This is a genomic window from Massilibacteroides vaginae (genome assembly GCF_900178525.1).
Classification (GTDB): Bacteria; Bacteroidota; Bacteroidia; order Bacteroidales; family Tannerellaceae; genus Massilibacteroides; species Massilibacteroides vaginae.
The window spans coordinates 230,686-346,028 of sequence record NZ_FXDJ01000007.1; the positions used below are offsets into that span (position 1 = coordinate 230,686).

General features: G+C 40.6%; 100 protein-coding genes and 4 tRNA genes (2 of these 104 only partly in view). 50 read left to right on the top strand and 54 right to left on the bottom strand.

From position 1 onward, the window contains the following. The 7 genes from thrS to B9Y81_RS03975 all read right to left on the bottom strand — a co-directional run. Positions 1-521: the 5' portion of a threonine--tRNA ligase gene (thrS, locus tag B9Y81_RS03945; RefSeq protein ID WP_085535700.1), read on the bottom strand. It extends 1,435 nt beyond the left edge of the window; the window shows 521 of its 1,956 coding nt (coding positions 1-521); the start codon lies at positions 519-521; its stop codon lies off the left edge, out of view. Between the two features lie 81 nt (positions 522-602). Beyond that, positions 603-2,705, bottom strand: coding sequence for a tetratricopeptide repeat protein (locus B9Y81_RS03950; RefSeq protein ID WP_394335427.1), 2,103 nt, complete (start codon positions 2,703-2,705; stop codon positions 603-605). A gap of 38 nt (positions 2,706-2,743) precedes the next feature. Continuing rightward, on the bottom strand, positions 2,744-3,070 hold the full coding sequence (locus tag B9Y81_RS03955) for an acyl-CoA carboxylase biotin carboxyl carrier protein subunit (protein WP_245832391.1): 327 nt from the start codon (positions 3,068-3,070) through the stop codon (positions 2,744-2,746). Between the two features lie 20 nt (positions 3,071-3,090). Continuing rightward, positions 3,091-4,638, bottom strand: coding sequence for an acyl-CoA carboxylase subunit beta (locus B9Y81_RS03960; protein WP_085535702.1), 1,548 nt, complete (start codon positions 4,636-4,638; stop codon positions 3,091-3,093). 22 nt (positions 4,639-4,660) lie between these two features. Beyond that, a complete protein-coding gene (gene def / locus B9Y81_RS03965) occupies positions 4,661-5,218 on the bottom strand; it encodes a peptide deformylase (protein ID WP_085535703.1) in 558 nt (185 codons plus the stop codon). Beyond that, a complete protein-coding gene (gene ruvX / locus B9Y81_RS03970) occupies positions 5,215-5,643 on the bottom strand; it encodes a Holliday junction resolvase RuvX (RefSeq protein WP_085535704.1) in 429 nt (142 codons plus the stop codon). Before ruvX ends, def begins: the two co-directional genes overlap by 4 nt. A gap of 69 nt (positions 5,644-5,712) precedes the next feature. Beyond that, positions 5,713-7,110, bottom strand: coding sequence for an undecaprenyl-phosphate glucose phosphotransferase (locus B9Y81_RS03975; protein ID WP_085535997.1), 1,398 nt, complete (start codon positions 7,108-7,110; stop codon positions 5,713-5,715). Between the two features lie 161 nt (positions 7,111-7,271). Here B9Y81_RS03975 and B9Y81_RS03980 point away from each other — a divergent pair, with 161 nt between their 5' ends. Continuing rightward, positions 7,272-8,156 (top strand): NAD(P)-dependent oxidoreductase, encoded by an 885-nt coding sequence (locus tag B9Y81_RS03980; protein ID WP_085535705.1) that lies wholly within the window; start codon positions 7,272-7,274, stop codon positions 8,154-8,156. On the opposite strand, the gene B9Y81_RS03985 is transcribed toward B9Y81_RS03980, so the two are convergent. Further along, positions 8,139-8,927, bottom strand: a complete 789-nt coding sequence (locus B9Y81_RS03985) for an aspartate dehydrogenase domain-containing protein (RefSeq protein ID WP_085535998.1) — start codon at positions 8,925-8,927, stop codon at positions 8,139-8,141. The two genes, B9Y81_RS03980 and B9Y81_RS03985, sit on opposite strands and share 18 nt — an antisense overlap. A 1,096-nt stretch (positions 8,928-10,023) precedes the next feature. On the opposite strand from B9Y81_RS03985, the gene B9Y81_RS03990 reads away from it, so the two are divergent. From B9Y81_RS03990 to B9Y81_RS04000, 3 genes are all read left to right on the top strand, one after another. Further along, positions 10,024-12,900, top strand: a complete 2,877-nt coding sequence (locus tag B9Y81_RS03990; RefSeq protein WP_085535706.1) for a PD-(D/E)XK nuclease family protein — start codon at positions 10,024-10,026, stop codon at positions 12,898-12,900. Between the two features lie 87 nt (positions 12,901-12,987). Then, entirely contained in the window at positions 12,988-14,247 is a 1,260-nt protein-coding gene (locus B9Y81_RS03995) for a putative DNA modification/repair radical SAM protein (RefSeq protein ID WP_085535707.1), read from the top strand. 4 nt (positions 14,248-14,251) lie between these two features. After that, complete coding sequence (locus B9Y81_RS04000) at positions 14,252-15,016, top strand: TIGR03915 family putative DNA repair protein (protein ID WP_085535708.1); 765 nt, start codon at positions 14,252-14,254, stop codon at positions 15,014-15,016. Between the two features lie 3 nt (positions 15,017-15,019). Here B9Y81_RS04000 and B9Y81_RS04005 read toward each other — a convergent pair whose 3' ends face one another. The 6 genes from B9Y81_RS04005 to B9Y81_RS04030 form a co-directional block, all read right to left on the bottom strand. After that, on the bottom strand, positions 15,020-16,318 hold the full coding sequence (locus tag B9Y81_RS04005; RefSeq protein WP_245832392.1) for a helix-turn-helix domain-containing protein: 1,299 nt from the start codon (positions 16,316-16,318) through the stop codon (positions 15,020-15,022). Between the two features lie 146 nt (positions 16,319-16,464). Next, a complete protein-coding gene (locus B9Y81_RS04010; protein WP_085535709.1) occupies positions 16,465-18,348 on the bottom strand; it encodes an alpha-L-fucosidase in 1,884 nt (627 codons plus the stop codon). Positions 18,349-18,386: 38 nt separating this feature from the next. After that, positions 18,387-19,697 (bottom strand): anaerobic C4-dicarboxylate transporter family protein, encoded by a 1,311-nt coding sequence (locus B9Y81_RS04015; RefSeq protein WP_085535710.1) that lies wholly within the window; start codon positions 19,695-19,697, stop codon positions 18,387-18,389. Positions 19,698-20,479: 782 nt separating this feature from the next. Then, positions 20,480-20,701, bottom strand: coding sequence for a hypothetical protein (locus tag B9Y81_RS04020; protein WP_085535711.1), 222 nt, complete (start codon positions 20,699-20,701; stop codon positions 20,480-20,482). Between the two features lie 84 nt (positions 20,702-20,785). Then, a complete protein-coding gene (locus tag B9Y81_RS04025) occupies positions 20,786-21,262 on the bottom strand; it encodes a DUF3990 domain-containing protein (RefSeq protein ID WP_085535712.1) in 477 nt (158 codons plus the stop codon). Then, a complete protein-coding gene (locus B9Y81_RS04030; protein ID WP_085535713.1) occupies positions 21,259-21,687 on the bottom strand; it encodes a DUF3791 domain-containing protein in 429 nt (142 codons plus the stop codon). The genes B9Y81_RS04025 and B9Y81_RS04030 overlap by 4 nt, the downstream gene beginning before the upstream one ends. A gap of 223 nt (positions 21,688-21,910) precedes the next feature. On the opposite strand from B9Y81_RS04030, the gene ffh reads away from it, so the two are divergent. The 10 genes from ffh (at position 21,911) to B9Y81_RS04080 (ending at position 34,693) form a co-directional block, all read left to right on the top strand. Continuing rightward, positions 21,911-23,239 (top strand): signal recognition particle protein, encoded by a 1,329-nt coding sequence (gene ffh, locus B9Y81_RS04035; RefSeq protein ID WP_085535714.1) that lies wholly within the window; start codon positions 21,911-21,913, stop codon positions 23,237-23,239. 17 nt (positions 23,240-23,256) lie between these two features. Then, positions 23,257-24,156: a bifunctional methylenetetrahydrofolate dehydrogenase/methenyltetrahydrofolate cyclohydrolase FolD gene (folD, locus tag B9Y81_RS04040; protein ID WP_085535715.1), complete on the top strand. Its 900-nt coding sequence runs from the start codon at positions 23,257-23,259 to the stop codon at positions 24,154-24,156. 95 nt (positions 24,157-24,251) lie between these two features. Then, positions 24,252-24,328: transfer RNA gene (locus B9Y81_RS04045), tRNA-His, on the top strand. A 90-nt stretch (positions 24,329-24,418) separates the two neighbouring features. Beyond that, entirely contained in the window at positions 24,419-24,793 is a 375-nt protein-coding gene (locus tag B9Y81_RS04050; RefSeq protein WP_085535716.1) for a DMT family protein, read from the top strand. Positions 24,794-24,969: 176 nt separating this feature from the next. Then, positions 24,970-25,611 (top strand): DedA family protein, encoded by a 642-nt coding sequence (locus B9Y81_RS04055; protein WP_085535717.1) that lies wholly within the window; start codon positions 24,970-24,972, stop codon positions 25,609-25,611. 34 nt (positions 25,612-25,645) lie between these two features. Next, a complete protein-coding gene (gene rfbA / locus B9Y81_RS04060) occupies positions 25,646-26,521 on the top strand; it encodes a glucose-1-phosphate thymidylyltransferase RfbA (protein WP_085535718.1) in 876 nt (291 codons plus the stop codon). Positions 26,522-26,526: 5 nt separating this feature from the next. After that, positions 26,527-27,609 carry a GDP-L-fucose synthase family protein gene (locus B9Y81_RS04065; protein ID WP_085535719.1) on the top strand — a complete coding sequence of 361 codons (1,083 nt, stop codon included), beginning with the start codon at positions 26,527-26,529 and terminating at the stop codon, positions 27,607-27,609. A 13-nt stretch (positions 27,610-27,622) separates the two neighbouring features. Continuing rightward, a complete protein-coding gene (gene gmd / locus B9Y81_RS04070) occupies positions 27,623-28,774 on the top strand; it encodes a GDP-mannose 4,6-dehydratase (protein ID WP_085535720.1) in 1,152 nt (383 codons plus the stop codon). 111 nt (positions 28,775-28,885) lie between these two features. Then, on the top strand, positions 28,886-30,037 hold the full coding sequence (locus B9Y81_RS04075) for an OmpA family protein (protein WP_085535721.1): 1,152 nt from the start codon (positions 28,886-28,888) through the stop codon (positions 30,035-30,037). Between the two features lie 207 nt (positions 30,038-30,244). Continuing rightward, complete coding sequence (locus B9Y81_RS04080) at positions 30,245-34,693, top strand: translocation/assembly module TamB domain-containing protein (RefSeq protein ID WP_095996245.1); 4,449 nt, start codon at positions 30,245-30,247, stop codon at positions 34,691-34,693. A gap of 149 nt (positions 34,694-34,842) precedes the next feature. Here B9Y81_RS04080 and lipB read toward each other — a convergent pair whose 3' ends face one another. From lipB to B9Y81_RS04105, 5 genes are all read right to left on the bottom strand, one after another. Next, positions 34,843-35,505, bottom strand: coding sequence for a lipoyl(octanoyl) transferase LipB (lipB, locus tag B9Y81_RS04085; RefSeq protein WP_085535723.1), 663 nt, complete (start codon positions 35,503-35,505; stop codon positions 34,843-34,845). Further along, the gene (mtgA, locus tag B9Y81_RS04090) at positions 35,469-36,236 is read right to left on the bottom strand and encodes a monofunctional biosynthetic peptidoglycan transglycosylase (RefSeq protein ID WP_085535724.1); all 768 of its coding nucleotides are present in this window, start codon (positions 36,234-36,236) and stop codon (positions 35,469-35,471) included. Before mtgA ends, lipB begins: the two co-directional genes overlap by 37 nt. 93 nt (positions 36,237-36,329) lie before the next feature. Then, positions 36,330-36,938 carry an OmpH/Skp family outer membrane protein gene (locus B9Y81_RS04095; protein ID WP_085535725.1) on the bottom strand — a complete coding sequence of 203 codons (609 nt, stop codon included), beginning with the start codon at positions 36,936-36,938 and terminating at the stop codon, positions 36,330-36,332. Positions 36,939-36,984: 46 nt separating this feature from the next. Beyond that, positions 36,985-37,884, bottom strand: a complete 900-nt coding sequence (locus B9Y81_RS04100; RefSeq protein WP_085535247.1) for an IS1595 family transposase — start codon at positions 37,882-37,884, stop codon at positions 36,985-36,987. 78 nt (positions 37,885-37,962) lie between these two features. Further along, positions 37,963-38,175, bottom strand: coding sequence for a hypothetical protein (locus tag B9Y81_RS04105; protein WP_085535726.1), 213 nt, complete (start codon positions 38,173-38,175; stop codon positions 37,963-37,965). A 135-nt stretch (positions 38,176-38,310) separates the two neighbouring features. Here B9Y81_RS04105 and B9Y81_RS04110 point away from each other — a divergent pair, with 135 nt between their 5' ends. The 3 genes from B9Y81_RS04110 to B9Y81_RS04120 all read left to right on the top strand — a co-directional run bounded on the left by B9Y81_RS04110 (position 38,311) and on the right by B9Y81_RS04120 (position 42,363). After that, complete coding sequence (locus B9Y81_RS04110) at positions 38,311-39,768, top strand: aminoacyl-histidine dipeptidase (RefSeq protein ID WP_085535727.1); 1,458 nt, start codon at positions 38,311-38,313, stop codon at positions 39,766-39,768. Positions 39,769-39,845: 77 nt separating this feature from the next. Beyond that, on the top strand, positions 39,846-41,312 hold the full coding sequence (locus B9Y81_RS04115) for a hypothetical protein (RefSeq protein WP_139822892.1): 1,467 nt from the start codon (positions 39,846-39,848) through the stop codon (positions 41,310-41,312). A 10-nt stretch (positions 41,313-41,322) separates the two neighbouring features. Then, on the top strand, positions 41,323-42,363 hold the full coding sequence (locus B9Y81_RS04120) for an endonuclease/exonuclease/phosphatase family protein (RefSeq protein WP_085535729.1): 1,041 nt from the start codon (positions 41,323-41,325) through the stop codon (positions 42,361-42,363). 29 nt (positions 42,364-42,392) lie between these two features. On the opposite strand, the gene B9Y81_RS04125 is transcribed toward B9Y81_RS04120, so the two are convergent. From B9Y81_RS04125 to B9Y81_RS04135, 3 genes are all read right to left on the bottom strand, one after another. Then, a complete protein-coding gene (locus tag B9Y81_RS04125) occupies positions 42,393-46,013 on the bottom strand; it encodes an InlB B-repeat-containing protein (RefSeq protein ID WP_085535730.1) in 3,621 nt (1,206 codons plus the stop codon). A 16-nt stretch (positions 46,014-46,029) separates the two neighbouring features. After that, positions 46,030-47,007: an outer membrane beta-barrel protein gene (locus tag B9Y81_RS04130; RefSeq protein WP_085535731.1), complete on the bottom strand. Its 978-nt coding sequence runs from the start codon at positions 47,005-47,007 to the stop codon at positions 46,030-46,032. 545 nt (positions 47,008-47,552) lie between these two features. Further along, positions 47,553-48,485, bottom strand: a complete 933-nt coding sequence (locus B9Y81_RS04135) for a DNA/RNA non-specific endonuclease (protein ID WP_085535732.1) — start codon at positions 48,483-48,485, stop codon at positions 47,553-47,555. A gap of 114 nt (positions 48,486-48,599) precedes the next feature. Here B9Y81_RS04135 and B9Y81_RS04140 point away from each other — a divergent pair, with 114 nt between their 5' ends. After that, positions 48,600-49,868 (top strand): mechanosensitive ion channel family protein, encoded by a 1,269-nt coding sequence (locus B9Y81_RS04140; protein WP_085535733.1) that lies wholly within the window; start codon positions 48,600-48,602, stop codon positions 49,866-49,868. Here B9Y81_RS04140 and B9Y81_RS04145 read toward each other — a convergent pair. From B9Y81_RS04145 to B9Y81_RS04155, 3 genes are read right to left on the bottom strand one after another with little or no spacing between them, the layout of a single operon-like run. After that, positions 49,849-51,408: an MBOAT family O-acyltransferase gene (locus tag B9Y81_RS04145; protein ID WP_085535734.1), complete on the bottom strand. Its 1,560-nt coding sequence runs from the start codon at positions 51,406-51,408 to the stop codon at positions 49,849-49,851. The genes B9Y81_RS04140 and B9Y81_RS04145 overlap by 20 nt on opposite strands. Beyond that, entirely contained in the window at positions 51,408-52,781 is a 1,374-nt protein-coding gene (locus B9Y81_RS04150; protein ID WP_245832394.1) for a GDSL-type esterase/lipase family protein, read from the bottom strand. Before B9Y81_RS04150 ends, B9Y81_RS04145 begins: the two co-directional genes overlap by 1 nt. Beyond that, entirely contained in the window at positions 52,753-54,195 is a 1,443-nt protein-coding gene (locus B9Y81_RS04155; RefSeq protein WP_085535736.1) for an SGNH/GDSL hydrolase family protein, read from the bottom strand. Before B9Y81_RS04155 ends, B9Y81_RS04150 begins: the two co-directional genes overlap by 29 nt. Positions 54,196-54,354: 159 nt before the next feature. Between B9Y81_RS04155 and B9Y81_RS04160 the strand changes: the two genes are divergently transcribed. Together B9Y81_RS04160 and B9Y81_RS04165 are read left to right on the top strand one after the other, a co-directional pair. Continuing rightward, positions 54,355-55,008 carry a superoxide dismutase gene (locus B9Y81_RS04160; RefSeq protein WP_085535737.1) on the top strand — a complete coding sequence of 218 codons (654 nt, stop codon included), beginning with the start codon at positions 54,355-54,357 and terminating at the stop codon, positions 55,006-55,008. A gap of 166 nt (positions 55,009-55,174) precedes the next feature. Next, entirely contained in the window at positions 55,175-56,167 is a 993-nt protein-coding gene (locus tag B9Y81_RS04165; protein WP_085535738.1) for a Gfo/Idh/MocA family protein, read from the top strand. Positions 56,168-56,437: 270 nt separating this feature from the next. Here B9Y81_RS04165 and B9Y81_RS04170 read toward each other — a convergent pair whose 3' ends face one another. The 3 genes from B9Y81_RS04170 to B9Y81_RS04180 are packed head-to-tail and all read right to left on the bottom strand — an operon-like array spanning position 56,438 to position 60,530. Further along, positions 56,438-57,757 carry a TldD/PmbA family protein gene (locus tag B9Y81_RS04170; protein WP_085535739.1) on the bottom strand — a complete coding sequence of 440 codons (1,320 nt, stop codon included), beginning with the start codon at positions 57,755-57,757 and terminating at the stop codon, positions 56,438-56,440. 1 nt (position 57,758) lies between these two features. Then, positions 57,759-59,291 (bottom strand): TldD/PmbA family protein, encoded by a 1,533-nt coding sequence (locus tag B9Y81_RS04175; RefSeq protein WP_085535740.1) that lies wholly within the window; start codon positions 59,289-59,291, stop codon positions 57,759-57,761. Positions 59,292-59,306: 15 nt separating this feature from the next. Continuing rightward, on the bottom strand, positions 59,307-60,530 hold the full coding sequence (locus B9Y81_RS04180; RefSeq protein WP_085535741.1) for an anaerobic sulfatase-maturation protein: 1,224 nt from the start codon (positions 60,528-60,530) through the stop codon (positions 59,307-59,309). A 139-nt stretch (positions 60,531-60,669) separates the two neighbouring features. Between B9Y81_RS04180 and B9Y81_RS04185 the strand changes: the two genes are divergently transcribed. Genes B9Y81_RS04185 through B9Y81_RS04195 form a run of 3 tightly spaced genes read left to right on the top strand, consistent with a single transcriptional unit; the run spans position 60,670 to position 63,630 of the window. Then, a complete protein-coding gene (locus tag B9Y81_RS04185; protein WP_085535742.1) occupies positions 60,670-61,338 on the top strand; it encodes a peptidylprolyl isomerase in 669 nt (222 codons plus the stop codon). Positions 61,339-61,384: 46 nt separating this feature from the next. Then, a complete protein-coding gene (locus B9Y81_RS04190; RefSeq protein WP_085535743.1) occupies positions 61,385-62,671 on the top strand; it encodes an MATE family efflux transporter in 1,287 nt (428 codons plus the stop codon). After that, positions 62,653-63,630, top strand: coding sequence for a DMT family transporter (locus B9Y81_RS04195; RefSeq protein ID WP_085535744.1), 978 nt, complete (start codon positions 62,653-62,655; stop codon positions 63,628-63,630). Before B9Y81_RS04190 ends, B9Y81_RS04195 begins: the two co-directional genes overlap by 19 nt. On the opposite strand, the gene B9Y81_RS04200 is transcribed toward B9Y81_RS04195, so the two are convergent. Genes B9Y81_RS04200 through B9Y81_RS04215 form a run of 4 tightly spaced genes read right to left on the bottom strand, consistent with a single transcriptional unit; the run spans position 63,601 to position 66,584 of the window. Beyond that, positions 63,601-64,275 (bottom strand): RluA family pseudouridine synthase, encoded by a 675-nt coding sequence (locus B9Y81_RS04200; RefSeq protein ID WP_085535745.1) that lies wholly within the window; start codon positions 64,273-64,275, stop codon positions 63,601-63,603. The genes B9Y81_RS04195 and B9Y81_RS04200 overlap by 30 nt on opposite strands. 1 nt (position 64,276) lies before the next feature. Further along, complete coding sequence (gene fabG, locus B9Y81_RS04205) at positions 64,277-65,023, bottom strand: 3-oxoacyl-[acyl-carrier-protein] reductase (RefSeq protein ID WP_085535746.1); 747 nt, start codon at positions 65,021-65,023, stop codon at positions 64,277-64,279. A 19-nt stretch (positions 65,024-65,042) separates the two neighbouring features. After that, entirely contained in the window at positions 65,043-65,987 is a 945-nt protein-coding gene (locus B9Y81_RS04210; RefSeq protein WP_085535747.1) for a 3-oxoacyl-ACP synthase III family protein, read from the bottom strand. Positions 65,988-65,996: 9 nt separating this feature from the next. Then, the gene (locus tag B9Y81_RS04215; RefSeq protein WP_085535748.1) at positions 65,997-66,584 is read right to left on the bottom strand and encodes a TetR/AcrR family transcriptional regulator; all 588 of its coding nucleotides are present in this window, start codon (positions 66,582-66,584) and stop codon (positions 65,997-65,999) included. 157 nt (positions 66,585-66,741) lie between these two features. Here B9Y81_RS04215 and B9Y81_RS04220 point away from each other — a divergent pair. From B9Y81_RS04220 to B9Y81_RS04240, 5 genes are all read left to right on the top strand, one after another. Then, positions 66,742-66,813 (top strand) — tRNA-Met (locus tag B9Y81_RS04220). 549 nt (positions 66,814-67,362) lie between these two features. Next, positions 67,363-68,739: a 3-keto-disaccharide hydrolase gene (locus B9Y81_RS04225; RefSeq protein ID WP_085535749.1), complete on the top strand. Its 1,377-nt coding sequence runs from the start codon at positions 67,363-67,365 to the stop codon at positions 68,737-68,739. Positions 68,740-68,822: 83 nt separating this feature from the next. After that, a complete protein-coding gene (locus B9Y81_RS04230) occupies positions 68,823-69,917 on the top strand; it encodes a phosphotransferase enzyme family protein (RefSeq protein WP_085535750.1) in 1,095 nt (364 codons plus the stop codon). Between the two features lie 263 nt (positions 69,918-70,180). Then, complete coding sequence (locus B9Y81_RS04235; protein ID WP_085535751.1) at positions 70,181-71,512, top strand: PSP1 domain-containing protein; 1,332 nt, start codon at positions 70,181-70,183, stop codon at positions 71,510-71,512. Further along, positions 71,472-71,993 (top strand): gliding motility lipoprotein GldH, encoded by a 522-nt coding sequence (locus tag B9Y81_RS04240; protein WP_085535752.1) that lies wholly within the window; start codon positions 71,472-71,474, stop codon positions 71,991-71,993. Before B9Y81_RS04235 ends, B9Y81_RS04240 begins: the two co-directional genes overlap by 41 nt. On the opposite strand, the gene rodA is transcribed toward B9Y81_RS04240, so the two are convergent. The 6 genes from rodA to purH form a co-directional block, all read right to left on the bottom strand. After that, positions 71,953-73,398, bottom strand: a complete 1,446-nt coding sequence (rodA, locus tag B9Y81_RS04245) for a rod shape-determining protein RodA (protein WP_085535753.1) — start codon at positions 73,396-73,398, stop codon at positions 71,953-71,955. The genes B9Y81_RS04240 and rodA overlap by 41 nt on opposite strands. Further along, positions 73,388-75,244, bottom strand: a complete 1,857-nt coding sequence (mrdA, locus tag B9Y81_RS04250; RefSeq protein WP_085535754.1) for a penicillin-binding protein 2 — start codon at positions 75,242-75,244, stop codon at positions 73,388-73,390. The genes rodA and mrdA overlap by 11 nt, the downstream gene beginning before the upstream one ends. Continuing rightward, a complete protein-coding gene (gene mreD, locus B9Y81_RS04255) occupies positions 75,234-75,752 on the bottom strand; it encodes a rod shape-determining protein MreD (RefSeq protein ID WP_085535755.1) in 519 nt (172 codons plus the stop codon). The genes mrdA and mreD overlap by 11 nt, the downstream gene beginning before the upstream one ends. Continuing rightward, complete coding sequence (gene mreC / locus B9Y81_RS04260; protein ID WP_085535756.1) at positions 75,745-76,602, bottom strand: rod shape-determining protein MreC; 858 nt, start codon at positions 76,600-76,602, stop codon at positions 75,745-75,747. Before mreC ends, mreD begins: the two co-directional genes overlap by 8 nt. An 80-nt stretch (positions 76,603-76,682) precedes the next feature. Beyond that, positions 76,683-77,702: a rod shape-determining protein gene (locus tag B9Y81_RS04265; protein ID WP_085535757.1), complete on the bottom strand. Its 1,020-nt coding sequence runs from the start codon at positions 77,700-77,702 to the stop codon at positions 76,683-76,685. Positions 77,703-77,722: 20 nt separating this feature from the next. After that, positions 77,723-79,246, bottom strand: a complete 1,524-nt coding sequence (gene purH / locus B9Y81_RS04270) for a bifunctional phosphoribosylaminoimidazolecarboxamide formyltransferase/IMP cyclohydrolase (protein ID WP_085535758.1) — start codon at positions 79,244-79,246, stop codon at positions 77,723-77,725. 299 nt (positions 79,247-79,545) lie between these two features. On the opposite strand from purH, the gene B9Y81_RS04275 reads away from it, so the two are divergent. Then, a tRNA-Pro gene (locus tag B9Y81_RS04275) sits at positions 79,546-79,618 on the top strand. Positions 79,619-79,765: 147 nt separating this feature from the next. On the opposite strand, the gene B9Y81_RS04280 is transcribed toward B9Y81_RS04275, so the two are convergent. The 3 genes from B9Y81_RS04280 to B9Y81_RS04290 all read right to left on the bottom strand — a co-directional run bounded on the left by B9Y81_RS04280 (position 79,766) and on the right by B9Y81_RS04290 (position 82,002). Then, positions 79,766-80,161, bottom strand: coding sequence for a type II toxin-antitoxin system HicB family antitoxin (locus B9Y81_RS04280; RefSeq protein WP_085535759.1), 396 nt, complete (start codon positions 80,159-80,161; stop codon positions 79,766-79,768). Between the two features lie 49 nt (positions 80,162-80,210). Continuing rightward, positions 80,211-80,390 (bottom strand): type II toxin-antitoxin system HicA family toxin, encoded by a 180-nt coding sequence (locus tag B9Y81_RS04285; protein ID WP_085535760.1) that lies wholly within the window; start codon positions 80,388-80,390, stop codon positions 80,211-80,213. Positions 80,391-80,784: 394 nt separating this feature from the next. Continuing rightward, complete coding sequence (locus B9Y81_RS04290; protein ID WP_085535761.1) at positions 80,785-82,002, bottom strand: dicarboxylate/amino acid:cation symporter; 1,218 nt, start codon at positions 82,000-82,002, stop codon at positions 80,785-80,787. Positions 82,003-82,157: 155 nt separating this feature from the next. On the opposite strand from B9Y81_RS04290, the gene B9Y81_RS04295 reads away from it, so the two are divergent. Further along, complete coding sequence (locus B9Y81_RS04295) at positions 82,158-82,709, top strand: 30S ribosomal protein S16 (RefSeq protein WP_085535762.1); 552 nt, start codon at positions 82,158-82,160, stop codon at positions 82,707-82,709. Between the two features lie 80 nt (positions 82,710-82,789). Here B9Y81_RS04295 and tatC read toward each other — a convergent pair whose 3' ends face one another. Together tatC and B9Y81_RS04305 are read right to left on the bottom strand one after the other, a co-directional pair. Next, positions 82,790-83,614 carry a twin-arginine translocase subunit TatC gene (gene tatC, locus B9Y81_RS04300; protein WP_085535763.1) on the bottom strand — a complete coding sequence of 275 codons (825 nt, stop codon included), beginning with the start codon at positions 83,612-83,614 and terminating at the stop codon, positions 82,790-82,792. Positions 83,615-83,620: 6 nt separating this feature from the next. Next, on the bottom strand, positions 83,621-83,815 hold the full coding sequence (locus B9Y81_RS04305) for a Sec-independent protein translocase subunit TatA/TatB (RefSeq protein ID WP_085535764.1): 195 nt from the start codon (positions 83,813-83,815) through the stop codon (positions 83,621-83,623). Between the two features lie 175 nt (positions 83,816-83,990). Here B9Y81_RS04305 and fabD point away from each other — a divergent pair, with 175 nt between their 5' ends. Further along, entirely contained in the window at positions 83,991-84,872 is an 882-nt protein-coding gene (gene fabD, locus B9Y81_RS04310) for an ACP S-malonyltransferase (protein ID WP_085535765.1), read from the top strand. A 68-nt stretch (positions 84,873-84,940) separates the two neighbouring features. Here the strand turns inward: fabD and B9Y81_RS04315 are convergent, their stop codons facing one another. Beyond that, the gene (locus B9Y81_RS04315; RefSeq protein WP_085535766.1) at positions 84,941-85,696 is read right to left on the bottom strand and encodes an MBL fold metallo-hydrolase; all 756 of its coding nucleotides are present in this window, start codon (positions 85,694-85,696) and stop codon (positions 84,941-84,943) included. Next, a complete protein-coding gene (gene murB / locus B9Y81_RS04320) occupies positions 85,696-86,709 on the bottom strand; it encodes a UDP-N-acetylmuramate dehydrogenase (RefSeq protein ID WP_085535767.1) in 1,014 nt (337 codons plus the stop codon). The genes B9Y81_RS04315 and murB overlap by 1 nt, the downstream gene beginning before the upstream one ends. A 258-nt stretch (positions 86,710-86,967) precedes the next feature. Between murB and B9Y81_RS04325 the strand changes: the two genes are divergently transcribed. The 3 genes from B9Y81_RS04325 (at position 86,968) to B9Y81_RS04335 (ending at position 89,284) form a co-directional block, all read left to right on the top strand. Beyond that, entirely contained in the window at positions 86,968-87,243 is a 276-nt protein-coding gene (locus tag B9Y81_RS04325; RefSeq protein ID WP_085535768.1) for an HU family DNA-binding protein, read from the top strand. A 200-nt stretch (positions 87,244-87,443) separates the two neighbouring features. Further along, positions 87,444-88,094, top strand: coding sequence for a uracil phosphoribosyltransferase (gene upp, locus B9Y81_RS04330; protein WP_085535769.1), 651 nt, complete (start codon positions 87,444-87,446; stop codon positions 88,092-88,094). A 71-nt stretch (positions 88,095-88,165) separates the two neighbouring features. Beyond that, positions 88,166-89,284, top strand: a complete 1,119-nt coding sequence (locus tag B9Y81_RS04335) for a lipid II:glycine glycyltransferase FemX (protein ID WP_085535770.1) — start codon at positions 88,166-88,168, stop codon at positions 89,282-89,284. Here the strand turns inward: B9Y81_RS04335 and B9Y81_RS04340 are convergent. The 4 genes from B9Y81_RS04340 to B9Y81_RS04355 form a co-directional block, all read right to left on the bottom strand. Then, positions 89,275-89,913 carry a chloramphenicol acetyltransferase gene (locus B9Y81_RS04340; protein WP_085535771.1) on the bottom strand — a complete coding sequence of 213 codons (639 nt, stop codon included), beginning with the start codon at positions 89,911-89,913 and terminating at the stop codon, positions 89,275-89,277. The two genes, B9Y81_RS04335 and B9Y81_RS04340, sit on opposite strands and share 10 nt — an antisense overlap. A 36-nt stretch (positions 89,914-89,949) precedes the next feature. Next, on the bottom strand, positions 89,950-90,615 hold the full coding sequence (locus B9Y81_RS04345; RefSeq protein WP_085535772.1) for an NAD(P)H-binding protein: 666 nt from the start codon (positions 90,613-90,615) through the stop codon (positions 89,950-89,952). A 175-nt stretch (positions 90,616-90,790) separates the two neighbouring features. Then, a complete protein-coding gene (locus B9Y81_RS04350) occupies positions 90,791-91,792 on the bottom strand; it encodes a linear amide C-N hydrolase (RefSeq protein WP_262494095.1) in 1,002 nt (333 codons plus the stop codon). Positions 91,793-92,345: 553 nt separating this feature from the next. Continuing rightward, positions 92,346-92,432 (bottom strand) — tRNA-Ser (locus B9Y81_RS04355). A 119-nt stretch (positions 92,433-92,551) separates the two neighbouring features. Here B9Y81_RS04355 and mltG point away from each other — a divergent pair. The 5 genes from mltG (at position 92,552) to B9Y81_RS04380 (ending at position 99,274) form a co-directional block, all read left to right on the top strand. Further along, a complete protein-coding gene (gene mltG, locus B9Y81_RS04360) occupies positions 92,552-93,595 on the top strand; it encodes an endolytic transglycosylase MltG (protein ID WP_085535774.1) in 1,044 nt (347 codons plus the stop codon). 84 nt (positions 93,596-93,679) lie between these two features. Beyond that, the gene (locus B9Y81_RS04365; protein ID WP_085535775.1) at positions 93,680-95,278 is read left to right on the top strand and encodes a thiamine pyrophosphate-dependent enzyme; all 1,599 of its coding nucleotides are present in this window, start codon (positions 93,680-93,682) and stop codon (positions 95,276-95,278) included. Continuing rightward, on the top strand, positions 95,275-95,862 hold the full coding sequence (locus tag B9Y81_RS04370) for an indolepyruvate oxidoreductase subunit beta (protein WP_085535776.1): 588 nt from the start codon (positions 95,275-95,277) through the stop codon (positions 95,860-95,862). The genes B9Y81_RS04365 and B9Y81_RS04370 overlap by 4 nt, the downstream gene beginning before the upstream one ends. Positions 95,863-95,886: 24 nt before the next feature. Further along, the gene (locus B9Y81_RS04375; protein ID WP_085535777.1) at positions 95,887-98,298 is read left to right on the top strand and encodes an alpha-L-rhamnosidase-related protein; all 2,412 of its coding nucleotides are present in this window, start codon (positions 95,887-95,889) and stop codon (positions 98,296-98,298) included. Between the two features lie 73 nt (positions 98,299-98,371). Continuing rightward, positions 98,372-99,274, top strand: a complete 903-nt coding sequence (locus tag B9Y81_RS04380; protein WP_085535778.1) for a glycosyltransferase family protein — start codon at positions 98,372-98,374, stop codon at positions 99,272-99,274. Between the two features lie 41 nt (positions 99,275-99,315). Here the strand turns inward: B9Y81_RS04380 and recQ are convergent, their stop codons facing one another. Continuing rightward, complete coding sequence (recQ, locus tag B9Y81_RS04385; RefSeq protein WP_085536000.1) at positions 99,316-101,145, bottom strand: DNA helicase RecQ; 1,830 nt, start codon at positions 101,143-101,145, stop codon at positions 99,316-99,318. 452 nt (positions 101,146-101,597) lie between these two features. Here recQ and rsfS point away from each other — a divergent pair, with 452 nt between their 5' ends. From rsfS to B9Y81_RS04400, 3 genes are read left to right on the top strand one after another with little or no spacing between them, the layout of a single operon-like run. Then, complete coding sequence (gene rsfS, locus B9Y81_RS04390; protein ID WP_085535779.1) at positions 101,598-101,957, top strand: ribosome silencing factor; 360 nt, start codon at positions 101,598-101,600, stop codon at positions 101,955-101,957. Positions 101,958-101,987: 30 nt separating this feature from the next. Next, positions 101,988-104,027, top strand: a complete 2,040-nt coding sequence (gene ftsH, locus B9Y81_RS04395) for an ATP-dependent zinc metalloprotease FtsH (protein ID WP_085535780.1) — start codon at positions 101,988-101,990, stop codon at positions 104,025-104,027. 27 nt (positions 104,028-104,054) lie between these two features. Beyond that, a complete protein-coding gene (locus B9Y81_RS04400; protein ID WP_085535781.1) occupies positions 104,055-104,873 on the top strand; it encodes a phosphatidate cytidylyltransferase in 819 nt (272 codons plus the stop codon). Here the strand turns inward: B9Y81_RS04400 and porT are convergent. Beyond that, complete coding sequence (gene porT / locus B9Y81_RS04405; RefSeq protein WP_085535782.1) at positions 104,860-105,561, bottom strand: type IX secretion/gliding motility protein PorT/SprT; 702 nt, start codon at positions 105,559-105,561, stop codon at positions 104,860-104,862. The two genes, B9Y81_RS04400 and porT, sit on opposite strands and share 14 nt — an antisense overlap. A 156-nt stretch (positions 105,562-105,717) precedes the next feature. Here porT and B9Y81_RS04410 point away from each other — a divergent pair, with 156 nt between their 5' ends. After that, a complete protein-coding gene (locus B9Y81_RS04410) occupies positions 105,718-105,885 on the top strand; it encodes a DUF362 domain-containing protein (RefSeq protein WP_085536001.1) in 168 nt (55 codons plus the stop codon). An 87-nt stretch (positions 105,886-105,972) separates the two neighbouring features. Here the strand turns inward: B9Y81_RS04410 and B9Y81_RS04415 are convergent, their stop codons facing one another. Further along, positions 105,973-106,326 carry a DUF3276 family protein gene (locus B9Y81_RS04415; protein ID WP_085535783.1) on the bottom strand — a complete coding sequence of 118 codons (354 nt, stop codon included), beginning with the start codon at positions 106,324-106,326 and terminating at the stop codon, positions 105,973-105,975. A gap of 233 nt (positions 106,327-106,559) precedes the next feature. On the opposite strand from B9Y81_RS04415, the gene nusB reads away from it, so the two are divergent. From nusB to B9Y81_RS04440, 5 genes are all read left to right on the top strand, one after another. Next, entirely contained in the window at positions 106,560-107,486 is a 927-nt protein-coding gene (gene nusB, locus B9Y81_RS04420; protein ID WP_085535784.1) for a transcription antitermination factor NusB, read from the top strand. Positions 107,487-107,539: 53 nt separating this feature from the next. Then, a complete protein-coding gene (yajC, locus tag B9Y81_RS04425) occupies positions 107,540-107,845 on the top strand; it encodes a preprotein translocase subunit YajC (protein ID WP_085535785.1) in 306 nt (101 codons plus the stop codon). 12 nt (positions 107,846-107,857) lie between these two features. Continuing rightward, positions 107,858-108,871 (top strand): CdaR family protein, encoded by a 1,014-nt coding sequence (locus tag B9Y81_RS04430; protein WP_085535786.1) that lies wholly within the window; start codon positions 107,858-107,860, stop codon positions 108,869-108,871. Then, positions 108,864-109,442 carry a dephospho-CoA kinase gene (gene coaE, locus B9Y81_RS04435; RefSeq protein WP_085535787.1) on the top strand — a complete coding sequence of 193 codons (579 nt, stop codon included), beginning with the start codon at positions 108,864-108,866 and terminating at the stop codon, positions 109,440-109,442. Before B9Y81_RS04430 ends, coaE begins: the two co-directional genes overlap by 8 nt. Positions 109,443-109,530: 88 nt before the next feature. Beyond that, a complete protein-coding gene (locus B9Y81_RS04440) occupies positions 109,531-109,980 on the top strand; it encodes a DUF5606 family protein (protein WP_085535788.1) in 450 nt (149 codons plus the stop codon). An 80-nt stretch (positions 109,981-110,060) separates the two neighbouring features. Here the strand turns inward: B9Y81_RS04440 and lon are convergent, their stop codons facing one another. Further along, entirely contained in the window at positions 110,061-112,523 is a 2,463-nt protein-coding gene (lon, locus tag B9Y81_RS04445) for an endopeptidase La (protein ID WP_085535789.1), read from the bottom strand. 97 nt (positions 112,524-112,620) lie between these two features. Here lon and B9Y81_RS04450 point away from each other — a divergent pair, with 97 nt between their 5' ends. Then, a complete protein-coding gene (locus B9Y81_RS04450) occupies positions 112,621-113,331 on the top strand; it encodes a tRNA1(Val) (adenine(37)-N6)-methyltransferase (protein ID WP_085535790.1) in 711 nt (236 codons plus the stop codon). Here the strand turns inward: B9Y81_RS04450 and B9Y81_RS04455 are convergent. After that, positions 113,303-114,286: a diacylglycerol/lipid kinase family protein gene (locus B9Y81_RS04455; protein WP_085535791.1), complete on the bottom strand. Its 984-nt coding sequence runs from the start codon at positions 114,284-114,286 to the stop codon at positions 113,303-113,305. The two genes, B9Y81_RS04450 and B9Y81_RS04455, sit on opposite strands and share 29 nt — an antisense overlap. Positions 114,287-114,798: 512 nt before the next feature. Between B9Y81_RS04455 and B9Y81_RS04460 the strand changes: the two genes are divergently transcribed. After that, positions 114,799-115,343: the 5' portion of a SusC/RagA family TonB-linked outer membrane protein gene (locus B9Y81_RS04460; protein WP_085535792.1), read on the top strand. 2,665 nt of this gene lie beyond the right edge of the window; only the first 545 of its 3,210 coding nucleotides appear in the window; the start codon lies at positions 114,799-114,801; its stop codon lies off the right edge, out of view.

The window sequence follows — 115,343 nt, forward strand, 5'->3', positions numbered from 1 at the left end:
GTGTAAGTAGTGATCTTACCATCTTCAAGTTCACTGATTAATTCGGTTTTATATACTTCTCCCCTGTCGCCAAACATGCTGAGGGCATCTGTTTTGGATATTTCATTCCGGCGGATCTCCTCCTTTTTCGCAACCAGCTCTAACATTTTAGCCTCGATTGCAGGAAAATCTCCTTCTTTAATGGTCACCCCTTCTCCGGGATCTACGTCATAATAGAAACCATTTTCAATAGCAGGACCTATTCCAAATTTTACACCGGGATAAAGTATTTGCAAGGCCTCAGCCATCAAGTGCGCGCTTGAGTGCCAGAAAGCATGTTTCCCTTCTTCGTCATCCCACTTAAATAATTTTACCGTGGCATCTTGTGTGATCGGACGGGTTAAATCCCAAATTTCACCATTCACACTTGCAGCCAAAACATCCTGCGCTAAACGAGAACTGATACTCTCTGCAATTTGCAAAGATGTAGTTCCAGCAGCATATTCTCTTACGGAATTATCCGGAAATGTTATCTTAATCATATCTTGTTAGCTAAAATTCTTAAATTCAAGGTACAAATTTACTATTCTTTTACAAAATAAAGACTTTTAAGCTGTAAAAAATCAATTGCTTGTCATTCGTTTAATAATATTGTACGCATTAATAATACCTAATTCGCCGGCTTTACTCAAATCAGCGATACCTCTGTTTGTATCTCCTAACGACAACCTCGCTAACCCGCGATTAAAATAAGCCTCGGCAAATTCGGGTTCACGTTTAATGGCCTCGTTATAATCCAGAATTGCTGCCCGGAAGTCTTTTTGCGAACAACGAAGATTTCCTCTGTTAAAATAGGCATAAACAAAGTCGGGGTTTAACTTGATCACCATGTCATAATCCCGAACGATCATTTCGTGCTCATAAGCCCGCTTACTGTCTTTAAAACCTGTCTGGGCATGCTGGCTGATAGTCGAAGAGGCTTGCGCATTAGACAAGGCGTTTACGTTCAGCTGCTTGTCAAGCATAGCCAGATCATTCTGGTCTGAAGTATGAGAAAGATCATATTCCAACTGTTTATATCGAACAATTGCCCGGTTAAAATAAGCCATTACAAAAGACGCATCAAGCGACACCACTTTATCAAAGTCTTTAATTGCTTCGGCAAAGTCCTGAACAAGCATATAGTCCAAAGCCCTACCGAAATACAAGTTCGCATCAGATGGGTTTGCGTCTATCTTCGCGGAATAGTTATCTATCGAAGCAAAATGTTGCGCTACCTGATATTCGTTAAGAGCAGCCTCCTGGTTTGTCAGCCTCAGCAACATGTTTAATAACTTTTTCCCATTATAAGCTTCAACCATTTTATCGTAATAGACGAGTGATTTCACCTGATCCGGTTTTTCATAGAAAGTAAGCACAAACTGAGGTTCAATATCTACACGAACATTCTTATCCTGAACACGTCCTCGCACTTCGCTTTGGTATTTACTCTTACGTTCCTCCTCTTTATCGTATACGACAAGGCGGTTAAATTTGTTTATATTCTTATCCGACTTCTCCCGGGTTTTGTCTTCCTCTTTTTTATTTGTCGAGGTAGAGGCCGACGCGGTTGTTGTCGTTCCGGAAGAAGAAACATCAGTTCCTTGTTCTTTTTGATAAGCCGTCCACACATCTCTGTCGGCTCCGGCAAAGTCGCGTATTTTACGTTTGGCTTCGGCCCTGCTGTAATAACCTGCAATAAAATTCGGATATTGCCTTATCACGACATCTAAGTCACGAACTGCACCGACATTATCACCCGTTTCCAATCTCAACAAAGCGCGGTTATAGTAAGCAATATAGTTATCCGGCTCCAGTTCAATCACCACATCAAAGTCTTCTACCGCGTGGTTGTTATCACCTACCTGAGCACGGAGTAACCCTCTGTTAAAACGGGCAATCAGGTTTTGACTATCCATTGATACCACCTGGTCATAATCGGCCATAGCACCACGCAGATCATTCTTCTGATAACGTACAAGTCCTCTGTTTATATAATATCCGCTTTCACGGGTATTCAATTTAATCGCTTCGTTCAGATCGGCGAATGCCTCATCCAATTTATTCATTTGATAGTAAATCAACGCCCTGTTTCCGTAGGAAGCCGCATAATAAGGATCCATTTCTATGGACTTATTATAATCCTCAAGTGCCCGGATCGTATCTCCTTTTTCAAGATACATAGCTCCTCGCGTCATGTAGTTCATCGCGTATTTAGGGTGAGCTTCCATCAGCGTATCAAACACCTTCTCCGCCCCGTCATAATCCTTCTTCTGGATGTAGGCAACAGCCATATTAACCATCATCTGCCGATCTCCGGGCTTAAACTCAAGTCCTTTTGTGTAGTCTTCTATTGCTTCCTGATAATTTTCCTGGCTTTGGCGGGCAATACCACGGGCGTAGTATGCCTGTACTAAAAAGGGGTTCCGCTGAAGACATAAAGAACAGTCTTCCTCGGCCCCCTTATAATCGTCTAAGTTCACTTTGGCTACCGCACGGTAAAAGTAAGGTTCCGCCATCCATGGCTTTGCTTTAATTACCTGATTAAAATACTGGATAGATAGTATATAATCCTCAAAGTATAAGGCATTACGTCCTATTGTAAGTACCCTATCCGTATTGATCTGCGCAAAAGTCAAAAGTGAAAATGTCAATAGTAAAATTGAATATAATGCCTTTCTCATCATCTGTCTAATTCTTGAAAGGCAAAAATAAGGATTTTATCTTATTTTGTTTCAATTTTCACCATCAAATGGTTCTTTGCTATCCGATCTCCTACGCTAACGTTGATTTTGCTTACAACTCCTGCACATGGAGATACAATTCTGTTCAGCATTTTCATCGCTTCATGAATACAGAGCAATTGTCCTTTTTCCACGTGGTCTCCCTCTTTCACCTTGATTTCTACAACTGTACCGGGTAAATGAGCGTTTACTTCACCGGGCAAAACAGGTTTCCACGGTTTACGTTCAAGGTATTTTTTTGTTACTGTCGTTTTGTATTTACGGGCGGTAACAACAAAATCCACGTATTCTGAATTTTTATTTTCCATTTTTATTCGTTGTTAAAAAATTAAAATGGAGGTAATCCATGTTTCTTCTTTGGTCTGTATTCTTCTTTCAGAACAGACAATTTTAGCGCATGCAATAATAACGAACGTGTTTCTTTCGGTTCAATAACAGAATCGATAAAACCTTTCGAAGCCGCAACATAAGGATTCGCGAATTTCTCGATGTATTCTTTCACCTTTTCTTCACGCATTGCGTTCTTATCTTCCGCTTCTTCAATTTCTTTACGGAAAATAATATTGGCAGCACCCTCCGGTCCCATTACCGCAATCTCCGCGCTTGGCCATGCGAATACGAAGTCCGCTCCCAGGTGACGTGAGTTCATCGCGATATATCCACCACCATAAGCCTTACGTAAAATAACGGTAATCTTAGGAACAGTAGCTTCAGAATAAGCATAAAGCACTTTCGCGCCATGGCGAATCACACCGGCGTGTTCCTGATCTATACCCGGCAAATAACCCGGCATGTCTTCCAGTGTAATAATAGGAATATTAAACGAATCACAGAAACGGATAAAGCGAGCCGCCTTGTCCGCACTATCACAGTCGAGCACACCGGCAAGTACCATGGCCTGATTGGCCACAAACCCAACGGTTTCACCACCAATACGTCCAAAGCCGATTACAATGTTAGCGGCCCAAAGTTCCTGTACTTCCAAAAACGCCGAGTCGTCCGCGATACATTTAATTACATCACGTACATCATAAGGTTGTTTTGGATCAGCAGGAACAACTGCTTCTATATTCTGATTAGATGCCGGTGCTTTAGGTTCAATAATTGTATTTTTCTGTGAATTATTCGCCGGAATAAGGCTGATCAGTTCTTTGATCTGCCGAAAACATTCATTTTCTGTTTTAGCATAGAAATGCGCATTACCGGTGATTTCGGCATGAACACGCGCACCGCCTAATTCTTCCATCGAAACGTCCTCACCTAACACAGTCTTAATAACATTAGGACCAGTGATAAACATTTTAGAAATATTTTCTACCACAAACACGAAGTCAGTTAAAGCTGGTGAGTAAACAGCACCACCGGCACAAGGACCTAGAATCAACGATATCTGTGGTATCACACCTGAGGCGATTGTATTGCGATAAAAAATCTCACCATAACCGGCAAGCGCTCCTACCCCTTCTTGAATACGGGCACCTCCCGAGTCGTTAATACCAATTACCGGACATTTCATTTTCAGCGCATGATCCATGATCTTTGTGATTTTACGGGCATGATGAAGACCGAGCGATCCTCCGGCAACTGTAAAATCCTGTGCATAAATACATACAGGAGAACCGTAAATGGTACCTGTACCTGTAATGACTCCATCACCGGGAAATTCTTTTTTATCTAATCCGAAATCACGTCCATCATGCTTAACAAACATGTCAAACTCCTGAAAGGACTCATTATCCAACAAAGAAAGAATACGATCACGGGCTGTTAATTTACCCATGGCGATTTGTTTCTCGATGGCAGCATCTCCACCACCTTTCTTCAGAACTTCTTTCTTGTGTCTCAGTTCCTGAATGTCTTTACTTAAATCTGTCATAGTGATTGACTTAATTAGTTAATTATTTTCCTACAACCTTTGTGCGATAAGCGCAACGGACTGTACCTTTAATAATATTATTTAATTTTCCTTTGCTTAATTGCTTGCGTATCGGAGATATATTGTCAATAAACACGCCTCCTTCCAGATGTTCATACTCGTGTTGCGCCACTCTCGCGGCAAAACCATGTAATTCCTCTTCATGAGAAACAAACTCTTCATCCAGATAAGTGATCCGAATACTTTTCGCACGAGATACTTTTTCGTGTAAACCTGGAAAACTCAAACAGCCCTCATCCATGGAAACCTGCTCTTCACTGCGTTCTGTGATACGCGGGTTTATCATTGCACGCTTAAAGTCCTTGCATTCGGGGAAATCATCGGATAGTATGTCGGCGTCGATAACAAGAAGCCGGATAGACAAACCTACCTGAGGTGCGGCCAATCCAACCCCATCCGCATTATACATTGTATCAAACATATTAGCGACCAGTTCTTTCAGATTAGGATAATCAGCAGGAATTTCCTCATTATCTCCTCTTAAAACCGGCTGCCCGTAAAGATATATTGGTAAAATCATAGTTTATATTGATATTTTTTACTTTCCAAGTAAGATTGCAAAATAATTACCGCGCTTATTTCATCTACAAGTGCCTTATTTTGTCGTTGTTGTTTTTTGAGTCCGCCGTCTAACATCGCTTTATGCGCAAGAACAGATGTAAAACGCTCATCGTAATATTCCACAGGTATCGACGGAAAAAGACGCTTCAACCGCGTTGCAAAACGTTCTACATATTTCATATTCTCAGACGGCTGATTGTTCATCTGCTTCGGAAGCCCTAATACAAATAATTCAACAGGCTCTTTCTTTATATAATCAGATAAAAAAGCCTCCAGTTCGGTACTCGGCAGCGTAGTTAAACCATTTGCAATCATCTGCAAGGTGTCTGTTACCGCGAGTCCGGTTCTTTTATGTCCATAATCTATGGCCAAAATCCTTCCCATAACGGGTACAAATATACAATTAATTATCTTTCCATTACACAAAATCCGAGAAAGTGTGCATCAAACAATTCAATAAGCGTTCTTTTCACCTCTAAACATATTGATAACCGTAACAACGATTATTTTCAAATCTAAGAAGAAAGACCAGTTCTCAATATACCAAACATCTCTTTTAACCCGGCCTTCCATCTGTTCCAACGTCTTGGTTTCTCCTCTATAACCGGTAACCTGCGCCCAGCCGGTCACACCCGGTTTCGCTAAATGCCGAACCATATATTTATCAATTAAGGCAGAGTATTGTTCCGTATGTTTTAACATGTGTGGGCGAGGTCCTACAACAGACATATCCCCCAGCAGTACATTAAAGAATTGGGGAAATTCATCCAGGTTGGTTTTTCTCAGGAAAGTCCCTATTTTAGTTGTTCGTGGGTCGTTTTTCTGTGCCTGTTTTTTATCCGCGTCGTCATTCACACGCATGGTTCGAAACTTGTAGCATTCAAAATCATGACCATACAGTCCCGTACGTCTTTGTTTAAAAAAGATAGGACCTTTTGACGACATTTTTATCAGCAAACCTACTATTACATATAAAAAGGGGAAAATAAGCGTCAACACCAACAAGGAAAACACAATATCAAAGCATCGCTTCAGAAAACGATTGTAAGCGGCCTGCAAAGGTTCACGTCTTACGGAAAGCAACGGAATATATTCTATAACATCCATCACTAAGCTCTTTTTCACATTCCGGTAAAACTCCGGAACGATGTAGAATCGTATCATATTCTTTTCCGCGAAATTCAGCAGCCGCAACAGTTTCTCGTCTTGCGTACCGGGCAGTGTATAATAGATTTCGTCCACATCATGTTCAGTCACATAAGTTTCTACTTCATTTGTCAGACCAAGATAATTGGGTAAAACCTGTTGCAGAGAAATGTTATCGTCAAAGAAACCCATTATCTTAAAACCATAGGAAAGGTCGTTTTTCATCACCTTATATATTTCCATTCCATTTTTACCGGCACCCACAATTACTACTTTTTTTGAGTTAAGCCCCTTCTTACGGTAAGCCTTCAAACAGATTCTCACAATGACCTGCCAAAGAGACAAAACAACAACCGTCGCCCCATAGTAAACAACTAAGAATGTAGCCAACAAATCGCTGATATTCATAAATGTAAGGCAGGTAGCAAAAAAGAAGATCAACAAAGTGACCAGCATAAACGCGCGTTGCACCAGCTTATCGATAAACACAACCGAAAGGTGCAATTGTATAGGAACAAAATACAATGCAAAGAAATAACAGAAGTTCAACAAAAGTATCACTTCTCTCATCACAGGCCTTATCGCTCCGGTATATATATCACCGAGCATTTGAAATACAACAAAAAACATGAGGTTAAGAATAATCAAATCCCCCATGCCTATAAACCATTGGATAAAATAACTATGCCGCTTTTTCCACTCCATCATATAAGCAATCAGTCAAACTGTTACAAAATTAAGCAATAAATCTGAATCAAACAGAGGTAGAGGGAACTTGTTTTAAAATCAATTTAAATTCATAGCCGGTTTAAATTTTGCGCTTAGTCCGTTTTTTCACTAAGTTTAGTGCTTTAAACTCAATAATTATGTTCGAAAAATTAATTGCGATAGAGCCGGTAAGCCTGATCCCTTCTGCTGAGAAGGAATTGCATACGTATGCGAAAGAGGTGATTATGTATACTAACATTCCGGCAAACGACAGCGAAATTATTTCGCGGATCGGAGATGCGGACGCCGTACTTCTAAGTTATACTTCACGTATTAATCGTGCCGTATTGGAAAAATGTCCGAATATAAAATATATCGGGATGTGTTGTTCTTTGTATTCGCCGGAAAGCGCGAATGTCGATATTCTTTATGCCAATGAAAGAGGTATAACCGTAACCGGTATTCGCGATTATGGCGATGAAGGTGTGGTCGAATATGTAATCAGTGAGTTAGTACGCTGCCTTCACGGTTTTGGTCGGGAGCCTTGGGATGGCACGCCACAGGAAATCACTGGATTAAAGGCCGGAATTGTAGGGCTTGGTAAATTAGGTGGTATGATTGCCGACGCGTTGCGTTTCTTCGGCGCGGAGATCAGCTACTTTTCCCGTAGTGAAAAGGCAGAAGCGGCAGCCAAAGGTTACCAATACCTGCCCTTACCCGATTTACTTGCTCAAAACCAACTCATCATCTGCTGTCTGAACAAAAATACGGTTTTACTGCATGAAGAGGAATTCAGGCAAATCGGGAATAAAAAGATATTATTTAATGTAGGGCTCTCTCCTGCCTGGGATGAAGCTCCTTTTATCCAATGGCTGGAAAAAGACAACCTTTGTTATTGTGATAGCACAGACGCCTTAGGCGGAACTCATCTGCTCGATCATCCGCGAATTCAATGCATGCAAACATCTACCGGACGAACCCGTCAGGCGTTTGACCGCCTGAGCGAGAAAGTACTGGCCAACCTGTCAGAATACAATGGGTGAAACTATATTAAGCAGGGTGCTCACCACCGACCATCCTGCTATATCAGGTGTAGCGCTGTAAATATCGACAACAGCGTGCACCTGGTCGTTCTTAATCTCCACCTTCTGCGTATCTCCCACAAAACCGGGAGTAGATTGCATCGTAACCTGCATATTTTCCGGACCGACCGATGCTCTTGAAGCCGCTACCGTTACATTCACCCGGGTAGGAAACATAGCTATCGCCTCCGCCGCGTTTCCCTCAAATACCACACGTTGTTCTGTGTGCAAAGCCTCATCATAAACAGCAGTCCCCCGTAATCCGTTAGGTCCTTTTTCATTGAAGAATTTGGCAGAAGCATTACCCATCAACGCGGCAGTGCGAAGTACATCAAAACCACCGGTTGCACCGGAAGCGATATACACACGAGAGCCGTTCGCTTTTGCAGCCTCCGTTACATGCTTATAAAAAACATCATCCGCAAAAGCACCGATCGACAAGGTCACAATAGAAGTACCATTCTTCAACGCAGGTATTGCCAGTTCGCGCATCGCCGCCGGAGAAGCGGTTTCAACAAGATAATCCGGCTTCAAAGCCAACAACTCCTCGATAGAATCACAGGCAACACAAGCTCTGCCATTCTTATTCATCAGCGAAGTAAAACGTTCCATCTTCTCAGCCGAACGCGAATAAACGCCCACCAACTCATACTCCGGCAATAAACCATTAACAACTGCTTCAGCCACAATAAGCCCCAGTCGCCCACATCCAACAATCACTAATTTTTTCATGCGATTATATTTATTTTTTTCATTCAGGTCGTTTGGAACGCACATAATCATTCACTTTGGTAAAAACGATTGTTTTACATGTTCGTTTCATATTGACAAATATAACCTCTTTCCACGGAAGAAAAAAAGGTAAGCAAGGAAGGAATAGGGTTTTAAGGGGTTTCGCCCCTGCTACCCCGACCTTTTCTTTTTGTTAGCCCGACCGCCCCTCTCTGCCATTCTGACTGCCCTCCCCTGTCAACCCGACCAACCCTCTCTGTCATTCCGACCGAAGTGGAGGAATCTCTGCATAAAACTACATTAAATAATAGTCAGACAGGATGAGATGCTTCGACAAGCTCAGCATGACAGTGGGAAGGAACTGTCCCCCCCTATCATCTCGACCATCCTCCCCTGTCATCTCGACCACCCTCCCTGTCATCTCGACCGAAGTGGAGAGATCTCTGCATGGGGCGTAATTAGATAGTGAAAGAGATCAACTATTTTTTTCTGGTTGGCAGTGTTTTTTATGTCTACTCTAACTTCGTATTAGTGTTCAAAAAAGTCAGCATTAAAATGAAGCCTTTTTTCATAATACTATATAAAAAAAAAGATATCCTTTATTTTTCAAAATATATCCTTTATTTTTCAAAAAATAACCTTTATGTTTTTCGGCCTCTACAATGCGCTGATTGTCAGCAGTATAGAAAGCCGCTAAAAAATAGGAAAACAAGGCCTGTTTTTAGCTTAAAAAATCAATGTTTATAGGCGGTTGAAAGCACGATTGATAACATAGTTGATCAGGGCAAAAGATTTTTCGCCCCTACGAACATAAACCACCCTCAATTTCAACCCGACTACCCTCCCTGTCATCTCGACTTTCCTCTCTGTCATCTCGACCGCAGTGGAGAGATCTCTACATAAAGCTTCGGTTTATAATAGTCTGATGGGATGAGATGCTTCGACAGGCTCAGCATGACAGTGTGGTTGGGTTGACCTTTTCCAGAAAAAATTTTATAGTAAAGGACATGCCAAAATTGAGGGGAGGAAAAGGGGTGGTTTTCTTTCATACAAGATTCATTATTCATTCGTATATTTGTTGACAAATCAGATTAGAATGAAACCATTTTTATTTCAGGTAGCTTCTTTGTTTTACAATATATATAAAGGTAAAATAAGTCGTCTTGCTTTTATTTTCCCGAATCGTCGCGCGGGTTTGTTTTTTCAGAAGCATTTATCGGAGATTGCCGGAAAACCTTTGTTTTCGCCAACGATACTTACGATTAATGATCTGTTTGTTAAACTTAGCGGTAAGCAAGCGGCAGACCGTATCAGTCTTCTGTTCAAATTATACGATATATATAAGCAAACAAGCGGCTCGGACGAAACTTTCGATGATTTTCTTTACTGGGGAGAGATGTTGTTGAGCGATTTTGACGATGTGGATAAGTATATGGTGAACGCGCGTATGCTTTTTACCAATGTATCCGACCTCAAGCAGTTAGAGGATGATTTCAACGCCCTCACCCCGGAGCAGGTAGCGGCTATCCGTACTTTCTGGGCCACGTTTCATCCGAAAGGCGACACGCCAAATCAGAAAAATTTCCTCGCTCTCTGGGAAATACTCCATACGCTTTATACCAACTTGCGCGAAGAAATGAAAGCCGAAAACAGGGGATACGAAGGAATGATCTTCCGCGACGTGGTGGAACGCATGCAACAAGGCGAAGCGTTCAATCTGCCTTACGATAAAATTGTTTTTGTCGGCCTCAACGCGCTGTCCACCTCGGAAGAGCATCTGTTGGACGAGCTGCTGAAACAAGGCATGGCAGATTTTTATTGGGACTACGCCTCACCAAAAGTTACAGACCCTGACAACAAGGCTTCGTTTTTTGCTTTACGGAATATACGGCGCTATCCCTCTGAGTTCGAGTTGCCGGAGGAGGAAATCAACACGCCCGACATAGAAGTGATCGGTATACCATCTGCCGTAGGACAAGCAAAGCAGATTCACGAACTCCTCACAAGCTATGGCTTAGAGGAAATGAAAGCCGAAGATGCTTTGCGCACGGCAATAGTACTGCCTGAAGAGCAAATGCTGATACCGGTTCTGAACTCGATACCGGAAAATATAAAGCGGGTTAATGTAACGATGGGGTATCCTCTAGCCGGCACACCGGTTGCTTCCTTGATGGAAAACATACTCACTTTACAAAAAAACATCCGTTTCACCGAAGGAACACCTTCTTTTTATTTTCGCGACGTGCTGCCGGTTCTAAATCACCAATATGTTTATGCCGCCGAGCCGGATAAGATTTCCGAATTAGTTAAAGAGATCATAAAGTACAACCGAATCTACATCAGTGCCAAGGAATTAGCCATAACTCCGTTATTGCGCGACTTGTTTTCAACGTTCAGAGACACAAGTGATTTTTCGGACTATCTCATCAATATTTTAAAACGCTTGAACAAAGCGGTTTCACCGGATAACATTGAAAAGGATGACGACGAAACATTATCGATGAACGATCTGGAACAGGAGTTTATTTTCTTCTATTTCACAACCGTAAACAGGATGAAAGAACTGCTGTCTGCCGGCCGAATAGAAATGAAGATCGACACCTATTTCCGCCTGATCAAACGCATTACGGATACAATCACAATCCCGTTTTATGGCGAACCGTTGTCCGGCTTGCAAATCATGGGTGTATTGGAAACCCGCGCGCTCGACTTCGACAGACTCATTATTCTTTCCATGAACGAAGGAATCTTCCCAAAGAGAACGGCTCCCAATTCTTTTATCCCCTATAACCTCCGACGCGGTTTCAACTTACCGACGTATGAACACCAGGACAGTGTATGGGCTTATCACTTTTACCGCCTGATCCACCGCGCCAAGCAAGTAACATTAGTATATGATACCCGTAGCGGAAACGGTTCGCAAACAGGAGAGATCAGCCGCTTTGTGCATCAACTGCACTACCATTACAACGAGCCCCTGCAACGTAAATTAGCTGTTTACAACGTTTCGTCGTCCAAAACTCCTCCTATCCTTGTTCGTAAAACAGATGAAGTGCTGGCTCAATTATCCACATTCCGCAAAGGAGGCTCCCGCGCCCTTTCGGCAAGTGCGATTAACACCTGGTTAGACTGTCCGCTGAAATTTTATTTCTCGGTAGTTGAATCCATACAAGAGGAAGAGGAGGTTGTGGAAAGCGTTGAAAGCAGTATTTTCGGCAGCATCCTGCATAAGGTAATGGAAATATTATACACCCGTTTTTGTGGACAAATGGTAACCGCCGACCTGCTACAGATTATACGTAAAGACACGCGTTTGCTGACGGACGTAATCAACGAAGCGTATAATAAAGAATTCTTTAAAACCGAAAAAATACGTCCGCTCACCGGTCAGAACTACCTGAATGGCGAGATGATACGTAAATATGTTTTAAAGATACTCAGCCGTGACAGCGAGCAAACACCTTTTCAATACATTATGTCCGAGAAGCGTGTGAAAGCGAATTTCAAGTTGTCGAATGGAGATGAAATCAGCTTGAAAGGGTTTATCGACCGTGTAGATGAAGTGGGCAACCGCCTGCGGATCGTAGACTATAAAAGTGGTAGTGGACTCTCCTCTTTTACAGGTATAGATCAACTGTTCGACCTCGAAGCCAAAGATCGCCCGAAAGCGATTATGCAAGTATTCATGTACGCCTGGATGTATCAGAACGAGGTAAAGCAGCCTATCACCATACAACCCACCATCTATTACCTGCGTACACTTTTCAACGACAACTTTGATCCGTCAGTCTACCTCCGGATTGAACGCGGCAAATCAGACGCGGTTACCGATTTCAGCGAATACGCTACTGCGTTTGAAGAAGGACTGCGCAACTGTTTAGATCAGCTATTTTCGCCCGAACAGCCTTTTATGCAAACACCAACAGGAAAGGCCTGCGTTTATTGCTCGTTCAAAAACATCTGCGGAAAGTAGAGCAGGTGTTGATAAGTTATCGCACGCTAATACCTATATTTTAGCAAAAGAAAAGTATCTTCGTATATCGAACAAAAAGGGAATTGAATGGATGCGAGTGTACTGGAAAAGCTGAAAGTGCTGGCAGAATCGGCGAAATACGATGTTTCGTGCGCTTCGAGCGGTACTTCCCGTTCTTCCCGAAAGGGAGAAATAGGAAGTGCGGCTGGATGGGGCATTTGTCATAGCTTTTCGGAAGACGGACGTTGCGTTTCTTTACTTAAAATTATGCTTACCAACAGTTGTATGTATGACTGTGCCTATTGCATTAATCGCCGGAGCAACGACATTCCCAGAGCGACACTTTCTGTCACGGAATTGGTTAATCTCACTATTGAATTCTATAAACGCAATTATATAGAGGGCTTGTTTCTGAGTTCAGGAGTTGTGCGAAGTCCGGATTATACGATGGAACGTTTGGTAAGGGCGATAAAAGATCTGCGACTGATCCATCGTTTTAACGGTTACATTCACATGAAAAGCATTCCGGGTGCCAGTCAGGAACTCGTTAATGAAGCCGGATTGTATGCAGATCGTTTAAGTGTGAACATCGAAATACCGAATGAAACGAGTCTTAAAATGCTCGCTCCGGAAAAAGACTTCAAAAGCGTTTTCAGTCCGATGAAGTATATACAGCAAGGCGTGCTGCAAAGCGCGGAAGAGCGAAAACGGTTTCGGTATGCTCCCCGTTTCGCTCCAGCCGGTCAAAGCACACAGATGATCGTTGGTGCTACGGCGGATACAGACAAAGACATTCTGTCTTTATCGTCGGCCCTGTATCAACGACCTACGATGAAAAGGGTTTATTATTCCGGTTTTATTCCCGTCAACTCGTATGACAATCGGTTGCCGGCATTGATAAAGCCACCTTTGGTTCGTGAAAATCGCTTATATCAGGCCGATTGGCTGTTGCGTTTCTACCAATTCAAAGTAGAAGAGATCGTAAATGACGCTTATCCCGATTTGGATCTGGAGCTTGATCCGAAACTATCGTGGGCCTTGCGTAATCCGCAACATTTCCCGGTAGATATCAACCGGGCTGATTATGAAATGTTGCTCCGTGTGCCGGGTATCGGGGTTAAGTCGGCTAAATTAATTGTCACCTCCCGCCGTTTCTCCCGCCTGGGTTCATTGCAGCTAAAGAAAATAGGTGTAGTAATGAAAAAAGCGCAATATTTCATTACCTGTCACGAACTGGGTGCGAAAACGATCCACGAGTTACACCCTGAAAATGTTCGGGGCTTACTAATCCGCAAGCCTGCTCATAAGCATGACGACAGACAGTTAAGCATACTTTTTGAAGATTAACGCCATGCTTGTTTTCACCTACGATAAAACATTTGAAGGATTGCTCACGGCTGTTTTCGACGCGTATGATCGCCGTACATTTCCTGATCAGCTGATTGAAGAGGGAGAAATCCTTCCGCTCTTTTGCGATGAAACACACGCCGTTATTACGGATGAAGAAAAATCCGCACGGGTATGGCGCGGATTGGAGAAAAAGATTTCCGCTTCCGCCTTATCCAGTCTGACGGTTTGCTGGTTATCCGAATTACCGGAAACAGACACGCTCCTGTTCAACTATATCCGCAAAGCGATTGACGCGCCAACGTCAATCGAACTTAATTTCGGAGACGCTGATGTATTGCAATTATCCAAAATATGGAAACAGGTTAACAATGAAAAACTACGTGTGATTCAGTTTCTCCGGTTTCAAAAAACAACAGACGAAACCTACTTTGCTCCTATCGAACCAATATATAATGTTTTACCGCTAACACTCCGCCATCTGCAAGATCGGTATGCCGGTCAGAAATGGTTGCTCTACGATATGAAACGGGAATACGGTTATTATTACGATATGGAGGAAACAAGGGAAGTACGGTTTGAAAAAAAAGAAAAGCACCTTTTATCCGGTATATTAAGTGAGGAGCTGATGGATAAAGACGAGGTATTGTTTCAACAATTGTGGAAGTCCTACTTTAAGTCCATCACCATAAAAGAACGCATAAACCCCATATTACACAAACAACACCTGCCGGTCCGTTTCTGGAAATACCTAACGGAGAAGCAATAAATATCACTGCTTTAACTTCACTTCTTTATCGCGCCACTGCTTGGGTGTGCAGCCTGTTTCTTGAGCAAATGCCTTGCCGAATACCGAAATAGAACTAAAACCGGATAGATCAGCTATGTTTGTGATGTTTAGGTCAGGACGCGATTGCAACAAAGATTTACCCTCCTCAATTCGATAGCGCGTCACGAACTGATAAAAATTCACGCCGTATCCCTCATTAAATAAACGAGACAGATAGCTACGGTTCAAAGGTAATACGTCCATTACATCGGTCAATTTAAAGTCTTTTCGCAAGTAGGGCTTTTCTGCCTCCATCCATTGTTCCAATTTATACTTATGAGCAGGGATATTGTTTGAAAAGCCGTATTTGGCAACAGCATATTCGTCGAGTTCATTAGCAACACCGAGTTCCTCTTTTGCAGCATCCATTCCCTCCTTGAAATAACCCTCGGGGTAAGGGTTCTTTTGAAATAACACACGATAAAAACCGTACAGAAAGAAGAACAGAAAAATGATATTATGCATTAAAACACTTCGGGCATCATTGCTTAACACAACAATTTCACATGAGATGGTAATCACTAAGTTTCCGTAAATATAATCTTGTAACCATTTTACATCCATATTCTCCATGGATGCATAGTTGTTTTCACACCATTCTTTGTAATTATTCCGATAACGAAGCATAATTACCAATCCGATTATAGGATAGGTGAGAATAAACAGACGGATCCATACATGAATACTCCAGAAATTTTGGAGTAAAACAGACCAGTTATCTATTACCGGCATGGGCTCTGTTGTAGTAATCGCAAAAAGTAAATAAACTCCCAGAACAACAATAGTAGGCAGAAACAAAATCACCGCACGCTTTGCCGAGAGCCATCCGGGACGAAAGGCTTCGATGGGATACAACAAAAAGATATATTCATATATACTCCCGTAAATAAGCATGGGTAACGATACAAATTTATAGTTTACCACCCCTGCATATCCTGTAGTTAGTCCATTGATGAGTGATAAGAGATTGGTTAAACCAACCATAAACATCAGAAAAACAAACAAGCTTCGGGAACGCACACCATTGCGTCGCAGCCACAGCATGAACGCTCCGCCTAAGCACAGCACGCATAACATAGACAGGACAGACTGACGTATATACCGAAATGACTCCAAGGATAATTGCATCAGGTAGTAATGCCCGACACATACAACAAGAAGAATAAGTGTATAAAAAAAAGTTCGTTTATACCTGAGCAACAGCGTTAACCAATTGCCCTTAGGTAAGCGTTTCCGAAACATAAGTTCAGTTTTTCAATAAACCGTAAAGTTAATTTTACTTTTGCCACTTCCAAAAAAAACAAATGGTCTGATCTGTATTTTTTATAGCCTAAACAGAAACAACAAGAGACACACGGTTGTGCATCTCTTGCCTATATTGATAAATCTTATTTCGCCTTGATCACGCCTAATTCGACAACAGCATACGCATCTGCCTGATTAGTCAATTCCACCGGCTCAAGTTTAATATACCTCGCTTTTACCGTTTTACTGAAAGAAACATCCTGACGGATCGGGTTGTTGCGGATATTATTAAACAGTTCGTTCTCTTTCAAACGAATCCATGATTGATTATCTGTGCTGGACAATATGTTGTAACGTTGAATATTCGCGGCAGTTACATGATTCTGAGGGGTATAATAAAATCCGCTTAATTCGGTGATTTCCCCTAAGTCGAGTAAAAGGGCTTCGGTACGGGAAACCGTTACCGGTGCATCCGCTTTACCGTCAATGATCTTATCCGCACCTTCCATAACAGGAGTAAGCAGGGTCCAGCCTGATCTGGAAATCTGACTATATACCGCATCGTCACTTCCTCCTAACGGATATTCCGGTGTATTGTAAATCTCCAGCTTATTGAGGATAGGACAAGCCAACGAATTGGTAATGTTTATTTTGATTCTGTTTGTAGTGACGGAAGGAAAGCGCAGAATGCGTTTATACCCGATTGTTGTTGCTTCGGTCAATAAGTTCCATTCGCTCTTCTCCGTGTTCCAGTATTCCACATTGAAGGCAGCAACGCGCTGTCCTAACGGAATGTATTCCTGCAACAACAAACGATTGAATGTTTTCAAAGTTCCCATAGTCAACTCAACCGAAGCTGTTAAGACCTCATCGTTGGTAGTCCAATAGGAATCATAACTGTCATCAAACAGATTGGTTACCGCATATTGCTCGCTATTACCTCGGGTAGCGGAAGCCGTCAGTGTGCCTTCAGCCAAATTATCCTTAAAGGATTCGTCTATCGCCCTTCTCAACTCCATCAAACGGGTGGAGTCATTGGGGTGAATACGTCCTGTTTTATCCGGTGGAACATTTAACAGTAGGGTAGAATTGCGTCCTACGGAAGTGTAGTAAATATCCATTAGTTTACCTAACGACTTTACCTTATCGTCCGTAGAAGGGCTATAAAACCATCCTGGACGAATAGATGTATTTGTTTCGGCAGGCACCCAATCAGCTCCGTTTATATTCCCCATATTCAACGAATCGGGATTCGGTCCTTTTGCACCGGGTTCGTATCCTTCAATATCCAATCTCGACCAGTTTGTTTCGCCAACATGCCCTTGCTCGTTGCCAACCCAACGGCAACCCGGACCTACATCACTGAAAATTACCGCTTGAGGCTGGTGACTGTAAACCGTGTTGTTGAACAAATCCCAATCGTAAACCTGGTTCTTTCCACCATGACCTTCGCCATTGGCTCCATCAAACCATTGTTCAAAAACCTCACCGTAATTGGTCAACACCTCCGTAAGTGTATTAACGAATATATCGTTGTAGGTCGGCGTTCCGTATGCCGGATGGTTCTGATCCCAGGGTGAGAGGTATACGCCAAACTTCAAACCGTATTCTTTACAAGCGTCGGAAAGTTCTTTCAGCAAGTCGCCTTTCCCGTCTTTCCATGGACTTTCGCGCACAGTGTGTGTACTAAAGTTACTCGGCCATAAGCAAAAACCATCGTGGTGTTTCGCTGTAATTACGATCCCTTTCATACCCGCGGCTTTTGCCACTGCTGCCCATTGACGACAATCTACAGCAGAAGGATTGAACACCTTGGGGTTTTCTTTTCCATTTCCCCACTCCACATCGGTAAACGTGTTCGGACCAAAATGAATAAACATATTGTATTCCATTTTCTGCCAAACCAACTGATGCTCCGAAGGAAGTACTCCAAATGGCGCGGGAGGTGCTACCTGATTATTACAAGATAACAGGAAGCCACATAAAGTGAATGCAGCACCCAAATTGCAGATTTTACTCTTCTTCATTCGCGTTTAAAATTTATGCTAAAAACAATAAAAACCGATCAAATAAACTGAATCAACAACAATCCGAGCAATACCGACGTAGCAGTTGCTATTAATCCGGGTATCATGAATGAATGATTCAACATATATTTACCGATCCGGGTGGTGCCCGTCCGGTCAAAATTGATTGCCGCCACTACCGTTGGATAGTTGGGTATAAAGAAATAGCCGTTTACAGCTGGAAACAGCGCAATCAACATAAAAGGCGAAATACCAAGGGCAATACCTAAAGGTAATAATGCCCGTATAGTGGCCGCCTGACTAAACAAGAGGATAGACATCAGAAACAAAGCAAGCCCAAACAACCAGGGCATTTTCGTAACGGTCTCTTCAATTGAAGCTTTCAATTCGACTATATTTCCCGCAATAAACGTATCTCCCATCCAGGCGATTCCAAAGATCGCGATCACCGCTTGCATTCCGGCCAGAAAGACAGAACCTTGCGCGGCTTTAACAGCATCTGTTTTCGTGATCAGTAAAATAAGCGCAGCAGCCGACAACATAATTATTTCGATGATATAAGCCATACTCAATTGATACGTTTCTCCGTCGGATATATAAACCGGACGTAAACTCTCAAGTGAACCGAATAAAACTATCGCTACGGTAGCCAAAACAAATAACACAACGGCCCATATTGCTTTCCGAAAATGCGCTACGCCTTTGGCTTCGTAATGATCCATTTTAAATTCACCGCTCTCCAATCTTCGCTTAAATTCAGGATCATCACCCAGCTCTTTCCCTACGCGCATCGAATAAAATGCTCCGGTTAAAACACCGGCTAACGTACAAGGAACCGAAATCATCAGAATATTTATCAAGCTGACACCCGTAAAAGACAATAAACTCAACAAGGCTACGGTTGCAGCCGAAATAGGACTGGCGGTTATTGCCTGTTGCGAAGCAATTACGGAAATAGCCAACGGTCGTTCCGGTCTTATTTTAGAGTCGGTAGCCACCTCGGCAATTACCGGAAGCACAGAATAAGCAACATGCCCTGTTCCGGCCAGAAAAGTAAAGGAATAAGTAACCAAAGGACCAAGTATCGTAATCCGTTCAGGATGTTTGCGAAGTAATTTTTCCGCCCATTTCACCATCAGATCCAATCCTCCGGCAGCCTGCATAGCACTGGCAGCGGTAATAACAGAAGCAATCATCAACATCACATCAATAGGTGGCGATGTAGGCTCAAGACCAAAGATAAAAGTGAGGCAAGCCAACCCCAATCCCCCCAGAACACCTAAACCGATCCCTCCCAAGCGAGCTCCGATGACAATTGCGGTTAGAATAAAAAGTAATTGTAAAATCATAAGCTAAAGTTTGCTTAAAGAACTATTTTAAGCACAAAACTACGTATTTTTTTGAGATCATAAGGGAATATAGTATAACAAAGAGGAGCAGTCCGGATTCGCAGGAGCAAAAAGCCTTCGCCCTTATCCACAAAACCATCTAATAATCATTTGTATACCCTTATCACTCAAAGCTTATCGAAGCATCCCATCCCAACACATTGTCACCCTGAGCCTGTCGAAGCATCTCATACCATCTGACTATTAATTAATGTAGCCATTTGCAAAGATCTCTCCACTGCGGTCGAGATGACAGAGAGGGTGGTCGGGTTGAAATTGAGGGTGGTTTATGTTCGTAGGGGCGAAAAATTTTTCGCCCTGATCAACCGTGTTATCAATCGTGCTTTCAACCGCCTATAAACATTGATTTTTTAAGCTAAAAACAGGCCTTGTTTTTCTGTTTTTTAGCGGTTTCCTATACTACTGACAATCAGCGCATTGTAGAGGCCGAAAAACATAAAGGTTATTTTTCGAAAAATAAAGGATATATTTTGAAAAATAAAGGATATCTTTTTTTTTATATAGTATTATGAAAAAAGGCTTCATTTTAATGCTGACTTTTTTGAGCACTAATCCGAAGTTAGAGTAGACAAAAAAACACTGCCAACCAGAAAAAAATAGTTGATCTCTTTCACTATTTAATTACGCCCCATGCAGAGATCTCTCCACTTCGGTCGAGATGACAGGGAGGGTGGTCGGGATGATAGTGAGGGTTGATCCGATTGATATTATATCGCACAGATTTATTTAATCTTTCCCATTTTAATTTCTGATTTCAAAATCTCATACACATACGCTGAACTTTCAATATATAAACCGGTAGCTTCGTCCGAAAGTTTTTCAAATGTTTCTGAGTTATGAAACATGACTATTGCTACAGGCATAGTCATATCATGATCCTCCATCAGATAAGTAATGATATCTTTTGTTATCCCCTCTATTAAATATTGTGCCTTTTTATTCATACGATAATAGTTTTTTATATTAAAGTAGTATAGAACTCACATAAACACTCATATTGGTGTAAACGAGCATTTCATATGTTCGTTTCATAACACATTAAGATATGCCGCAGCTTTCTGCGAACGAAAAAAATATTGAGAAGATATACGCTTGTACCTAAGCCCACTAACTAATGTTGGCAGGTCGATTATCCCATCATCGAAATTACGAAATAATGTAGCTATTGTATCATCGGCTACGGGACCAATAACAATATCGTATTCATGGATAGGATGTACTTGCGTTCTGCTCCGATTGCACATAACAAACAAAGCCCATTCCTCATCAGGATTTTCAAAACATTTGATCGACAAAGAAGAGGTATTGAATGCTGCCTCTTTATCAAATTCAAAAACAGTAACAATTGGTTCTCCACCATAAATTGCTGCTGTACGCCTCGCCATCTGCATAGCCTGCTCCTTTATATCTGTAAGATAGAATCCTTGTCCAAAATCTTTATAAGGTTTGCATCTGGCAAAGTCTACGGTTTTAACAGCAATATTAGAGCCGTGAAAAAGTTTCATAAAATCCCCCCTCCTTGATTATAACAAACACGAGCTAAATCTTGCACACTATCTTCAAATGACAATAAATGCTCCGCTTCGTAATGTTCGGTAAGAAAATCTAATCCTTTATATCGGTTTAAATAATTGCTTGCTTCGCGTACTGTCAGATTATAGGTTTTGGCAAACTCATTTATAACAGCAATAACATAACCAACAACTCGTTTATCAACATTTTTAACACTAACTAACCTAACTGTAGCAGATAAATTCAAAGATTCAAGTACTTTATTGACCGTTTTTATAGTTAGCCCTTTTCCACTTTCTATCTTTGATATTTGAGCCTTACCTACACCGACCTTTGCACCAAGATCCTCTTGTGTCATTCCTCGTCGAAGTCTTTCATCTCGGATCAATACCCCTATTTTATTGATTTGAACATCCATACTTACCTTTTTCACAAAGATAAGTAAGGGTTTCCTACTTTGGAAACTTTAGGCTTGTTTTTTATTCTCTTCTGATATGAAGACGCCGGATAGTTACGATTTGGAAACACTTCGATTCGGCAATAATTACAAAAAAGAGGCGGGCTTTTAGCGGTTTACATCCTTTTTCTTAACTTTGTGTCCCATTAAATGGAAATTTAAACAAATTATATATTAAGGAACTATGTTTGAGAATCTAAGTGATAGGTTAGATAGGTCGTTTAAACTACTAAAAGGTGAAGGTAGGATTACTGAAATCAATGTTGCTGAAACGCTGAAAGATGTACGTAGAGCATTGCTTGACGCTGACGTAAACTACAAGGTGGCAAAGCAATTCACAGATACAGTAAAAGAAAAGGCGCTTGGTCAAAATGTACTTACCGCTGTTAAACCCAGTCAGTTAATGGTTAAGATCGTGCATGACGAATTAGCCGAATTAATGGGGGGAACAGCTGCCGAAATCGACTTGACCGGTTCTCCTGCTATCATCCTTATGTCTGGTTTGCAAGGTTCGGGTAAGACTACTTTTACAGGAAAATTAGCCAATATGCTGAAAACCAAAAAAGGGAGAAAGCCTCTTTTGGTTGCCTGTGATGTGTATCGCCCTGCCGCTATTGAACAGCTTCGTATACTGGGAGAACAAATCGGTGTTCCGGTATACTCCGAACCGGAAAACAAAAACCCGGTGCAGATTGCTCAAAATGCTATTAAGGAAGCAAAAGCCAACGGAAACAACTTAGTTATAGTAGATACCGCCGGACGTTTAGCTATTGACGAACAGATGATGCAGGAAATCGCAGCTATCAAGAATGCGATCGAACCTTCCGAAACTTTGTTTGTCGTTGATGCCATGACCGGGCAAGATGCCGTTAATACAGCTAAAGAATTTAACGATCGCCTGAATTTTGACGGTGTAGTGCTTACCAAATTGGATGGTGACACACGAGGCGGTGCCGCTTTATCTATCCGCACGGTAGTAACCAAGCCGATCAAATTTGTGGGTACGGGCGAAAAAATGGACGCACTGGATGTATTCCACCCGGGACGTATGGCCGACCGTATTTTAGGCATGGGGGATATCGTTTCGTTGGTTGAACGTGCTCAGGAGCAATACGACGAAGAAGAAGCGAAGCGATTACAAAAGAAAATCGCCAAAAACCAGTTTGACTTCAATGACTTTATTGCCCAGATTCACCAGATCAAGAAAATGGGTAACCTGAAGGATCTCGCAGCTATGATACCGGGTGTTGGCAAAGCCTTGAAAAATGTGGATATCGACGACAATGCCTTTAAAAGTATCGAGGCAATAATCTATTCTATGACTCCGGCAGAACGGACAAATCCGGCTATTCTTAACGGTTCGCGCCGCCAACGCATAGCGCAAGGAAGCGGAACAAATGTGCAGGAGGTAAACAGATTAATCAAACAGTTTGATGAAACACGCAAAATGATGCGTATGCTTACAAATGCCAAACCGGGTGCAGGTAAAAAACTTCCTTCGTTCAGGAAATAAGAAAGGATAATAATAATATGGAAAAACAACGACAGACGCAATTATTGGACGGCAAAGCAGTAGCCGCCACAATGAAAGCCGAAATAGCGGCAGAGGTAGAAAAAATCAAAGCTAAAGGTGGTAAAACGCCTCATTTGGCCGCTATATTAGTAGGGCACGACGGAGGCAGCGAAACTTATGTGGCAAGCAAAGTCAGAACCTGCGAAGAAGTCGGGTTTAAATCCAGTTTGATCCGCTACGAAAGTGATGTAACCGAAGAAGAGTTGCTTCGAAAAGTAATGGAGCTAAACAACGATGATGATGTGGATGGCTTTATTGTACAACTTCCCTTGCCTAAGCATATTGCTGAACAAAAAATAATCGAAGCGATCGATTATCGCAAGGACGTGGACGGATTTCATCCTATTAATGTAGGACGTATGTCTATTGGTCTGCCTTGTTTTGTATCTGCCACTCCGGCAGGCATCCTTGAGTTGCTGAAACGATATGAAATAGATACAAAAGGCAAACATTGTGTTGTTTTAGGACGCAGTAATATCGTGGGCAAACCCATGGCAAGCCTGATGATGCAAAAAGCCTATCCGGGAGACTGCACCGTAACGGTTTGTCATAGCCGTTCTGAAAACCTGAAAGAAATGTGCTTGCAGGCGGATATCATAATCGCAGCGTTGGGTGTTCCAGAATTTGTTAAGGCAGACATGGTAAAAGACGGCGTTGTTATTGTTGACGTAGGTACTACACGCGTTCCGAGCGATGCAACAAAAAGCGGCTATAAACTTACGGGAGATGTTAAGTTTAGCGAGGTAGCACCTAAATGCTCTTTTATCACACCGGTACCGGGCGGAGTAGGGCCCATGACTATTATCTCTTTGATGCGAAACACATTGCTTGCCGGCAAAAAAGAAATTTACAAATAAGTGGTGCTTTTTTACGCACGAACTCTTGCAATATAAAATAAAACATCTATCTTTGCACCGTCTTAAAGAGATCACATCAGATATAGGACTAAATGGTGATTGTAGCTCAGTTGGTTAGAGCATTGGATTGTGGTTCCAAGGGTCGTGGGTTCGAATCCCATCATTCACCCCACATAATTAAAAAGCGGTCTTTTACAGGTCGCTTTTTTTTAATACTGGTTGGAAAGTTAAGCGAAAGGATTTATTTAACACATTATTGAACATGAATCTTACAGGGGTCTATGCCATCGGCATGCTTATCATTTCAAATATCTTCATGACTCTTGCCTGGTACGGACATCTAAAGATGAAAGAGATTACCTGGTTTTCCGCTCTTCCGTTATTAGGTATCATTTTAATTAGTTGGGGAATCGCTTTTTTTGAATATTGCTTTCAGGTCCCTGCCAACCGTATCGGATTTCAGCACAACGGAGGTCCGTTCTCACCTATTCAACTTAAGGTTATTCAGGAGGTGATCAGCTTGAGTACTTTTGTTATTTTCTCCTCTTTATTTTTCAGATCGGAAGTCTTGAAATGGAATCACTACCTGGCTTTTTTACTTCTTATACTTGCTGTCTATCTGGTATTTAAAAAGTAAACGGGAAGTAAGCTTTTATTTTGACTTGTTATTTTAATATTATTTCAACATTCATTACCATTCCAAGCCTGCGTTTTTTCTATTTTTTACCTATGTTTGCACACACAAATCATGGTTTGGAGTAAGTTTTTTGTATTTGGTCTTTATTTTTCCAAACTTAACATATTAATATTCATATGGAAATTGTCCAGTTTCTCTTTGATTTTATTCTTCACATCGATGTCCATCTGGCAGAACTTGTTGCCAACTACGGAGTTTGGGTATACGCCATTTTATTTTTGATCATTTTTTGTGAAACAGGTTTGGTAGTAACCCCTTTCCTACCCGGTGATTCGCTTTTGTTTGTAGCCGGAGCTTTAGCCTCTTTAGGCGACAACGATATTAATGTACACCTGATGGTGTTGCTGTTGATAAGTGCTGCGATTTTGGGAGATTTAGTAAATTATTTGATTGGCAAATTCTTTGGAGAGAAGCTTTTCAGTAATCCGGATTCAAAAGTATTCAAACAAAGCTACCTCGATAAAACCCACGATTTTTACGAGAAACATGGCGGAAAAACAATTATTTTAGCCCGTTTTGTACCTATCATCCGAACGTTTGCGCCATTTGTTGCCGGAATGGGAAAAATGTGTTATAAACAATTTGGCCTTTTCAATATTACCGGTGGCATCATCTGGGTTTCATTATTTATGTATGCCGGTTACTTTTTCGGAGGATTAGAAGTGGTGCAAAACAACTTAAAACTACTGATTGTGCTGATAATCGTGGTTTCTATTATCCCCGGAGTTGTTGAAGTTTGGAGAAACAGAAAGAAATAGTTTATTTTGCCATAAACAATAAAACAAATAAGTTATGAAAGGTATTGTATTAGCCGGAGGGTCGGGAACCCGTTTATACCCAATAACGAAAGGAGTATCTAAACAACTTTTACCGGTTTTTGACAAACCGATGATCTATTATCCGATTTCCGTATTAATGTTGGCCGGAATACGGGAAATCCTCATCATTTCAACTCCACATGACTTACCCGGATTCCAGCGATTGCTGGGAGATGGCTCCGATTATGGTGTTCACTTCGAATATGCCGAACAACCATCTCCGGACGGATTGGCACAAGCTTTTATTATAGGGGCTGATTTTATAGGCAACGATTCAGCCTGCTTAGTGCTTGGCGACAATATATTTTACGGTCAAAACTTTTCATCAACGCTAAAAAAAGCGGTAAAAAATGTGGAAGAAGAGGGCAAAGCAACTGTGTTCGGCTATTACGTTAATGATCCCGAACGTTATGGTGTAGCAGAGTTTGATAAGCAGGGGAATGTGCTCAGTATAGAAGAGAAACCGGCAAATCCTAAATCAAACTATGCCGTTGTAGGACTGTATTTCTACCCCAACAAAGTAGTCAACACAGCCCGACAGATAAAACCATCAGCACGTGGCGAGCTGGAAATAACAACCGTTAATCAGGAGTTCCTGAAGGATAATGAACTCAAGGTGGAAGTGCTGGGACGAGGCTTTGCCTGGTTAGACACAGGCACACACGATTCTCTTTCTGAAGCATCCACATTCATTGAGGTCATTGAAAAAAGACAAGGGTTAAAAATCGCTTGTCTTGAAGAGATCGCGTACAATAAAGGATGGATTGATGACAGTAAACTAGAAGAGGTCGCTTCCGTTATGGCAAAAAATCAATACGGACAGTATCTGATGCGATTTCTCAAAAAATAAGTTTGATGAATAAAGAAAGTAAAATATTTGTTGCCGGACATCGCGGACTGGTGGGTTCCGCTATTTTGAAAAACCTGAAAGAAAAAGGTTTTCAGAATTTTGTACTTAAAACGCATGCAGAACTGGATCTGACAAATCAGGATGCGGTGAATCGTTTTTTTGCTGAAGAAAAACCGGAATACATCTTTCTTTCCGCGGCTCATGTAGGTGGCATCATGGCAAACAATACCTACCGGGGAGATTTCATTTACCGTAATTTAATGATTCAAAACAATGTTATCCATGCTTCTTATGTAAATAACGCAAAGAAACTTCTTTTCTTAGGAAGCACTTGTATTTACCCAAGGGAAGCTCCGCAACCAATGAATGAAGCTTGTTTGCTAACATCTCCTCTTGAGTACACCAATGAACCGTACGCGATAGCAAAGATAGCAGGCATCAAACTGTGTGAGAGTTATAATCTGCAATACGGAACAAACTTTATCGCAGTTATGCCTACAAACCTATACGGACCTAATGACAATTTCAATCTGGAAACATCTCATGTACTTCCTGCTATTATCAGAAAGATGCATTTGGCTCATTGCTTAAAGTCCGGGCATAAGGACGCACTAAGGAAAGACCTGAACGCACGTCCCGTAGAAGGTGTTAACGGAAATGCATCCGACAATGACATTAATGCTTTACTCAGTAAATACGGTATAACGGAAAATCACATGGAACTATGGGGAACCGGAAAGCCTATGCGCGAATTCTTATGGAGCGAGGAAATGGCAGATGCCTGTGTTTTTGTTATGCAGAAAATAGACTTCAAAGACTTAGTTTCTTCAGAAAAAGAAATCAGAAACACCCATATAAATATAGGTACAGGTAAAGAAATTTCCATAAAAGATGTTGCTTTATTGGTTCAAAGAGCAATCGGATATGAGGGGAAATTGATTTTCAACACCGATAAACCCGATGGAACATTACGCAAACTTACGGATGTATCTAAATTGAACGCACTGGGCTGGAAGCACTCTATAGAGATTGAAGAAGGTGTAGAACGTCTTTACAAATGGTATATAGAAAGTATTTCTCAACAATAAAATAACATATATAATGGGAAAAGTGGCATTAATAACCGGTATAACAGGTCAGGACGGAGCTTATCTGGCAGAATATTTAATTAAAAAAGGGTATACTGTTCACGGCATCAAAAGAAGATCCTCGATGTTTAATACAGAAAGAATTGACCATTTATATCAGGATCCGCATATAGAAAACAGAAATCTGATTTTACATTACGGTGATCTGACCGATAGTCTGAATCTGACTCGTATAATAGGAGAAACACAACCGGATGAAATTTACAATCTGGCAGCGATGAGTCATGTAAAAGTAAGTTTCGACACACCGGAATACACGGCAAACGCAGATGGTTTAGGCGTATTAAGAATCCTCGAAGCTGTACGCTTGCTTAATCTGACATCAAAAACCCGCATATATCAAGCATCTACATCTGAACTATATGGCTTGGTGCAGGAAGTACCTCAAAAAGAGACAACGCCTTTTTATCCAAGAAGTCCTTATGCCGTAGCCAAACTTTATGGGTATTGGATTACTGTAAACTACCGTGAAGCTTACAAGATGCACGCCTCAAATGGAATTCTATTCAATCATGAATCCCCATTAAGAGGAGAAACATTTGTAACACGCAAGGTAACACGCGCAGTTTCCCGAATTGCTTTGGGAATGCAGGATAATCTATTCATGGGTAACCTTTCATCCAAACGAGACTGGGGGCATGCCAAAGATTACATCAAGGCGATGTATTTGATTCTACAACAAGACCAGCCGGATGATTACGTCATAGCAACAGGACAAACAACAACTATCCGTGATTTTATCACTATGTCTTTCGAAGAGATAGGCTTAGGTATAGAGTTTATAAACAAAGGAGTTGACGAAACAGCTATTTTAAGAGAAGTAAACGAAAAAACATTTAAAGAGAAGGTCGGTGATAATTACTTAGAAGAAATTACCCGTAAAATCGGCAAATTACTTGTTGGAGTTGACCCGCAATACTTCCGTCCTACTGAAGTCGAACTGCTGATCGGTGATGCAAGCAAAGCAAAAAGACAACTTGGATGGGAACCCAAGTATGACCTAAAAGCCCTTGTTTCTGATATGATATCTTCGGATTTAAAGCTTATGAAAAAAGAGTTTTTTCTTAAAAGCGGAGGATATCAAGTACTTAACTATTTCGAATGAGGTAAACTTTTTAGGTTTTTTGTTTGTTTTAATATAAAAAAGAGTTAATTTTGCTACGTTTTAAATGTAGTATAAGGGAAATATAGATTGTTTAATTTAAATGTGAAAAATATGAAGACAAAGAGTTTTGTATTAGCTTTGTTATCTGTTTTTGTTCTATCAGCTTCAGCTCAGGAATACCAGCCACAAGTTGGTTTCAGTACTGAAAATGGATCAAAAACAAATTTTAAAAAGAACAAAGCCGGTGATAACTGGTTTATCACTTTAGGTGTGGGTGGAAATGTTTTGTTTGGTGATGACAACTCTCAAGCAGATTTTGGAGACAGAATTAATATTGCCCCACAATTATCGTTTGGAAAATGGTACAATCCTTATTGGGGTGCTCGTTTACAATTAAATGGTGGTCCGATGAAAAGTTTCGTTAACCCTAACGGTACTACAGAATTAAAAGCATATTGGTTAAATCCTCACCTTGATATCATGTGGGATATAACAAATTATTGGGCTCCTTATAAGGAAAGTAAAGTATTCCGTTTTATTCCTTTTGCCGGTATCGGTTATGCGGTAAGATCTGGAAAAACAGCTGATAACGGAGATGTATACAAAAGATCTGAAACTCCTTCTATTAACTTAGGTGCTATCATGTCATTCCGTTTAAACAAACGTGTTGACTTGAACATTGAAGGTCAATATGTATTATTGCAGGAACACTTCAACCGTGTAACAACAGGTCACGCAACTGATCGCATTGGTCAAGTTACAGCTGGTTTGAATTTCAAATTAGGAAAAACTGATTTCGAAGTTCTTCAGCCAATGGATTATGCTTTATTAAATGACTTGAATAGCCAAATCAACGCATTACGTGCTGAAAACGACGAATTAAGCAAACGTCCGGTTTCTTGCCCAGAATGCGAAGAAGTTGCTCCGACAATCATCAACAATTATTCAGAAAATGTTGTTTACTTCCGTTTAAACAGTGCTAAAATTGACAAAAATCAACAGATTAACATCTTTAACACTGCTGAATTCATGAAAGAAAAAGACGCTCCTATCAAAGTTATCGGTTATGCTGACCAAAAGACAGGAACATCTACTTACAACATGTCATTATCTGAAAAACGTGCAAGAGCGGTTGCTAAAGAACTAATCGAAAAATATGGTATATCTTCTAACCAAATCACTATCGAGTGGAAAGGTTCTGACGAACAACCATACAGCGAAAACAATTGGAACCGTGTTGTTATCATGAGAGCTAACAACTAATAATACAGATTAACAGTTTGTTAATTACAAATAGCTGAAAGAGTAGCAGGTTTATCTTGCTACTCTTTTTTTATGCCCTTTTTATTCTTATTTTAACCATTTCTATCATGATTAAGTTGTAGTTTTGTGATTTAAAAATATAGCACTATCAGAGGGTTAAAATACATAGTTGTCAGTCTTTTTGTCGTTTTTTGGATATTCTACGTGATTCCGGTGATATTACTCAACATTCCTTATATACAAAATAAGGTGTCCGGAATAGCTACAGCTGAATTGTCTGAACATTTAGGTGTGCCCGTTAAAATAGGAAAGGTTGATATAGAATGGATCAATCGAATAATATTAGAAGAAGTCTATCTCGAAGATCAAAATGGAGGTGTATTATTTGATGCGTCTCATATATCCGCTGGTTTTGAATTACTCCCGTTATTTAAGAAAAAAATTGTCTTTAATACGATCCGTCTGTTTGGCTTTTCGATGAAGCTAAATAAACAAACACCTGAAGACAAGCTAAACCTACAGTTTGTTATTGATGCCTTCGCAAGCAAGGATACTTTGAAGAAAAGCACTTATATTGACATGAGGCTCAATTCAATCATTATGAGGCGAGGTAGTTTTTTTTATGATGTCTTTTCTGAACCTGTAACAAATGAAAAATTCAACGCAAAACATATCGGCGTTAAAAATATTAGCGCTAACATATCTGTAAAAGAATTGACGACGAACAGCATTAACGCTCAAATTAAAAAAATGAGTTTTGATGAAAATTCCGGGCTTTCTCTTGATAAACTATCCCTGCAACTCAAAGCAGACAGAGATAGCGCAACGATTCATAACCTGCAACTTAAACTACCAAAAACTGACTTCAAGATCAACGAAGCTCGTATAGAGCTAAAAGACATAGAAACCCTTGAAGATTTAGTAAACAACGCCCCTATCGAACTAACGATAACACCCTCGGAAGTACGTTTAAGCGATTTAAAAGCGTTCGTTCCCGCCTTCACTAATTTCAAGGAGATCATTAATATTTCAGCCGAGGCTTCCGGTTATATCAACAGCATTGATTTAAAAAGGCTATCTCTTAATTACAGTGATAAAGTTCAGTTTCTGGGTAAAATGGAACTGAAAGGAATTACCACTCCCGAAGACGCATATCTGTATGGACAAGTAAGTAAAATGCAGATTACAAATGATGGCATTAAAGGGATCGTTAACAATTTCAGTGAAAAGCCTGTCGAACTGCCCGATCCTTTAAATCATCTTGGCGTATTGCATTTCACCGGCGAAATCTCGGGCTTCTTAGATAACCTCGTGGCTTATGGAAAGCTGACATCGGCTATAGGGACAATTGAAACAGACCTCAATTTCGGACATGATAAGAATAAAAAAATAGGCACTTTCATCAAAGGACATATTGGAAGTTCCGATCTTGAGATTAAAGAGCTATTTGACGAAGGCAACCCTTTTGGTAATGCTCGTTTCAATATTACAATTAATGCGTTAAGGCCTGTAAATGAAAATTTCTCGGGAGAAATTGAAGCTGAAATATTGAATTTTGATTATTTGGGATACAATTACAAGAACCTGCTTTTCTCCGGGAATTTTAAGGAAAACGGATTTGACGGGAAAATCCACATCGACGATCCTAACGGATATCTTCTGGCGGAAGGAACATTCTTGAACAAAGGGCAAAATTCTTTATTTAATTTCACTGCGGATGTTAAAAACTTTCGTCCGGACCTCCTCCATCTGACCGACAAATATAAGTCTCCGGATATTTCTTTCTCCATGAATGCGGATTTCACGGGTAACACAATTGATAACATTGAAGGAGAGATACAAATTGACAGTCTGTCTTTTATCACTGAACCATCGCAATTTTTCCTCGATAAATTCCTGATTGTTGCGTCAGGGCATGAATCCGACAGAAAACTCCACATTGAATCCGACATTATCAATGGCGAAGTAAACGGAGCATATTCGTTTGGAACGATTGTTCCCGATATTCTGAGCACCTTGCAACAACATGTTCCCTCGCTGGTCAAAAACACGCGGGTTAAAAGCCGTAAAGTAGAGGAAAATAACTTTTCTCTTTTGCTGACTTTAGAAAACACAGAAGCTCTTTCCAACACACTTAAGCTTCCTTTTACAGTGGTTAGTCAGGCAAGAATAACAGGATTTTATAATACGGTATATGACAAGATCAGGTTAGAGGCTTATTTGCCGAAGTTCAACATCGGAGGCTCTATGTTTGAGTCCGGCTACCTTACTTGCGATAATCAATCCGGCCAAATGGATGTTAATCTGAAAGTAACCAACTACAACAAAAAAGGAAGCCGTAATTATATCGATCTGCATGCCGACGCGAATGAAGACAAGATCAACACCCTGTTTACCTGGGCGAACAATAAGGAAACTAATTTTAACGCGAGCTTCGGTACTTCTACCGTTTTTTTGAAAGAAGAAGACCTGCAAGGGAAAATTTCAACACGGATAGAAACATCAATTATCCCCAACTATCTTACCATCAATGATTCTACATGGAATATTTCGCCAAGCGTTATCAGTGTAGAAAACGGACGGATAGGAATTGATAAATTCTACGCCTCTCGTGGCAATGAATATATATTAATTGATGGAGTAATATCAAAAGACCCGTCTGAAGTGTTGCATCTGGATTTGAAAGACATTGAATTAAGTTACATTTTCAAGACGGTTAACATCGAAGTTTTGAAATTTGGCGGCAAAGCTACCGGAACCGTCAATATACAGGATTTGTTTAACAGCCGAATGTTGAATACAGATTTAGAAATCAACAATTTTTCGTTCAACGAAGTGGAGTTTGGACAACTTAATCTGTTTAGCGAATGGGATGACACACAGCAGGGAATACTGATGTTAGGAACAATTTACAAGAACGACAGCACCTGGACTGACGTAAATGGGTACATATACCCCGTTGGCGAGAAATCCGGACTGTCTCTGTATTTTGACGCGAAAGACATCAACCTCGCCTTTTTGAAACCTTTCATGGAGAATATTACCTCAGATATTGGCGGATCGGGATCCGGGCTTATTCATTTGCATGGTTCTTTCAAAGATATATCCGTAGAAGGAAATGCACTCGTGCGAGATGGTCTTATCGGGATTGGTTTTCTTAACACACAGTATACTTTTACGGATTCGCTCTACCTGACGAAAGATAAAATCATCACAAAGGGACTTTCTATACAGGATAAAGCGGGGAATAATGGGAAAGTAGACCTCACCGTTGATCATAATTACTTCCGTAATTTTAAATTTTCGGTCAATGTAAGTGCCGAAAACATGCTTGTGTATGATGTTACGGAGAGACAAAACCCCATGATTTTCGGATCAGTATATGGCAAAGGTGGAGCCAGAATATCCGGAAACGAGAAGATCATCAATATTGATGTTAATATGCAAAGCGCACCTAAAACCATGTTGAACTTAAACTTCATGGGAGCCAGTAGAGCCTCTGAATACGATTTCATCACGTTTGTAGACAAAAACGCGCTGGCTTTGATAGACAGCACCTCGACAGACTCTACCGCTTTAGCTGCGCGAAACAACATAAACGGGAGTGATGAAGGTTCAGAAATCCGAATGAACATGATGTTGGACATTACACCCGACGCGAATGTGGAGTTAGTTGTTGATCCCGCAGCAGGAGACAAACTAAAGGCTACCGGAAGCGGAAGTGTACAGATTGAATACGGAACGAAAACTGATTTGCGTATGTATGGAGGGGTTGACATTCACAGCGGCAGTTACAACTTCAGTTTGCAACAACTTATACATAAAGACTTTAAAATAGGCGAAGGCAGTACGGTAAGTTTCCGCGGAGATCCGTTTGATGCAAACTTAGACATTAACGCGATATATAATCTGACAGCCAATATCGGTGATCTGGATAGAAATCTGATCGAACAAAGCGGACGTGCAAATATTCCGGTAAGCTGCATACTAAATATCAACGGCCAGCTACGCAATCCTATGGTAAAATTTGACATTCAGCTACCCGGATCAAACGCAGAGTTGGAACGCATAGTAAAAGGGTTGGTCGATACAGACGAAATGATGTCACTTCAAATCATCTATCTCCTTGTATTGAATAAGTTTTACACCCCGGATTATATGACAGGAACAAGTTCAAACGAATTAAACGCTGCCGCCTCATCCGCACTGTCGTCCCAACTTTCCGGCATGCTGAACACCCTGACAGACAAAGTACAGATCGGAACGAACATACGCACCAGTCAGGATGGCATAGCCGATCCGGAATTTGAAATGCTATTATCAAGTCAGCTACTCGACAACAGACTATTGTTCAATGGTAATTTCGGAGTCAGAAACAACCCTTATCAGGAAAGCACATTTGTGGGAGAATTCGACTTGGAATACAAACTAACCGAAACAGGCGAGATACGATTAAAAGCCTACAATCATGCCAATGATATGTATCGCTACCAAAAACAGTCGCTTACCACGCAGGGAATCGGCATCATGTACAGAAAAGACTTCAATATTTTCTCCGACATATTCAAACGCAAAAAAAGACTCCCCCTCCCTCCTCTTCCAACAGACACCATAGCTGTACCGGAAAAAAAGGGAAAAACGGTTGTTTCCGAATAGCAAAAATAGCCCTCGCCAATACCGCTGATTATAAGCCATTTATAATCGCAAAAAACATAAAGGTTATTTTTAAAAAGATATCCTTTATTTTTCAAAAAATAACCTTTATGTTTTTAAAGACATTACTATGTGTTTTTTCAGGGTATGAATCACGGAAATAATTCACGGAAAATTTCCAGCAAACGTGTTTTGGCTAACTCAAAATCTTGAGGACTTTTTAATTCATTTTCCAATGAAGTTACGCCCTTATCAATAAAGCCGCAGGGATTAATTAATGAATAATAAGAAAGGTCTGTGTTTATATTCAGCGCAAATCCATGCATGGTTACAAAACGACTGCTTTTCACTCCGATAGCACAAATCTTACGCGCGTTTTTCTTATCCGTATCTATCCATACACCGGTGGCCCCTTCCAGTCGTTCGGCTTTTATTCCATAGAGACCCAGAAAGCGGATTACGGCCTCTTCCATCAGATGGATGTATTGCTTCAAACCCAATTCCCAATATTCCAGATCGAAAATCGGATAGCCGGTAATCTGTCCCGGACCATGGTAGGTAATATCCCCTCCTCTGTTTGTGTGATAATAGGCTACACCACGTTGTGTAAGCAGTTCTTCGGGGATAAGCAAATTATTCTCTTTACCGCTTTTCCCAATGGTAAGTACCGGATTGTGCTCGCAAAAGATCAGCCGGTTTATAGATTTATCGCCCTTTTGTTTGGCTTCGATTAAAGCATCAAATAATTTTGTTTGGCGTTCAAAGGCATCTTCATAATTTATCCTTCCCCAATCGATGTAACTAAAGCTCTCCATTTTTTTCTTTTTTTAGTGGGTAATTTACCGTCTTCTTTCTTATATCCCATATCTATACGGAACATTTTCCCCATCAATGAGATGATTGTAGACTGTCGTTTCTGCATATAGACAGATGGTTTGGCGGAATTAAATCTGCGGGGGTTGGGTAGGCTGGCTGCTATCAACGCCGCCTCTGATTGCGTTAATTGATAGGCTTGCTTATCAAAATGCAAGTTGGCAACGGCTTCCGCTCCGTAAATTCCATTCCCCATTTCGATCGAATTAAGGTAAACTTCCATAATCCGTTCTTTCCCCCATATCCATTCAATAAGCAATGTAAAATAAACTTCTATACCTTTACGAATGTACGACTGTGCCGGCCACAGAAATACATTTTTAGCCGTCTGTTGAGAGATTGTACTCGCTCCGCGAACGCGCTTTCCACGTTCGGCTTCTTCACGGGCTTTCTGAATCTGCTCAACATCAAAACCGTCATGTTCAAGAAAGAGGTTGTCTTCTGAAGCCACAACGGCCTGAACCAGCGGTTGGGCAATTTGTGATAAAGGCACCCAATGATGCTTAAGAGTTAACTCTTTCCCCTCCTTTTTTTGTTCATACAACCGTATAAACATCAATGGAGTATAATAAACAGGAATGTATTTATAAACTACAACAGCGAGAATACTGGATATAAAAAAAAGTATCAGCAAGTTTCTCATCCAGATCAAAATACGTTTGAGTATCTTCATATAATTTGATTACAAAAAAAACCACATCAAAGGTAACAAAAAAGCGGTTTACGTTTCCGCAAACCGCTCTAAATAAAACTGATATAAATATTGTTATTTGCTTGGTGACGTGTAATTCTTGTTCAGATACGCGATAATCTCAGCAGTAATGTCGTATGCATCGCCTGCTAAAAGAATATTATCACCCATTGTGTTACTAAAAATCACCTGGTATCCCTTTGTTTGATTAAAAACTTTCAATTGAGCTACGATAGTATCCCGTAATTGTTCGTTTAGCTTTTGTTGTTCGATCATTAACTCTTGCGTCAAACGTTCGTCTAAAGCTTGTAATTCCTGTTGTTTGCCTAACAAACGTTGTTGTTCTTCTTGCGCGCGCTGCGGAGTTAAAAACGCGTTATTTTGATATTTACGTTCAAATTCCTGCATATCACTTCTCAAAGCATTTGCCTTTTGATTGATATTCAAACGGGAATCTTCCTGTTTTTTCATAATCACTTCATTCAGGTCTTTTGAATAATTATAATTCAATAAGAGAGAATCTACGTTTACATAAGCAATAGGTAATATACCGCTTACGCCTTCCGCTCCAGCCAGAACAGCCTGAGGAGATCCGGATTCTTTCTTCCCTGAAAAGTGCATTACGAATAAAATAATAACCGCTAAAGCAAGGACTCCGTTAATGAGGTAGTTAATGTTCTTCATAAAGTCTAAATTAAATCTTTTGGTATAGGCGTTTAGACCGCACTAATTAATTATTTGATTGTAAGCGAATAGGATTATTTAAAACCATTCTTTTTATGAGTATATCGAATATTGTCTCCATATTTGAACGTCTGTTATACCTAAAGTGGTATTCATCAAGGTATCCTTGAAGACGTTCTTTGGTACAATGATGATGAATTCCTCTGAGCCAACCTTTCAGGTTCATAATGTGGATATGTAAATCCTTGAAGTTTTTTCCGTCGTCAGATTTTACCTGTTCGAGATTTGGAAAATCTTTTTTCAAGGGTATATAACCTCTCCATTCGTCAGTAATTATTCTTGCATCTTTACTGATATATGATTCAAAGAAAGGACGAAAAGAAGCCGAAGAAGCATCCTCGATACATTGAGCATAAGCTCGTCCAACTCCACTCTCAACTATTTCGAGAGCGACAATGACAAGCTTCTTTTCTCCTTTGTAACGACCTCGTTTCCCTTCTTCTTCACCGCCAATATAGAATTCATCAACATGAACTAGTCCTTTGATTAAATGCTTTTTACTGCTTTGCATTGCTTGCTGTATTTTCCATTTGAACTCCCAGCAAGTTTTTTGTCGCAGTTCATATTCTTGAGACAACTCTAAAGAGGACATTCCTTTCTTTTTGGTACTTATCTTAAATGCAATATGAAAAGCCAGGTGCAAAGGAAACTTACATTTATCAAACATAGTTCCTGAAGTGGGACTTTCGTCATATTTACATCTTGTACATCTTCTTGAAAAAGGTCTTACGCCTTTGCAAAAATTTGTATGTCCACATCTTTTACATTGATAAGCGTTATCATTCCATTTGATTGCTGATATGTATTCATAGCAGACTTCATCTGAGCTAAAAGTATTGTAAAATTTGATTGAGTTCACTCCTAAAAATCGTTTTCGTTCATTCATGCTACAAAGGTAGCAAATCATAAAAATCAGTGCGGTCTAAACGCCTATACCAATAAATCTTTATTTATTTTTTAGTTTTTAAATTTCATTCAATCGTTCATATAAATTCTTTTTGCTGTTCGCATGGGCATGTTGCGACTGAGCACAAGAAATCCCCCGGTCTCTCAGCGCTTTGTTTCCGCTTACGTGTGTATTTGGAAACTCACCATTCTTCTTAAGTATTATATTCACACATAGTAATATAATTGAAATAACAAGAATTATGACTGTAAGTAATAAGGTTGTGAGCATTTTCTATATATTTGTAGGTGCAAATATAAGAGTTTAAGTGATTATAAAGTATTTAATTCTATAATTTTTCTGTTCATCCGCCATTGTACCTGTTGGTTGGAATGGCGGAATAACCTCAATAAACATTATAATGATATGAAAATTACGGATCTAAACCCGAAAATCGTATGGAAGTTCTTCCATGAAATCACACAAGTTCCCCGCCCGTCAAAAAAAGAAGGAAAAATAATTCAGTATCTTGAAAATTTCGCAAAAGAGTACAATATCGCCATCAAGAAAGACGAAGCCGGCAATATACTAATGTCGAAACCGGCAACTCCCGGCTACGAAAACCTGCCTACTGTTATTCTTCAATCGCACGTAGATATGGTTTGCGAAAAGAATAGCGGAACAACGCACGACTTTGATAACGACCCGATTGAAACAATTGTTGACGGTGATTGGCTACGTGCTAATGACACCACATTAGGTGCAGACAATGGCGTAGGTGTTGCCGCTGAATTAGCGATTCTGGCTTCTGATGATATTGAGCACGGACCTATCGAATGTTTATTCACCATTGATGAAGAAACAGGACTTACCGGAGCAAAAGAACTGAAAGCCGGCTTTATGACAGGCGAAATATTGCTGAACTTAGACAGTGAAGACGAAGGTGAAATTTTTATCGGATGTGCCGGTGGAAAGGATACACAAGCGTTGTTTACGTTCAAACCGACTGCCACCGATCCTGCTTTACACTATCTCCGAGTTGATGTTAAAGGTCTTAACGGTGGGCACTCCGGAGGCGAAATACATAAAGGATTGGGTAATGCAAATAAGATTTTGGTTCGCTTCCTTTATCTGCTGCAACAAAAATATGACATCACACTATGCGAAATCAACGGAGGTAACCTTCGCAATGCCATTGCTCGTGAGGCATACGCTGTGATAGGAATTCCGGCAAGTGCTAAAGAAGATGTACGTGTAATGCTGAATAATTTTGCGGCTGATGTAGAAAACGAGTTAAAACACGTAGATAAAAACGTGAAATTATTATTGGAATCTGCCACTCGTCCGGAAACGGCTATCGATAAAGAAACAGCAGGAAAGATAATCTTTTCTCTACAAGCTGCTCCGCATGGTGTTATCGGTATGAGCCACGAAATTGAAGGCTTGGTGGAAACTTCGACAAACCTGGCTTCTGTCAAAACATTGGCAGACAACACCGTCTTAGTAGGAACCAGTCAGCGCAGTTCTATCGAATCAAACAAATTAGCCGTTGCTAATCAGGTTGCTGCTACTTTCCTATTGGCCGGAGCAAAAGTAACCCATGGTGACGGATATCCGGGATGGGCTCCGAATGCAGAGTCTTTAATTATGCAAGTGGCACAAGATTCATATAAGCGTTTATTCGGAAAAGAAGCAGCGATCAAAGCGATCCACGCAGGTTTGGAATGCGGACTTTTCCTTGAAAAGTATCCTTATCTGGATATGATTTCATTCGGTCCTACCTTGCGTGACGTTCACTCGCCAAACGAACGAATCCAGATCAGCACCGTTGATCTGTGGTGGAAGCATTTGCTGGATGTATTAAAAAGTATTCCTGCAAAATAAAAGGAACTCATATACGTTATTGATAGTAGAGACGCATGGTTGTGCGTCTCTACGTTTTAATTATTTTGCATTCGTATATGAAAAAAATATATTTACTGCCTTTCTTTCTGCTTTTCCTGATCTACGGTTGTAGTGATCTGGAAGATAACTATTCGACAAATCCGAATCATACGCTTGCGTTCTCTACCGATACAATAGCCTTTGACACCGTATTTACAACGGTCAGCTCGGCCACTAAAAAGCTGATGGTTTACAATAGAAACAAGGAAGCACTAAACATACAATCGATTTCATTGGCAAGTCAGGGAAATTCCGGATTCCGCATCAATGTGGATGGAAGAAAAGGAACGGAATTCAACGACATCGGAATCCTGAGTAAAGACAGCATGTATGTTTTCGTAGAGGTAACTGTCGATCCGCAAGACAGAAACAATCCTTTTGAGCTTAAAGATTCACTTCAGTTTATGTTAAATGGCGGCAAACAGTCGGTTTTGCTACAGGCTTACGGGCAAGATGCGATTATAATAAAAGAAGGTTTGTTTATCAATAACGACACCACCATTACAAGTGATCGCCCTTATCTGATCTATGACAGCCTGGTGGTATCTCCCAACGCAACCTTAACGATTGAAGCCGGAACAGGTTTCTATCTACGAAACAATGCAAAGATCAACGTATTCGGCACAATAAAAGCTTTAGGCACACTAAACAGTCCGGTTGTATTCAGAGGCGATAGATTGGATGATCTGATTGCGGGAGAGCTTTCATTCGATCACGTTCCCGGACAATGGGGTGGTCTTACCTTTTTTCCTGAGAGCTACAATAATGTATTCCGGCATACCAGTATTCGTAACGGCAAGAACGGAATAATTTGTTTGCCGTCTACAACGGAACAACCCAAAATTACGTTTACCTCATCACAGGTTAAAAATATGTCCGGCAATCTTCTTTATTCCGAAAACTGTCATATAGAGGCTTATAACACAGAATTCAGTAATGCGGAAGACAGTCTGCTGGCTTTGTCGGGAGGTAAATACCGTTTTACACATTGCACGATCGCGAATTTCATAAAGATCAAAAGCAGAACAGAAGCTCAGTCTGTAATACTGCAAAACAACAAAGGCATTACAGGTAAACAATCCTTTCCGATTGAGCAGGCTTATTTTGAAAATTGCATCATCGACGGCAGCAAAAGTCAAGAAACAGGTGAAATAAAAATAGAGTCGTCCGGCGATTTCAGCTATCATTTTACCAATTGCCTTTTAAGACAAAAAAACGACTTTGCTCAAACCACAAATTGTGTTTTCAATGAAGGAATTAATGCAAACAGTTACAAACTGAACGGTAACAAAGAGGAAAATTACATCTTTGACTACCGCCTAAAAACCGATAAAGACGGCAATTCGAAAGCGATTGGAAAAGCCGATATTGAAATAGCACGTCTTTACCCACAAGACAGATATGGAGTAACGCGCATTTCGGACAGTATTCTTCCGGACATAGGAGCCTACCAATATGTTCCTGAGCCTGAGGATAAAAAGTAACAGTCGCTACATGATCAAAACCTTAACCATCCTTTTTCTCCTATATCCTTTTTTTTCCTGCATTGCCCAAACCAATTTTAGGGTAATGAGTTATAATGCGGAAAACTTATTCGATGTAACAAAATCACCCGATAAAAACGATGGCGAATTTCAACCGGATGGCAAACGAAACTGGACGAAAAGCCGTTATTATCACAAACTACAACAAATAGCCAAGGTTATTTCGGCCGCCGGAGAATGGGATACGCCTGCTTTAGTAGCGCTTTGCGAAGTGGAAAATGACACGGTTATTCATCATTTACTCGGACGGACGCCACTGCGAAAACAGGATTATCATTACCGGATGACTACCGGAAGAGACGATAGAGGAATCAACACCGCGTTGCTTTATCAGCGGGATAAATTCAAATACCTTTCGCATGCGGAACATGTTATTCCTTTCACAGACACTCAAAAAAGATCACGTAATATCCTGCATGTAACCGGACAAATTAGTACTCGAGACACGCTCGATATCTTTGCCTGTCACTTCCCTTCGCGCTATGGCGGTGAAAAAGAATCCGAACAGGCACGAACAGATGCCGCTCTGTATCTTCGTAGTCTCTGCGACTCGCTTTATAAGATAAGAGAAAATTGTCTTCTTCTTATCATGGGCGATTTTAATGATATTCCGCAAGACAAAAGCCTGAGTCAACAACTCAGGGCACTTCCTCCGCAAAGAAAAAAAGAACAAGATCCGGACCTCACCTTGTATAATTTGGTATATAACGAAAAAGGAAGTCACAAATACCGGGACTCATGGAGCCAGTTAGATCATATAATCGTCAATTCGTCTCTTCTTTCCTACTTAGATCCGTCGAGCGTTCGTGTTTTCTCCCCTCCTTTTCTGCTAACAGAAGACAAGGTTTGGCGTGGAAAGCGTCCTTTAAGAACTTATCACGGTTACAAGTACGAAAGAGGTTTTAGCGATCATCTGCCGGTAATAGCAGACTTTAATCTGCAAAGCTCGAATTCTCCGGATAAAAAAAGAGTTACAGACACAAGCCCGTAACTCTTTTAAAAACATTCCTTTTACAAATACTATTTTACCATCACCTTGGTTATCGTTTTCTTTCCATTAGGTGCTGTTACATGAAGCAAGTAAACTCCGGAAGCAGCATTTACAGGGATATTGGTAATCTCACTATTCGAATAATGAAGATATAGCTTCCGACCGGATAAGTCGAACAGTTCTATCAAATAGAGAATACTATCAGTCGAAGGAGTGTGCCCCTCTATCGTTAAATAACTATTCGCTGAAACCGGATTGGGATAAACCCTAAGCGAGGCACGAGGAGCATCGCCGGTAAAAGCTAACGCGCAACTTTCGTCATACGTGTCGTCGGCATAATAAGCACGAACAGTATAGCTGCCATTCAAGCCTTTTTCATCCGTATAGTATACGGAGGTACCATTCTCTGAAATAGCCTGACCGTCCTTATACCACTGGAATTTCACATAACCCTTTGTTGTATTATCCACGTACAATACATCATCCCATTTCATTAGTATCGAGAGCGTATTCATTGTCGCGTAAACAGAATCACTTTTCAATGAGCCGCAAGCGTTCGAAACAACCACATAATACAGTCCTGTCGTTTCAGCAGATAGTTGGCTACTGTATTCATCAGACGTAGCACCGACCACCTCTTCACCTTTAAAATACCATTGGTAAGTCAACCCATCGCCACTTGCCTCCACAGAAAACACGAAAGCATCTCCCTGGCAACCACTTACAGACACTGGTTGTCCGGCAATAACAACGCCGCTTAACACATCAAATTCGAAAGGATATTCGGTAATGATATTCGCATTTCCCGAACTGCGCAAAACGATCTTGCCAACGTATCTGCCTTTCGATACTCCTGCAGGCATAGCTATGGCAATATAATTTTCCGGTAATTTCTCATAAACCTCCACATCCTTAAATCCCGCGTTCTTGGCTTCGTCTGAGAATAGAACCGTGTATTCCAGCGGATGTGAGGTATACAACACATCGTAAGGTATATGTATGAAAGCATCCGTCGGACAGAAAGGAACCGTTGGTTTAACGGTTATACCGGGTTCGGGATCAGGAGTTGAACTTGTTTTCCATTGAGCATATAAATCGATATGATCAGACAGTGTAACGTTAGCTCCTACTTCATAGGCAGTGCCCGAACCATCGGGTTTCGTATTCCAGTTTACGAAAAGATAATTGTCATTCGGTGCCGTATAGTACAACGGTGCATCGGTGTAATTTAATATCGTATACAAACAATCCGGAGCATTGCTGATTGTATGTTCACTACCGCCTCCACCATTCGGATGATAAGTAATCCCACAAGTGGTGCCCGGAAGCGGTTCGTCCCATTGTGCAACTAATCTGGTTGGGCATGTAAACACATAGGATTCACTTATTGTATAAGTATTACCTAAGCTGTCTTTCCAGCAAATAAAAACATGGTTAGGATTTAATGGAGCAAAGTCAATTTGAGGATTCGTATAATCAAAAATCACATGCGACCCGTTCTTTGCCGTATTAAAAGTCTTTGGATCACCTACCCCAATACCAGAATCATAAATAATGGCAAAAACGGAAGAAGTAACTTCTTCCCAAATCGCATAAAGCGTAAGATTTTCGGTAGGCGAAATAGTAGCTCCAACGGCATGCGCTGTACCTGTACCATCGGATTTTGTATTCCAACCTTTAAACTGATGATTCGTTGTCGGAGCAGTAAAATTGAGTAAAGCATCTGTATAGTTTAACACAGCATGACTTCCATCCGATTCTGTATTAACCGTGTTCGCAGTGCCTCCTCCACCATTCGGATCATACGTTACTGTAATCGGGGGTGTATCTTCTCCCCAAATCGCATAAAGCGTAAGATTGCCCGAAGTAAAAGTAATAGGTGAACCTACAGCGTAGGCCGGGTCCGGATCTGTGGCAGTTGAATCAGTAGCCCAACCCTTAAACGCTTTACCTTCCGGATGCGTTCCTTTCAGCTTGCCGGCTCCACCATCTACAACCAGGCCTTCTTCGTCAATAGCATTTACGGAATAATAAACCGTGTCCGGCAAATAATATTCAGTACCATCATAAGCCGTTAATGCAGCCATACCAAATTTGCCACTGGTTGAATGGTATTTTACCCAGGATATTTCGACAGCACCATGATCCTTAAATCGGTTAAACGATCTTTGGTCTTTACCTGTTTGTATAACCCCTTGAGTATTTTCCGCAATACCCTCCGGTTTTATTGGGATGGTTGGAATTATTTCAGCATCTACTCCCGCTGAAGTAGTTGAATAATTTGTTACAGGTTTCACTTCGTATAGACCTAAAGCATCTTCAATAAGATTTGCATAGGGTTTTATTCCTACATTAATATTATCTGCATTAGTATTAACAATATTATAAGTCCCAGCTATATTACTCTTAGCAGATGTTGCATCTATTATACTTCCGTTTTTATCAAGAATTGCATTACCTACAAATAAATTATTGTCAAGCGTAAGCTTTACAGTAGACCTAAACGAATTTCCAGAGCTGCATCCTATTGAGCCTCCACCCGGCATACTAGCACTTGTTGTTATTCCACCAACAGTATTAAAAGCAAAAGTATTACCTTTCAATAAAACTTCTGCATGCAACACACCAGTGAAACCAACATTTTGAAATATTTGTATAGCTCCACCTGAGTATTGAGCATTATCTATTCCGTATGCTTTATTACCATAAAAAGTATTATTTTCGAAAAAGATTTTATCGACAACATCCCCATTACCGGAACCTTCCGTTTGAATTAAAATAGCACCACCATCATCATATGCAATATTCTCAATAAAAGAAGAATTCTTAATATCCAAAGAAGCTTCTTTACGCATATTTAATATATAAATTGCTCCACCATCATACGTGCTGGCTTTGGAGCCATTTTCTCCATTTGTTTGATTTCCTTCGAAAAGACATTCATTAATTATGAGCTTACCACTAAAGTAATGCATGGACATCGCACCACCACCGCCACCTAAAACGCCGGTATTAGCTGCTTTATTTATATTATTCCTAAAGATTGTATTATTAAGAGTAAGCGTGCCGGAAAAGCCCTTAGAAGCAATAGCACCACATTCATACCCCCCCGATGAGCCCGAATTTCCTTCTATTGTCGAGTTATTTATGGTTAGTTTTGCATTTCCTAACCAAATAGCCGGGCCGGCACCGGCGTGATTATTATAAATCTTCGTATTTTCTATTTCAGTAGAAGCACTACCTGATGTAGATATATTTATAGCTCCACCTGGCGCATTATAAAACTCACATTTGTCTAAGAGAACTGTTCCTGCAGATGCTCTATTATCGAATAATCTTCCGGTAATACTTGTTCCATCCATTTTAAGTTCTTTGAATGTAAGACCCCCTGTTCCATTACCATTAATCTTTATAGCTCCCGTGTTCCAGACAACAGCACTGCAATCTATCGTAACATCTACATTGGGTTGAGATAAAGTCATCACTCCCGAAGTAAAACCGGCATCCAAAACAAATATCTCCCCACCCGAAGCAGCAGAAACAGCAGCCGTCAATTCCGCAACATTATTAACAGTCTGTGCCGACGGCTTAACCGATGCCGCAATAAGCAGCATTAATCCTAAATAAATTGATCGTAAAAACTTATTCATCCTACTTATTCTTTAATTATAGTTTAAAACGGACTCCGATTTTAACACCGAAAGCTATGGGCTTGATTTTGCCCGTCAAATAGGAATTGAGCATACCATTATAATGAATGTCTTGCCCTATTTTCGTGCCGGATCCGGAATGGTATACGGTGGGTGCGGTGAAGAGGTTTTCATCACCGTTCTTTTTCAAATTGCTGAACCCATAATCAAGATAACCTCCAATGGTCAAATCGGTGCTTTCATCAAGCATTACAAGAAAACCAACATCGGCAGTTCCGGCGATACCCATTTTCAACTTTGCCTTGTCGTTCCAATTGAGCGTTGAATTGGGGTCGGTAATAGTTCCATAACCATGTTTTGACACAGCCGGATTGGAGGGAGAACCCATATCTGTAGGGACACCATCGTATTTTCCGGATACATTTAATTGACTTTCATGCCCGTTTTTGATCTTGAACTTTGCGTTGACGGGCAAAAGCAGTTTAACACCCAGTCCGCCATACAAACCCCACTTTTCGGCGTCGCCAAAACGAGTTTGATAAGTTGCCATCACCGGGATTTCGAAAAAGAAAACCGTCTGCTTCTCTTCCAGATTACTGATACGCGTGCGAAGTTCAAATTCTTTGGGACGCCCCTCATAATCATCATCAATCAATGTTCCCAACGCAAAAAACTTGTCGTCCGTAATGCCTCCTTTCAATTTTCCAACAGATGCGTAACGGGAAATTCCCAAGCCGGAGGATATCCCCCAATGCTTATCAAAAAAATAACTGTAAGATAAATCCAGACCATAGCCTAAATCAGTAGATTGGCTACCTTTTTCTTTCAACTCCGAACTATACAACTTATAGTCTAATCCGCCACCAGCGGCCTTCAGAGAAACAGAAACATAAGATCCTTTCCCGTAATCAGTCCCTTTGTAGTGGTTGTTTTGGGCAAAAGTAAAAAATGCGCCCATAAAAATCAGAGAACAAAATAGTTTAATTTTTCTCATACCTTTCTTAACTATGTGACAAAATAATAATAGTCTCTATCTATATATAAATTCTCAAATTCTTTTAAATGACAATACCACCCCACTAAAATAATCGGGAAATCAAAAGCATTAAACTTTGCTTATTTCATTGAAAAATAGAGGATACTATTCATTTTAAAAACTTAAAAACACAACTCAATCAGTTAATCAATACAATAAAAAACGTGCGAATATACATGTAATAATCCACATTGTAACACATTTTATGAAATATGCATATTTTATACCCAACGTTAATTAGTATTACCCATTAAAAAAAACGAACAATAGAACAAAAACTCCGACAAATAGAATACAATTTCATTTATATCCTTTATTTCTCTTTTTCCACAACTGTGGTAAAACTTTACTACAGTTGTGGAAAAGTTTTTCTATATATATAGAAAAAGAGAAATAAAGGTTATTAAAGAAAAAAGATAGGAATATTGAGAGAAATACAAACCATACATCTGAATGCGTTATGTTTTAATTTTTTTTTTGGGGGGGGGGAGAGAGTCCTGCTTTTATCTAAAAAACGACCAAAACTTTAAATCTACCTTTGCTTCCATTTCTTTTTCAATCTCGTTTGGGAATTGTGAGAAGAAGTCTATGCCGGTTACTTCTTCGACTCGGTCTACGGTTACGGCAAGATCTCGTGGGGATGTTTGTTTATAATCACGATTTTCGAACAGAAAACCAATGCTTTGTGCTTTCTCGGGGTCGCAAACAACTTTATAGAACATACGTGGTATGCCTACTCTGTTTTTGCCTAAACGCTTCAGGTCCTTTTCAATTACGGGACCACAGGCAATGTAGATTCGTTTGTGTTCTTTTGCCCATACACGAATGGTCATTTCCAGATCATTCCATACACCACTGTTAAGGCCTCTGTCTTGTGGACAAATATTACTAAAGTAAAATGTTTCTCGCATTACTTTCTCCGACCATTTCATGTCGCCGGCTGGTACCATGTGCCCACGATCGTAACCTGTACGTGTGTAATCTTCGTTGAGCGCAGTGGCTCCTTTTACTTCCGGATCGGGAATAAATTTGTTGTGTCTTTTTACTTTATTGTTACTTACTTTCTCTCGGGTAAGTTCATAGGCCACCCAGTTCGGGATTTTAAAATCGGAATTATAGGAAACGGTATAGCCTTCGTGTTTAATGATTTGTTGTTTCGCCCCGTTTTTTAGGACCGGAATTTCGGCTCCTGTGGGCAGATTTTCCGTTTTTAGTTTATTCGGTGCTTTAGATTCGATAATCTCGGGCACTTTTTGTACAATACCATCAACTACTTTTTGCGCTTTTTCTTCCGGAACATAATGAAGATACAGGAACGACAGCCCGATAATAGCAACGATCAGCACACATACAATGGCGATAAAACGCTTGATCTCTACCCAAAATGATTTCCCACGCTGCGTGTTTTTCTTTTTCCTTACTTTTCTTTTTGCCATTTCCTCAATCTGTTTCTATGGCAAAGATAGGAGTTTTACACAGAAGTGCGCGCCTCATCATAAGTACTAATAATTATATTATACTTACTTTTGCGGTAAATAAAGGAAATATTTATGGATAATTTGAGAGAATGGGCAAATAATCTTTTACAACTTATAGGGCTATCATCCGAAACTGCTGATCGTTTTGACAATCTTCTTGTTTTGTTCTTGATCTTAATAGTTGCTTATGTAATTGACTTCGTTTGCCGTAATATTATTTTAAAAATCTTCACTAAAATCGCGAATAAAACAAAGACGATCTGGGATGATCTGATCATCGAGCGAAAGCTTATTCATAAAATGATTAATATTGTTCCGTCAATTTTCATCTACATGATGCTTGCCTACGCTTTTCCGGAGCAAAATCAAAGTGAACTGCTCGATTTGCTGAAGCGTCTTTGCGAAGTTTACATCATTGCCATCTCTTTACGTTTTGTTTACGCTTCTTTAGGATTGGTACACGAGGTTTATAGTCAAAAGGAGGCTTTGAGAAATAAACCATTGAAAGGTTTTATCCAGATAATGCAGATAACAGTTATTGTTATCGGAATAATAGCGATTGTCGGCATATTAATAAACCAGCCTATAAAAGGATTGCTTACCGGACTTGGTGCCTCTGCTGCTATTTTAACATTGGTTTTTAAGGATACTATACTTGGTTTTGTTGCCGGAATACAATTATCGGCTAACGATATGCTGAGACCCGGCGACTGGATCACAATGGATAAATACAAGGCTGACGGGGTGGTTATTGAAATGACTCTTTATGCTGTTAAAGTAAGAAATTGGGACAATACGGTAACGACCGTTCCGCCGTACGCGTTAATCAGTGACTCGTTCCAGAACTGGAGAAACATGTTCGAATCCGGTGGTCGCCGCACCAAACGATCTATCAATATTGATATAAACAGTGTTCGTTTTTGTACTCCTGAAATGCTTGAGAAATTTCGTAAAATATCTTTGATCACTGATTATATCGATGGGAAAGAAGAAGAATTAAGTACGTTCAACGAGTTACATAATATCGATTCGTCTATTTTGGTAAATGGTAGGCGACAAACAAACTTAGGTGTATTCCGTAATTATCTGCTGCGCTATCTGAAAAGTTATCCGGGCATCAATCACGATCTTATGTGCATGGTTCGTCATCTACAACCTACAGATAAGGGTATTCCAATTGAATTGTATTTCTTCTCGGCAGACAGAACTTGGGTGGTTTATGAATCGCTTCAAGCTGATATATTCGACCATGTGCTTGCCGTTATTCCCGAATTCGATCTTCGTGTATTTCAGGATATATCGGGAAATGATCTGCATCAACTTAAAACTGAAAGTAAATAAACGGCTGTACACCGGCATTTTTGAACTGAACAACTATAAATATAGTAATAATCAACATCAACGCCTGCACCAGTAAAGGCGAACGGGTAACAATTCCCTGTACATACGCGTCCGCTTTTTTCGGCATAAAGTGAAAGATGTATCCCAACACCATAAGGGCCGATACCACGGAATAACCGCTAATAAACTGAATGAAAATTTCAGGATGGAAATTCGTGAATATCTGGGTCAATATTTCTTTTACTGTTTGTATCGAATCTGCCCTGAAAAATATCCAGCCAAAGCAAACAACATGAAAGGTAAATATCGTACCTGTAAACCGGCGCACAATGCCCATCTCCTCTCCCGTCTGTTTGAAACTTTTAAAACGCCCCATAATAAATTTGTGGATAGCCAAAGCTATACCGTGCAAAGCACCCCAAAGGATAAAACGTATTGAAGCACCGTGCCACAAACCTCCCAGCAGCATGGTAATAAACAAATTCACATAGGTTCGTATCTTTCCCTTCCGGTTTCCTCCTAACGATATATAAAGATAATCTTTCAGCCAGGAAGACAAGGAGATATGCCATCTACGCCAAAATTCCGTAATTGTAGCAGACTGGTAGGGAGAATCAAAGTTGACATTAAAACGAAAACCAAGCAGCAACGCGATACCGATTGCCATATCCGAATAGCCCGAAAAATCACAGTAAATCTGTAGGGCATAACCATAAACGCCCAGCAAATTCTCCACTCCGGTATAAAGCAAGGGCGAATCAAACACACGGTCTACAAAATTGAAACTAATATAATCGGATATAACTGTTTTCTTGATCAGCCCACAAAGCACAAGATACAACCCTTCGCCGAATTGCAAGCGACTTAATGTCGGAGCCTTATACATCTGGGGGATAAATTCGCGCGCACGAACAATCGGTCCTGCCACAAGCATGGGGAAGAAAGAAACATAAAACAAATAATCTATCCACCTATGCAATACCACAGTTTTCCCTCTGTAAATATCTATGATGTAACTGATCGACTGAAACGTGAAGAAAGAAAGACCTACCGGTAGAAAAATATCCATCTTCTCAAAGCTCATCCGCTGCAAAGTGGCATCTCCTAAAAGATAGCCAATTTCATTACCGGCTCTTACAATTAGCTCATACAAGAAGTTGAAATATTTGAAATAAGCCAACATGCCCAGATTTACACAAAGGCTAAGCGTTACCAGTAACTTCTTTTTCCATTGTGTTGCAGTTATTTCCAGCACACGCCCGATCAGATAATCGGAAGTAGCCGTAAAGATCAGCAGTCCAAACCACAAGCCACTACTTTTATAGTAGAAATACAGGGAAAACAATGTCACATAAATAATACGCGCCAACGTATTTTTCCGAAGTGACATGTAGATCATAAAAAACCCAATAAACAGAATAAAAAACAATCCACTACTAAAAAGCATAGGGGAATTCGGTTGATAAGTAAGCAGATCGAGTGCTTTATCAATCGACAATTGAGAGAAATAAATACGTATTGAATCTAACAGAGTTTCCATTATTCGTCTTTAATTGCTACTTCGTGTGTGTTGTTTTTATAGCTATTCATCCAGGATAAAAAGAATAAATCAGCATGAGCCCGGTATCCTTCTTTTGTGAAGTGCACCCGGTCTCTACCGAGATAACCGCCTTTGTACCACTTTTGAGATGAATCTTTTCCTCCTGTCGCTACAAAAAGGTCCCAACAGGCTATACCTTCCTGGTTGGCTTGTTTTATTAAGGCAGAAGCAACTTTTGATGTATTATCGTTTCGAACATATACTCTTTGCTTATTAACTCTTTTCCGCTTGTAGCATTCAGCGGGAGTAGTCAGCAACAATGCGGTATGAGGCATATATTTTTTTACCATCAATAAAAAATCATGAATCTGACCACGGAACTCATTTTCATCAAAACGAACGCCAAAAGACTCATTCGTACCTAAAGATATGATCAATAGATCCGGCTTAAGTAATGCCAATCGAGGTAAATAATCCGGATCGGTATAATTTACAAACATGGCACCGTTCACTCCGACGGAATGATACAAAACACCCGGATTACCATTTGTCAGATTCAGACCATAATAAATATTCGAAAAATCAGATGCCGGCAAAAGAACATCCGTATCCGGTTTACGACGGGTGCTATGAAGTTGCAGTATGTCGGTAGATTTTGTTATCCTAAAGGTGTCCATTAATAAACGGGGAGCCAGACTTTGCTCGTTTCTGGAGGTACTCACCGAATCTTTCAACGGACCGGCCGGCAACATCGGTGTAGCTTTATCTCCGCGATAAAGTACAGCCTGATTAAATTCATAGCCTGCACCATTATTCGGTGCAATAACAACATCTAAATTTACCGAACCGGATAGCGTTTTGAGTCCTATACCTCCGGGGCCTATCGGTGTTTTCTTCTGCTTTTGTATAATTCTTCCGGCAACCCAGTCTTTAGCAGCCGATCGCAGGAAATAATCGTCCGGTTCGTTTGTTCGGGAAAGTTTAAAAGGAGCAACCCATCCCCTGCCCGCATTGCCGAATTGCTGATGCAACAAACGCATTATGCGCCCCGATAAATGTCCGGCCTGCACATGCGAATCTCCGAGATGAACGATAGTCAGGGTAGTATCCTTTCCGGATTCCAACGCACGCAAAATATTAAAAACAGGTTCCAGATGATTCGTTTCATCTTTTATGATTAATTGAGATGCTACGGCAAAAGACAAATCGGCTTTTAATGTATCCGCAGGTTTAATTATTGAGTCATGTTCGGGCAAAAAGGGCAACGCCGACACGGTTTGCGCTTGCGCGTAATTAGTTGCAGATAATAATAAGCTCCCCAAAAACCAAAATAGCAGGAATGGGTTAATGTATCGTTTTTGCTGCCTCATCATAAAATTCTTTTTCCAACATTAACGCATCATAAAAAACCTTAGCGATTTCTCGTCCGCCTCGAAAACTCAAGTGCGTATAATCTTTACTTGCCCAATTATTTTCCACAAAACGGGTCATACTGTTTACACCTCCCATGGCTCCAAACGTATTCCAAAACGTAATTCCGGTGCTTTTAGCGATTTGCCGCTGAGCATGCAACAACGCGAGAACAGCCGGCATTGTTTCGAACGAATCCTCAGACTGATAAGCCCGGTCGGATACGCCCATCAACAAGATATCCGCATTCGGGAAACACTGCTGTATATGTCTTACCACTCCTATCATGCGGGCTCTGTACCATCCATAATTCAATATCTCTTCGCTCACTACATTTAAACCGTACTGAAGCACAATAAGATCATACGGGCGAACTTCTGCAAAATCCTGACAAAGCTCTATATTGAGGCGATCAAGAATTAAACCCGAATTTCCACGAAGAGAAAAATTATCAACCACTATACCGTCATTGTCTTCCATTGCAGTACCGAAAGCCAGCATCTCTTCACCACCGGAAAACTGAAATGAAGCTTCTTTAAAAGGTTTGTTTATTTCAAAGAAACCAAACTCATTTTTAGGAGGCAATCTCTTTACAACCGTATCCGGAAGCGCATCCGTAACATAAGCGATTGTACCGGGAGAATCTCCCATATAATAGAACTTAAACGATGAAACGTCGGCCAGTTTCGGATGTAAATCTGCCGATTTGATACGCAACGAAGCCTTTCCCTCCGGTTCAAACAACGTTCCGGAAAACATATACGAATGCGTAGTATCCTTCAGTATCGAATGTGCTTTCCAGCCTTCTGCTTTTTGATTAATTGTAGGGCGGTATTGGTCTGTAATCGAAAAGACAGGAACAAAACCCACACCGTTGCCACCGAATTGCTTTTGCAACGCGGTTCTTATATCCGACACAATAATATCGCCTTCAATAAATGAGTCGCCAAGAAAAGCGATTCTGACCGGTCTGTTAAGTGTTTCCCTTGACTTTAGCGCGGAAAAGAAACGCGACAGCCCCACATGTCCTGTGGAATAATCTTCAATATGCATACCCGCTGAATCCGCACCAGCCACGGCGTATGTCGTATAATATAATGAATCTCTTAACGCCAACTTAGTAGAATCAAGCGTTTTGTCAACAACAAGCGAATCCTGAATCAGTTCATGCTCGGGAATTGTATCTGTCTCTTCCAGCTGCCTCATCAACGAATCTAAAGATATAGCGACGGGTTTTACACGAACATCTGCCAGTAAATCCACTTTCTTCAGTTTATATCCACCAATTGAATCAGGAAGCCAATAGAGAACTATGCTTCCTGCAAATGCAATAAAGAGTACAATAAATAATCTTACAAAGCTATTCTCTTTGTTCATTTCAGTTACTTAATAGGGCGCAAATATACAGAATATAAATTTTGCTTTACCGCAGATAAATATTTTCTATAGTTTTATACCCGAACTTTCCTTACTTTTACAAAACAAAACAGAAAAAGGGTTTGTTAGATATATAGAAATCAATAATACAAAACTGGTATGATGACACTTTTTTTGAGTTTGTTTATATTTATATCAACAAATAATGAAATAATTAATAAAAAGGAGAATAATAGTATGAAATTTGAATTAGTAAAATTACCTTATGAAACCGATGCGCTGGCACCAGTAATCAGTAAACAAACAATTGAATTACATCACGGCAAACACCTGCAAGCCTATGTAACTAATTTAAACAATCTTATCCCAGGAACTAAGTTCGAGAATGCAGACATTGAAACGATCATTCGTGAATCAGACGGCGCTATTTTTAATAACGCAGGACAAATATTAAATCACGATTTGTATTTTACTCAGTTTTCACCAAAAGGTGGAGGCGAGCCTACAGGTAAATTGGCTGAAGCAATTAAAAATACCTGGGGATCTTTTGAAAGTTTCAAAGCTGAATTCGAGGCTGCGGGTGTTTCTCTTTTCGGATCAGGTTGGGCATGGCTTGCCAAAGATAAAGAAGGCAAATTAGTAATCACCAAAGAAGCAAACGGTAGCAACCCTGTTAAGAACGGTTTGACTCCAATCCTTGGCTTTGATGTTTGGGAACACTCATACTATCTTGACTATCAAAACCGTCGTGCAGATCACCTCAAAGCTTTGTGGCAGATCATCGACTGGGAAGCGGTAGGTAAAAGATACTAATCGATATTTTATTTAGTAATTTAGAAAGAGACATCTTCTTAGTAGGATGTCTCTTTTTTTTGTTTGTTCACTGCAGTTATTCAAAATGCAAACGAACAACAGTCCTACCAAACAGGAAAAGTGTTATTTTTGAGATACAAAAGAGATTCATTTATACTATAATATCATGAAAACAATAAAATGGGGCATACTGGGATGCGGAGATGTTTGTGAAGTAAAAAGCGGTCCGGCTTTTTACAAATGCGAAAACTCTGCCTTACTGGCAGTTATGCGAAGAGATGCCCGGAAAGCAGCAGATTTTGCCCTACGCCACAATGTGCCACGTTTTTACGCCAACGCGGATGATTTGATTAACGATCCGGAAGTGGATGTGGTTTACGTTGCCACACCGCCGGGCAGCCATGCCGAGCTGACCATCAAAGCCCTGCAGGCTGGAAAACCGGTTTATGTGGAAAAACCAATGGGATGCAATTACGCCGAATGCCTACGGATGGTAGAAGCGGCAAAAACAAGCGGACAGCAACTATGGGTGGCTTATTACCGGCGTTCGTTGCCTTATTTCCTGAAAGTAAAGGAGCTATTGGAACAACAAGCCATCGGAAAAGTGCAGACGGTAAAAGTTGAATTCTTCCGTCCTCCTCTTTTATCAGATATAGAAAAAGCAGCGCATACCTGGCGTGTCGATAAAAAAATTGCCGGAGGCGGATATTTCTATGATATGGCATCTCATACGATTGACATGTTACTCTTTTTATTGGGACAGATTAAAACGGCGAGTGGAATTGTTGGACATGTTGGAGGATTATATGCTGCCGAAGACACCGTCAGCGCGTCGTTGCTTTTTGAATCCGGCGTGGTGGGATCCGGCCTTTGGTGCTACGTTTCATCAGACGTACAAACGAAAGACCTGATTGAAATAACCGGAGATAAAGGCATTATCCGCTTTTCGACATTCGATTTTTCCGATATAGAATACATCACACACGCCGGAACAGAGAAGTTCGGCTTCCCTAAACCGGAACATATCCAGCAATTTATGATACAAAGCATTGTTGATGAACTTTCCGGCAAAGGAAAATGCCCTTCTTCCGGCGAATCGGGAGCCTTAACTAACCGGGTTATCGATCTGATTTTTTCAGGCAATGCAGGTTCTATTTAATGAACGATAGTTATTTTAATAAATCGACATACATTCATTTTGACAGGCAATACTATATTTCAATATTTATATCCTTTATTTTGCTTTTTCCATATATATAGAAAAACTTTACTACAGTTATAGAAAAACTTTACCACAGATATAGAAAAAGGAAAATAAAGGACTTTAAGGAAAAAGAAAAGGTTATAAAGAAAAAAAACTTGTATAAAGCCAAAAAAAGGGACAAAGCAGATCATCGCCTTGTCCCTTTTGTATGTAATGAGGTTTTAATTATAAACCGCTAAAGTCAACGCTTTCAAAAGCCAGCGATGGCACCTTCCAGCTTGACGAAGGACGCGGATCGTTGCCGATTTCGAGCAGGTTGCTCCATAACGTCAGCATATTTCCCGTGATGTTCATTTCCGAGATTGGCTGTGTAAGCTTACCATTCTCGATCAGGAAGCCCTCTACACCATAAGAGAAGTCGCCTGTTGTGCTGTTGCTATTACCACCGTTAAATCCGGTGATAAGGATTCCTTTTTTGGTAGCAGCTATTAATCCGTCGGTATCTTTATCTCCCATTTGAAGATTGATGATAGACGGTCCGCTGATGGTTTGCGGCGTAGCCATCTTGTTCGCGCTGTACGTGTCGATGAAATAAGTTTTCAACACACCACCTTCAATCACAGGCATTTGCTTCGTAGCCACACCTTCTCCATCAAAGTAACGCGCTCCGGAAGCACGTTTGATATGCGGCGTGTCAGTAATAAACAATTTGTCGCTCACAATTTTCTGGTCCAGTTTATCAATCAGGAAAGAATTTTTCTGCTGAATAGCCGATCCATAAAGCGCACCCATAATGGGTGAAAGCAAACGAGCCGAGTTCATATTGTCTACAATCATGGTGTACTTGCCGGAAGCCACCTTCTTTTGTCCTAACTTGCGAATCACACGTTCGAGCGCCTTAGTGCCTAATCCTTTTTTAATTAGCGTATCGTAGAATAAGGCGGAGTCGTACCAGTAAGAAGACGGGCGAGCTTCGCCATCTCCCTTAATGCTGACACTTGACACCAGTGAAAAAGAAGAAGCTGAGCTTTCGCCTTCAAAGCCATTGCTGGTTATCATATATTTAAACTCCGTATCATCGCTGTATGAAGCCTCCGCGGAGATAATGCGCTCATCCTTGCCCATTATTTCTTCGCAAGTACCCATAGCGAGAGAAACTTTGTCGTCCGGATTTACATTTTCCGCTTTAGGATCGTAAAGTTCCAGGTCAGGTTGCCCACCTTTATAATATAAAGAAGCATCCGGTAGCGTACGCGCGGTATCTTCCGCAAGGTAGCGGGTAGAATCCACACCGTTCTTAATAAAACTTTCCAGTTCTTTGCGATCTATGCGATTAGTAGAGAAGGAGCCGAAGCGTCCGTCTACATATAATTGTATTACTAAGCTGCACTCCGTAGCCTGTTGCAGGCGGTCAATTTTCATATTGCGCACTTCCAGCGAGCTGTTTGAGCCGCTATACAGACTTACTCTTGCATCCTGACATCCGTTTTTCAGGGCAAAATCCATAGCCCATTGGGCCAATTTCTTATTTTCGTTCGTTATCATATCAGCTTTCTCCTCCTACTGTAAGTTTGCTAACTAAGGCAGAGGGCATACCGCAGGTAACAGGACAAGATTGTCCGTCTTTACCGCAAGTCCAAGTGCCGTTGTCCATTTTGTAATTGTTGCCTACCATGGTAATATCGGCCAAAGCCTTCGGACCATTGCCGATAATGTTAATGTCTTTGATAGGCTGAGTCAGTTTGCCGTTTTCAATCAGGTAGCCGTCTTTCACGAAGAAAGTAAAGTCGCCGGCACCGATTTGCACCTGTCCATTCGTAAAGTTTGAAGCATAGATCCCTTTCTTTACGGTAGAGATCATCTCTTCTTCCGTTACATTGCCTGCCTCCATATAAGTAGCACGCATACGCGGTATAGGCATCATACGGAAAGACTCCCGACGCCCGTTTCCTGTGGATGGAATGCCGTAATGCTTCGCACTCAAGCGATCGTGCAAATAGCTGGTAAGAACGCCGTCTTTTACAATATACGTTTTTTGTCCTTCTATGCCTTCGTCGTCAATATTCACCGAACCACGATTGAACGGGATCGTTCCGTCGTCCACTACGGTAATGTTTTCATTACATATTTTTTTGTTCAGCTGATCGGCAAAAATAGAAGTATTCTTGCGGTTAAAGTCTGCTTCAAAAGCATGTCCGATTGCTTCGTGCAATAAAATACCCGATCCTCCGGCACCCATAACCACAGGCATTTCACCTCCCTTAGGCTTTATTGCCTGAAACAGGATAGATGTTTTTTCAATCGCTTCTTTGGCCAGGGTTTCAATAACCTCATCCGTCAAAAACTCAGCTCCCATACGGTAAGAACGCGCGGCATACGAATTTTCGATCTTCCCGTTTTCTTCCATAATGCAAACAGCACTAAGTGTAACCATCGGACGATAGTCGTAATACATCTGCCCTTCCGAATTACAGAATAAAATATGAGAAGTAGAATCTCCCAAAGAAGCACTTACCTTATTAACCCGCTTGTCGAGCGCAAACACTTTGTCGTTAAGTTTTTGCAGATAAGGCATTTTTTCCTTTACCGCAATTTCATCCCATGCTGTTTGCACGGTGTAATAATTGTTCGTTACCGGAATCTCGGTCAGGTTGACCGCCGCCGTTGTTTTACCCGCGTTAGCAATGCGCGCGGCTGTACGTGCCGCCTTAAGCATTTCGTCCAGCGTAATGGTTTCCACATAGGCATAACCCGTTTGATCTCCGGAGAGAACGCGTACTCCCATTCCAAAATCGATATTCGACGCTGCACGATTAACGGCTCCGTCCTGCAATCCAATATTGTTTCTGTACGTATGTTCAAAGAAAAGATCGGCATAATCTCCTCCTTTTTCGAGTGCTGCTGCCAACACTTTTTTCAAATCCTGCTCGCTCACTCCAAAATGATTTTGAGCAAACGAGATACCGGCTGCTTTGTCGGCTGCACTACCGGTACAACCTCCTAAAAAGGAAGGGGCCGCTAATGAACCAATCATAACCATACCTCCTGTTTTAATAAAATCGCGTCTGTTAAACTTCATATTCTGCTATTTAGTTTATTTGTTTTTTTCTTTTGCCCATTCCATCACGTTGGCCGGAGGCCGTTTCGCCAGTAATTCCTGCTTCATAAAATCCATATAAGGAGCCACGTGGTTAAAAAATTTCTTGAACCCCACACAAAGATAGTTAAGCCCATATTCGCCATTTGCAGTGTAAAGGAAACGATTTTTCGGACACTCTCCGTTACAAGCGAACAGGAATTCACACGCTTTACATTGCGTAGGAAGTTTGTCTTGTTTATCATTTCCGAAACGAATCTGCTCAGTACTGTACATCATCTCTGTAATAGAACGAGTCCGGATATTTCCGAGTTTATATTCCGGAAACACAAAATGATCACAAGCGTACATATCTCCGTTGAATTCCATCACACCGGCATGTCCGCAAGTTTTAGCCAGCGTACAAACACCCGGTTGTTCACCAACCCAGTTAGCAAGTGTGGAATCAAACAGTTGAATGTAGTAAGTGCCTACATCGCTTTTCAGCCATTCATCGAAGATAGCGCAAAGAAACTCACCCCATTTCATCGCGTCTACCGAAAAAGGAGCCAGCGTTACCTCCTGATCTTTTTCATCAGGGGTGCTTAGTTTATTCTGCTTCATCCGTTCAACAATAGGCGAAAACTGAATATAATGACAATCAATACTTTTGAAAAAGTTATAAAATTCCAAAGGAAAGTCTACATTGTAATCATTCACAACAGCCATCGCGTTATACTCGACCTGATGTTTTTTCAACAACTCAATGCCTTTCATCACTTTGTAAAATGACGGCAAACCTTGTTTATTGCGCCGATACTCATCGTGAAACTCCTGTGGCCCGTCAATGGAAACACCAACCAGGAAATTATTTTCCTTGAAGAAGAGACACCACTCGTCTGTCAGCAATGTGCCGTTGGTTTGTATGCAGTTATCGATCTGTCGCCCTCTTCCGTATTTGCGTTGCAACTCCAATGCTTTTTTGTAAAAAGAGATAGGGCGCATCAGCGTTTCACCACCATGCCAGGTAAAAAGTATTTCGGGGGTTGTTTGACATTCGATGTATTCTTTAATGAATTTCTCCAGCAACTCATCGGTCAATATATGATTTTTCACCTCCGGATAGAAGTGGGATTTTTCCAGGTAGTAACAATACTCGCAAGCCAAATTACACACTGCACCAATTGGTTTCAACATAACATAAATTGGTTTAGCGAATGGCGATAAAAAGGTGCTGCTCATGTACAATCATTATTTGTAGGAAACAAATGTAGTAAAAATATGACCTATTATAAGAAAACGCACATTACTATTTAGTTTGATGCGGAAACAATGTTTCATTTATTTTGTACTTTTGTCCAACATTAAAAAAAGTTACTGTATGAAACCTTTCCTATCCCTTCTTTTATCGGCCATTATAACTACTGTGTGCAGTGTTCAGGCACAAGAGGCCGAAACCTTAGTACTTATTGACACAGACATGGGAAAAATCAAGGTTAAACTATATAACGAAACTCCGCAACACCGGGATAATTTCATTAAACACATCAATGAGAAAACTTATGACGGATTGCTTTTTCACCGGGTAATCAAACAATTTATGATACAAGCAGGAGACGTTACCTCGAAAGACGCTCCACTCGACAAGGAACTTGGCAGTGGAGATTTGAGCTACACCGTGCCTGCAGAATTTGTTTATCCGCAATACTTCCACAAAGCAGGAGCCTTATGCGCGGCAAGAACAAAGGATGAAGATAATCCGGAAAAGAGTTCCTCTCCTACTCAATTCTATATCGTAACAGGTAATTATTTCACGGAATTGGAATTGAATAAAATGGAGAAGGAAAAGAATTTCACGTTAACTCCTGAACAGCGCGAAGCCTACATGCTTTCGGGAGGTGCGCCTCATTTAGATGGAAACTATACGGTTTTTGGAGAAGTAATCAGCGGAATGAAAACGGTCAACAAGATTCAGTTTGTCCCAACAAATGAAAAAGACCGTCCACTGAAAAACATTAAAATCAAGACGGTAACAGTTGTTAAAAAATAGTTACAAAACGCATTATAAACAAATAATACAATTGGGTGTCCCTATCATGTTGGGACAACTGGGTATTATCATTGTTGGGTTTGCCGATAATATTATGGTAGGTCACCATAGTATGGAGGAATTGGCCGCCGCCTCGTTTGTAAACAACTTCTTCACGCTGGCCTCTATTTTCGGCATTGGCTTTTCGTATGGACTTACTCCGATTATCAGTGCGCTTACCGCCCGAAAAGAACCCCGTGATGCCGGAGCAATTCTAAAGAATAGCTTATTAAGCAATTTCCTGATCGGCATAGGACTTGTTGTTGCTATGACCATCCTCATATTGAACATAAACAAACTCAACCAACCTACAGAACTAATCCCCCTCATCATTCCTTACTACCTACTGCAATTAGCATCTATTCCTTTCGTGATGCTGTTTAATGCCTTCAAACAATTCAGCGATGGCATGGGTGATACAGTTACTCCGATGTGGATCATGCTTGGAACGAACGTAATAAACATATTTGGTAATTATCTCTTTATCTACGGCAACTTCGGTTGTCCGGAGATGGGATTAAATGGTGCGGGAATGACTACTCTTGCCATACGTATTCTTGCCCTTATTCTGTTTTGCCTGCTGTTTCTGTTTCACCCCAAGTATCAAGAATTCCGTATAGGTTTCAAAAACTCATTTATCAATCGAAACTCTCAGGGATTGTTGTTCCGCATGGGCATTCCGGTTGGGATTCAGATGGGTGTAGAAAGTGGCTCTTTCAGTCTGAGTGTGCTTATGATGGGATGGATAGGAAGCGTGGCCTTGGCTGCGCATCAGATTGTAGGCGTAGTCACAACTTTAGGCTTCATGATTTATTACGGTATTGGTGCTGCGGTAGCTATCCGGGTGAGTATGTGTAAAGGACAAAACGATATAGTTAACGCGCGCCGCACCGCATTTGCCGGTCTGCACATTATTATATGGTTAGCATTAAGCGTTATGCTTATCATTTTTCTATGTCGCAACTATATGGGTTATCTTTTCACAGACGATGAAGATGTGGTCAGAATGGCCGCTTTATTGGCCTTCCCGGTTATTCTTTATCAGTTTGGAGACGGAATGCAGATTTTGTTTGCTAATGCATTAAGAGGCATTTCCGATGTGAAGTTTCTTGCTTATTCTGCTTTTGTATGTCACTTCGGAATTGCGCTACCGCTCGGATATTTCTGTGGATTTATCTTGGATTGGGGACCATTAGGCATTTGGTCGGGCTTTCCGATAAGCCTTACCGCATTAGGTATTGTATTAGGCTACCGGTTTAACAAGAAAACAACGTCATGGAAAAAAACGAATTAAGGCTATCGGATTATCGGGGACATCTGGCGATGCTTACAGCCAATATTTTGTGGGGATTAATGGCTCCGATATCCAAAAAGGTATTATCATCCGGATTAATTGACGCGATATCACTTACCACATTTCGTTTAGTTGGCGCCGCCATCCTATTCTGGATAGCCTCCTGCTTCACAAAGAAAGAAGAAGTAAGTCCGCAAGATATGATACGCCTCTTCTTTGCCGCCTTATTGGGGATCGTTTTCAACCAAGGATCTTACGTTATGGGTGTTTCGCTTACCTCTCCGATCAACGCTTCAATCGTAACTACAACAAGCCCGATCATAACGATGATTGTCGCAGCCCTTTACCTGAAAGAGCCTATTACGGGAAAGAAAATATCAGGCATATTTGTCGGTGCATCCGGGGCTTTGCTTTTGATTATGGGAAGTCAGCAAACAACAACCGGTGGCAACGCCGGAAATATCGGAGGTGATTTATTGTGTTTATTGGCGCAGTTTAGTTATTCCATATATTTTGTGCTTTTCAAAGGTTTGATCGGACGGTATTCTCCGGTCACATTAATGAAGTGGATGTTTATGTATGCCTCGGTTTGCTGCATACCTTTCTCCTACAACCATATTACTGCAATCGATTTCCCGGCTCTGTCAATGGATATTTATATAGGGATTGCCTATGTTGTGGTTGGCGGAACGTTTATTACCTATTTCCTTGTGCCGGTAGGACAGCGATTGCTACGCCCTACTGTTGCGCTAATGTATAATTACATGCAACCGATCGTTGCTTCGGTTGTAACGATACTGTGGGGAATGGATACATTCGGATTGAGCAAATCGCTTGCCATTGTGCTTGTGTTCGCAGGCGTTTATATTGTAACGAAGAGTAAGTCTAAAGCACAATTAGACGAGGAAGAGGCAATAAAAAACGCCGGATTAAAGTCCGGCGGTAATACCAAGCCATAAATTATCATCGGGTACGGGAGCGATTATTTTTACCGGCTGCTTAGATACCGGATGAATAAACTCAGCGCTATGGGCATGCAAGCTTATACCCCCGTCTTTATTTGAACGGTCTGCCCCATACTTCAAATCGCCTTTTATCGGACAACCCATTTTTGCTAACTGACAACGTATTTGATGATGCCGTCCGGTTTTGAGATCTATCTCAAGCAAATAGTAATTGTCTGAAGTTGCTATCAGTTTGTAATGAAGGATCGCCTTCTTTGATTCCGGTTTTTCCGTATCGTAAGCATAACTCTTGTTTTGCTTTTCATTACGCACCAACCAATGTACCAACTCCCCTTCTTCCTGCGGAGGACGGTTCTTCACGATTGCCCAATACGTTTTTTTGATATCCCCGTTGCGGAACATTTCGTTCATTCGGGGTAACGCTTTGCTGGTTTTAGTAAATAAAACAAGACCGCTTACCGGGCGGTCCAAACGATGAGTAACCCCGACATAAACATTTCCGGGTTTGCAATACTTCTCTTTCAGCCACGCCTTAAGCATGTCGGAAAGAGGAGTATCACCGGTTTTATCTCCTTGTACAATCTCGCTGCAAGTTTTATTTACAGCGATCAGGTGATTGTCTTCGTAGATAACTTCCATATCAGGTATTCATTCCGCCACAAACGTTGATCACCTGGCCTGTTACGTATGATGAAAGATCAGAAGCAAGATATACCGCGGTATTAGCCACATCATCCGGCGTTCCACCTCTACGTAGAGGAATTTGTTTAGCCCATTCAGCTTTTACTTCTTCAGAAAGCACAGCAGTCATATCTGTAATAATAAATCCCGGAGCAATGGCATTGGCACGGATTCCGCGAGATCCTAATTCTTTAGCGATACTCTTAGCCAGCCCGATCATACCTGCCTTTGAAGCCGAATAGTTGCTCTGCCCTGCATTACCCGAAACACCAACAACAGAAGCCATGTTAATAATGCTTCCACATTTTTGTTTCATCATAACCGGAGTAAGCGCATGAACAAAATTGAAGGCAGACTTCAGGTTTACGTTGATAACCATATCCCACTGTTGCTCGGTCATACGCATCATCAGTCCGTCACGAGTGATTCCGGCATTGTTCACCAAAATATCCACACGTCCGAAATCCTTCACTATTTCTGCAACTACATTATGCGTATCTTCGAAATCAGCAGCATTAGACGCATACCCTTTTGCTCTTACACCAAAGGCTTCTATTTCTTTCTGGGTAGCCAAACCGTTTTCATCGATGTTCAAATCGGTAAAGGCTACATCAGCACCTTCTGAGGCAAATTTCAAAGCAATTGCCTTTCCGATACCACGAGCAGCTCCGGTAACTAAGGCCACTTTTCCTTCCAGTAACTTCATAATCTTATTATTAAAATATTTAACATTTAATCAAACAAGCACCGGCCGAGTAACCGCCACCAAACACGGTAAGGCAAATCAAATCTCCAGACTTGTATTTTTCTGTATTTTGAGCATAAACAAGCGCGGAGCTTACCGAACCGGTATTTCCAAGCTCTTTAATATTATGCAATATTCGTTCATCTTCAAGGTTTAATTGTTTCGCGATATTGGCCATAATCCGCATATTTGCCTGATGACCGATCAGATAACTCAAGTTATCCAACGTATATCCATTTTTCTCCAGCAAATAAAGGGCATTTTTGGGCATGTAGGTACAGGCTTGTATAAAAACATCCTTTCCTTCGGGCATCCTAATTCCACCATGTATAGGTCGAAGTTGTACTCCCTCCGGTCCTTTACTGATATGTCCAAGCCCTTCCGTGAATATATCTACAATTTCAGGTTCATTGTCTGCCATTTTATCTTTTGAGATAAAAAACGCGGCTGCCGCATCTCCCCAAAGGTGTCCGGATTTGGGATCCGTTTCATTATAATACGCAGAATTTTTATCTGCTGAAATAATTAACGCCTTGGTAGCCTTACCCATTGCAAAATAACCTTCCACCACTTCCAGTGCATTCACAAACGAAGAACAGGCAGAAGAAAGATACAAGGCTTTTGTCTTCTCTATGCCATATTCGCGTTGCGCAACATGTGCCGCGGTTGCTACTGTATCAAATGGAGAATAAGAGGCGGAAATTATCAAGTCCACCTCCTTTATATCGTATGGTAATTTAGACAACGCATTGTTAATCGCCTTCAGTCCCATTGTATTAATATTTTCTTCATCTTTTGCCTTGGATCGGGTTATAATACCTGTCCGTTGTTCAATCCACTCACTCGTTAAGCCATTCAAATTAAGAAAGTGTTGATTATGTACTCTCTCTTCCGGCACATAATATCCAGTTGCATTAATAAACATTTTAAATCTTTATTTGATCCTTATTCCGTTGAATATCAAATTCATTACGTTATCTCGTCTCTTTATTCTCTGTGAAATATTGTCTCCCATTTTCCCCCGGATATAAGGTACTTCTATCCCTTTCAGGGCATGGTGCAATACAAGAGCTGTTATCTCCACATCAGGCATACAAAAAACCCCTTCTTTTACGCCATCAGCCAGAATTTTTTTAATAATCTCAATCTCGCGCAGATCAAAACTCTTCCTCACTTTTTCAACCCGCCAGATATCTCTGAAGAAAGTGGCCCGCAACGTGCCGTTTCTGAAAACTATTGCTTTTACAGCATCTAATCTGGCGTAAATAAAAGTTAATAATTTTTCATCGGCAGGTAATTCTTTAGCCGCCACTTCAACCAAGATTTTATGTAATCTATCCAGTTCAGACTCTACTACAGCCAGATATATTTCATTTTTATTTTTAAAATAGGTATAAAGCGTGCGTCTTCCTTTACGCGATGCCTGCGCTATGTCGTTCATTGTCGTATTGTCTACACCCGACCGGGCAAATAATTGCCGGGCAACATCAACAAGCATATCTCGTGTTTTAGAAACTGTCATTTAGAATTATACTGCACAAATTAATTGAATATGTGCGCAAAGTACTCAAAAAAGATTGTATCTACCAAGAGGATTAAAAAAAACTTACATATAATTTGTTTTATTAAAATCTTTCAATACCTTTGCACTCGCAATCAAGTAATGATAGCAACTATATCGCGGAGTGGAGCAGTGGTAGCTCGTTGGGCTCATAACCCAAAGGTCGTAAGTTCGAGTCTTGCCTCCGCAACAAAATAAAGAATCACAGTAATGTGGTTCTTTTTTTTTGCCCTAATAGATAGTTTCTCTTCTGCCCCCCGATTTTTCTTCTCCTGCCCCCAATTTTCCCGCAATTTTAAGTTAAAATCATGCTTTTTTACCACTAAAAATGAGTCCATCATAACAACCTGACAATCAGCACAATAATTGTTCCCAAATTTATAAAGGTTATTTTTCTGAAAATAAAGGATATTTTTTCACAAATAAAGGATATTTATTTAAACATAAAGGATGTATTTAAAGCAGTCCTTTTTTAGCAGTAAAATTGAAATGTTAATTCCGATTGTTACAAGGCTTCGTTCAATCGGTTTTTTGCTCTAAATCCGGTTATTAATTCGAAAACACACGAAATCGTAGCTTTTTCCTCTATTATTTCTTAAAAAAAATGCTAAATGAAGCATTAATTCAATCAATCATTATACATTTGTGCACGTACACATTTGATGTGGATTCAGTGAATAAACCTGTTTGGGCATTAGCACAATAATTCAATGTTACTATTTATAAAAAAACGAATGTTATGAAGAAACATGTAAATTGGGCAGTTGCAGCTCTTGTACTGCTTTGTAGTTGTCAGCCGAATGATGGATGGCATAAGTTATTTAACGGAAAAGACTTCACTGGTTTTGTGCAGCTCAACGGAGAGGCGCCTTATGAAGTAGTGGATGGTTGTATGGTAGGAACTTCGGTTAAAGGACAACCAAACAGCTTCTTGGCAACAGAAAAAAACTATGGCGACTTTATTTTAGAGTTTGAAGTGTTATGTGATCCGGTATTAAACTCGGGCGTTCAGTTTCGCAGTCAGAGCAAACCGGAATATAATAATGGACGCGTACATGGTTATCAGTGCGAAATTGACCCTTCAGACCGTGCATGGAGCGGAGGTATTTACGATGAAGCCCGTCGCGGTTGGTTGGTTCCGCTTACCGACAATCCGGCCGGACAGAAAGCTTACAAAAGAGATGATTGGAATAAATATCGCATTGAAGCGATCGGAAATAACATCCGCATTTGGCTGAATGGTGTAAATACGGCTAATTTATTTGACGAGGAGGATGCAAGCGGTTTTATTGCTTTTCAGGTGCATGGCATCGGCAAAGACGACGCTAAAGATGGCAAGCAGATTAAATGGCGAAACATCCGTATAAAAACGGAAAATCTGGATGCTGAACGTATGCAAGGTGAATTAACAGCGGAAACAAACCGCATTCCTAATTACCTCACTGATTCGGAAAAATCAAACGGTTGGAAGTTACTGTTCGATGGAAACACTACAAACGGATGGCGTGGTGCTCATAAAGAAAAATTCCCGGATCATGGTTGGAAAGTGGAAAACGGACAGCTGATCGTTTTAAAATCCGGCGGTGGAGAATCGACCAATGGTGGAGATATTGTAACGGTTGACGAGTATTCTGCGTTCGAACTTAAACTGGAGTTTAAACTAACCGAAGGCGCTAATAGCGGAATCAAATATTTCGTAACAGAGAAAGAAAAACCAAGCGGATCGGCTTTTGGATTGGAATATCAGCTACTGGATGACAGCAAACACCCGGATGCAAAACTATCTACTTCGGTAGACGGAAGTCGCACGTTGGCCAGTCTGTATGATATGATTCCGGCTACCAACAAACGGTTCAACGGCATTGGCCAATGGAATCAGGTTGTGCTCAAAGCGTTTCCCGACAACAAAGTGGAGTATTGGCTGAATGGCATGAAAACGCTTGAATATGTACGTGGATCTGATGCTTTCCGCGAAGCGGTGAAAGGTAGCAAATACGCGGCTAAAATGTATAACGAGTTCGGTCGCTTCGGTGAAGCGGAAAAAGGACGTCTTTTATTGCAGGATCATGGCGACGAAGTGGCTTTCCGCAGTATAAAAGTTCGCGAGTTGAAATAGAATAAATCAATAAACTATTTCCTGCTTACGAAGGCTTTTCTTATTTTTGCCGGATGTATGCTTACTAACTTAAATATAATATCATGTCTAAAACTAAAGAACAGTATTTGGAAATTCTTTCGCGTTTTCCGCTGGAAGGAACAATCGGAACAATCGAACCGTTTGGAAACGGTCATATCAATGACACACTGAAGGTTACAAACAACGCGAATGAAACCTTATGCATACTGCAACGAATCAATCATCAGATATTCACAAACGTGGATATGTTGCAGGGAAATATTAATAAAGTTACGAAACACATCCGCAAGAAACTGGAAGCGCGTGGCGAAAAAGATATTGATCGCAAGGTGTTGACTTTTCTGCCTACTTTAGATGGACAATTATATTATTTTGACGGCGAAAGTTATTGGCGCGTTTGTTTGTTTATCCCACGTAGCCGGAGCTTTGAAGAGATCACACCCGAACTTTCTTTTGAAGCCGGTAAAGCCTTTGGTGATTTTCAATTCATGCTGGCCGATTTGCCAGAAGGTGCGTTAGGAGAAACTATCCCTAATTTTCACAACATGGAGTTCCGCCTGCAACAATTTCGCGAAGCGGTACAGGCCAATGCGGCTAACCGCTTAAACGAAGTGCAGGATCTGGTAAACGAGATTGAAAAGCGAGCTAAGTCAATGTGCATTCAGGAAGAATTGTACAGAGAAGGAAAGCTAACAAAAAGAACCAATCATTGCGACACCAAGGTAAACAACATACTTTTTGATGAAAACGGCAAGGTTTTATGTGTTATCGATTTAGACACGGTTATGCCCGGTTTTGTTTTGTCTGATATAGGCGACTTTATCCGCACAGGAGCGAACGCAGGGGCCGAAGATGATGAAAACCTGGATCGGGTTTTTGTTAACATGGACATATTCAAATCTTACACCCGTGGCTATATGGAAACAGCTAAAGCCTTTTTAAGTCCGCTGGAAATAAGTTTGCTGCCCTATGGCGGACGACTTTTAACCTATATGCAGACCGTGCGTTTCCTTACCGATTACATCAATGGAGACACATACTATAAAATAAAAAGTCCGAAACACAACCTGATTCGCACTAAAGCACAGTTCAAACTACTTCAAAGTCTGGAAGAACATGCAGCGGAAATGGATAATTTCATGAAAGAATGGTTGTAAAACCGACCGAATAACAGCTCTTTTTGATTAAACAAAAACAATCCCGGCTATTCACAGAGTAGACCGGGTTTTTTTTGGGATACACCTCAGTAATACCCGATTAATCGCCCCATTCATTTTGTCAATGAATTGACTATAATGCGTTTTCATAAAGCATCATGCAATAGAATACGAATTATTCACTAATTTTGTATATTCAACATATACTATATATATATTATAGACAAACAATGGAATTTAAACAATATAGAAGCTGCTGCGGCATGAGTGGAAAAGGATGCTGCAAAAAGCAAGATCATAAATTAAATACGTACGATTGGTTATGTGATGTGCCCGATGCCGATAAAGCAACGGATTTCATTGAGGTTCAATTTAAAAATACAAGAAAAGGGTATTACCTGAACAACACGAAAATCCCCTTGGTAAAAGGAGATGTGGTTGCGGTAGAAGCTTCGCCGGGTCATGACATTGGTACGGTTACACTCACCGGAAAGCTTGTTTTGCTTCAAATGAAAAAGAACAATGTTCGTACAACGGAAGAATCGGAAGTAAAGAAAGTTTACCGTTTGGCAAAGCCTGCTGATATTGAAAAATTTGAAGAAGCAAAGGCTAAAGAAGACGCCACAATGATCCGCTCGCGCCAAATTGCCTCGGAATTAGGACTGAATATGAAAATCGGGGATGTGGAGTATCAGGGAGACGGCAACAAAGCGATTTTCTACTACATCGCCGACGAACGTGTAGACTTTAGGCAACTGATCAAAGTATTAGCGGAAAACTTTCGGGTACGTATCGAAATGAAACAGATCGGCGCGCGTCAAGAGGCCGGCAGAATCGGGGGAATAGGTCCGTGCGGTCGCGAACTTTGTTGTTCAAAGTGGATGACCAGTTTTGTTTCGGTAGCAACAGGAGCTGCTCGTTATCAGGATATCTCCATGAATCCGCAAAAACTGGCAGGCCAATGCGCTAAACTGAAATGTTGTCTGAACTACGAAGTAGATGCTTACGTGGATGCGCAAAAACGATTGCCCTCACGCGAAATCGTATTGGAAACGAAAGATAATTCGTATTACCATTTTAAAACAGATATATTTAAACGCGAAATCACCTACTCTACCGATAAGTCTTTCGCCGCAAACTTGGTAACTATCCCGGCCAGCCGTGTTTTCGACATAATAAACATGAACAAAAAGGGCAACAAGCCGGTAGTACTTGAGGCTGATGCTAAACCTCAACCGCCCAAACGAGACGCCATGGATATTCTTGGGCAAGATAGCGTAACCCGTTTTGACTCGCCCACCGCTCCGAAAAAGAAGAAAAAGAAAAACAAAAGGCCCGGAGAGAATAAAGAAAACGGAGAGGTTACCGATAATTCCGCACCGGTAAAAAACAGACCGAGACCTCAGAAGGTAGTAAAAAACAATCAGGATGAAGCACAGAAACCGGAAGGAGAAGCTAAAAAGCGTCCGCCTTTCAACCGCAATAATCGTATGCGCCGGAAACCTGATGCGCCAAACAACAAGGAGTCTGATAATAACAAACCTAAAATAAAGAATGCGGGACCTTCTACAGATCAAGGCAATAAAAAGGATTAGTCTTTTAATTGGCATCGCATTCTTGTGTTTTTCCTGTAAATACGATGTTCTCTATGATCAATATCAGATCATAGAGAATACCGTATGGAATAAGGATAAAGAATATTATTTCACATTTATGGTGGACGACATAGATGTACCCTATGATATAACGCTTGAAATCAGGAATAACAATCAGTATCCATACCAGAATCTTTGGCTGTTCTGTGGAGAAGAGCGTCCGGTGGGAGCTTTAAGAAGAGACACGGTAGAATGTATGCTTGCCGATGATTACGGCAAATGGTATGGACAAGGTATATCGTTGTTTCAATTAAGCACACCTCTGAGAAAGAACTATTACTTCAGCCATAAAGGTCAGCATACGTTCAGCTTCAGACAGGGTATGCGAAATGACAATCTGAAAGGGATACAGGAGTTAGGGCTTAAAGTGTCCAAATCCGTCAATTCCCCCGTCTCGACGAATCCAGCCGAAGGAAAATAAACAGAAGTATTGTAAAGCCCAACAGTGAAGATCCTCCGTAACTAAAGAAGGGCAAAGGGATACCTATAACAGGAGTAAGCCCAATCACCATTCCGATGTTAATCACTAAATGAAAGAGGAATATAGAAGCTACGCTATAGCCATATATACGTGCAAACGCCGTTTCCTGCCGTTCGGCTAATTGTATAAGCCGGATAATAAAAGCGCTGAATAATAAAACAACCAAAGTTGAGCCAACAAAGCCATGTTCTTCCCCGATTGTACAAAAGATAAAGTCGGTTTCCTGTTCGGGCACATATTTTAGTTTCGTTTGCGTACCATTAAGAAAGCCCTTGCCAGTTAATCCGCCCGAACCAATCGCTATCTTCGACTGATTTACGTTATAGCCGGCTCCGGTAGGATCGTCTTCCAATCCCAACGACACCTTTATACGTACCTGATGATGGGGTTCAAGTATATTATCAAAAACATATTCTATGGAAAACAAAAACGCGATAGAACCCAAAGCAAAAATGGCGATCAACGCATATTTCATTATCCAGGTTCGAAAAGCAAGATATAAAAGATAGCAACAGAGTGATAAAGTTAACGCTAATGCGATCCAATAAAAATTTACAGGCACAAGCAAAGACACAATATATCCGGCAAGAAACGCGAAAGCGATGATGGAGACAATCCAATAAAGTATGCCTTTATTTCTACTCGCACCTACTGTCAGGATGGTTGTTATGACCAAAATCATCAATGTTACAATCAACTCTCCTAAAGGAGTTATTCCAACAATCACGTCAAGAAATTTCATATTTGTAACAAAGAACAATACTGCGCAACAGCCTATGAGCAATACCTTTCCGGACATTCCTTCCCGGTATAAAACAAGAAAGAAAGCCAAATAAACAAGTGCCGAACCTGTTTCTTTTTGCAACAAAATGCATATCATCGGAATAAAAATAAGCAGCAGTGTGGACACAAAGTTCTTAGGCGTGTTTAGCTTAAAGCCATACTGGCTCATAAAGCGGGCCACAGCCAACGCGGTTGCAAACTTGGCAAACTCCGCAGGTTGCAAACGAACAGGCCCAAGTACCAACCAGGATCCGGAACCTTTAATATCCGGTGCTAAGAATATGGTAGCTATTAATAAAAGAACGATTATGAAATAAATAAAATAAGCAAAGACATCAAAGATATCTTTATCCAGCATCATTATAATAAACACCAGCCCCACCGACAAGCCTATCCAAAGTAATTGCGATCCCGGACGACCGGCTACATCAAACAGACTCATACTATCGTATTCATAGCTGGCACCACATATTGTGAACCAACCGGCTATAACCATAATAATATAAAACAGAATGGTTAACCAGTCAATCGACTTCAATATGCTGACTTTCCTAATAGACATTTGTAGGAGTAATTACGGCATTTTTTATATATTGTTCTGTGTATTGACTCTCTTCAGAGATCGTACCTTTCAGGTATTTTTCCAACATTAATTTACCGATCGGCACAGCATAGGTTGCTCCGAATCCGGCATTTTGGATAAATACAGAAATGGCTACCTGTGGTTTGTCGTACGGAGCAAACCCCATAAAAGCCGAGTGGTCTTTACCTCCGGGATTTTCCACGGTACCTGTTTTTCCGCAAACTTCAATATCGGGAAGAGCCGCACCACGACAAGTTCCTGCCACAACCGCCATACGCATCCCTTCCGCGGTTAAATCATAATGTCTTTTTTCAACAGACGTGTATCTTTTGTTTGTATATAGCGTATCCATAGGCGTATCCTGAACTTCTTTTACCACATGCGGTGTAATAAAATATCCCCTGTTCGCTATCGTAGTTGCCAGATTACAAATCTGGAGAGGGGTTGTTTGTATTTCTCCTTGTCCTATCGCTATAGATATGATTGTGCTTGAATTCCATCTTTTCTTGTAGGGCTTATCGTATGTTTTGCTGCTGGGGATAAATCCTCGGTTTTCGCCCGGCAAGTCAATACCTAATCGATAACCGTATCCCATACTCACAATATGATTCTTCCAGACCTCAAAAGCTTCCTGCACATTCGGATATCGCTTCCTGCTGTCTAACAAGTCACGCAGCCCCCAACAGAAATAGGCATTACAAGAGGTAGCAATAGCCCCAACGAGGTTAGTCGGAGACGGATGCCAGTGGCAGGCAGGTTTGCCATTTCTAAATGGATAACCATGCGCACAAGTATATAATGTTTGAGAATTGATTACACCTTCCTGCAAAAAAACAAGTCCTTGTGCCGGTTTGAAAGTTGACCCCGGAGGATAGGCCGCCATATATGCACGTCCGTAAAGAGGGTTATTGGGGTCGGTTTCTAATAATTTATGATTCTTCCCCCGCTGTCTGCCAACTAAAATGCCCGGATCAAAAGTAGGCGATGAAACCATACAAAGCACTTCTCCCGTAGTGGGCTCGATCATCACAATTGCGCCCAGCTTATTTTGCATTAGTTCTTCTCCATAAGCTTGAAGATCCATATCAATGGAAAGCGTCAGACTCTTGCCGGAAACAGGAGATACATCATGTATCCCTTCTTCATAACGCCCTTTAATGCGTCCATGCGCATCCCGCAATAGAATTTCGACACCTTTTTCGCCTCTTAATACAGTTTCATAGGAACGCTCTACTCCGGTACGACCCGAATTGTCACCTCTTACATAATAACTGTCTTCTTCCATATCCTTTCGGTTCACTTCTCCAACGCTGCCTAAAACATGAGCTGCGTAAGGAAATTCATATTTCCGAATGGTGGTATTTTGTATATAGAATCCCGGGAATTTATATAATTTCTCCTGCAAAGCACCGTACTCCTTTTCAGACAATTGATTCATAAAAGTCTGTGGTACGTAAGAAGAGTATCCGGGATTTAATTTTCTGTTCTTTATCTCTTCAATGCGTTTAACGAATATATCTTTTGTTATTCCGAGTATATTGCAGAAATCTGTTGTATCGAAGGGCTGAATCTCGCGCATGATAAGCATAACATCATAGGCCGGTTGATTAAAAACCAGCAGCTTACCGTTCCGATCATAGATCAGTCCTCTGGAAGGATAAAGCGTTTTATTCAGAAAAGCGTTGTTGTTGGCTTTGGCTTTATAATCACTGTCTATAACCTGAAGGTAAAACAACCTGATAATAAAAACTATCGTGACAACAATTATTGCCGAAATTAAAACATAACGCCTGTTGGAAAGATTGTATTTCGTATTATTCTCCATTTTTAACGGCCTCCATATTAAAGGCTTCAACAATAGCAATCAGAACAACACTTAACAAAGCACTTGAGAGTATGCGGATCACCAAAAACAAGGGATCAAATAAAGTAAGAGACTCCACTAAAAACAAAACAACATGGTGCAGAACAACAAACATAACCGTATACCGTAAAAAGCCTCCTGTTCCGAAGACTGAATACGAAGGATAAGCTCCTTCGAGTAATTCCTTTCCTATAAGCAAACGTATCATTCCTGCCCTGAAAAAACCAACGAAAGTACAAGCGGCAGCATGCATCCCCGGCGTATTCGAGAAGACATCTATAGTTAGTCCGGTCACAAAAGAAATCAATAACATGGCTGAGTTGGAAACACCAACCGGAAGTTTGAGCAAAAAGTAAAGATACAGAAATGGAGTGGCTATCCTCAAATAGTAAATATTGTTCAGTATCAATACTTGTATTGTTACGAACACGATGAAGTACAACAACCCTCTAATGATATTTCTAATCATTCTTTCTGCCCTCCTGTTCTAATGTTCTCTGTTCTTCTTGCCGGTAATTCCGCAACACACGAACATTACTTAGCGACGCAAAGTCTGTCGACAATTCAACATCTAAAGAGAAAAAATTATCATCCCTTTCTTTCTGGAATGCGTGAATTGTACCTACAATAATTCCTGGAGGAAAAATAGTTGAAAAACCACTGGTAACGATCGTATCTCCTTGTAGAAACTCAACATGTCGCGGCAATTGCTCCAGATTCGCATATTTAATGCTCCGACCATTCCAGGTCATCGACCCAAAATAGCTACTGCCCTTTACTTTGCAACTTAGATTAAATTTCGGATTAAGTATGGGGAGGATTAGCGCCATGTGGTCGGAAACCGAGGCCACTACTCCTACCACTCCTTTGTCTGAAACTACACCCATATCAGGAGATATTCCATCCTCTTTTCCTTTATTTATTGTAATAAAGTTAGACGCATAGCTCACACTATTATATATCACCCTGGCCATCACGAAGTCATAAGGAAATGGACGCTCGGTAGAATCAGGGGCAAAACCTTGAAACAAAAGGGTGTCTGCTTGCAATATTTCCAATTGTTCCTGAATCCGGAGCAACTCCATTTCCAACTGCCCGTTGCGTTCAGAAAGGTCGCGGTTAATCTCCCGCAGGTCCATATAAGAAGTGAGCGAACCGGTTATCGACGCGATACGTCCGGTCACAACATTGGCTGAACTCAAGATTATATTCCTTTGATAAGCATTATTACGATAAATAAAAACAAAGGAAATAATCTCAAGTAAAATAAATAAAAACCAATGCCTTTTGCTGACCAGAAATTCGAGCAGTTTACGCATATCATCCTATCTATTGGCTGCCAATAACCAGTAATCGACAAAAATCACTATCACTATTCAACAGTCAACTTACCGCCCGGTTATCGGATAAGGAAATTAAACTTATCAATATTTTTCAACGCGATACCGGTTCCCTTAGCTACTGCGTGAAGCGGATCTTCGGCAATATGGAACTTAATGTTGATCTTGTCTGTTAATCGCTTATCCAAACCGCGCATCAAAGCACCTCCACCGGCAAGGTAGATACCGTTTCTTACAATATCGGCATACAATTCGGGGGGAGTCTGTTCAAGTGCGCTTAATATCGCAGCTTCCATTTTAGAGATCGACTTTTCCAGACAATGCGCTATCTCCTGATAGGAAACAGGAACCTCCATCGGTAAAGCAGTCATCTGATTAGGTCCGTGTACAATATAATCTTCGGGAGGATTTTCCAGCGAGGTCAAAGCCGAACCTACATTTATCTTTATCAACTCAGCCGTGCGCTCACCTACCTTTACATTATGTTGTCTTCGCATGTACTCCATAATATCAGCAGTCAGATCATCACCGGCAATACGAATGGATTTGTTTGAAACAATACCTCCAAGTGAGATTACCGCAATTTCGGTTGTACCTCCACCTATATCAACAATCATGTTTCCTTCGGGTGCTTCTACGTCTATACCGATACCGATAGCAGCAGCCATTGGTTCATAGATCATATAAACTTCCCGACCACCGGCGTGCTCTGCCGAGTCGCGAACTGCACGCAACTCCACTTCCGTACTGCCGGAAGGAATACAAACAACGATTCTGAGTGAAGGAGAAAACCAGCGTCCACGTGGGTTTATCATCTTAATCATTCCGCGAATCATTTGCTCTGCAGCAAAGAAGTTCGCGATTACCCCATCTCTGAGCGGACGGATAGTCCGTATATTTTCGTGCGTTTTACCGTGCATCTGTCTGGCCTTCTCGCCAACGGCCAGTACTTTGTCTGTTCTTCTATCTAAAGCGACTACGGAAGGTTCGTCTACTACAATTTTCCCATTTGTGATAATTATAGTATTGGCCGTTCCGAGATCAATTGCAATCTCTTGCGTAAAAGAGAATAATCCCATTGTTCTTTTTCTTTACAAAATTAATGTTTAAAGTGGCGTACGCCTGTCTTCACCATTGCCACACCGTGTTCATTGCAATAGTCGACAGACAGTTTGTCGTTCACCGATCCACCCGGTTGCACAACAGCCGTAATTCCGGCTTTCGCGGCAATTTCCACACAATCAGGGAAAGGGAAAAATGCATCCGAAGCCATCACGGCACCGTTTAAATCGAATTCAAATGAATTAGCTTTTTCAATTGCCTGTCTAAGAGCGTCAACACGTGATGTTTGTCCAATTCCGCTTGCGCATAATTGTTTATTTTTCACCAAAGTGATTGCGTTTGACTTGCTATGTTTTACCAACTTATTAGCAAACAACAAATCCTCGATTTCTCTTGCATCCGGTTGTTTGTTTGTGATTGGTTCCAGATCAGCAGCAGTTTGAATACTCAAATCTTTCTCCTGCACCAATACGCCGTTCAGCAAAGAACGGAACTGCACCGGGCAAGTTCTCAATTGTTTACGTATCAAAATAATGCGGTTTTTCTTTTGCATAAGCACTTCTAACGCATCCGTGTCATAATCCGGAGCAATAATTACTTCAAAGAAAATTTTACTGATCTCTTCCGCCACTTCTTTATCGATAATGGCGTTGGAGATTAAAATTCCTCCAAAAGCAGAAACCGGATCACCTGCCAAAGCATCTTTCCATGCTTCGAGCACAGTTGGGCGTGACGCTATTCCACAAGCATTATTATGCTTAAGGATAGCAAACGTGTTTTCATCAAACTCATCGATCAGTCCTACCGCAGCATCGATATCCAGTAAATTATTGTATGATATTTCTTTTCCGTGTATCTGATCGAACATAGCTTCAAACTTGCCATAGAAATCAGCATTCTGATGTGGATTTTCTCCATAACGCAAATGCTTCTTTTCGTCTACCGCAACACGCAAAACCGAGCCATCCCTATCGTCAAAGTAATTAAAGATAGCACTATCATAGCCTGAAGAAACCGCAAAAGCTTCTTTAGCAAACCATTTACGATCAACAATTGTTGTTTCTGCTCCCTTCTCTTCAAGTAATTGAAAAAGCGGAGAATACTGATCCTTAGAAGCCACAATCACTACATCTTTGAAGTTTTTAGCAGCCGCGCGAATCAATGAAATACCACCTATATCTATTTTTTCTATAATTGCCTGTTCTTCGGCGCCGGAAGCCACTGTTTCCCGGAAGGGATACAGATCGACAATTACTAAGTCTATTTCGGGAATGTTGTATTGAGCCAATTGGGTTTGGTCAGTCTCATTTTCTCTGCGGGCAAGAATTCCTCCGAAAATATTCGGATGTAATGTTTTAACCCGACCGCCTAAAATGGAAGGAAAGCCGGTAAGGTCTTCCACCGCTTCGCAGGGTAAACCTAAAGATTCTATAAAAGATTTTGTACCTCCTGTAGAAATAAAACTAACACCTTCCGCATGCAGTTTTTTTATTATTTCGTCAAGCCCGTCTTTATGAAACACAGAAATCAGAGCTCGTTTAATTCGTTTTGTTGCAGCCATTTTACAGTTTTTCTTATTCTAATTCATTTAGGAAGACAAAAATAGCTATTTATATTCTAATATTCTCACCCCCCGACAAAAAAACGGAACATATCTCCTATTTCAATAAACTTTCTCGTGTTTTTATTTTTTTTCACACTAAATCAATATTCGTCATCACAAAACCCAGTGCCTTATATAATTGTCAATGAATAAGATCCGCACAAACCCGGATAAAAACAACATTTTTTCCGATTCTAATTTTCAATATGTATAAAAATACTATATCTTTGCGCCTCGTATAACGAAGGTTATACAATCGGGATGTAGCACAGTTGGTAGCGCGCCACGTTCGGGACGTGGAGGTCGGAAGTTCGAGTCTTCTTATCCCGACTCAACAAGGGCAAATGAATTGATATTCAATTCGTTTGCCCTTGGTCGTAGATAGCGGTAAAGAGTATTATATCCTATACTTATCCCTAAAGATATACCGAATAAAAGCCCCGACACTAAGGCCAGGGCAAATCAAGTTCTTTGTAATCAAAAGCTAAAATGAACCTTACCTATCTCTTTTGAGAACTCCTGAATACTATTAAAAATCTTTTTAGATGTTTCTTTACTTGGATTTCTATACCCTGCGGCATAACTCCATAATTGTTTTTGATTTATTCCGGTAATTTCTTTCATACCTGCAAATGAGATGTACTTAGAATAGTATTTTAAGAATCCGGAGGTGTCAAAAGTAAACTCTATTTCATATGGTTCGGAAAACAACTTGTCTCCTTCTTCTTTCAACAACTTAATCGCTTCTAATAAACTGTTTTTTGTCTCTTCAACTGTGTCGCCGGCACCATATACTCCAGGTACATTTTCAATCCAGACACCAAACTGGTCTTTCCCACCTGTGATAATAGCTTTTAAAATATTTTTTTTCATAACCAGTTAAAAAAATTAATATATAATAAATTCAAATGAAGGATGGGGGCTATTTAAGCCCCATATCCTTTTGCAATCTAAGCCGAAGTCCTTCCGGAATCTCTTTAGAGCCATGATCCGGCACTGTGTACTTTAAACCATCTTTCTCGTAGATTACGTGACTTCCACTTTGTCGAACCTTAACCCATCCCTGACGGGTAATCATTCTGTGAAATTCTTTGTACTTCATTAACTCAAATATCGCTTTTGATTACACCACAAATGTAGGAAATATTTCCATCACAACCAATCTTTTTGATAGAAATATTTCCATCATAAAACCGTCTTACTTATCACAAGAAGAACTGTTATACTGTACTAATATTAATCACTATGACATTGCTGCCCTATTAAAATTCAACAATGACCAAAACAGAAGCATCCTATTGGTAGATTTTTTTCATTTTTTAAGTTAAAAACAGGGCTTTTTCTCCTCTTTTTTGAGATTCATATACACCACTGATAATCAGGGCATTGTATATTGACAAAAACACAAAGGTTATTTTTCCGAAAATAAAGGATATTTTCGGAAAAATAAAGGATATCTTTTCAATTATATAGTAATGTAAAAAAACGCCTCTACTTTAAGGCTGATTTTGAAATGTTAATTCGGTTGAAACGTCGGTGTTTGGTTTTTTATATATTTTATCCAGAACCAACGCGATGGCACCGTCTCCAACAACATTACAGGCAGTGCCAAAACTATCAATCGCGATGTAGACGGCTATCATCAACGCCACATCCGCTTCACCGAAACCGAGTATTGATTGCAACGGACCGATTGCTGCCATTATAGCTCCTCCGGGAACACCCGGTGCTGCAATCATTATAATTCCCAGCATGCAAATAAAACCTGCGAATGTTGCCAAATCGTGCGGGTAGCCTGTTATCATACATACAGCCAATGCTGTGGCTGTTATTTTCAATGTACTTCCTGCCAGATGGATGGTGCAGCACAACGGAACACAAAAGCCGGCCACATCTTCGTTTACGCCATTTTTCAATGTCTGCCGCAGCGTAACCGGTATAGTTGCAGCCGAAGAGGATGTGCCTAAGGCGGTTGCATACGCCGGCATCATAGTCCACAGTAGTTTAAACGGATTTTTCTTCACAATGGATCCGGCAACGAAATATTGGATTAACGGGAGTAGAATGTGAAGTACAAAGATTACACCTATTACCTTACCGAAAGTAGAAATTATACTGAATGCACTACCCGAAGTGCTCATATTTAAAAACATACCGAATATATAAAGCGGCAACAGCGGAATGATCACTCTGCTGATCACTATCTCCACAATCTCTTTTAGATCAGTAAGGAGCGATTTTATTGTTGCTCCTCCATTTTTCGACACAGTTCCGCCTAAGCCCAATACAAAAGCAAGCACCAATGCTGTCATAACATCAAACAATGGTGGTATTTCGATTACGAAATAAGAATTCAGCATCGCTTCTGCCGGGTTTACAATAGCTCCACCCGTATTTTGTGTACCCACATCAATTAGCGGGAATACTGCTTCACACGAAAAATAGGTCATAAATCCCGAAAAAAGCGTCGATCCATAAGCTATTCCAACCGTAAAGAGCAATAACTTACCGGCATTATTTCCTAAATCGGCTATACCCGGAGCAACCAATCCTAATATTATTAAAGGTATGCAAAACCCGAGAAACTGTGAGAAAAAGCTATTGAATGTCACAAAAATACGCGACAACCACTCGGGAAATATATAACCAAAGGCTAAGCCTAACACAATAGCTATTGCAACTCTTGCAAGTAAGGGTAGTTTAGAGAGTTTCATGGGTTTAATAATATTGGATTTTAGTTCGTATTTGAATTTCAGGTTTTAAACTTAACCAAATTCTTTAATATTATCCATTATTAAAGTTCTCTTTTTGTAATAAAATATCATATCTTTGCACCCGCAATACAAATGCATAAATTAATTATTCAAACATGGCAACAAAAATTAGATTGCAAAGACACGGTCGTAAAGGGTATGCTTTTTACCAGATCGTAGTCGCAGACAGCAGGGCTCCACGTGATGGAAAGTTTATTGAAAGGATAGGTTCATATAATCCGAACACTAATCCTGCTACAATAGATTTGAATTTCGAAAGAGCGTTGTATTGGTTACAAGTAGGTGCACAACCTACAGACACTACTCGCAATATCCTTTCTCGCGAAGGTGTATGTATGAAAAAACACCTTTTAGAAGGTGTAAAGAAAGGTGCTTTTGACGAAGCTGCAGCAGAAACAAAATTTCAGGCTTGGTTAACAAACAAAGAAGCTTCTATTCAATCTATCAAAACACAAGAAGCTGAATCAGCAAGAGCTGCTGACAAGGCGCGTTTAGAAGCGGAGAAAGCAGTTAACAAAGCAATTGCAGAAAAAGTAGCAAAGAAAAAAGCAGAACTTGCCGCAGCTAAGGCTGAAGCCGAAGCAGGTGATAGCGCAGAAGTAGCAGAAGCTCCTGCTACAGATGCTCCGGAAGCAAGTGCTGAATAATTTCTAAGTTCAGTCATAAAAAAAAGGATGTTGAATAATCAACATCCTTTTTTTTATGTAGCTCTATTTGTTTGCTACGATTAATCGTTAGCTTCTTCTAATTCATCTTCGTCATCTTCTTTTGGCGCCTTCCTCACAAAGAATGCACTTAATTCATACAGGCCATATAGCGGAAAGAACACAATACCTAATGTAAATGGATCACTACTTGGCGTAATAAATGCGGCTCCCACCAATAAAAACACGATCGCGTGACGTCTGTATTTATGAAAATAAGATCTGTTAATCAACCCGATCTTAGACAATAACCAGGATACCAATGGCATTTCAAAAACAACTCCCATAACAAAAATCAACATATAAAAATTATCCATATATGATTCAAGTGAGACTTGTTCCAGAATGGCTTCACTTAATTGATAAGTCGCCAAAAATCGTAAAGTCATCGGGAAAACCATAAAATACCCAACAGTACATCCCAAAAAGAACATCATTGTACCAAAGAAAAAGACCCAACGAACGTTTTTCTTTTCGTTCTCGTACAACGCCGGACTAATAAACCTCCATACTTCGTACATAAGATAGGGGAATGTTAGCAGTATTGCGAGCCAGAAGGAGGTGGTCATGTGTGTAAAAAACTGAGATGCCAGTTTTATATTGACAATCTCTACATGATAAGTATCACTGCAAAAATCGGGTAACAACGATGTCTGCGAGCTTATCTTACACATCCATTGGTAAATAATAAAATCGGATGTAGTCGGAGCTAATACCACCTTATCAAAGAGATAAGGCATAAAAGCAAACCCTGCGATAGCAAAAATAAAAAGCGCTAAGATGGCACGAAAGAGAGTCCAACGAAGTTCTTCCAGGTGATCCCAGAATGACATTTCTTCCTGTTGCATCTTCTTTTATTTCTTATCTGTATCGTCGATTTTGATATCGTCTTCTAAACCTTTTACGCCGTCTTTGAAATTTCTCACGCCTTTACCAATACCTTTCATTAGTTCAGGAATTTTCTTACCACCAAACAGCAGAAGAACAATGATTGCAATGATAATAATCTCACCTGTACCCAGGTTTCCAATAAATAATAGATTGTTCATGATATAATTTGTTTAATTGTTATTAATATCCCACTTCTTGTGCTGATTACATCCTTCATAATAGAACTTCAGACATAGGCAAAGATACTATTTGTAATGATCTACGCCCAATCTATTTCAAAATTATTACCTTTGCGGCGTCTTAAAAATCTGAAATTAGAAAAAGATTAGAAATATGAAAGCTTATGTATTCCCCGGGCAGGGAGCCCAGTTCGTTGGTATGGGCAAAGACCTTTACGACAACAACCCTCTAGCAAAAGAGCTGTTTGAAAAAGCAAATAAGGTATTAGGATTTCGCATCACAGACCTGATGTTTGAAGGTACGGATGATGATTTGAAACAAACAAAAGTTACGCAACCTGCTATTTTCCTACATTCGGTTATTCTGGCAAAAACATTAGGTGAAGAGTTTCAACCGGATATGGTTGCCGGACATTCACTGGGCGAATTCTCCGCCTTAACAGCAGCCGGCGCGCTTTCTTTTGAAGATGGTTTATCGTTAGTGTACAAACGAGCTCTTGCTATGCAAAAAGCATGTGAAGCATCTCCTTCCACAATGGCAGCAGTATTAGGCTTGCCTGATGAAAAAGTTGAAGAAGTATGTTTATCAATAACTGGAGAAGTTGTTGTTCCGGCAAACTATAATTGTCCGGGACAGATCGTTATTTCAGGAACAAACGAAGGCATTGATGCAGCTTGCGAAAAGTTATTGGCAGCAGGTGCTAAACGGGCTTTGAAACTTAAAGTAGGCGGTGCATTCCACTCTCCTTTAATGGAACCGGCACGTGCAGAATTGGCCGAAGCGATTAAGAACACAACAATTAAGGCTCCGATTTGCCCGATCTACCAAAACGTAAACGCAAAAGCCGAATCTAATCCGGATATGATCAAAACAAATTTGGTTGCTCAATTAACTGCACCTGTTCGCTGGACACAGTCTGTAGAAAATATGCTAACAGCCGGTGCTGATCATTTTATTGAATTAGGTCCGGGTGCGGTTCTTCAAGGTCTTGTTAAGAAAGTAAATAAAGAAATTCTTACTGAAGGACGCAGCTGATTCGCTACATAAAGATAAAAGATGCCTGAAATACTTGTCATACTACGACTTGGTTTCAGGCATTTTCATTAACAGTCTACCGACAGTCCATCATAAGCTATATGAACATTGTGCGGCAATTTACGCTCGGTGTCAATGTACAATCCGGCCTGATGACTCAGGTGAGTCAACAACGCTTGTTTAGGAGCTATCCGTTCGATTTTCTTTAACGCCTCATCAATCGTTTCGTGAGAGGGGTGTACTTCTTCTCTTAGCGCTTCTAAGATCAGCAAATCTAAACCGGCAAGTTTCTTATACTCCTCTTCCGGCAATTCTTTCATATCAGTCAGGTAAGCCATATTTCCTATCCGGTATCCGAGTATCGGCAAATGTCCATGAATTACACGTATAGGTATTATAGGTATAGTTGCTGCTTCAAAAGCTTCTACATCTATCTTATGCAAGGAAAAATGAGGTAACGCCGGATGCCATCGATCACGAAAAACATAGGGCATTTTAAGTTGTACCGTTTTCAGCACATTTTCTTCGGCAAAAATAGCCATGCTTTTATCACGGGAAAGCGGGCGTAAATCATCTAATCCTCCCACATGGTCATAATGCTCATGCGTAATCAGTACCGCATCTAAATGAGAAATGTTATTACTTAGCATCTGGTAACGAAAATCCGGTCCACAGTCAATCAGAAGTGTTTTACCATTAACTTCAACCAACAAAGACGAACGCATACGTTTATCGCGCTTATCTTTACTTTGACACACCTTACATTGACAACCAATCTCGGGAACACCTGTAGATGTTCCGGTACCTAAAAATAAAACCCTCATTAACCAATATATTTTACTTCAGGAGTTAATTCGATCTTAAACTTATCGTATACTGCCTGACGAATACTTTCCGCAACCAAAGCTATTTCATCTCCGGTTGCCCCTCCTAAATTAACAATTACAAGCGCTTGTTTTTCGTAAACACCTACATGTCCATGAGTTTTTCCTTTAAACCCACATTGTTCTATCAACCAGCCTGCGGGAATTTTAACCTCAGCTTCCGAAACAGGATAATGAGGCATCTCTCCGAACTTTTCGCTCAATGCGTCAAAATGCTGTTTTGATATCACCGGATTCATAAAGAAACTGCCGGCATTTCCAAATTCGTTGGCATCGGGCAATTTGCTAAGGCGAATAGCACAGATCGCTTCACGTATATTTACTAAATTCACCTCATCGTATGCAGCAAGACTTTCGTGTAAATTACCATAGTATAATACAAAAGATGGCTGCTTAGCAAGTCTTATATTTATATAGGTAATAATGTAAGGATCCGAATGCTCATTTTTAAAAATACTGGAACGGTAGCTGTATCCGCATTCGGCTTTGGAAAACGTACGCTTCTCAAAGCTCAGCTGATTATATGCTTCTACGCTTTCTATAACATCTTGGATTTCCATTCCATAAGCCCCAATGTTCTGAATTGCCGCGGCACCAGTCTCTCCGGGAATAAGGGAAAGATTCTCAATCCCTCCCCACCCTTTGTTAACGGCATAAGCAACAACATCATCCCATATTTCGGCCGCTCCGACTCGTAATGTCACAGAATCCTCGGTTTCCTCCTTGATTGTGATGCCACGTATCGCGGAATGTAAAATCACCCCGTTGAAATCACCTATAAAAAGAAGATTACTTCCGCTACCAATATGCAGTGATAAAGATTCCTGAAAATATTCATCGTGCAGAATTCTCAGTAATTCTTCTTCGCTTTCATATTCCATAAACCATCGCGTCTTTACATCCAAGTGAAATGTATTATGTTCATAGAGAGAGTAATCTTGTTCAATTTTCATCCTATTCGTTCTTAAATAAATTACACAAAGATAATTATTAATAATCATTGTTCTGAATAAACTAACAAATCAGAACCATGATTAAAATTCATTTTTCAAAAATAAACCCCATACAGCCACCCTATTATCCTAAAAAGAGAAACGCCCAATAGGCAATACAAAAAAAAGACAAAAATCTATAACTATCTGCCGAAAAAAGCCATAAGATAAATGAAATGAGGACCTATTTTTGTGTAGCTAATTAATTAATATAGAATCATGAATAAAGCTGAACTAATTGACGCACTAGCAGATAAGACTGGTTTAAACAAACAAGACGCCAAAAGAGCGTTAGACGCCTACATTGAAATTGTAACTGAACAAATGGCAAAAAAAGAAGAAATAACGCTAATTGGGTTTGGCAGTTTAACACCCAGGCCGCAATCTGAACGCTTGGCAAGAAACCCGAAAACAGGTGAACCTGTAATGATTAAACCCAGAACTTCTGTCAAGTTTAAACCCGGCAAATTCTTGCTTGAGGCAATAAACAAGTAAGAAACGATAATTTATCCTTTTCAGTCCGGATTCATTTTTTTTAAACTGAAAAGGATATTTTTTGCTTTTTTTCGTCTGTTAGTTTGTTAGATAGCGACATAATTTATACTTTCGACGCAAAAAATAACACATTAATGTCAAGGCTGTTATCAACCAAGATTAACAGCCTTTGTCTTATCTAAAAAACACTTTGAAAACAAATGGAAATTATTAATCTGGGTAATTCAAATTCAATTCTTAACCGATTTGTCGCCGAACTAAGAGATGTGAATATACAAAAAGACAGTTTGCGTTTTCGTAGAAATATTGAAAGAATCGGTGAAATTATGGCTTATGAAATAAGTAAACGTTTTACTTATGTAACCAAGGACATCCCTTCTCCATTAGGGATAGCCCCGATGAATATTTCGGACGACCGGGTAGTGATCAGTACCATTCTTCGTGCAGGTCTGCCCTATCACCAAGGGTTTTTAAGCTACTTAGACTATGCTGAAAATGCCTTTGTTTCAGCTTACAGGAAGTACAAAGACCGCCTGAATTTTGATATACACATTGAATACATCGCGTCTCCACGCATTACCGGAAAGACATTGATCATTACCGATCCGATGCTGGCAACAGGAAGTTCAATGGAGTTGGCTTACGAAGCTCTTTTAACGAAAGGCCAGCCTGCTCATATACATGTTGCGTCTATTATAGCCAGTCAGCAAGCGATAGATCTGCTTGAAAAAAGAATGCCTGAAAATACAACAATCTGGCTTGCGGCAGTAGATCCTGAACTGGACGACCATTCCTATATTGTTCCCGGTCTTGGCGATGCCGGAGATTTGGCTTACGGAGAGAAAGAGTAAGGGTTTCCTTACTTAAATTGCTTTATATCTTTTTATTAGATACCTTTGCGGCCGAATTTTAAAAGTAGGTCATGACAATTGATGTCGAAAAAAAAGAAATAAGAGCTGTTGCTCTTACTCCAATAGTACAGCAAACCGCCTTTTGGGCAGAAGTAAAAGCGAATCAGGGTATAACTCCTTTCGCTTTTGACTTTAAGGTTAAAAAGAATGAGGTGTTCGTAAATACAGAAGAACGATCTTCTACGGATGCCGACTTTTTAATTCTACAGCAAGCACTGAACAACGAACACACCATAGCCTATGTGCCTTACGGTCCTGAATTAGAACCTAGCGAAGAGATGCAAGGCGAATTTCTGGAAGAATTATCCGAAACGCTTCGTTCCTTTCTTCCCAAGCATTGCATCGGCATTCGTTACGACTTAGCCTGGCAATCGCACTGGGACACCAAAGAGTATTATGATGAAAATAAACTGTGGACAGGACCTCCCGAAAAGAAATATCAGGAGTTCCGTTTGAATTATAATACACAAAACTGGAATCTTCATCGGGCAAATTCGGACATACTACCCTCGAACACGATATACATCGACCTGACGGCTGACGAGAAACAGATTTTGGCGCGCATGAAACCCAAAACACGGTATAACATTCTGCTTTCAGCCCGAAAAGGAGTTACCGTTCGTCAGGCTGGTATGGACGAACTCAATGTTTGGTATAAGCTGTATTCAGAAACAGCCCAAAGAAACAAACTATTCCTGAATGATATCGACTATTTCAAAACCGTTTTGAACGCGCAAGCCGAAGACTCCCTTTCACCGGCCACGGTAGAGTTGCTGATGGCTGAAAAAGACGGCGAACCTATTGCCGCTATTTTCCTGATCATATCCGGAAACAGAGGTACTTACCTTTACGGTGCTTCTTCCTCAAAACACAGAAACTGCATGCCCACCTATGCCCTGCAATGGGAAGCCATACGCCGTGCCAAAGCCCGGGGCTGTTTGCAATACGATATGTTTGGTGTTTCTCCCGGTCCGGACACCTCTCACCCTATGTATGGACTATACAAGTTTAAAAGCGGATTCGGCGGAGAATTATTCCACCAGATGGGATGCTGGGATTATCCTTTTGACGACGACAGATATAAACTATTCATTGCCGCCGAAATGCATAGTCAAGGCTATCATTTATAAGTATCTTCACAAAGCAACCGCTCAAAAAGTTCGAAATAGTTCCCAATATGGTAGCCATCAAGCAAGCCATGATGCGCTTCTACCGAAACGGGCAAATACTTTTCGCCGTTTAATTCAAAAATTTTACCGAATGAGATTCGAGGAATAGAATCTTTATTATCATGGTGTTTCGGATGCAGGATACTTGTAAAACTAACCCAAGGAATTGTGGTATGCCGAATCAGATCAACCTCATCATTTTCCTTATCCAACCTTAAACCTGTAGAGTTCCGAACCTCAGCAATTTCAGCCTGCAATCTCTCATTAAAGAGATTAAAATCAGCATCATACTGAACATAAATAAAAGCAAACGTATGGTCTTGCCGGATGATAGTTGTCCCCGCATTGATTGTATCCAACTCGTAAACCTTATCATCAATAATCCTGTATTTGAATTCCTTAATACTATTTACCGCCACCATTGACTTATGCCAATAATAAGCAAACAAAGACAAGTTATTTTCCTTTGCCACCCTACAAGCATGCGTACACTTCACATTAGCCGTCACCCCCAGAAAAGGACTGGCCATTTCAGAAAAGAAATGATAATGTTCTTTTCTATTCCAAGTTTCTATATCTATCAAATTCATCTTATATTCTTCTTTTTTAGCCTTCTTCCTTCACAATCATTGATCAGACAACTCATTAAAACTAATTTCCGACAAGATTTTATCAGATTCCAGAACATGTTGGCCGGATGGAGGATTAGAGGCATAATGCAACATTAAGTAGGCAAGTTCTTTCACCGGTAAAGGACGAAAACCTCTAAACAAACCTATACTGTTAAAGAAACGTATTACGTGTTCGGCTATCTTCTCCCCCTTGCGGTCTGTTTCCGGTCTTATTAAAGGACCTGGACGGAAAATTATAAAACTCTTAAACCCCATTGACTCTACAGCTTGTTCTAATTCACCTTTCATTCGGGCATAAAAAAACATGGCACGAGGGTTTGCCGACGAAGAAGATATCAACAAAAATGTCGGAACATGATTCTCTTTAGCCGCACGGGCAAAAGCCAGTTGATAATGATAGTCTACCTGATATTGAGCCTCTTTGCTACCAGCTACCTTCAAAGTTGTCCCCATACAGGAGAAAGCGACATCCCCCTTAACCAAATGAGCCCAACTTGAGTAGTTATTAAAATCGACAACTGCTTGTTCTAACTTCTCATGTGTATATCGCAGAGGCTTACGAACGAGTGCAATAACCTTATTAACAGCCTGATCCTTTAAAAGAAGCTGCAATAACTCTGCACCTGTAGCTCCACTCCCTCCTATTATAATTGCTTCCATAAGTTATTCTTTCAAGTTTAAAGATAATCTTTCGAATACAAATTCGACTAAAATAATTTCTTTTTTCGTAAAACAAATACACTTATATAACATTGTTCAAAGACTAAAAGCATAAAAAAAGAGTGAAACCAGGTCACTCTTTTCTATGTTTTTTCTTAAATGTCACGAACCAAACTCAAATACCTAAAAACTTAAATGGAGCAGATGGTTTAAATGAACTATTTGCTTTACCACTATATGTAGCAAAATTATCCAGACTAAGTTTTAATACTTTTCCTTTTTCGCTTAAGTCAAATTCTTTCAGATTTACCCAAAAAGTATTGGGCGTTAGCACTGTTTCAAAGAAATACACTAAGTTTTTGTGATCAGACACAGCTCTCCAACGTGTAGATGAAATATTCGGTTCTGTTTCGGATGATATTCCAAATGGCACAGAACAGTTCCGGATAACACTGAATACGCTGGCTGTTGATGTACGAACATCATTCGTTTGAGGTATGGCTTGAATATAATACGAAGCCCGAACAAAACGATCTGCCGCACGATTAGTTCCAGGAAGCATGATTGTTCCCGGAATTCCCTTCCAATATTCATTCAAAGCCAATTGCTGTTCAAAAACAGGAGAATTAGTCATAACCACATAAGACGGATCATGATGGATTACCAGCTTACCGTTTATATATTCGAAGATAGCGTTATCACCCTGAGCGTCTGATACGGATAAATGCAAAGTGGTAAATTTCTCACTGCCGGGAATATAATCACTTACTATAACAAATGGCTCATCCTTCAGATAACTGACCGCTTCGTCTACCGTAGCAAAATTATCCAGTATATACTGAGCCCATAAGGAAATAGACATTCCCTGTTTTGCTTCATTCGGATTAAATTTTGGATATTCCGACTCTACCAACCACAATATATTTGCAACTAAGCCCTTTTCGTTCAGGCCGTCAGCAGTTGCAATATCCCACGCGGTAGCAATAACACTTCCATATTTTGATGTCCACTTTACAGAAAGAGGTCCAATCTCACCATTCCGTTGAATCCCTTTTGGAAACACCCATAAATTAGCATTTATCTCAGTCTTCCAATCCATTGATCGAGCTGTAATAACAGTACTCTCAGGCCCCTTATATACAACACGAGTACAAGCCTGTACCGAAGAGCTGTACATAACATTTGTCAAAACAAAAAAAGAAAAGAAAAAGAGACTAATTACTCTCATAACATCTTACACTTTTAATTTAACATAATAACACTTTAATTAAAAACAATTTAATCTGCATTATGTTTAACTCAAACCATTAGAAACCAATCACCTCATTTTTTTGCATTTATCTTTGCTAAGTTGTTACATCATACCTCAACGATTCTTTATTGCCACCCCGTGTAAAGAGAAAATTATTTGAAGCTCTTGTAATCGTCTGTTGAGGCTCTTGTAATCGTCTGTCGAAGAGCTTTGAATTGTTTGTTGAAGAGCCTCAAACTTTCATTTGATAGAATCTTTGGTAGAAACAAGAAGCTAAGTCTTTTTATTTCAGAGAGATCGATTTTAGAATGTAAAAGCGGATAAAATAAAATCAGCGAACCGGAAATATATTGAATTCACGAATTATAACTAACAGAACTTCCACTTGCCCCTTCGATCCTTTCGTTTCTCTTATCTCCGGTCGACGAGCAAACCCTTAGAAAACAAAAAGAACGCCCTGAAATCAGGACGCCCTTTGCGGAAGCGGGGGGATTCGAACCCCCGGTACAGTTACCCGTACGTCAGTTTAGCAAACTGGTGGTTTCAGCCACTCACCCACACTTCCTTGGAAATGCGATGCAAAGATATAGGTATATTTCTGAATAAACAAGGCTTTTACTTATATTTTAAGGAAAAAGATACTACTTTTACAGGCGATTCTGATACTCAATTGATTATTATTTTATGGCCAATAAAAGAATGTCGAAATTTAAGGTTTTAGGTATAATTTTTTCCCTGATTATTTTAGTCGGGGCATCTTGTGCATATTATATGTATAATGTATTGTATGGACGCACATATAAAGTATCCGAACCTGTTTTTTTATACATCGACGACAGCAAAAATTTCGATTTACTGTGCGAACAGCTGCTGGACATCGCTCCTGCAAACGATGTTACGAACTTCCGCGCGTTAGCTAAATACCTGCATTATCCGGAAAATATGCGTACGGGTAAGTATGGTATCACGGACGGAATGAGTCAAATGGAGTTAATAAATATGTTCAGGCGGGGGCAGCAAACATCTGTCAGACTCACGTTTAATAATATCAGGTTGAAAACCGATCTAGCTGAACGACTTGCCGAACAATTAATGATAAGTGAGCAGGATATTTTGCCTTTATTAAAGGACTCCACGTACTGTATTTCTCTCGGTTTTACAACCGAAACCATAAACGCGATGTTTATTCCGAATACCTACGAAGTATATTGGAACATTACTGCGGATCGTTTGTTTCAGCGTATGAAAAAGGAATATGACAGCTTCTGGACGGAAAACAGAATAAACAAAGCGAATGCTATCGGACTATCTCCTGTTGAGGTGAGTATCTTAGCTTCTATTGTTGAAGAAGAAACAGCGGCAGGTGATGAATATCCTATTGTTGCCGGTTTATATATCAACCGGTTAAAACGCAACATACCTCTTCAGGCCGATCCCACGGTTAAGTTTGCCATTGGAGATTTTTCTTTGCAACGGATACTTTACGAACATCTGGAAATCGAATCTCCTTACAATACATATAAATATGCAGGCTTACCTCCGGGTCCCTTGCGCACTCCTTCTATCCGAAGTATTGACGCGGTATTAAACCATACGGAACACCGGTATTTATATATGTGTGCAAAGGAAGATTTCTCCGGACGGCATAATTTTGCAATCACATTGGCTGAGCACAATAGAAATGCCGAACGCTACCGGGCCGAACTAAACAGAAGAAAGATTAGGTGACAATTTCATAACTTTTTATCACAAAAAGGCTATCTTTGATTCTCATTTTAAAGAAGTATTCAATAAGAAAACAAACTCGCATACATGGAAAAACGTCTTTTTTTAGGGGATGAAGCCGTAGCACAAGCAGCGATAGATGCCGGCTTATCCGGTGTTTATGCCTATCCCGGAACCCCATCAACAGAAATCACAGAGTACATACAAAACTCACCCATCGCGCAAGAAAGAGGAATTCACAGCAGATGGAGTACCAATGAAAAAACAGCTCTCGAAACCGCATTAGGGATGAGTTATGCAGGAAAGCGCGCGCTCTGTTGCATGAAACACGTCGGACTGAACGTTGCGGCAGACTGCTTTATGAACGCGGCAATGAGCGGAATCAACGGAGGATTAATTATACTTACTGCTGATGACCCTTCAATGCACTCCTCGCAAAACGAACAAGACAATCGCTTCTACGGAAACTTTGCCATGCTCCCGATGCTCGAACCTTCAAATCAGCAGGAAGCTTACGACATGATTTACGATGGTTTTGAATTGTCTGAAAAATTAGGTTACCCCATTCTTTTCCGTGTAACTACCCGTATGGCTCATTCTCGCGCGGGCGTTGTTACGCGCCCTATGAAAGAAGAAAACAAAATGAATTGTCCGGAAGACGGCCGTCAACGCTTTATTCTTCTGCCTGCTCTGGCTCGTAAGCGTTTCAAAACATTACTTGCCGCGCAAGAGGGTTTTGTTGCTGCTTCAGAGGCTTCATCTTACAATAAATATTTTGACGCACCCGATAAAAAATTAGGCATCATCACTACAGGTATTGCATTCAATTATCTTTCGGAGAATTATCCTGACGGGTTTGATCACCCTGTTTTGAAAATAACACAATATCCTCTGCCAAGAACGTTGATAACCAAACTCGTGGAAGCGTGTGATGAATTACTGATTCTTGAAGAAGGATTCCCGTTTGTTGAGGAACAATTAAAAGGTTACCTCGGCACAGGTTTAAAAATCCACGGACGGTTGGATGGCACACTTCCCCGTGATGGTGAACTAACGCCGGATTCTGTTGCACAGGCATTGGGCAAAGAGGTAAAGAGTTTCTATACTGTTCCGCCGGTTGTTGAGCAACGCCCACCTGCATTATGCCAGGGTTGTGCCCACAGAGATATGTATGATGCGTTGAATGATGTGCTAAAAGAATACGACGGATCAAAAGTATTCGGAGACATTGGCTGCTACACCTTAGGTGCTTTGCCTCCATTCCGCGCGATTGATTCCTGCATAGATATGGGAGCTTCCATCACTATGGCAAAAGGGGCGTCTGATGCCGGAGTACATCCGGCTATTGCAGTAATTGGCGACTCTACATTTACCCACTCGGGCATGACGGGTTTATTGGATTGTGTTAATGAAAACAGTCCGGTCACAATCGTGATTTCCGACAATGAAACAACAGCGATGACAGGAGGACAGGATTCTGCCGGAACCGGAAAAATTCAGTCGATCTGTTTAGGTATCGGAGTTGATCCGGCGCACATACACACGATAGTGCCTGTGAAAAAGAATTATGAAGAAATGAAAAACATCATTCGTGAAGAAATAAATTATAAAGGTTTATCCGTATTGATCACCTGCCGCGAATGTGTCCAGACTTTAACCCGTAAGAAAAAATCAGCAAAACAATGAAAGCAGATATCATATTATCAGGAGTAGGCGGTCAGGGAATTCTATCCATTGCCGCCGTTATCGGAGAAGCCGCTTTGAAAGAAGGATTACACATGAAGCAAGCAGAAGTGCACGGCATGAGTCAACGAGGTGGTGATGTACAATCAAACCTGCGTATTTCGGACAAACCTATTGCTTCCGACCTTATACCAAAAGGCAAGGCCGATCTAATTATTTCTCTCGAACCAATGGAAAGTCTGCGTTATCTTCCTTATTTGAAAGAAGATGGTTGGTTGGTTACCAACGCGCGTCCTTTTATTAATATTCCGAATTATCCGGAAATAGAAACGGTAAATAAGGAATTGGAAAAGCTGCCGAACAAGGTTGTTCTGGATGTTGAAGCTATAGCCAAAGAGTTAGGATCTATCCGAGCAGCTAACATTGTAATGCTCGGAGCTGCAACTCCTTTTTTAGGTATTGAATACGATAAAATTGAAGACGGTATCCGCCGCATATTCGGAAGAAAAGGCGAGGAGATTGTTAATATGAATCTGGAGGCGTTAAAAGCCGGATACGAAGTAGCTAATAAAATTCATAAATCATAGCGATTTATTTAATCCGGAACAGACATGAGAACGATTATTTTAATCTTATCTTTTTCTCTCTGGACTTTTTCCAACTTTGCGCAGATCCGCTTGGAAGGATTCAATCAAAAATCCATCGACCAATCCTTATACGAAGGTCGATGGAAAGCTCGTTGGATATCGGTTCCCGAAGAGCCGGCAAACATATTCGGTGTATATCATTTCAGAAAGAGCGTTGAACTAACCACTAAACCGGCTACATTTATTATACATGTATCGGCAGACAACAGATACAAACTCTATGTAAACGGAACAGAAGTATCCGTTGGTCCGGCGCGTGGTGATATTTATAACTGGAATTTCGAAACAGTAGACATTGCGCCCTTTTTAAAAAGCGGAAAGAATACACTCGCGGCAGTAGTCTGGAATTACGCGGAAAGAAAGCCGGTTGCCCAGATCAGCTTCAATCAAACCGGGTTTATCTTACAGGGAAATACGGAAAAAGAATCTATTGCAAATACAGACAACACTTGGTTGTGCCACACAAATAAAGCTTATAGTCCGCTAAACGTTAAGGTGCCCGGTTATTATGTGGCCGGTCCGGGAGAAAAGACAGATGCCTCCCGCTATCCTTGGGGATGGGAAACTTCAGAATTCAATGACTCAGGATGGAAAAAAGCGCAGGCTGGTATAGAAGGTGCCATGAAAGGAGCCAGAGATTACCCCGGTCGACTTTTAGTGCCCTCTCCTATCCCACCCATGGAGAATAAAACCGAACGCTTCTCGGCTATACGTATTGAAGAAGGAATAAAAGTTCCAGCCGGATTCCTTTCTCAGGAGAAGGAGCTGGTTGTCCCGGCAAATACAAAAGTCAGACTTCTTTTGGACAACAAAGTGCTTACCACAGGCTACTTGTCGGTATTATTCAGTCAGGGTAAATCGGCTGAAATAACCTTAGGTTACGCAGAAGCGCTGTATTATGACGATTCACAGGAGATTACAAAATCCTATCCCTCCAACTCTAAAGGAAACAGAGACGATATTAAAGGAAAGAAATTTGTTGGCTATGAAGATAAAATCATCGCCGATGGAGGAGATAACAGATTGTCTACTTCTCTTTGGTGGCGTACTTGGCGATACGTAAACCTGATCGTTGAAACCAAAGACAGTCCGCTGGTCATTCATGATATTTACGGCACTTACTCTGCCTATCCATTCAAAAATGAAACCACATTTGCTGCACCCGGACATGAGCAATTGAATAAAATGTTGGAAATAGGCTGGCGAACAGCTCGTCTGTGCGCGAATGAAACCTATATGGATTGCCCCTATTACGAACAGCTTCAATACTTTGGCGACACTCGCATTCAGGCAATGATCTCCCTTTACAACACGACGGACACACACATGGTTAAGAACGCTATTGAACAAGGGCGTCAGTCTATTGTTGCAGACGGGATTACGATGAGCCGTTATCCATCCGGATTACATCAGTTTATTTCTTCCTTTTCACTGTGGTGGATATGTACAGGGCATGATTACTGGCTGTATCGTGGTGATGATGAATATGTAAAGACGCTGCTCCCGGCCTTCCGGGGTGTATTAGCCTGGTACGAACAATGGCTTAAGCCTGATTACAGTTTAGACTATGTACCGCATTGGTTCTTCGCAGACTGGTCTGCCGGATTTCCGCATGGAGAACCGATCAGAGAAAAGAACGGTAATTCGTCATTTCAAGACTTAATGTATATCCTGACATTGGAGGCGGCTGCCGAAATGGAACAAGCCATCGGCATTCCTTCTATGGCAACACACTATCGTTCTATAGCATCTTCAATACGATCTACTATCAAACAAAAATACTGGAACACAGAGCGGTCTCTCTTTGCAGACACGCATGATCACAGAAGCTTTTCACAACACGTTAATGCTCTTGCCGTCATTGCCGGTATCGTAGAAGGAGATGAAGCGAAAGCCGTAATGCAGAAAACATTGACCGATTCGTCTTTGGCGCAGGCTACCATTTATTTCCGCTACTACGTACATCAGGCGCTTAGTAAAGCAGGCATGGGAGATCAACTTCTTGACAACCTGCAAACCTGGAACGACCAAATGGCTCTTGGACTAACTACTTGGGCGGAACAGCCGGAACCTTCCCGTTCAGACTGCCATGCCTGGGGATCAAGTCCAAATATTGAGTTCTTCCGCATTCTTCTCGGCATAGACAGCTCCGCATCCGGATTTAGTAAAGTTCGTATCGAACCGGCCTTGGGTAAACTAACCGAAGCGTCAGGAACAATCCCTCACCCGAAAGGTAAAATATCTGTTGCATATAAAATCAACAAAAAAGGTGTTCTTACTGCTGAAATAACGTTACCAGCTTCTGTTACAGGCCAATTCATCTGGAAAGGAAAACAATATGCCCTGAACAGCGGAAAACAAACAATAACAATCTAAACAATAAACGCGTAGTTGGTATAAGCACTTGATTTTGTACTTTTGCCAATAATATTAAAATCGAAAAAAGAACATGAAACCTACATTATTCGTACTTGCTGCCGGAATGGGTAGTCGTTATGGGGGACTGAAACAATTAGACGGATTAGGACCCAACGGAGAAACGATCATGGACTATTCTATCTTTGACGCTATCCGTGGCGGATTCGGTAAATTAGTTTTTGTTATCCGTAAATCTTTCGAGCAGGATTTTGCTGAAAAGATCATATCTAAATACAAAGATCACATACCGGTTGAACTTGTTTTTCAGGAATTAGATAATTTGCCTGCCGGTTTTAAATGCCCGGAAGGACGCGAAAAACCATGGGGAACAAACCACGCCGTACTGATGGGTAAAGACGTGATTAACGAACCTTTTGCGGTAATCAACGCAGATGATTTTTATGGGAAAGACAGTTTTGCCGTTTTGGGTAAAGAGCTGTCAGCTATGACAGGTACCGAAAATCAATATTGCATGGTAGGCTATCGCGTAGGTAACACATTAAGTGAAAGCGGATCGGTTGCCCGTGGTGTATGCGAAACGAACAAAGAGAATTTCCTTACAGGAGTAGTTGAACGCACCGCTATCGAACGTACAGACGGAGAAATACAGTTTACGGACGAAAACGGCCAAAAGGTTATCTTACATGAAAACACACCGGTTTCGATGAACATGTGGGGATTCACACCGGATTATTTCAAACACTCGGAAACCTCTTTCATCAATTTCCTGAACGCGAATCAAGGCAACCTCAAGTCTGAATTCTTTATTCCGCTAACGGTAAACGAGCTCATAACTTCCGGCACATCAACCGTTAAGGTTCTCGACACTACCTCAAAATGGTTCGGCGTTACCTATGCCGATGACCGTCAGGGCGTAGTAGATAAAATTCAGGCACTCATTACTGCCGGAGAATATCCGAACAGACTCTTTTAAGCATAACGAAGCAATCCGGAACTAAGAACCGGATTGCTTTGCTACTCTTTCTTCAATACAAAACGGATCAGCGCAATAAATACCTTTCCGTATCTTTCTTGCTTGATCTGCCCTACTCCTTTAATTTCTGCAAATTCATCAAGTGTCAACGGCTTTTTATCTACCATATCTTGCAGGGCAGCATCCGAAAAGATAAGATAGGCGCGTGTGTTTTCCTTTTCAGCTAATTGTTTTCGTAATTGGCGAAGTGAATCAAACAGCGTTTCTTCAATTGTAGAAGCCTCTTTCGGACGGATCGGTCGAGCTTTAAAGTCACCTTTCTTGCCCCGCTTTGTAGTGGTTTCGGTTTGTTCCGGTTCTTTGTAAACGGCTAACCGGGCTGTTGTTTCACCGTATAATACTTTTCGTCCGGATGGGGTTATACGCAATACATTTGATGACGCGTAATCTATTTCAATATATCCCAATTGAAGCATTTGATAAATATACTCGCGCCACATTCTATAAGAGAGATCACGTCCGGCACCGTAGGTTTTCAGCAAATGATAACCACGGGAGATTAGTTCTGCTCGCCCGGACGCGCGAAGTATATCGATCAGCATCTGCATACCAATGCTTTCATTTGTTCGCGCAATGGCACTAAGGGCTTTCTGAATCAAAACAGTACCATCAAAACGTTCGGGAGGATTGCGGCACACATCGCAGTTACCACAATCGTCTTCACGCTGTTCCGAAAAATAACTTAACAAAATGCGGCGGCGGCAAATATCTGCTTCACAGTAACGCTGCATGTGGTTCAGTTTTTCCAGATTAACTTCCGATTGTCCGCTTTCTTCGGCGAAACGCCTGCGAATAATCAGATCGGCCAATGAGTAAAACAACAAGGTATCACTTGCCAGGCCATCTCGTCCCGCACGTCCGATTTCCTGATAATAGTTCTCAATACTTCCGGGCGTATTGTAATGAATTACCCAGCGAACGTTACTCTTATCAATACCCATTCCGAAAGCAATCGTAGCGCAAATCACTTGTGTACGGTCATTTATAAAATCGCTTTGCGCTTTATCTCTTTGTTGCGGACTCATTCCCGCATGGTAAGCCACTGCATCTATGCCATACAGTTTGAGGGTATCCGCCACGGCCGTTGTGTCGTCTCGCTTTGTGCAATAAACAATGCCACATTGCTCTTTTCGCGCACGTATGAAATGAAGTATAGCCGCGTTCTTATCTTTTTTAGTCAGCCCTCTGCGTACCGTAAGCGAAAGATTAGGCCGATCGAACGAGGATACAAACACCTGTGGATCAGATAATTTAAGCTGGTCGATAATATCCTGACGTGTTATTTTATCCGCCGTTGCCGTAAGCGCCACAATGGGAACAGTGGGAAATTGCTCCTTCAAAACAGCAAGCTGCGTATATTCGGGTCGGAAGTCATGCCCCCAGTGAGACACACAATGCGCTTCGTCAATTGCAATCAACGAAATAGTCATGCGGGGGAACAACCAGTTCAGCTCGCCCATCAATCCTTCCGGTGAAACATATAGCAATTTTATTTTGCCTTGCACGCAAAGCTGCTTTACCTGTTGCCGGTCTTCTTCACGCATATTGCTGTTTAACGCCGCGGCAGGAATACCGTTTGCAACAAGTCCTTCCACCTGATCTTTCATCAGGGCAATCAGCGGCGACACCACAAGGGTAGTACCGGGAAGATAAATAGCCGGTAGCTGAAAGCAAATAGACTTCCCTCCACCTGTCGGCATCAAAACTAAGGCATCCCGCTTACTCAATATCGTTTGAATGATCTCTTCCTGATAAGGGCGAAAAGTTGTATATCCGAAAAACTTCTTTAACAAAGCATATAGCTCTTTCATCCGCAGTAATGGCATTTTGGTGTATTCAGGCCTCGAAGATAGTTAAAAATTCCTTTGGCTACGACAACCGGTGGTATCACTTCCGTATCGAAACAACTTTTCATCAGGCAGCTCTTGTGCCTCATTCAACGTTTTTCACTGCTTATTCTATATGTCAGGAAAAATAACCTTTATTTTCCTTTTTCTATATCTGTGGAAAAACTTTTCTATATCTGTGGTAAAGTTTTTCCACAGATATAGAAAAAGAGAAATATACTTTATAAATATAAACATATACTTTATATACATTATTATATAGGAAACAGATGCTCACAAAAAGACGAGTCCGCCAAACATTGTTGCGCCTATTTTGTTTTTATTCATAACAATTTATTTATAGTCCGAACGATGTTCATGACAAATATAAAAAGTATATTTGCGGTTTATAATTATATCTAATTTAATAGGTAGGAATGAATTCAACGGAAAGTTTAGTAAAGACATTAGTAAATGGCCTGCAGGAAAAGAAAGGCAAAAGTATCGTAACAGTTGATCTAACCAATATATCCGGAGCAATATGTCAATATATGATTATTTGCGAAGGCAACACCCCCACACAAGTATCCGCTTTATCCGATTCCGTATGGGATTTCGGGCATAAAGAAGCAGGCGAAAAACCTATTTCGGTGCATGGCAAACAGGGCGCGGAATGGATTGGGTTAGACTATGGCACAGTTCTTGTACATATCTTTCTGCCGGAGAAAAGGACTTTTTATAATCTGGAAACATTATGGTCTGACTCAAAGGTTACTCACATTCCCGATTTAGATTGATTTTCTTAATTATATTTTGATAACAGCGATATGAACAATAATAAAAATATGTCTAATAAGCCTCCTAAAGACAACAAACAAAAAATGTTTCGCTTCAACATCTACTGGATGTATGGGCTTATACTTGTCATGCTTGGCGCATTATACTTCACAAGCGACTCGTCTATAACAAAAGAAATCGGTTGGACCGAGTTTCAGAAGTATGCACAGGAAAATTCCTTTGACAAAATAACCGTTTTCAACAAGAAAAACATGTTGGAAGCAACAGTCAAAAGCGACAAGGTTAAAGACGTTTTTAAAGATAACGCCGATCGTTTGGGTACCTCTCCAAAGATTCTGGTAAAGATCCCTTCTTCCGATAAATTTTCCGACTTCTATGACCGGATGGTTTCGGAGCATAATATTGACACTCCAATTACCTATGAAGAGGGTGAAGACGCGTTTTTCAACTTTTTCATATCGTTAGCCCCCTGGGTTCTTTTCATATTCTTGTGGATATTCATCATGAGACGAATGTCTGGTGGTGCCGGTGGAGGCCCCGGAGGAGTATTTAATGTAGGAAAAGCGAAGGCGCAATTGTTTGATAAAGACAATGACCACAAGGTTACGTTTCAGGATGTAGCCGGATTGTCGGAAGCTAAGCAGGAGGTAGAAGAAATTGTATCATTCCTTAAAAATCCGGGGAAATACACTGAACTTGGTGGAAAAATTCCAAAAGGCGCCTTGTTGGTAGGCCCTCCGGGAACAGGTAAAACATTGTTGGCAAAAGCGGTAGCCGGAGAGGCAAACGTTCCGTTTTTCTCTTTGTCCGGTTCGGATTTCGTAGAAATGTTTGTCGGCGTTGGAGCATCACGTGTGCGTGACCTGTTCCGTCAGGCAAAGGAAAAAGCTCCTTGTATCGTATTTATCGACGAGATAGATGCCGTAGGTCGTGCCCGCGGTAAAAACGCGAACATGAATAGTAATGACGAACGCGAGAACACACTGAACCAGCTGCTTACAGAAATGGATGGCTTCGGTTCAAACAGTGGTGTAATCATCCTTGCCGCAACAAACAGAGCGGATGTGTTGGATAAAGCATTGCTTCGTGCCGGTCGTTTTGACCGTCAGATTCATGTAGAACTTCCGGACATCAACGAGAGAAAAGAAATATTCGGTGTACACCTTCGTCCGATCAAGATTGACGAAAGCGTTGACGCGGAATTTTTATCAAGACAAACACCCGGTTTCTCCGGTGCAGATATAGCAAACGTTTGTAATGAAGCGGCATTGATTGCTGCACGTAATGGAAAAAGCTTTGTGCAAAAAGAAGATTTCATGAGTGCGGTAGACCGTATTGTGGGTGGTTTGGAGAAACGAACAAAGATCACTACTGCCGAAGAACGTAAAAGTATTGCTTTCCACGAAGCTGGTCATGCCACACTTAGTTGGCTGCTCGAGCATGCCAATCCGTTAGTTAAGGTAACAATCGTACCGCGCGGAAAAGCACTGGGAGCTGCCTGGTATTTGCCCGAAGAGCGTCAGATCACTACGAAAGAGCAATTGCTGGATGAAATGTGTGCCACACTTGGCGGACGTGCGGCGGAAGAAATTTTCCTTGGCAGAATATCTACAGGAGCGTCTAACGATCTTGAGAGAGTAACAAAGCAGGCCTTGGCAATGGTAATATACTTTGGTATGAGCGAAGCTTTACCGAATATAAACTATTACGACACAACCGGACAGGAATGGGGTTTCACAAAGCCTTACAGTGAAGAAACCGCTCGCCTGATTGATACTGAAGTACAGAAAATAATAAATGAGCAATACGCACGCGCAAGAAAAATGCTGACAGAAAACACTGAGGGGCATAATAAATTAGCGAATGTACTGCTTGAACGTGAAGTGATCTATACCGAAGATGTTGAACATATTTTTGGCAAACGCCCTTGGGTTTCACGCATGGAAGAACTGATGGAACAGCAGGAGAAGAAAGTGAGTCCCGCTGTAAAGGAAGAGCCGGTTGTAAGTACTGAAATAGAGGACAAACCGGCAGCTGAACCTACAGCAAACAACAATACGCAAGAATAATAAAAGCGAACCAAACAGCAGAGAGCCTTGAAGAATCTAATAACACGTGCGTTTACCGGACTTATTTTCGTTGTTGTAATAATAAGCGCAATATGGTATGGAGCATATAGCTTTTCGGGTTTATTTTGCCTGATAACCGGACTTTCTGTCTGGGAACTATATGGGTTGCTTTATGGTAAAAACACCAATTTGATTAAACGCTGCACCCATGTATTGGGCGGCGTTTATCTGTTTGCTGCCACGTTTATGTATCGGTATGACATTGCCGGCAGTGATATATTCTTACCTTACCTGCTGTTTATTCTCATCTTGTTTATCATGGAGCTATATTATAAAGCAGATAATCCGATAAAGAATTGGGCCTATCTGCTTTTAATTCAGGTATATGCCGCAGGGTCTTTTTCTTTACTGAATCTGGTTGCTATTGAGGGCGCAGTTTATTCTGCCATTCCGCTATTAGCCATATTCATATTCGTATGGGTAAACGACACGGGTGCCTATTTGGTGGGCTCTACATTTGGGAAAAGACGCTTATTCGAACGAATCTCGCCTAAGAAATCGTGGGAAGGGTTCTTTGGAGGTATCGCATTTGTACTTATCGTAGCCTATATATTATCTTGCTATTTTATAGAGATTGCCTGGTATAACTGGATAGGGTTATCTGTTACGACTGTTGTGTTTGCAACTTGGGGAGACCTGACTGAGTCTTTATTAAAACGAACAATACAAGTAAAGGATTCCGGATCTATTCTGCCGGGTCATGGTGGAATGCTTGACAGATTTGACAGTATAATAATGGCTTCGCCGGCTGCTTATATCTATTTTGAGCTGTTTATTCGAAATTAAATGTCAATGTTATCATTCTTGATGTCGCTTTTGACAGGGCGTTCGTATATTTGATCAATTCGGCTTCGTTGAGATCGTCTCGTTTTTTCTCCAACAAATCCACCAGTCCGAAACTAAACTTCAACTCCGGGCATAGTTTAAAGTAAGGCAAATAAATATCACAGCCAAAACCAAACTCAACGCCGTAATCCATACTCTTCAGTAAAAGAGGATTACCTTTTTTACGTCCCATATCAAAAGCACCATATACACCACCTATCAGATAAGGTCGGTAATTATTCAATCGTAAGGCAGTATATTTCAAACTCAAAGGGAAAGACAAGTAGCTGGAGCGAACCACCGTAGAAAATGTTTCCTGAGAATTCTGTTCAATAAACTTAAACTGCTTATCACCGAAATTAAGTGTCGGAGTAAAGCGAAGATTCAAAAATGGATTCAGAAACATATCCCCTATCACACCAACGCTAAACCCGGGCGAATAGGCAGGAATTTCCGCAAAAAGGATTTCGCCGTTTTCAGCATATCCCGTATTCGTTAAAATTAAGTCTTGCGCATGTATTCCTACATGAAAACCTAAATGAAACATTTTAAAATCAGCATAAGGCTGATTTTTGGGTCGTTCTTTTTGCCCGAAAGCAATTACTGAAATCAAACAACCTAATCCTATAAATAAAAACAGACGTCTCAACTTTATATATTTTAAATTAATAACGAAGAATCGATAAACTTATTGCAAGAATCCGGGCGCGAAGTTAAAATTAAAGGCTATATTTTTTTTAGTTCGAATAAATATATATTTTTGCAGGAACTAATAGTTACTATAATTTATTTAAACATTTACAAGATGGCTTACGTAATTAGTGAAGATTGTATTGCTTGTGGAACTTGCATTGATGAGTGCCCGGTATCAGCAATTTCTGAGGGCGATATCTACCATATCGATCCTGAAATGTGTACAGATTGTGGAACATGTGCGGACGTATGTCCTACAGAAGCTATCCACCCTGCATGATAAGCAAACATCAATAGTTTTAACACTATTGTAATAAAAGTAAGGGGCTTACCTTAATAGGATAAGCCCCTTGCTTTTTTTATTTTGTTAAAATTCAATATTTAGTTTGATATCCCCTTTGCTATCCGTATCATCGTCTGAGGGTTCGTTTTCCTTTTTAGCCGCATTATGATCTTCGATAAATGAGATCACGTCTGTCATCCCATCCATGAATTTCTGAAAATCTTCTTTATAAAGGAATATTTTGTGTTTTTCAAAAGACACGCTTCCTGTTTCTTTTGATTGGATTTTTTTACTCTCAGTAATAGCCAGAAACAAATCATCTTTAAGGTTTTTCTTTACATCTAAATAATAAATCCGTTTTCCTGCCTTTATGGCTTTAGAATATATAATTTCCTTATCGCCACTATCAACAAACATTTTCTTAACTGAATCTTCCATATCTGCAAAAATTACGGTAATTATACTCTATTTTACTAAATACTGCTTCAAATATGTGCATTTTTTTTAAAATAAACACTATTTAAACTTACTAATATGTCCCATAACATGCACAAGATTAAAATTTTACAGTTCTTTAGTGATTTATTTCAGCGAGTCCAATCCTTAATCACAAAAGAATAACTAAATTTGCAGCCTTATTAAACAAACTAAAAAAGAAGTTCTTTCAAACAATGATTAACAGAATTTTAATCCGCATTAAAGTTTTACAGATAATATACGCGTATTATCAGAATGGTAACAAAGACCTCAAAACAGCGGAAAAAGAATTACTCTTCAGCCTGCAAAAGTCTTATGACTTATATCATTATTTCTTGCTCTTACTAATAGAAGTCACAAACCTGCAGGAGCGAATCCTTGATAATCGCAAGCATAAATACATGCCCACGGAAGAGGAAAAAAACCCCAACACCAAATTTATCGACAACCGATTTATCGCTCAACTAAAAAAGAACCTCGACCTACAGGAACAGGTTTCACAACATAGTTTGTCATGGAGCAACGATCCCGATTTTGTAAAAGATGTGCTTGATCTTATCCTAAAATCAACTATTTATCAGGAATACATTGACAGCAAAGAGGATTCATACGAATCGGATAAAGAATTCTGGCGTCAGATATTCAAACAGCTCATCTGTACGAATGAAATGATTGAAGAGTATCTGGAAGACAAAAGCATTTACTGGAATGATGATATCGAGATAGTCCAGACTTTTACACTAAAAACAATCAAGAAGTTTGAAGACAAAAACGGTGAAAAACAAGCGCTTCTGCCCATGTTTAAGGACGATGAAGACAAGGATTTTGCTACCTCTTTATTTAGGAAAACACTCACAAACGGTGTAGAATACCGTGAACGCATCGGCCGCCACATAAAAAACTGGGAAGCTGAACGTACCGCGAATATGGACCTGATCATTATGCAAGTCGCTCTTGCCGAAATAACAACATTTCCGACAATCCCTGTCAACGTTACACTCAACGAATTCATTGATATAGCAAAATATTACAGCACGCCCAAAAGCGGAACTTTCATCAATGGTATTCTTGATTCAATTGTATCCGAGCTAAAAAACGAGAAGTTATTATTTAAAGATTAATAATTATCACTACATTTGCATATATTACAAACTAATATAATAAAGAGATTGATATGGATTTACTGACAATTTTTCTGCAGGCCGCTGGAGGACAATCACCCTACTCGGGAATAATTATGATTGTAGCGATGGTCGCTATTTTTTATTTCTTTATGATACGCCCTCAGCAAAAGAAACAAAAAGACATCCAAAAAGCACGTGAAGCTTTACAAACTGGTGACAAAGTAATTATATCCGGTGGTATCTATGGAAAGATCAAAGAAATAGGTGATATCTATATGATTATCGAAGTTGCGGATGGTGTAAAGATTAAAGTTGATAAGACTTCAGTCTTCGCTTCTTCTGAAGACTCAAAATAACAAAACGAATTTATGCCACGACTTGAAACTGAAAATAAAAGAATCAAGTCTGCCCAGATAAAGATTAAAGCTTTTTTACACCGCCAAAGTTGGAAAGAAGTTTTAATCTTTTTTCTTTTTCTATTACTTTCACTCGGCTTCTGGGTATTACAGAGCATGAATGAAGAATATGAAATAGAAATAACTATCCCGGTCAGATATAAAGATATTCCGGCGGATGTAGCCTTTGCGCAACCTCCTCCAAAGGATATTGTCATATCTGTAAAAGACAAAGGGAATGTGCTCTTGAATTATTCCATTGGAAGAACGATCTCCCCAATAGAAGTTGATTACAAAAAAGCGTTAGACAAAGACAAAGTCCTTAATGTTAGTCAGCAGGAGATCGAAGCTCATCTGATGAAGCAGCTTTTCACTACCACTCAGCTTCACAGGTTTACCCCTTCGTCTATCGAAGTACAGACAAGTAAGAAAAAACAAAAGAAAGTACCTGTTGTTTTCAACGGTTCTGTTATACCGAGTGACGGATATGGGCTTGCCGACAAAATAAGTATATCTCCCACATCAATTAATGTTTATTCCACTCAAAATGTACTCGACTCAATTTCCGAAGTCAGAACCGGCTACATAGACATTAAGAATATAAAGAAAAGCATAACAAGAAATCTTGCTTTGGAACCAATCTCCGGAGCTACATTCGAACAAACAAATGTAGCCGTATCCATTCAGGTAGAAGAATTCACAGAAAAAACATTAGATATTCCGATTGTTTGTACAGACATTCCCGCCCGACATATTGTTAGAATATTTCCTCCTTCCGTAGCGGTTAACTGCAATGTTCCAATGAGTAAGTACAAGAATTTGAAAGAAGGCAGCTTTTCAATCCGCATAAAATACGAAGATCTGGAGCAGCATATTTCCGGTTCCATTCCGATCAAACTAATCGATAAACCGGATTGGATACAGACCTATACGTTAGTGCCCAACAAAGTTGAATTCATCATCGAACAGAGCATCACCCATGATTAAACTCGGTATTACAGGAGGGATAGGAAGCGGCAAATCAGTTGTTGGAGAGCTATTGAGTTTGTACGGAGTGCCTGTTTTTATCGCTGATACGGAAGCAAAGATTCTCACAAACACATCAACCGAAATACGAACTGAACTAATTAATTTGTTTGGTGACGACTTATATACCGAAACAGGATTGGACAAGAAAAAACTGGCTTACTATATCTTTAACAATCAGAAACTACTGCAAACCGTAAACCGGATTATTCATCCGGAAGTAGGTCGATCTTTCCGGAGCTGGGTAGATCGGCAGAAAGGGGGAATCTGTGCTATTGAATCCGCTATACTCTTTGAATCTGGATTTGATGCATTGGTCGACAAGACTCTTTCAGTATACGCACCCGAAGAGATAAGAATCAGGCGTGTTGCCGGGCGTGACCGGATATCCGAAGAGACAATCAGGCAAAGAATGAAGAATCAAATTTCGGAGGAAATAAAAAAAGAACGTTCCGATTTTGTTATTTATAATGACGACCACACAGCACTTATCCCTCAAGTTCATACTGTACTCTCCTCTTTGAATCAATAATTTTCTAACCTAAGATGCTTCTTTATTTCGTACCTTATCGTACATTTGTACTTTCAAATTTAAATGATAAGAAGAAAAAGAAAACATTATGTTGAAAACTATTTTGTCTATTTCGGGAAAACCCGGATTGTATCAATTAGTATCCCACGGGAAAAACATGTTGATCATTGAATCTTTAGTAGATAAAAAACGAATACCGGCTTATGCTAAAGATAAGGTGATATCATTAGGCGATATCGCCATTTATACTGATAGTTCTGAAGTACCACTACACGAAGTACTTACAAAACTCAAAGACAAGGAAAACGGAGAAGTAGTTGACACAAAAAAGATCAGCTCATATCCTGACGAATTGCGTAATTTCTTCGCAGAAATATTACCTGATTTTGACCGTGATCGTGTATATCCAAGTGATATTAAAAAACTGATTAGCTGGTACAATATCCTTGTAAAAGCAGGAATGACAGACTTTACGCCTAAAACAGAGGAAACTGAAGATGTTCAGGATGAAGCATCTGTTGAAGCTGATAAAGAATAAAAGAAACGTAAAATCAAAAAAAACGTCACTGTGGTATTTCCTACAGTGACGTTTTTTTTGAGCTATTTGATTTCAGATGATCAAAATTGCGGATTCTTCACCACTTCGTCTGTTAGCGCGAAATCAATTACGTCTGCAATATCTTTCACGTAATGGAAAGTAAGCCCTTTCAGATAATCTTCTTTAATTTCTTCTACATCCTTCTGATTTTCTGTGCAAAGAATGATGTCTTTAATACCTGCTCGCTTAGCGGCAAGAATCTTTTCTTTGATTCCACCTACGGGCAACACCTTACCTCGCAACGTAATCTCGCCTGTCATGGCTAAGTTTGCTTTTACCTTTCGTTGTGTAAAGGCGGAAACCAGCGAAGTTACCATCGTTACACCGGCACTTGGTCCGTCTTTCGGTATTGCTCCTTCGGGCACATGAATATGTACGTTCCAGTTTTCGAACATTTCTTCCTGGATACCGAATAATTTAGTGTGCGAACGGATATACTCGAGTGCCAACATGGCGGACTCTTTCATTACCGCACCTAAGTTTCCGGTTAGTGTCAGTTTTTCTCCTTTTCCTTTGCTCAGGCTGGATTCCACGAAAAGAATTTCACCACCAACGGCCGTCCAGGCCAATCCGGTAACAACACCTGCATACTCATTACCTTGGTATTTATCGCGCGTATATTCAACAGCGCCTAAGAACTCTTTCACTAAGGCGGGGGTTACTTGCACGGCAGAATCATCACCTAAAGCAAAACGCTTGGCGATCTTACGTACCACTTTAGCGATCTTTTTATCCAGTTCACGCACACCGCTTTCGCGTGTATATGATTCAACGATCAATTGAAGTGATTTTTTGGGGAAAGATACTTTTTCTTTCGGAACACCATGCGTATCCAATTGTTTTGGAACAAGATGTCTGGCTGCGATTTCAACTTTTTCTTCCAGAATATAGCCACTAACCTCTATCAGTTCCATACGATCCAACAGTGGCTGGGAAATTGTGTTCAGATTATTGGCTGTCGCAATAAACATCACCCTGCTTAAATCATAATCGATATCTAAATAATTATCGTGGAAAGTCGTGTTCTGTTCCGGGTCGAGTACTTCCAGCAAAGCGGAAGAAGGATCTCCTTTAAAGTCTGACGTTATTTTATCTATTTCGTCCAGCACAAACACCGGGTTGGAAGTTCCTGCCTTTTGAATATTCTGAATTATACGTCCGGACATAGCTCCTATATACGTACGGCGGTGACCTCTGATTTCAGCCTCGTCGTGCAATCCTCCCAAAGAAACGCGAACATATTTTCTGTTTAGTGCCTCGGCAACCGACTTTCCAAGCGATGTTTTACCAACTCCCGGAGGTCCGTACAAACAAATGATAGGAGACTTCATATCACCCTTCAGTTTCAACACAGCCAAATGTTCTATAATACGCTCTTTCACCTTTTCGAGCCCGTAATGATCACGATTAAGCACCTTTTCGGCTCGTTTCAAATTAAAGTTATCTTTACTGTATTCATTCCAGGGAAGATTAACTATAGTCTGAACATATTGCGTCTGAATAGAAAAATCGGGCGATTGCGGATGTAAACGTTCTAACTTCCGCACTTCCTTTTCGAACACTTCGGAAACCTCCTTAGACCATTTTTTCTTTGCGGCCTTCGCTCTGAGCTCCTTTATTTCAAGTTCATTAATATTACCGCCTAACTCTTCCTGTATCGTTTTTATCTGTTGCTGTAAGAAATATTCCTTTTGCTGCTGGTTTATATCTTCATGCGTTTTCATTTGAATAGAAGCCTTAAGCTCTATCAACTGATACTCCCTGTTCAGGATAAAAAGCAACCGGTAGGCACGTTCCTTCAGATCATCTATCTGCAAAAGTTGTTGCTTTTCAGTAGCACCACTGGGTATATTGCTTGCGGAAAAATTAATCTGGTATTGAACATTCTTATTGTTTTTGATAGAAAATATCAAATCGCGCGGTGGGTTAGCCATTGCGCTCATCATCTTTATCGTCAGGTCTTTAATCGTAGAGATCAATGCTTCAAACTCACGATCTGTCTGTTCAGGCAGCACATCGTCCAACAATGTTATATTTCCACGCAAATAAGGTTCTGCGTCTGTCAGATCATTCAGCGTAAAGCGTTTTTTACCCTGAAGGATCACAGTCGTAGCTCCATCCGGCATTTCCAATACCCGGACAATTTCGCCTATTACTCCCGTTAAATGCAGATCATCCAGAGCCGGATCTTCTATTTCCATTTCCTTCTGACAGACTACGCCGATCAGCGTTTTCTTCTGTGCGGCGTCCTTAATAAGTCTCATCGACTTTGGTCGTCCTACCACGACAGGTATAGCAACGCCGGGAAAAAGCACCATATTACGAAGCGGCAGGATTGGCACTACAGTACCCACTTCATCCATTCCTTCCATAAAGTCTTCATCCACATCACATTCTGTCAAAATTGGCATTACAACACCAATATTATCCTCCAAATCGTCATACGACTCTTCAGTAAATAGTCTCTTTTTATTTTTCATCATATAGAATATCCATTGTAGCAAATGTGTACAATAAATGTGCCAAAGTTACGCCTTTTTGATTAAAATCCATTACTTTTGAACGATTCAATCAAATAGTATGCCAACTTCGTTTTTCAAATTCAAAAAATTTATTATCCATCACGATAAATGCGCCATGAAAGTGGGTACGGATGGTGTGTTATTAGGTGCATGGGCTACCGTTTCCGGAAAAAGAAAAATAGTAGATATCGGCACCGGAAGTGGCCTGATTTCGTTGATGCTTGCCCAGCGGTCTGACGCGGAAATAGTTGCGATCGACATTGATTCTTCGGCCTGTTTACAAGCAACGGAAAACATTGCCGGGTCTATATTTAATGGACGCATCCGGGTATACCATACTTCATTGAACGAATTTGCCGAAAAAAGCAATGAGCTATACGATCTGATAGTATCAAACCCTCCTTATTTTAAAGCCTCCCTCCTATCTCCTGTTCATGAACGCAATTTGGCACGCCATAACGGTAGTCTCAGTCTGCAATCGTTGGTTGAAGACAGTCTTAAACGCCTTGCCCCATCGGGATGCCTTGCCCTTATATTGCCTTATGACCAGGAAGCGGAATTAAATCGAATAGTAGCGGATTCCAACCTCTATTTCAACAAAAAAACATATGTACGACCTACACCCGAGGCAAACTACAAACGAATTTTAGTAGAAATAGGTACCCATAACACGGAGTGTATACGCGAGGAACTGACAATCGAAGCGTCTCGACACAAATACACCCAAGAATACACTGAACTTACAAAAGATTTCTATTTAAAAATGTAGGTAGTTTATTTTCAAAGTAACGCGTAAAATCATCAAACATGTTCTTCATTCCCTCCGTTAATGATACAATTTCAGGCGTAATAACCCTTAACGATTTTGACATTACGGAAATATCAATGCGGCTTTCGGCCATAACCGGATCACCATCCAGGTGCATTAATCCGGAATGCTGACGTATGATGGAAACATTCTTTGCCTTCATCACCTTTATCTTACTATTGCGGTCTATCTGCTTCGTAAACAACTGTATAGCTAACGGAGCAATATCCAACGGAGTAAAGGGCGACAAGATGGTAATATCCATTTTCCCATCCTTAATATTTGCATGAGGAGCAATGAAAGCATTATTTCCGTATTGGGAAGCATTTCCACACGCCACCAAAAAGGCCTTCTCCTTAATTGTCTGATTATCTACAATTAACTCATAAGGCTCCGGTTTATAATTCAGGTACTCTTCAATCGTATTCTTAATATAAGTAAGCGAACCACGATGTTTTTCCTGCGCAAAAGACTCACTAACCTTAGCGTCAAACCCCACACCGCACGTACAAAAGAAAACCCTACCGTTGGCTTCGCAAGCATCAATCACACTAACATGCCCTTTTGTAAGTACATCAACCGCCCGCTTCACATCCATAGGAATATGCAACTCTCTGGCCAACCCATTTCCCGAACCTTTAGGAATAATCCCCAACACAGCGTCGGAATGAAGCATTGTTTTCGCTATTTCATTAACAGTACCATCACCACCTACGGCAATGATGCAGGTATACCCCTCCTCCAAAGCTTTGCGGGTCAGTTCACTGGCATGTCCGGGATATTCCGTAAATGCAACAGACAGCGGACAACCCTTTTCTTCGCAAACACGCTCCAACATCCGGGGAATCTTACGTTTAGACCCTACTCCTGAAATCGGATTGATTATCGCCTGAACTTTTATATCACCAATACTCATAACCGTTTTTACATTTGAACGACAAAAGTAATGCTTTTATGATATTAAAAAAAAATACCACCACTGCATTAAACTATAATTAATGTACACATGCGTACATTATATAAAGATAAACTTCTCTTTACTTAGTTCATTTTTCAAAACATATCCTTTATTTTGCTTTTTCCATATATATAGAAAAACTTTACCACAGATATAGAAAAGTTTTTCCACAGATATAGAAAAAGAGAAATATAGTATATAATCATAAAAAGAACCTTTATAATAATCAAATCATACTTTTAATTAAAAACGAGATTTCCACCAAGACAAAACCCTTAAATTTCTGTTCAAAAAAATAACCTAAACAACAAAAAGTCAGTTACATCATAAAAATGTTATTTTTTTTATATTTTTTACTATATTTGCACATCTTAAAGTAAAAAAGCATAATAGAACTATTTTTCTATTATTTCTTAAATAGAAGATATATTAGTATTTCTAGTTTATTTTATCACTAAAAGTGTGTGTTTATGATGAAAAAGTTGACTTATTTGCTCCTATGCATTTTTATATGTATAGGATTAGTTAGTGCTCAAACTACTGCTGTCAGAGGAGTTGTAATCTCCGCAGACGACAATGAGCCTATTATCGGTGCCTCAATACTCGTTAAAGGCACAACGGTTGGTACCGTTACAGACCTTGATGGTGCATTCACTCTAAATGTGCCAAGTTCCGCAAAAACTCTCGTTATCTCTTACATAGGCATGACCTCCCAAGAAGTCGCCGTAGCATCAAATGTAAGAGTGTTATTGCAATCGGATACGCAAAATCTGGATGAAGTGGTGGTAACTGCTTTAGGTATTTCTAAAGAAAAGAAAGCTTTGGGTTATGCTGTACAAGATGTTAAAGCTGAAGATCTGGCAAAAGGAGCTAATACCAGTTTTGCAGGAGCATTACAAGGTAAAGTTTCAGGGGTTCAGATATCATCATCATCCGGTATGCCTGGTGCCTCTTCTAAAATAACTATTCGCGGCTCACGTTCTTTCTCTGGAGACAACACTCCCTTATATGTTAT

Coding starts and splice junctions, on each gene's coding strand:
- B9Y81_RS03950 (WP_394335427.1), bottom strand. CDS start 2,705: ATGATGAGAAAGGCATTATATTCAATTTTACTATTGACATTTTCACTT.
- B9Y81_RS03955 (WP_245832391.1), bottom strand. CDS start 3,070: ATGGAAAATAAAAATTCAGAATACGTGGATTTTGTTGTTACCGCCCGT.
- B9Y81_RS03960 (WP_085535702.1), bottom strand. CDS start 4,638: ATGACAGATTTAAGTAAAGACATTCAGGAACTGAGACACAAGAAAGAA.
- def (WP_085535703.1), bottom strand. CDS start 5,218: ATGATTTTACCAATATATCTTTACGGGCAGCCGGTTTTAAGAGGAGAT.
- ruvX (WP_085535704.1), bottom strand. CDS start 5,643: ATGGGAAGGATTTTGGCCATAGATTATGGACATAAAAGAACCGGACTC.
- B9Y81_RS03975 (WP_085535997.1), bottom strand. CDS start 7,110: ATGGAGTGGAAAAAGCGGCATAGTTATTTTATCCAATGGTTTATAGGC.
- B9Y81_RS03980 (WP_085535705.1), top strand. CDS start 7,272: ATGTTCGAAAAATTAATTGCGATAGAGCCGGTAAGCCTGATCCCTTCT.
- B9Y81_RS03985 (WP_085535998.1), bottom strand. CDS start 8,927: ATGAAAAAATTAGTGATTGTTGGATGTGGGCGACTGGGGCTTATTGTG.
- B9Y81_RS03990 (WP_085535706.1), top strand. CDS start 10,024: ATGAAACCATTTTTATTTCAGGTAGCTTCTTTGTTTTACAATATATAT.
- B9Y81_RS03995 (WP_085535707.1), top strand. CDS start 12,988: ATGGATGCGAGTGTACTGGAAAAGCTGAAAGTGCTGGCAGAATCGGCG.
- B9Y81_RS04000 (WP_085535708.1), top strand. CDS start 14,252: ATGCTTGTTTTCACCTACGATAAAACATTTGAAGGATTGCTCACGGCT.
- B9Y81_RS04005 (WP_245832392.1), bottom strand. CDS start 16,318: ATGTTTCGGAAACGCTTACCTAAGGGCAATTGGTTAACGCTGTTGCTC.
- B9Y81_RS04010 (WP_085535709.1), bottom strand. CDS start 18,348: ATGAAGAAGAGTAAAATCTGCAATTTGGGTGCTGCATTCACTTTATGT.
- B9Y81_RS04015 (WP_085535710.1), bottom strand. CDS start 19,697: ATGATTTTACAATTACTTTTTATTCTAACCGCAATTGTCATCGGAGCT.
- B9Y81_RS04020 (WP_085535711.1), bottom strand. CDS start 20,701: ATGAATAAAAAGGCACAATATTTAATAGAGGGGATAACAAAAGATATC.
- B9Y81_RS04025 (WP_085535712.1), bottom strand. CDS start 21,262: ATGAAACTTTTTCACGGCTCTAATATTGCTGTTAAAACCGTAGACTTT.
- B9Y81_RS04030 (WP_085535713.1), bottom strand. CDS start 21,687: ATGGATGTTCAAATCAATAAAATAGGGGTATTGATCCGAGATGAAAGA.
- ffh (WP_085535714.1), top strand. CDS start 21,911: ATGTTTGAGAATCTAAGTGATAGGTTAGATAGGTCGTTTAAACTACTA.
- folD (WP_085535715.1), top strand. CDS start 23,257: ATGGAAAAACAACGACAGACGCAATTATTGGACGGCAAAGCAGTAGCC.
- B9Y81_RS04050 (WP_085535716.1), top strand. CDS start 24,419: ATGAATCTTACAGGGGTCTATGCCATCGGCATGCTTATCATTTCAAAT.
- B9Y81_RS04055 (WP_085535717.1), top strand. CDS start 24,970: ATGGAAATTGTCCAGTTTCTCTTTGATTTTATTCTTCACATCGATGTC.
- rfbA (WP_085535718.1), top strand. CDS start 25,646: ATGAAAGGTATTGTATTAGCCGGAGGGTCGGGAACCCGTTTATACCCA.
- B9Y81_RS04065 (WP_085535719.1), top strand. CDS start 26,527: ATGAATAAAGAAAGTAAAATATTTGTTGCCGGACATCGCGGACTGGTG.
- gmd (WP_085535720.1), top strand. CDS start 27,623: ATGGGAAAAGTGGCATTAATAACCGGTATAACAGGTCAGGACGGAGCT.
- B9Y81_RS04075 (WP_085535721.1), top strand. CDS start 28,886: ATGAAGACAAAGAGTTTTGTATTAGCTTTGTTATCTGTTTTTGTTCTA.
- lipB (WP_085535723.1), bottom strand. CDS start 35,505: ATGGAGAGCTTTAGTTACATCGATTGGGGAAGGATAAATTATGAAGAT.
- mtgA (WP_085535724.1), bottom strand. CDS start 36,236: ATGAAGATACTCAAACGTATTTTGATCTGGATGAGAAACTTGCTGATA.
- B9Y81_RS04095 (WP_085535725.1), bottom strand. CDS start 36,938: ATGAAGAACATTAACTACCTCATTAACGGAGTCCTTGCTTTAGCGGTT.
- B9Y81_RS04100 (WP_085535247.1), bottom strand. CDS start 37,884: ATGAATGAACGAAAACGATTTTTAGGAGTGAACTCAATCAAATTTTAC.
- B9Y81_RS04105 (WP_085535726.1), bottom strand. CDS start 38,175: ATGCTCACAACCTTATTACTTACAGTCATAATTCTTGTTATTTCAATT.
- B9Y81_RS04110 (WP_085535727.1), top strand. CDS start 38,311: ATGAAAATTACGGATCTAAACCCGAAAATCGTATGGAAGTTCTTCCAT.
- B9Y81_RS04115 (WP_139822892.1), top strand. CDS start 39,846: ATGAAAAAAATATATTTACTGCCTTTCTTTCTGCTTTTCCTGATCTAC.
- B9Y81_RS04120 (WP_085535729.1), top strand. CDS start 41,323: ATGATCAAAACCTTAACCATCCTTTTTCTCCTATATCCTTTTTTTTCC.
- B9Y81_RS04125 (WP_085535730.1), bottom strand. CDS start 46,013: ATGAATAAGTTTTTACGATCAATTTATTTAGGATTAATGCTGCTTATT.
- B9Y81_RS04130 (WP_085535731.1), bottom strand. CDS start 47,007: ATGAGAAAAATTAAACTATTTTGTTCTCTGATTTTTATGGGCGCATTT.
- B9Y81_RS04135 (WP_085535732.1), bottom strand. CDS start 48,485: ATGGCAAAAAGAAAAGTAAGGAAAAAGAAAAACACGCAGCGTGGGAAA.
- B9Y81_RS04140 (WP_085535733.1), top strand. CDS start 48,600: ATGGATAATTTGAGAGAATGGGCAAATAATCTTTTACAACTTATAGGG.
- B9Y81_RS04145 (WP_085535734.1), bottom strand. CDS start 51,408: ATGGAAACTCTGTTAGATTCAATACGTATTTATTTCTCTCAATTGTCG.
- B9Y81_RS04150 (WP_245832394.1), bottom strand. CDS start 52,781: ATGATGAGGCAGCAAAAACGATACATTAACCCATTCCTGCTATTTTGG.
- B9Y81_RS04155 (WP_085535736.1), bottom strand. CDS start 54,195: ATGAACAAAGAGAATAGCTTTGTAAGATTATTTATTGTACTCTTTATT.
- B9Y81_RS04160 (WP_085535737.1), top strand. CDS start 54,355: ATGATGACACTTTTTTTGAGTTTGTTTATATTTATATCAACAAATAAT.
- B9Y81_RS04165 (WP_085535738.1), top strand. CDS start 55,175: ATGAAAACAATAAAATGGGGCATACTGGGATGCGGAGATGTTTGTGAA.
- B9Y81_RS04170 (WP_085535739.1), bottom strand. CDS start 57,757: ATGATAACGAACGAAAATAAGAAATTGGCCCAATGGGCTATGGATTTT.
- B9Y81_RS04175 (WP_085535740.1), bottom strand. CDS start 59,291: ATGAAGTTTAACAGACGCGATTTTATTAAAACAGGAGGTATGGTTATG.
- B9Y81_RS04180 (WP_085535741.1), bottom strand. CDS start 60,530: ATGAGCAGCACCTTTTTATCGCCATTCGCTAAACCAATTTATGTTATG.
- B9Y81_RS04185 (WP_085535742.1), top strand. CDS start 60,670: ATGAAACCTTTCCTATCCCTTCTTTTATCGGCCATTATAACTACTGTG.
- B9Y81_RS04190 (WP_085535743.1), top strand. CDS start 61,385: ATGTTGGGACAACTGGGTATTATCATTGTTGGGTTTGCCGATAATATT.
- B9Y81_RS04195 (WP_085535744.1), top strand. CDS start 62,653: ATGGAAAAAAACGAATTAAGGCTATCGGATTATCGGGGACATCTGGCG.
- B9Y81_RS04200 (WP_085535745.1), bottom strand. CDS start 64,275: ATGGAAGTTATCTACGAAGACAATCACCTGATCGCTGTAAATAAAACT.
- fabG (WP_085535746.1), bottom strand. CDS start 65,023: ATGAAGTTACTGGAAGGAAAAGTGGCCTTAGTTACCGGAGCTGCTCGT.
- B9Y81_RS04210 (WP_085535747.1), bottom strand. CDS start 65,987: ATGTTTATTAATGCAACTGGATATTATGTGCCGGAAGAGAGAGTACAT.
- B9Y81_RS04215 (WP_085535748.1), bottom strand. CDS start 66,584: ATGACAGTTTCTAAAACACGAGATATGCTTGTTGATGTTGCCCGGCAA.
- B9Y81_RS04225 (WP_085535749.1), top strand. CDS start 67,363: ATGAAGAAACATGTAAATTGGGCAGTTGCAGCTCTTGTACTGCTTTGT.
- B9Y81_RS04230 (WP_085535750.1), top strand. CDS start 68,823: ATGTCTAAAACTAAAGAACAGTATTTGGAAATTCTTTCGCGTTTTCCG.
- B9Y81_RS04235 (WP_085535751.1), top strand. CDS start 70,181: ATGAGTGGAAAAGGATGCTGCAAAAAGCAAGATCATAAATTAAATACG.
- B9Y81_RS04240 (WP_085535752.1), top strand. CDS start 71,472: ATGCGGGACCTTCTACAGATCAAGGCAATAAAAAGGATTAGTCTTTTA.
- rodA (WP_085535753.1), bottom strand. CDS start 73,398: ATGTCTATTAGGAAAGTCAGCATATTGAAGTCGATTGACTGGTTAACC.
- mrdA (WP_085535754.1), bottom strand. CDS start 75,244: ATGGAGAATAATACGAAATACAATCTTTCCAACAGGCGTTATGTTTTA.
- mreD (WP_085535755.1), bottom strand. CDS start 75,752: ATGATTAGAAATATCATTAGAGGGTTGTTGTACTTCATCGTGTTCGTA.
- mreC (WP_085535756.1), bottom strand. CDS start 76,602: ATGCGTAAACTGCTCGAATTTCTGGTCAGCAAAAGGCATTGGTTTTTA.
- B9Y81_RS04265 (WP_085535757.1), bottom strand. CDS start 77,702: ATGGGATTATTCTCTTTTACGCAAGAGATTGCAATTGATCTCGGAACG.
- purH (WP_085535758.1), bottom strand. CDS start 79,246: ATGGCTGCAACAAAACGAATTAAACGAGCTCTGATTTCTGTGTTTCAT.
- B9Y81_RS04280 (WP_085535759.1), bottom strand. CDS start 80,161: ATGAAAAAAAATATTTTAAAAGCTATTATCACAGGTGGGAAAGACCAG.
- B9Y81_RS04285 (WP_085535760.1), bottom strand. CDS start 80,390: ATGAAGTACAAAGAATTTCACAGAATGATTACCCGTCAGGGATGGGTT.
- B9Y81_RS04290 (WP_085535761.1), bottom strand. CDS start 82,002: ATGAAACTCTCTAAACTACCCTTACTTGCAAGAGTTGCAATAGCTATT.
- B9Y81_RS04295 (WP_085535762.1), top strand. CDS start 82,158: ATGGCAACAAAAATTAGATTGCAAAGACACGGTCGTAAAGGGTATGCT.
- tatC (WP_085535763.1), bottom strand. CDS start 83,614: ATGCAACAGGAAGAAATGTCATTCTGGGATCACCTGGAAGAACTTCGT.
- B9Y81_RS04305 (WP_085535764.1), bottom strand. CDS start 83,815: ATGAACAATCTATTATTTATTGGAAACCTGGGTACAGGTGAGATTATT.
- fabD (WP_085535765.1), top strand. CDS start 83,991: ATGAAAGCTTATGTATTCCCCGGGCAGGGAGCCCAGTTCGTTGGTATG.
- B9Y81_RS04315 (WP_085535766.1), bottom strand. CDS start 85,696: ATGAGGGTTTTATTTTTAGGTACCGGAACATCTACAGGTGTTCCCGAG.
- murB (WP_085535767.1), bottom strand. CDS start 86,709: ATGAAAATTGAACAAGATTACTCTCTCTATGAACATAATACATTTCAC.
- B9Y81_RS04325 (WP_085535768.1), top strand. CDS start 86,968: ATGAATAAAGCTGAACTAATTGACGCACTAGCAGATAAGACTGGTTTA.
- upp (WP_085535769.1), top strand. CDS start 87,444: ATGGAAATTATTAATCTGGGTAATTCAAATTCAATTCTTAACCGATTT.
- B9Y81_RS04335 (WP_085535770.1), top strand. CDS start 88,166: ATGACAATTGATGTCGAAAAAAAAGAAATAAGAGCTGTTGCTCTTACT.
- B9Y81_RS04340 (WP_085535771.1), bottom strand. CDS start 89,913: ATGAATTTGATAGATATAGAAACTTGGAATAGAAAAGAACATTATCAT.
- B9Y81_RS04345 (WP_085535772.1), bottom strand. CDS start 90,615: ATGGAAGCAATTATAATAGGAGGGAGTGGAGCTACAGGTGCAGAGTTA.
- B9Y81_RS04350 (WP_262494095.1), bottom strand. CDS start 91,792: ATGTACAGCTCTTCGGTACAGGCTTGTACTCGTGTTGTATATAAGGGG.
- mltG (WP_085535774.1), top strand. CDS start 92,552: ATGGCCAATAAAAGAATGTCGAAATTTAAGGTTTTAGGTATAATTTTT.
- B9Y81_RS04365 (WP_085535775.1), top strand. CDS start 93,680: ATGGAAAAACGTCTTTTTTTAGGGGATGAAGCCGTAGCACAAGCAGCG.
- B9Y81_RS04370 (WP_085535776.1), top strand. CDS start 95,275: ATGAAAGCAGATATCATATTATCAGGAGTAGGCGGTCAGGGAATTCTA.
- B9Y81_RS04375 (WP_085535777.1), top strand. CDS start 95,887: ATGAGAACGATTATTTTAATCTTATCTTTTTCTCTCTGGACTTTTTCC.
- B9Y81_RS04380 (WP_085535778.1), top strand. CDS start 98,372: ATGAAACCTACATTATTCGTACTTGCTGCCGGAATGGGTAGTCGTTAT.
- recQ (WP_085536000.1), bottom strand. CDS start 101,145: ATGAAAGAGCTATATGCTTTGTTAAAGAAGTTTTTCGGATATACAACT.
- rsfS (WP_085535779.1), top strand. CDS start 101,598: ATGAATTCAACGGAAAGTTTAGTAAAGACATTAGTAAATGGCCTGCAG.
- ftsH (WP_085535780.1), top strand. CDS start 101,988: ATGAACAATAATAAAAATATGTCTAATAAGCCTCCTAAAGACAACAAA.
- B9Y81_RS04410 (WP_085536001.1), top strand. CDS start 105,718: ATGGCTTACGTAATTAGTGAAGATTGTATTGCTTGTGGAACTTGCATT.
- B9Y81_RS04415 (WP_085535783.1), bottom strand. CDS start 106,326: ATGGAAGATTCAGTTAAGAAAATGTTTGTTGATAGTGGCGATAAGGAA.
- nusB (WP_085535784.1), top strand. CDS start 106,560: ATGATTAACAGAATTTTAATCCGCATTAAAGTTTTACAGATAATATAC.
- yajC (WP_085535785.1), top strand. CDS start 107,540: ATGGATTTACTGACAATTTTTCTGCAGGCCGCTGGAGGACAATCACCC.
- B9Y81_RS04430 (WP_085535786.1), top strand. CDS start 107,858: ATGCCACGACTTGAAACTGAAAATAAAAGAATCAAGTCTGCCCAGATA.
- coaE (WP_085535787.1), top strand. CDS start 108,864: ATGATTAAACTCGGTATTACAGGAGGGATAGGAAGCGGCAAATCAGTT.
- B9Y81_RS04440 (WP_085535788.1), top strand. CDS start 109,531: ATGTTGAAAACTATTTTGTCTATTTCGGGAAAACCCGGATTGTATCAA.
- lon (WP_085535789.1), bottom strand. CDS start 112,523: ATGATGAAAAATAAAAAGAGACTATTTACTGAAGAGTCGTATGACGAT.
- B9Y81_RS04450 (WP_085535790.1), top strand. CDS start 112,621: ATGCCAACTTCGTTTTTCAAATTCAAAAAATTTATTATCCATCACGAT.
- B9Y81_RS04455 (WP_085535791.1), bottom strand. CDS start 114,286: ATGAGTATTGGTGATATAAAAGTTCAGGCGATAATCAATCCGATTTCA.